The sequence below is a fragment of the Mitsuaria sp. MSU3D genome (genome assembly GCF_056867975.1).
In genome coordinates this window covers 6,460,826-6,573,996 of the sequence record NZ_CP200314.1, presented here as the reverse complement: position 1 = coordinate 6,573,996, position 113,171 = coordinate 6,460,826, and the positions used below count along the sequence as shown (strand labels likewise).

General features: G+C 68.6%; 99 protein-coding genes and 2 tRNA genes (2 of these 101 running past the window's edge). 51 read left to right on the top strand and 50 right to left on the bottom strand.

What is annotated here, in order from left to right; translation table 11 throughout:
- The 3 genes from ahpF to lysA form a co-directional block, all read right to left on the bottom strand.
- On the bottom strand, positions 1-760 hold the 5' portion of the coding sequence (ahpF, locus tag AC1VNM_RS28960; protein WP_431102182.1) for an alkyl hydroperoxide reductase subunit F. It extends 794 nt beyond the left edge of the window; the window shows 760 of its 1,554 coding nt (coding positions 1-760); its start codon is at positions 758-760; the stop codon falls past the left edge of the window.
- Between the two features lie 209 nt (positions 761-969).
- Positions 970-1,533 carry an alkyl hydroperoxide reductase subunit C gene (gene ahpC, locus AC1VNM_RS28955; RefSeq protein ID WP_067283909.1) on the bottom strand — a complete coding sequence of 188 codons (564 nt, stop codon included), beginning with the start codon at positions 1,531-1,533 and terminating at the stop codon, positions 970-972.
- Between the two features lie 233 nt (positions 1,534-1,766).
- A complete protein-coding gene (lysA, locus tag AC1VNM_RS28950; protein ID WP_483109200.1) occupies positions 1,767-3,029 on the bottom strand; it encodes a diaminopimelate decarboxylase in 1,263 nt (420 codons plus the stop codon).
- A 125-nt stretch (positions 3,030-3,154) separates the two neighbouring features.
- Here lysA and AC1VNM_RS28945 point away from each other — a divergent pair, with 125 nt between their 5' ends.
- Positions 3,155-4,141, top strand: a complete 987-nt coding sequence (locus AC1VNM_RS28945) for a LysR family transcriptional regulator (protein WP_483109199.1) — start codon at positions 3,155-3,157, stop codon at positions 4,139-4,141.
- Positions 4,142-4,178: 37 nt separating this feature from the next.
- Here the strand turns inward: AC1VNM_RS28945 and dxs are convergent, their stop codons facing one another.
- The 3 genes from dxs to AC1VNM_RS28930 are packed head-to-tail and all read right to left on the bottom strand — an operon-like array spanning position 4,179 to position 7,344.
- Entirely contained in the window at positions 4,179-6,146 is a 1,968-nt protein-coding gene (dxs, locus tag AC1VNM_RS28940) for a 1-deoxy-D-xylulose-5-phosphate synthase (protein WP_483109198.1), read from the bottom strand.
- Between the two features lie 49 nt (positions 6,147-6,195).
- The gene (locus AC1VNM_RS28935; RefSeq protein ID WP_377156865.1) at positions 6,196-7,083 is read right to left on the bottom strand and encodes a polyprenyl synthetase family protein; all 888 of its coding nucleotides are present in this window, start codon (positions 7,081-7,083) and stop codon (positions 6,196-6,198) included.
- Positions 7,084-7,344: an exodeoxyribonuclease VII small subunit gene (locus AC1VNM_RS28930; protein ID WP_377156866.1), complete on the bottom strand. Its 261-nt coding sequence runs from the start codon at positions 7,342-7,344 to the stop codon at positions 7,084-7,086.
- Between the two features lie 295 nt (positions 7,345-7,639).
- Between AC1VNM_RS28930 and AC1VNM_RS28925 the strand changes: the two genes are divergently transcribed.
- The 4 genes from AC1VNM_RS28925 (at position 7,640) to AC1VNM_RS28910 (ending at position 11,316) form a co-directional block, all read left to right on the top strand.
- Positions 7,640-8,758, top strand: coding sequence for an aromatic ring-hydroxylating oxygenase subunit alpha (locus AC1VNM_RS28925; protein WP_377156867.1), 1,119 nt, complete (start codon positions 7,640-7,642; stop codon positions 8,756-8,758).
- Positions 8,759-8,896: 138 nt separating this feature from the next.
- On the top strand, positions 8,897-9,793 hold the full coding sequence (locus tag AC1VNM_RS28920; RefSeq protein WP_431102174.1) for a DMT family transporter: 897 nt from the start codon (positions 8,897-8,899) through the stop codon (positions 9,791-9,793).
- An 87-nt stretch (positions 9,794-9,880) separates the two neighbouring features.
- The gene (locus tag AC1VNM_RS28915; protein ID WP_483109197.1) at positions 9,881-10,729 is read left to right on the top strand and encodes a sulfurtransferase; all 849 of its coding nucleotides are present in this window, start codon (positions 9,881-9,883) and stop codon (positions 10,727-10,729) included.
- A 134-nt stretch (positions 10,730-10,863) separates the two neighbouring features.
- Positions 10,864-11,316 carry a universal stress protein gene (locus tag AC1VNM_RS28910; protein WP_377156870.1) on the top strand — a complete coding sequence of 151 codons (453 nt, stop codon included), beginning with the start codon at positions 10,864-10,866 and terminating at the stop codon, positions 11,314-11,316.
- 53 nt (positions 11,317-11,369) lie between these two features.
- Here AC1VNM_RS28910 and AC1VNM_RS28905 read toward each other — a convergent pair whose 3' ends face one another.
- On the bottom strand, positions 11,370-12,146 hold the full coding sequence (locus tag AC1VNM_RS28905) for a ZIP family metal transporter (protein WP_377156871.1): 777 nt from the start codon (positions 12,144-12,146) through the stop codon (positions 11,370-11,372).
- Positions 12,147-12,235: 89 nt separating this feature from the next.
- Positions 12,236-13,165, bottom strand: coding sequence for a dienelactone hydrolase family protein (locus AC1VNM_RS28900; RefSeq protein WP_377156873.1), 930 nt, complete (start codon positions 13,163-13,165; stop codon positions 12,236-12,238).
- Positions 13,166-13,303: 138 nt separating this feature from the next.
- Between AC1VNM_RS28900 and AC1VNM_RS28895 the strand changes: the two genes are divergently transcribed.
- Positions 13,304-14,818 (top strand): Ppx/GppA phosphatase family protein, encoded by a 1,515-nt coding sequence (locus AC1VNM_RS28895; RefSeq protein ID WP_483109196.1) that lies wholly within the window; start codon positions 13,304-13,306, stop codon positions 14,816-14,818.
- Between the two features lie 220 nt (positions 14,819-15,038).
- Here AC1VNM_RS28895 and ppk1 read toward each other — a convergent pair whose 3' ends face one another.
- Together ppk1 and AC1VNM_RS28885 are read right to left on the bottom strand one after the other, a co-directional pair.
- Positions 15,039-17,099 carry a polyphosphate kinase 1 gene (ppk1, locus tag AC1VNM_RS28890; RefSeq protein ID WP_483109195.1) on the bottom strand — a complete coding sequence of 687 codons (2,061 nt, stop codon included), beginning with the start codon at positions 17,097-17,099 and terminating at the stop codon, positions 15,039-15,041.
- Positions 17,100-17,233: 134 nt separating this feature from the next.
- Positions 17,234-18,085: a UDP-2,3-diacylglucosamine diphosphatase gene (locus AC1VNM_RS28885; protein WP_377161506.1), complete on the bottom strand. Its 852-nt coding sequence runs from the start codon at positions 18,083-18,085 to the stop codon at positions 17,234-17,236.
- 81 nt (positions 18,086-18,166) lie between these two features.
- Here AC1VNM_RS28885 and AC1VNM_RS28880 point away from each other — a divergent pair, with 81 nt between their 5' ends.
- Both AC1VNM_RS28880 and recJ read left to right on the top strand, forming a co-directional pair.
- Positions 18,167-19,099 (top strand): hypothetical protein, encoded by a 933-nt coding sequence (locus AC1VNM_RS28880; protein ID WP_483109194.1) that lies wholly within the window; start codon positions 18,167-18,169, stop codon positions 19,097-19,099.
- A complete protein-coding gene (gene recJ / locus AC1VNM_RS28875; RefSeq protein ID WP_377156877.1) occupies positions 19,096-20,844 on the top strand; it encodes a single-stranded-DNA-specific exonuclease RecJ in 1,749 nt (582 codons plus the stop codon). The genes AC1VNM_RS28880 and recJ overlap by 4 nt, the downstream gene beginning before the upstream one ends.
- A gap of 14 nt (positions 20,845-20,858) precedes the next feature.
- Here the strand turns inward: recJ and trxC are convergent, their stop codons facing one another.
- Together trxC and AC1VNM_RS28865 are read right to left on the bottom strand one after the other, a co-directional pair.
- Entirely contained in the window at positions 20,859-21,308 is a 450-nt protein-coding gene (gene trxC, locus AC1VNM_RS28870) for a thioredoxin TrxC (RefSeq protein ID WP_483109193.1), read from the bottom strand.
- A 108-nt stretch (positions 21,309-21,416) separates the two neighbouring features.
- Positions 21,417-22,100, bottom strand: a complete 684-nt coding sequence (locus tag AC1VNM_RS28865; RefSeq protein ID WP_483109192.1) for a hypothetical protein — start codon at positions 22,098-22,100, stop codon at positions 21,417-21,419.
- Positions 22,101-22,261: 161 nt separating this feature from the next.
- On the opposite strand from AC1VNM_RS28865, the gene AC1VNM_RS28860 reads away from it, so the two are divergent.
- The 4 genes from AC1VNM_RS28860 (at position 22,262) to AC1VNM_RS28845 (ending at position 26,421) form a co-directional block, all read left to right on the top strand.
- Complete coding sequence (locus tag AC1VNM_RS28860; RefSeq protein ID WP_377156882.1) at positions 22,262-22,723, top strand: host attachment protein; 462 nt, start codon at positions 22,262-22,264, stop codon at positions 22,721-22,723.
- 107 nt (positions 22,724-22,830) lie between these two features.
- Positions 22,831-24,669, top strand: a complete 1,839-nt coding sequence (locus AC1VNM_RS28855) for a bifunctional diguanylate cyclase/phosphodiesterase (protein ID WP_483109191.1) — start codon at positions 22,831-22,833, stop codon at positions 24,667-24,669.
- An 86-nt stretch (positions 24,670-24,755) separates the two neighbouring features.
- Positions 24,756-25,637, top strand: coding sequence for a 3',5'-nucleoside bisphosphate phosphatase (locus AC1VNM_RS28850; protein WP_483109352.1), 882 nt, complete (start codon positions 24,756-24,758; stop codon positions 25,635-25,637).
- 133 nt (positions 25,638-25,770) lie between these two features.
- Positions 25,771-26,421, top strand: a complete 651-nt coding sequence (locus AC1VNM_RS28845) for an L-threonylcarbamoyladenylate synthase (protein WP_431102164.1) — start codon at positions 25,771-25,773, stop codon at positions 26,419-26,421.
- Positions 26,422-26,517: 96 nt separating this feature from the next.
- Here the strand turns inward: AC1VNM_RS28845 and AC1VNM_RS28840 are convergent, their stop codons facing one another.
- Genes AC1VNM_RS28840 through AC1VNM_RS28830 form a run of 3 tightly spaced genes read right to left on the bottom strand, consistent with a single transcriptional unit; the run spans position 26,518 to position 28,130 of the window.
- On the bottom strand, positions 26,518-26,868 hold the full coding sequence (locus tag AC1VNM_RS28840; protein WP_377156888.1) for a RidA family protein: 351 nt from the start codon (positions 26,866-26,868) through the stop codon (positions 26,518-26,520).
- Positions 26,865-27,620 carry a glycerol-3-phosphate 1-O-acyltransferase PlsY gene (gene plsY, locus AC1VNM_RS28835; protein WP_483109190.1) on the bottom strand — a complete coding sequence of 252 codons (756 nt, stop codon included), beginning with the start codon at positions 27,618-27,620 and terminating at the stop codon, positions 26,865-26,867. Before plsY ends, AC1VNM_RS28840 begins: the two co-directional genes overlap by 4 nt.
- Before the next feature lie 6 nt (positions 27,621-27,626).
- On the bottom strand, positions 27,627-28,130 hold the full coding sequence (locus AC1VNM_RS28830; RefSeq protein WP_431102161.1) for an aminoacyl-tRNA deacylase: 504 nt from the start codon (positions 28,128-28,130) through the stop codon (positions 27,627-27,629).
- A 247-nt stretch (positions 28,131-28,377) separates the two neighbouring features.
- Here AC1VNM_RS28830 and AC1VNM_RS28825 point away from each other — a divergent pair, with 247 nt between their 5' ends.
- The gene (locus AC1VNM_RS28825) at positions 28,378-29,487 is read left to right on the top strand and encodes a DNA alkylation repair protein (protein WP_483109189.1); all 1,110 of its coding nucleotides are present in this window, start codon (positions 28,378-28,380) and stop codon (positions 29,485-29,487) included.
- Here the strand turns inward: AC1VNM_RS28825 and AC1VNM_RS28820 are convergent.
- Complete coding sequence (locus AC1VNM_RS28820) at positions 29,406-29,624, bottom strand: hypothetical protein (protein WP_483109188.1); 219 nt, start codon at positions 29,622-29,624, stop codon at positions 29,406-29,408. The genes AC1VNM_RS28825 and AC1VNM_RS28820 overlap by 82 nt on opposite strands.
- Positions 29,625-29,756: 132 nt before the next feature.
- Here AC1VNM_RS28820 and AC1VNM_RS28815 point away from each other — a divergent pair, with 132 nt between their 5' ends.
- The 4 genes from AC1VNM_RS28815 to AC1VNM_RS28800 all read left to right on the top strand — a co-directional run bounded on the left by AC1VNM_RS28815 (position 29,757) and on the right by AC1VNM_RS28800 (position 32,225).
- Positions 29,757-30,308 carry a DUF2975 domain-containing protein gene (locus AC1VNM_RS28815; RefSeq protein ID WP_377156892.1) on the top strand — a complete coding sequence of 184 codons (552 nt, stop codon included), beginning with the start codon at positions 29,757-29,759 and terminating at the stop codon, positions 30,306-30,308.
- Between the two features lie 25 nt (positions 30,309-30,333).
- Entirely contained in the window at positions 30,334-30,576 is a 243-nt protein-coding gene (locus AC1VNM_RS28810; protein ID WP_088408757.1) for a helix-turn-helix domain-containing protein, read from the top strand.
- An 82-nt stretch (positions 30,577-30,658) separates the two neighbouring features.
- Positions 30,659-31,249 carry a hypothetical protein gene (locus AC1VNM_RS28805; protein ID WP_483109187.1) on the top strand — a complete coding sequence of 197 codons (591 nt, stop codon included), beginning with the start codon at positions 30,659-30,661 and terminating at the stop codon, positions 31,247-31,249.
- Positions 31,250-31,376: 127 nt separating this feature from the next.
- Positions 31,377-32,225: a hypothetical protein gene (locus tag AC1VNM_RS28800; protein ID WP_483109186.1), complete on the top strand. Its 849-nt coding sequence runs from the start codon at positions 31,377-31,379 to the stop codon at positions 32,223-32,225.
- Positions 32,226-32,320: 95 nt separating this feature from the next.
- Here the strand turns inward: AC1VNM_RS28800 and AC1VNM_RS28795 are convergent, their stop codons facing one another.
- On the bottom strand, positions 32,321-34,087 hold the full coding sequence (locus AC1VNM_RS28795) for an acetate--CoA ligase (protein WP_483109185.1): 1,767 nt from the start codon (positions 34,085-34,087) through the stop codon (positions 32,321-32,323).
- 223 nt (positions 34,088-34,310) lie between these two features.
- Between AC1VNM_RS28795 and arsC the strand changes: the two genes are divergently transcribed.
- Positions 34,311-34,661: an arsenate reductase (glutaredoxin) gene (gene arsC / locus AC1VNM_RS28790; protein ID WP_483109184.1), complete on the top strand. Its 351-nt coding sequence runs from the start codon at positions 34,311-34,313 to the stop codon at positions 34,659-34,661.
- Positions 34,662-34,676: 15 nt separating this feature from the next.
- Here the strand turns inward: arsC and AC1VNM_RS28785 are convergent, their stop codons facing one another.
- Positions 34,677-35,171: a GNAT family N-acetyltransferase gene (locus tag AC1VNM_RS28785; protein ID WP_483109183.1), complete on the bottom strand. Its 495-nt coding sequence runs from the start codon at positions 35,169-35,171 to the stop codon at positions 34,677-34,679.
- Between the two features lie 17 nt (positions 35,172-35,188).
- Here AC1VNM_RS28785 and AC1VNM_RS28780 point away from each other — a divergent pair, with 17 nt between their 5' ends.
- The 3 genes from AC1VNM_RS28780 (at position 35,189) to AC1VNM_RS28770 (ending at position 37,471) form a co-directional block, all read left to right on the top strand.
- Positions 35,189-35,917, top strand: coding sequence for a CPBP family glutamic-type intramembrane protease (locus AC1VNM_RS28780; protein WP_483109182.1), 729 nt, complete (start codon positions 35,189-35,191; stop codon positions 35,915-35,917).
- 52 nt (positions 35,918-35,969) lie between these two features.
- Positions 35,970-36,455, top strand: coding sequence for a hypothetical protein (locus AC1VNM_RS28775; RefSeq protein WP_483109181.1), 486 nt, complete (start codon positions 35,970-35,972; stop codon positions 36,453-36,455).
- Positions 36,456-36,544: 89 nt separating this feature from the next.
- Positions 36,545-37,471, top strand: a complete 927-nt coding sequence (locus AC1VNM_RS28770) for an alpha/beta fold hydrolase (protein ID WP_483109180.1) — start codon at positions 36,545-36,547, stop codon at positions 37,469-37,471.
- Here AC1VNM_RS28770 and AC1VNM_RS28765 read toward each other — a convergent pair.
- The gene (locus tag AC1VNM_RS28765) at positions 37,468-37,953 is read right to left on the bottom strand and encodes an acyl-CoA thioesterase (protein ID WP_483109179.1); all 486 of its coding nucleotides are present in this window, start codon (positions 37,951-37,953) and stop codon (positions 37,468-37,470) included. The genes AC1VNM_RS28770 and AC1VNM_RS28765 overlap by 4 nt on opposite strands.
- A gap of 222 nt (positions 37,954-38,175) precedes the next feature.
- Between AC1VNM_RS28765 and AC1VNM_RS28760 the strand changes: the two genes are divergently transcribed.
- Complete coding sequence (locus AC1VNM_RS28760) at positions 38,176-39,039, top strand: ParB N-terminal domain-containing protein (RefSeq protein WP_483109178.1); 864 nt, start codon at positions 38,176-38,178, stop codon at positions 39,037-39,039.
- Between the two features lie 257 nt (positions 39,040-39,296).
- Here the strand turns inward: AC1VNM_RS28760 and AC1VNM_RS28755 are convergent, their stop codons facing one another.
- Positions 39,297-39,686, bottom strand: coding sequence for a DUF4212 domain-containing protein (locus AC1VNM_RS28755; RefSeq protein WP_483109177.1), 390 nt, complete (start codon positions 39,684-39,686; stop codon positions 39,297-39,299).
- Positions 39,687-39,774: 88 nt separating this feature from the next.
- Here AC1VNM_RS28755 and prfB point away from each other — a divergent pair.
- From prfB to AC1VNM_RS28740, 3 genes are all read left to right on the top strand, one after another.
- Positions 39,775-40,879 (top strand): peptide chain release factor 2 gene (prfB, locus tag AC1VNM_RS28750; RefSeq protein ID WP_431102144.1). Its coding sequence is split into 2 segments (ribosomal slippage): positions 39,775-39,855 and positions 39,857-40,879, totalling 1,104 coding nucleotides; the frame shifts between segments, so codons are not numbered across the junction.
- 75 nt (positions 40,880-40,954) lie between these two features.
- Positions 40,955-43,648: an aminopeptidase N gene (pepN, locus tag AC1VNM_RS28745; RefSeq protein WP_483109176.1), complete on the top strand. Its 2,694-nt coding sequence runs from the start codon at positions 40,955-40,957 to the stop codon at positions 43,646-43,648.
- A gap of 44 nt (positions 43,649-43,692) precedes the next feature.
- On the top strand, positions 43,693-44,712 hold the full coding sequence (locus AC1VNM_RS28740; RefSeq protein ID WP_088408768.1) for a class 1 fructose-bisphosphatase: 1,020 nt from the start codon (positions 43,693-43,695) through the stop codon (positions 44,710-44,712).
- Between the two features lie 126 nt (positions 44,713-44,838).
- On the opposite strand, the gene AC1VNM_RS28735 is transcribed toward AC1VNM_RS28740, so the two are convergent.
- The 5 genes from AC1VNM_RS28735 to AC1VNM_RS28715 form a co-directional block, all read right to left on the bottom strand.
- Positions 44,839-46,212 carry a DUF2130 domain-containing protein gene (locus tag AC1VNM_RS28735; RefSeq protein ID WP_483109175.1) on the bottom strand — a complete coding sequence of 458 codons (1,374 nt, stop codon included), beginning with the start codon at positions 46,210-46,212 and terminating at the stop codon, positions 44,839-44,841.
- 21 nt (positions 46,213-46,233) lie between these two features.
- Positions 46,234-47,598 (bottom strand): alanine racemase, encoded by a 1,365-nt coding sequence (locus AC1VNM_RS28730; protein ID WP_483109174.1) that lies wholly within the window; start codon positions 47,596-47,598, stop codon positions 46,234-46,236.
- A gap of 122 nt (positions 47,599-47,720) precedes the next feature.
- Entirely contained in the window at positions 47,721-48,458 is a 738-nt protein-coding gene (locus tag AC1VNM_RS28725; protein WP_483109173.1) for a hypothetical protein, read from the bottom strand.
- A gap of 222 nt (positions 48,459-48,680) precedes the next feature.
- Positions 48,681-48,756 (bottom strand) — tRNA-Thr (locus AC1VNM_RS28720).
- A gap of 96 nt (positions 48,757-48,852) precedes the next feature.
- Entirely contained in the window at positions 48,853-49,308 is a 456-nt protein-coding gene (locus AC1VNM_RS28715) for a MarR family winged helix-turn-helix transcriptional regulator (protein ID WP_483109172.1), read from the bottom strand.
- 58 nt (positions 49,309-49,366) lie between these two features.
- On the opposite strand from AC1VNM_RS28715, the gene AC1VNM_RS28710 reads away from it, so the two are divergent.
- Positions 49,367-50,164 (top strand): siderophore-interacting protein, encoded by a 798-nt coding sequence (locus tag AC1VNM_RS28710; protein ID WP_483109171.1) that lies wholly within the window; start codon positions 49,367-49,369, stop codon positions 50,162-50,164.
- A gap of 114 nt (positions 50,165-50,278) precedes the next feature.
- Positions 50,279-50,668 carry a VanZ family protein gene (locus AC1VNM_RS28705; protein WP_377156919.1) on the top strand — a complete coding sequence of 130 codons (390 nt, stop codon included), beginning with the start codon at positions 50,279-50,281 and terminating at the stop codon, positions 50,666-50,668.
- Here AC1VNM_RS28705 and AC1VNM_RS28700 read toward each other — a convergent pair.
- The gene (locus tag AC1VNM_RS28700) at positions 50,640-51,548 is read right to left on the bottom strand and encodes a helix-turn-helix transcriptional regulator (protein ID WP_483109170.1); all 909 of its coding nucleotides are present in this window, start codon (positions 51,546-51,548) and stop codon (positions 50,640-50,642) included. The two genes, AC1VNM_RS28705 and AC1VNM_RS28700, sit on opposite strands and share 29 nt — an antisense overlap.
- A gap of 239 nt (positions 51,549-51,787) precedes the next feature.
- Here AC1VNM_RS28700 and egtB point away from each other — a divergent pair, with 239 nt between their 5' ends.
- Together egtB and egtD are read left to right on the top strand one after the other, a co-directional pair.
- A complete protein-coding gene (gene egtB, locus AC1VNM_RS28695) occupies positions 51,788-53,077 on the top strand; it encodes an ergothioneine biosynthesis protein EgtB (RefSeq protein ID WP_483109169.1) in 1,290 nt (429 codons plus the stop codon).
- Positions 53,074-53,988 carry an L-histidine N(alpha)-methyltransferase gene (egtD, locus tag AC1VNM_RS28690; RefSeq protein ID WP_377156925.1) on the top strand — a complete coding sequence of 305 codons (915 nt, stop codon included), beginning with the start codon at positions 53,074-53,076 and terminating at the stop codon, positions 53,986-53,988. The genes egtB and egtD overlap by 4 nt, the downstream gene beginning before the upstream one ends.
- A 70-nt stretch (positions 53,989-54,058) precedes the next feature.
- Here egtD and AC1VNM_RS28685 read toward each other — a convergent pair whose 3' ends face one another.
- The 4 genes from AC1VNM_RS28685 to AC1VNM_RS28670 form a co-directional block, all read right to left on the bottom strand.
- The gene (locus AC1VNM_RS28685) at positions 54,059-54,709 is read right to left on the bottom strand and encodes an N-acyl amino acid synthase FeeM domain-containing protein (protein ID WP_483109168.1); all 651 of its coding nucleotides are present in this window, start codon (positions 54,707-54,709) and stop codon (positions 54,059-54,061) included.
- 575 nt (positions 54,710-55,284) lie between these two features.
- On the bottom strand, positions 55,285-56,664 hold the full coding sequence (locus AC1VNM_RS28680; protein ID WP_483109167.1) for a lyase family protein: 1,380 nt from the start codon (positions 56,662-56,664) through the stop codon (positions 55,285-55,287).
- Between the two features lie 108 nt (positions 56,665-56,772).
- Positions 56,773-57,522: a SapC family protein gene (locus AC1VNM_RS28675; RefSeq protein WP_483109166.1), complete on the bottom strand. Its 750-nt coding sequence runs from the start codon at positions 57,520-57,522 to the stop codon at positions 56,773-56,775.
- Entirely contained in the window at positions 57,519-58,820 is a 1,302-nt protein-coding gene (locus tag AC1VNM_RS28670; protein ID WP_377156932.1) for a hemolysin family protein, read from the bottom strand. Before AC1VNM_RS28670 ends, AC1VNM_RS28675 begins: the two co-directional genes overlap by 4 nt.
- Positions 58,821-58,919: 99 nt before the next feature.
- On the opposite strand from AC1VNM_RS28670, the gene AC1VNM_RS28665 reads away from it, so the two are divergent.
- The 5 genes from AC1VNM_RS28665 (at position 58,920) to AC1VNM_RS28645 (ending at position 61,907) form a co-directional block, all read left to right on the top strand.
- Positions 58,920-59,750 carry a symmetrical bis(5'-nucleosyl)-tetraphosphatase gene (locus AC1VNM_RS28665; protein WP_483109165.1) on the top strand — a complete coding sequence of 277 codons (831 nt, stop codon included), beginning with the start codon at positions 58,920-58,922 and terminating at the stop codon, positions 59,748-59,750.
- Positions 59,751-59,845: 95 nt separating this feature from the next.
- Positions 59,846-59,933 (top strand) — tRNA-Ser (locus AC1VNM_RS28660).
- 51 nt (positions 59,934-59,984) lie between these two features.
- Complete coding sequence (locus AC1VNM_RS28655) at positions 59,985-60,419, top strand: Panacea domain-containing protein (RefSeq protein WP_483109164.1); 435 nt, start codon at positions 59,985-59,987, stop codon at positions 60,417-60,419.
- Positions 60,420-60,434: 15 nt separating this feature from the next.
- A complete protein-coding gene (locus AC1VNM_RS28650; protein WP_483109163.1) occupies positions 60,435-60,848 on the top strand; it encodes a hypothetical protein in 414 nt (137 codons plus the stop codon).
- 192 nt (positions 60,849-61,040) lie between these two features.
- Positions 61,041-61,907, top strand: a complete 867-nt coding sequence (locus AC1VNM_RS28645) for a cyanophycinase (RefSeq protein WP_483109162.1) — start codon at positions 61,041-61,043, stop codon at positions 61,905-61,907.
- A gap of 30 nt (positions 61,908-61,937) precedes the next feature.
- Here AC1VNM_RS28645 and AC1VNM_RS28640 read toward each other — a convergent pair whose 3' ends face one another.
- Positions 61,938-62,741 (bottom strand): NAD(P)H-dependent oxidoreductase, encoded by an 804-nt coding sequence (locus AC1VNM_RS28640; RefSeq protein ID WP_483109161.1) that lies wholly within the window; start codon positions 62,739-62,741, stop codon positions 61,938-61,940.
- 100 nt (positions 62,742-62,841) lie between these two features.
- Between AC1VNM_RS28640 and AC1VNM_RS28635 the strand changes: the two genes are divergently transcribed.
- The 4 genes from AC1VNM_RS28635 (at position 62,842) to AC1VNM_RS28620 (ending at position 67,538) form a co-directional block, all read left to right on the top strand.
- Complete coding sequence (locus AC1VNM_RS28635; protein WP_483109160.1) at positions 62,842-63,798, top strand: LysR family transcriptional regulator; 957 nt, start codon at positions 62,842-62,844, stop codon at positions 63,796-63,798.
- Between the two features lie 135 nt (positions 63,799-63,933).
- Complete coding sequence (locus AC1VNM_RS28630) at positions 63,934-65,361, top strand: methyl-accepting chemotaxis protein (protein WP_483109159.1); 1,428 nt, start codon at positions 63,934-63,936, stop codon at positions 65,359-65,361.
- 184 nt (positions 65,362-65,545) lie between these two features.
- Complete coding sequence (locus AC1VNM_RS28625; protein WP_377156939.1) at positions 65,546-65,971, top strand: tripartite tricarboxylate transporter TctB family protein; 426 nt, start codon at positions 65,546-65,548, stop codon at positions 65,969-65,971.
- A 10-nt stretch (positions 65,972-65,981) separates the two neighbouring features.
- A complete protein-coding gene (locus tag AC1VNM_RS28620) occupies positions 65,982-67,538 on the top strand; it encodes a tripartite tricarboxylate transporter permease (protein ID WP_483109158.1) in 1,557 nt (518 codons plus the stop codon).
- A 94-nt stretch (positions 67,539-67,632) separates the two neighbouring features.
- Here the strand turns inward: AC1VNM_RS28620 and AC1VNM_RS28615 are convergent, their stop codons facing one another.
- The 8 genes from AC1VNM_RS28615 to AC1VNM_RS28580 form a co-directional block, all read right to left on the bottom strand.
- Positions 67,633-69,111: a hypothetical protein gene (locus tag AC1VNM_RS28615; RefSeq protein WP_483109157.1), complete on the bottom strand. Its 1,479-nt coding sequence runs from the start codon at positions 69,109-69,111 to the stop codon at positions 67,633-67,635.
- A gap of 90 nt (positions 69,112-69,201) precedes the next feature.
- Entirely contained in the window at positions 69,202-69,879 is a 678-nt protein-coding gene (gene ureG, locus AC1VNM_RS28610) for an urease accessory protein UreG (RefSeq protein ID WP_483109156.1), read from the bottom strand.
- Positions 69,876-70,589, bottom strand: coding sequence for an urease accessory protein UreF (locus tag AC1VNM_RS28605; protein ID WP_483109155.1), 714 nt, complete (start codon positions 70,587-70,589; stop codon positions 69,876-69,878). Before AC1VNM_RS28605 ends, ureG begins: the two co-directional genes overlap by 4 nt.
- Complete coding sequence (gene ureE / locus AC1VNM_RS28600) at positions 70,573-71,160, bottom strand: urease accessory protein UreE (RefSeq protein ID WP_483109154.1); 588 nt, start codon at positions 71,158-71,160, stop codon at positions 70,573-70,575. The genes AC1VNM_RS28605 and ureE overlap by 17 nt, the downstream gene beginning before the upstream one ends.
- Positions 71,161-72,879, bottom strand: coding sequence for an urease subunit alpha (gene ureC / locus AC1VNM_RS28595; RefSeq protein ID WP_483109153.1), 1,719 nt, complete (start codon positions 72,877-72,879; stop codon positions 71,161-71,163).
- On the bottom strand, positions 72,879-73,184 hold the full coding sequence (locus AC1VNM_RS28590; RefSeq protein ID WP_297528887.1) for an urease subunit beta: 306 nt from the start codon (positions 73,182-73,184) through the stop codon (positions 72,879-72,881). The genes ureC and AC1VNM_RS28590 overlap by 1 nt, the downstream gene beginning before the upstream one ends.
- Complete coding sequence (locus AC1VNM_RS28585) at positions 73,181-73,840, bottom strand: HupE/UreJ family protein (RefSeq protein ID WP_377156951.1); 660 nt, start codon at positions 73,838-73,840, stop codon at positions 73,181-73,183. Before AC1VNM_RS28585 ends, AC1VNM_RS28590 begins: the two co-directional genes overlap by 4 nt.
- A 61-nt stretch (positions 73,841-73,901) precedes the next feature.
- Positions 73,902-74,204, bottom strand: a complete 303-nt coding sequence (locus AC1VNM_RS28580; RefSeq protein WP_067283776.1) for an urease subunit gamma — start codon at positions 74,202-74,204, stop codon at positions 73,902-73,904.
- A gap of 332 nt (positions 74,205-74,536) precedes the next feature.
- Here AC1VNM_RS28580 and AC1VNM_RS28575 point away from each other — a divergent pair, with 332 nt between their 5' ends.
- The 6 genes from AC1VNM_RS28575 (at position 74,537) to AC1VNM_RS28550 (ending at position 82,513) form a co-directional block, all read left to right on the top strand.
- The gene (locus AC1VNM_RS28575) at positions 74,537-78,016 is read left to right on the top strand and encodes a hybrid sensor histidine kinase/response regulator (RefSeq protein WP_483109152.1); all 3,480 of its coding nucleotides are present in this window, start codon (positions 74,537-74,539) and stop codon (positions 78,014-78,016) included.
- 56 nt (positions 78,017-78,072) lie between these two features.
- Positions 78,073-79,110, top strand: coding sequence for a response regulator (locus AC1VNM_RS28570; RefSeq protein WP_431102110.1), 1,038 nt, complete (start codon positions 78,073-78,075; stop codon positions 79,108-79,110).
- 99 nt (positions 79,111-79,209) lie between these two features.
- Complete coding sequence (locus AC1VNM_RS28565) at positions 79,210-80,031, top strand: oxidoreductase (protein WP_483109151.1); 822 nt, start codon at positions 79,210-79,212, stop codon at positions 80,029-80,031.
- A complete protein-coding gene (locus AC1VNM_RS28560) occupies positions 80,028-81,089 on the top strand; it encodes an AraC family transcriptional regulator (RefSeq protein ID WP_483109150.1) in 1,062 nt (353 codons plus the stop codon). The genes AC1VNM_RS28565 and AC1VNM_RS28560 overlap by 4 nt, the downstream gene beginning before the upstream one ends.
- Positions 81,090-81,159: 70 nt before the next feature.
- Positions 81,160-81,630, top strand: coding sequence for an Rrf2 family transcriptional regulator (locus tag AC1VNM_RS28555; RefSeq protein ID WP_483109149.1), 471 nt, complete (start codon positions 81,160-81,162; stop codon positions 81,628-81,630).
- On the top strand, positions 81,620-82,513 hold the full coding sequence (locus tag AC1VNM_RS28550) for an NAD(P)/FAD-dependent oxidoreductase (protein WP_483109148.1): 894 nt from the start codon (positions 81,620-81,622) through the stop codon (positions 82,511-82,513). Before AC1VNM_RS28555 ends, AC1VNM_RS28550 begins: the two co-directional genes overlap by 11 nt.
- Positions 82,514-82,554: 41 nt before the next feature.
- On the opposite strand, the gene AC1VNM_RS28545 is transcribed toward AC1VNM_RS28550, so the two are convergent.
- From AC1VNM_RS28545 to AC1VNM_RS28530, 4 genes are all read right to left on the bottom strand, one after another.
- Positions 82,555-83,343, bottom strand: coding sequence for a hypothetical protein (locus tag AC1VNM_RS28545; protein ID WP_483109147.1), 789 nt, complete (start codon positions 83,341-83,343; stop codon positions 82,555-82,557).
- A complete protein-coding gene (locus AC1VNM_RS28540) occupies positions 83,340-83,684 on the bottom strand; it encodes a TA system antitoxin ParD family protein (RefSeq protein ID WP_483109146.1) in 345 nt (114 codons plus the stop codon). Before AC1VNM_RS28540 ends, AC1VNM_RS28545 begins: the two co-directional genes overlap by 4 nt.
- 146 nt (positions 83,685-83,830) lie before the next feature.
- Positions 83,831-84,871, bottom strand: coding sequence for a hypothetical protein (locus AC1VNM_RS28535; RefSeq protein ID WP_377156957.1), 1,041 nt, complete (start codon positions 84,869-84,871; stop codon positions 83,831-83,833).
- A 147-nt stretch (positions 84,872-85,018) separates the two neighbouring features.
- Positions 85,019-85,663: a prolyl hydroxylase family protein gene (locus AC1VNM_RS28530; protein WP_377156959.1), complete on the bottom strand. Its 645-nt coding sequence runs from the start codon at positions 85,661-85,663 to the stop codon at positions 85,019-85,021.
- Between the two features lie 128 nt (positions 85,664-85,791).
- On the opposite strand from AC1VNM_RS28530, the gene urtA reads away from it, so the two are divergent.
- The 7 genes from urtA to AC1VNM_RS28495 all read left to right on the top strand — a co-directional run bounded on the left by urtA (position 85,792) and on the right by AC1VNM_RS28495 (position 97,269).
- A complete protein-coding gene (gene urtA / locus AC1VNM_RS28525; protein WP_377156961.1) occupies positions 85,792-87,087 on the top strand; it encodes an urea ABC transporter substrate-binding protein in 1,296 nt (431 codons plus the stop codon).
- A complete protein-coding gene (urtB, locus tag AC1VNM_RS28520; RefSeq protein ID WP_483109145.1) occupies positions 87,087-88,685 on the top strand; it encodes an urea ABC transporter permease subunit UrtB in 1,599 nt (532 codons plus the stop codon). Before urtA ends, urtB begins: the two co-directional genes overlap by 1 nt.
- A gap of 80 nt (positions 88,686-88,765) precedes the next feature.
- A complete protein-coding gene (gene urtC, locus AC1VNM_RS28515) occupies positions 88,766-89,947 on the top strand; it encodes an urea ABC transporter permease subunit UrtC (protein WP_483109351.1) in 1,182 nt (393 codons plus the stop codon).
- Positions 89,944-90,780, top strand: a complete 837-nt coding sequence (gene urtD, locus AC1VNM_RS28510) for an urea ABC transporter ATP-binding protein UrtD (protein ID WP_483109144.1) — start codon at positions 89,944-89,946, stop codon at positions 90,778-90,780. Before urtC ends, urtD begins: the two co-directional genes overlap by 4 nt.
- Positions 90,781-90,820: 40 nt before the next feature.
- On the top strand, positions 90,821-91,525 hold the full coding sequence (urtE, locus tag AC1VNM_RS28505) for an urea ABC transporter ATP-binding subunit UrtE (RefSeq protein WP_483109350.1): 705 nt from the start codon (positions 90,821-90,823) through the stop codon (positions 91,523-91,525).
- Positions 91,526-91,639: 114 nt separating this feature from the next.
- The gene (locus AC1VNM_RS28500; protein ID WP_483109143.1) at positions 91,640-96,541 is read left to right on the top strand and encodes a C80 family cysteine peptidase; all 4,902 of its coding nucleotides are present in this window, start codon (positions 91,640-91,642) and stop codon (positions 96,539-96,541) included.
- 164 nt (positions 96,542-96,705) lie between these two features.
- The gene (locus tag AC1VNM_RS28495) at positions 96,706-97,269 is read left to right on the top strand and encodes a hypothetical protein (protein WP_483109142.1); all 564 of its coding nucleotides are present in this window, start codon (positions 96,706-96,708) and stop codon (positions 97,267-97,269) included.
- 93 nt (positions 97,270-97,362) lie between these two features.
- Here AC1VNM_RS28495 and AC1VNM_RS28490 read toward each other — a convergent pair whose 3' ends face one another.
- From AC1VNM_RS28490 to AC1VNM_RS28460, 7 genes are all read right to left on the bottom strand, one after another.
- Positions 97,363-98,358 (bottom strand): Bug family tripartite tricarboxylate transporter substrate binding protein, encoded by a 996-nt coding sequence (locus AC1VNM_RS28490; protein WP_483109141.1) that lies wholly within the window; start codon positions 98,356-98,358, stop codon positions 97,363-97,365.
- A 61-nt stretch (positions 98,359-98,419) separates the two neighbouring features.
- Entirely contained in the window at positions 98,420-99,361 is a 942-nt protein-coding gene (locus AC1VNM_RS28485) for a hydroxymethylglutaryl-CoA lyase (protein WP_483109349.1), read from the bottom strand.
- A gap of 115 nt (positions 99,362-99,476) precedes the next feature.
- Positions 99,477-100,673, bottom strand: coding sequence for a CaiB/BaiF CoA transferase family protein (locus AC1VNM_RS28480; RefSeq protein WP_483109140.1), 1,197 nt, complete (start codon positions 100,671-100,673; stop codon positions 99,477-99,479).
- A 113-nt stretch (positions 100,674-100,786) separates the two neighbouring features.
- Positions 100,787-102,079 carry a type II toxin-antitoxin system HipA family toxin gene (locus tag AC1VNM_RS28475; RefSeq protein ID WP_483109139.1) on the bottom strand — a complete coding sequence of 431 codons (1,293 nt, stop codon included), beginning with the start codon at positions 102,077-102,079 and terminating at the stop codon, positions 100,787-100,789.
- A 13-nt stretch (positions 102,080-102,092) separates the two neighbouring features.
- Entirely contained in the window at positions 102,093-102,455 is a 363-nt protein-coding gene (locus AC1VNM_RS28470) for a helix-turn-helix domain-containing protein (protein ID WP_483109138.1), read from the bottom strand.
- Between the two features lie 223 nt (positions 102,456-102,678).
- A complete protein-coding gene (locus AC1VNM_RS28465) occupies positions 102,679-103,569 on the bottom strand; it encodes a LysR substrate-binding domain-containing protein (protein WP_483109137.1) in 891 nt (296 codons plus the stop codon).
- 75 nt (positions 103,570-103,644) lie between these two features.
- Positions 103,645-113,171: the 3' portion of a C80 family cysteine peptidase gene (locus AC1VNM_RS28460; RefSeq protein ID WP_483109348.1), read on the bottom strand. It continues 4,342 nt past the right edge of the window; 9,527 of the gene's 13,869 nt are visible here — the last part of the coding sequence; its start codon lies beyond the right edge, outside the window; the stop codon is at positions 103,645-103,647.

Below are 113,171 nucleotides of genomic sequence, written 5' to 3'. Positions count from 1 at the left end.
TCGCCAGCGTGTCGTTGACCTGGCCGCCGAAACGCTCGGCCGCGATGCCCGTGCGGATGCCCTTGCGAGCGGCATAAACAGCCGCCGCCGCGCCGGCCGGGCCGCCGCCGACGATCAGCACGTCGTACGGGTCCTTGGCCGACAGCTTGGCCGCGTCCTTCTCCGCCGCGCCGGTGTCCAGCTTGGCGGCGATCTCCTCGACCGTCATGCGACCCGAGCCGAATTCCTGGCCGTTCAGGTAGATCGTGGGCACGGCCATGATCTCGCGGGCGTTCACCTCGTCCTGGAACAGCGCGCCGTCCACGACCACCGTCTTGACGCGCGGATTCAGCACCGACATCAGCGACAGCGCCTGCACGACGTCCGGGCAGTTGTGGCAGGTCAGGGACATGTACACCTCGAAGAGGTAGTCCCCGTCCAGGCCCTTGATCTGGTCGATGGTGGACTGCTCCACCTTCGGGGGATGACCGCCCGTCCACAGCAGGGCCAGCACCAGCGAGGTGAACTCATGGCCCAGGGGAATCGCGGCGAAGCGCAGGCTCTGTGCCGTGCCCGTGCGCTTCAGGCTGAACGACGGCTTGCGCGCGTCGTTGCCGTCGAGGTTCAGCGTGATCTTGTCGGACATCGCGGCGATGTCCTGCAGCAGCTGCTTGAGCTCTGCGGAGCTCTCGGAGTCGTTCAACGAGGCTTCGATCTCGAACGGCAGCGTCACCCGCTCCAGGTAGGCCTTGAGCTGCGCCTTCAGGTTGTCGTCCAACATCGTTGCTTCCTTCCAATTTTCTTAAGCGACTTCGAGAACCGGCCTCCCTGTCAGATCAGAGGGGCGGCCGAACACACGCCCGCGGACCGGATCGGTCCACGCGCGGTGCTTTTGCAGTGAGGGGGAGAGGAACGTCCTCATCCGGATCACCGGTCCGGGGGAAGGTCGATCCGGACGGATCGCCTGCTTCCCCCGCCAGGGCGAGATCCTTAGATCTTGCCGACCAGGTCCAGCGACGGGGCGATGGTCTTGTCGCCTTCGTTCCACTTGGCCGGGCAGACCTGGCCCGGGTTCTTGGCGACGTACTGGGCAGCCTTCAGCTTGCGCAGCGTTTCCTTGACGTCGCGGGCGATCGCGTTGTCATGCACTTCCAGGGTCTTGATGACGCCGTCCGGATTGATCACGAAGGTGCCGCGCAGGGCCAGGCCTTCTTCCGGGATGTGCACGCCGAAGGCGTTCGTCAGCGCGTGCGTCGGGTCGCCGACCAGCGGGAACTTGGCCTTGCCGACAGCCGGCGAGGTTTCGTGCCACACCTTGTGCGAGAAGTGCGTGTCGGTCGTGACGATGTAGACCTCGGCGCCCAGCTTCTGGAACTCGCCGTAGTTGTCAGCCGCGTCTTCGACTTCCGTCGGGCAGTTGAAGGTGAAGGCGGCCGGCATGAAGATCAGCACGGACCACTTGCCCTTGAGCGACTCTTCAGTGACCTCGATGAACTTGCCGTTGTGGAACGCTTGGGCCTTGAAGGGTTGGACTTGGGTGTTGATCAGGGACATTGCTTCGTACTCGCTGTCAGGTTGATGGGATGGACGGAATGATAGGGGGCTGAGGCTATCGGCGGGTTTGAATTCCCCAATGCAGCCTATTGCCTATCCCTATTGAGTCAAACTATCAAAAATCGCTTGTGCGATAGCAAAAACTTCATGACTCCGTCACAACCCGCGTGAGCGCGGGCTGTTGCCTGATGTCTCCTGGTGCCGCGTCCGGTGCTTCTCCGCACCTGAAACGTTCACAGCGCTTCAAGCGCGAGCAGTTCCTCGACCGTCTGGCGGCGACGGATCAGGCGGTCCGAACCGCCGTCGACGAGCACCTCGGCGATCAGCGGCCGGCTGTTGTAGTTGCTGGACATGGACGCGCCGTACGCACCCGTGTCGTGGATGACCAGCAAGTCGCCGACCTGCGCTTGTGGCAATTCCCGCGCCAGCACCACGCCCCCTTCGGCCTGCGTGAACACATCGCCCGATTCGCAGAGCGGACCGGCGACCACGGTTTCGCGCGTTGGCCGACGCTGGCCGTCCGCAGGAATCAGGCTCATCGCATGGAAGCTGCCGTACATCGCCGGCCGCATCAGTTCGTTGAAACCGGCGTCGACCAGCAGAAAGTGCTGCCGCCCCTGGGCCTTGACCGCGCGGACCTCGGCGAGCAGCACGCCGGACTCCGCCACCAGATAGCGGCCCGGTTCGATCTCGAGCGCCAGGTCGTGGCCGATCACGCCTTCCGCTTCCTTGCGCGCGGCATCCCACAGACTGAAGTAGTGGGCGGTGTCGATGGACTCGCCGCCCTCCTGGTAGGGGATCGACAGCCCGCCGCCGGCCGAGAGCGCGTGCAGGTCCAGGCCCTGCGCCTTCACGATGCGGACCAGGTCGACCATCGCGCCGCTGACACGCCCCAGGTGGTCGTAGTCGACGCCCGAGCCGATGTGCATGTGCAGCCCGATCAGCGTCAGCCCGCGGCGCGCGATGACCGCCAGCGCGTCCGTGAGCTGCTCATGCCAGATGCCGTGCTTGCTGTGCTCGCCGCCCGTATTGGTCTTGTTGCTGTGGCCGTGACCGAAGCCGGGGTTCAGCCGCAGCCACACCGGGTGACCGGGCGAGACCTCGCCGAGCTGCTCCAGCATGTCGATCGAGCCGGCGTTCACCGGGACGCGGTGTTCGACGACGGTCTTGAGCGTCTCGCGATCCAGCAAGTCGGCCGTGAACACGATGTCCGAGTGCACCGCGTCCGCACCCGTGCCGACGGTGAAGCCGGCGGCGAAGGCGCGCAGCAGCTCTCCGCGCGACACCGAATCGACCTTCACGCCCTGTTCCCGCATCAATCTGAGGATGTGGGTGTTGGAGCAGGCCTTCTGAGCGAAGCGCACCGTGTCGAAACCGCCCAGCGCCGTGATGCGCTCGCGGATGATGGCGGCGTCGTACACCCACAGCGGGGTGCCGTACTTCGTGGCGAGCGCTTGCAACTGCTGTTCGCGGGCGGGGGTCAGGGCTTGCGGCATGTCAGGAATCCTTCAGACGGATGCAGATTGGAACTGCCGCAAGCATCCCTCCGGCCAGCCATTCAATCAAATGCTTTGTTTTGCCTACCGAATTCATTTCTGATATGCACTGATATGCTTCCGCGATGTCCCTCCCGATCACGCATCGCCACATCGAGGTGTTCCGCGCCGTCATGACTGCCGGCAGCGTGACCGGCGCCGCGCAATTGCTGTTCACGTCTCAACCGACTGTCAGCCGGGAGCTGGCGCGGATGGAATCGCTGCTCGGCTACGCCCTGTTCGACCGCGCCCCGGGGCGTGTGCGCCCGACCGCGCGGGCGCTGGCGCTGTTTGACGAAGTCCAGCGTGCCTACCAGGGGCTGGACCAGGTCGTCGCCCGCGCCCAATCGCTGGGACGCGCCGAGGACGAACGCCTGCGCGTCCTGACGCTGCCGGCACTGGCGCACGCGCTGCTGCCGGACGCGAGCGCCGATTGGCTCGGCCGGCATCCCCAGGCGGAACTGACGCTGACACCGCAGGAGTCACCGCTGCTCGAGGAATGGATGGCGGCCCAGCGCTTCGACATCGGCCTGAGCGAGGTCTCCGTCGCCGTGCCCGGCACGCGCAGCGAGACGCTGGCCGAGCTCGACGAGGTGTGCGTGCTCCCCGCCGGCCATCGACTGCTGGAACGGCAAGTCCTGACCCCGGAGGACTTTGAGGGTGAGCGCTTCGTCAGCCTGTCCGCCGACGATCCCTACCGCCGCCAGTTCGACGCGATCTTCGCGGCCGCCGGCGTGCGGCGGCGTCTGCAAATGGAGACACACAGCGCGATCGCCGTCTGTTCACTGGTTCAGAAAAACCTGGGCATTGCGCTCGTGAATCCACTGACGGCGAGGGCCTGCGCCGGCCCCGATCTGCACCTGCGGCCATTCTCGGTGTCGGTACCCTTCCGCATCCAGGCCTTGTGGCCGCTGCACCGCGCCACGCATGCGCTGACGCAGGATTTCATCGACGCGGTGAAACGTGCGCTCGCGCCTGCGATGGCCAGTCAAACTTCCAGCCAAGCCTCCAGCGGGCGGGGCCTGCCGAGCGCACTGCGCGCGCAGGCCGCCGGAAAAGCAAAACGGCGCTGACCGCGAGGCCAGCGCCGTTCCATGAAGCGCGTGTGGCTCAGGCGGCCTTGATCGCCACCGGTGCCGGCGTCGCACTCGCGGTCGACAGGAAGCGCTCGCGGATCGAGCGCTCGATGCCGGAAGCGTCCAGGCCGCACTGGGCCATGAGCTTGCCGGGCTCGCCGTGCTCGACATACTCGTCAGGCAGCCCCAGTTGCAGCACGGGCAGCGACAGGCCTTCGGCCTGCAGCGCTTCCAGGACCGCGCTGCCGGCGCCGCCCATGACGCAACCGTCCTCGATGGTCACCAGCACATCGTGCGTGCGGGCCAGTTCCTTGACCAGATCGACGTCCAGCGGCTTCACGAAACGCATGTTGGCGACGCTCGCGTCGAGCGCCTCCGCCGCCTTCAGCGCCGGATGCAGCAGCGTGCCGAAGGCCAGGATCGCGATACGAGGCGCGTGCGCCGCGCCGCGACCGCCAGCCACAGACTGCGACGAGGTCCGGCGCATCTCGCCCTTGCCCCACGGCAGCGCGACCATGTCCTTCCTGATCTCCGCGCCGATGCCCGCGCCGCGCGGATAGCGGACCGTCACCGGGCCGTTGTGCACGTGGCCGGTGTACAGCGCCTGGCGGCACTCGTTCTCATCCGACGGCGTGATCACGCTCATGTTCGGAATGCAACGCGTGAAGGCGATGTCGTAGTTGCCGGCGTGCGTCGCGCCATCGGCGCCAACCAGGCCCGCGCGGTCCAGTGCGAACAGCACCGGCAGGTTCTGCAGCGCCACGTCGTGGACCATCTGGTCGTAGCCGCGCTGCAGGAAGGTCGAATAGATCGCCACCACCGGCCGCAGGCCTTCGCAGGCGAGGCCGCCGGCGAAGGTCACCGCGTGCTGCTCGGCGATGCCGACGTCGTAGTAACGCGTCGGGAAGCGCTTGTGGAACTCGACCATGCCCGAGCCCTCGCGCATCGCGGGCGTGATGCCGACCAGCGTCGGATCGGCCTCGGCCATGTCGCAGAGCCAGTCGCCGAACACCGTCGTGAAGGTCTTCTTCGCCGGGGAGGTCGACGGCTTGATGCCTTCGGCCGGGTTGAACGGCGTCGGACCGTGGTACTTGACCGGGTCCGCCTCCGCCAGCTTGTAGCCCTGGCCCTTGCGCGTGACCAGGTGCAGGAACTGCGGGCCCTTCTTGTCGCGCAGGTTCTCCAGCGTGGGGATCAGCGCGTCCAGGTCATGCCCGTCGATCGGGCCGACGTAGTTGAAGCCGAATTCCTCGAAGATCGTCCCGGGCACGAACATGCCCTTGGTGTGCTCCTCGAAGCGGCGCGCGAACTCGTACAGCGGCGTGTGCTTCAGCACCGACTTCGCGCCCTCGCGCGCGGCGGCGTAGAACTTGCCGCTCATCAGCCGGGTGAAATACTTGTTCAGCGCGCCGACCGGCGGGCTGATCGACATGTCGTTGTCGTTCAGGATCACCAGCACGTCGCCGAGCAGGCCGCCATGCGCGACGCCGGCGTTGTTCAGCGCCTCGAAGGCCATGCCGGCGGTCATCGCGCCGTCGCCAATGATCGCGACCACACGGCGTGACTCGCCCTTGATCCGGGCCGCCATCGCCATGCCGTGCGCGGCGGAGATCGAGGTGCTCGAATGCGCGGTGCCGAAGGTGTCGTACTCGCTCTCGTCGCGGCGCGGAAAGCCGGAGATGCCGCCCTGCTGGCGCAGCGTCGCCATCGCGTCGCGGCGGCCGGTCAGGATCTTGTGCGGGTAGGTCTGGTGACCGACGTCCCACACCAGCCGGTCGCGCGGCGTGTCGTAGACATAGTGCAGCGCGACCGTCATCTCCACGGTGCCCAGGTTCGACGACAGATGTCCGCCGGTCTTGGACACGCTGTTGAGGATGTGCGCGCGGACCTCGTCCGCCAGTTGCGGGAGCTGACCGCGGGACAGCCGGCGCACGTCCGCGGGGCTCTCGATGGTGCCCAGCAGGGTCTGCGCGGCCGTCGCGTTCGGTGGGTTGTCGCTCATGGCGTCGCCTCTCCTTGTTGCCGGATCCTTGCGGGATCCGAGCAGGATCTCAGTTGTCGCGCTCCACCACCTTGTCAGCCAGCAGGCTGAGCCAGGCGGTGTCGGCCAGACCGCTGCCGGAGAGCGCCTGATGCGCCTCGTCCCGCAGGCGGAGCGCGTACGCGCGGGCGGGCTCGAGGCCCAGCACGCTGACGTAGGTCGGCTTGTTGTTGTCCTGATCCTTGCCGGCGGTCTTGCCGAGCACATCACTGTCCTGCGTCACGTCCAGGATGTCGTCGACGACCTGGAAGGCCAGGCCGATCGCCGCGCCGTAGCGGCTCAGCGACTCCCACGCGGCCGGCGTGATCTCACCGCACGCGGCGCCCATCAGGACGCTGGCCTGCAGCAGCACGCCGGTCTTGCGGCGGTGCATGTCGCGCAACTTGGCTTCGTCCAGCGGCTTGCCGATGCTGGCCAGGTCGATCGCCTGGCCGCCGGCCATGCCGTCGTAACCGCTGGCGCGCGCCAGCAGCCGGCACAGCCTGGCCTGCAGCGCGGGGGCGACGCCCTCGTCCGGCGTCAGCACGTCGAAGGCCAGCGCCTGCATCGCGTCGCCGGCCAGCATCGCCTGCGCCTCGCCGTACTGCACATGCAGCGTGGGCTTGCCGCGGCGCAGGACGTCGTTGTCCATGCAGGGCATGTCGTCATGCGCCAGCGAATACGCGTGGATCAGCTCCACCGCGCACGCCGCGCGCATCGCGGCCTCGCGCTGGCCGCCCGCGGCGTCGGCCGCGGCCAGCACCAGCAGGGGGCGCAAGCGCTTCCCGGCGCCGAGGACGGCATACCGCATCGCATCGCCGAGGCCGGCCGGCGCCGCTTCGGGCACCCAGGCCTCCAGCGCCTGCTCGACGTCCTCGAGCGACTGCTTTACCCAACGTTCGAAAATACCCGCATCCACTTATTCATCTCCCCAAGCCTGCGCGCTCCCACCCTCAATGACCTGTACTTGTTGTTCGACGGCCTGAAGTCGTGCGCGGCAGTATTTGAGCAAGGCGGCTCCCCGCTGGTAACTGGCCAATAACTGGTCCAGCGGCAGTTGCCCGGCCTCCATGGCCTGCACCAGACGCTCCAACTCCTCGACCGCCAGCTCATAGCTGGCGGGCTCCTGCTCCTGGATCGTGGGCTGCGCCGTCTTGGCGCTGGCGGAAGGCTTGCTCATTTCAAAACGCGAAAAGGCTGATTGTAAGCACCGCCACCACCCTGCCCGCCTTCCGACCGTCGGGGGATGTGAGCGCGCCGCCACAGGCGTCAGCGGGTGTTTCGGGCGCTGGGTGACACCTGACACCCACCCGTTTCCCCTCCAGAGGCGGGCCGGGTACAATCACCGGTTCCTTTGCCCGCTGCTATGCCCTAAAAGGGCCGGCGGGCTTTTCATTCAGTCCCCATACCGGCCCGTCCAATCTGGGGGGCGGCCGTCACGGTTGACATTGGAGTCTTGGAGACCCTCTTGGATCATGTCCGACCTGAGCATCCCTCTCAGCGCGCTTGAACGCAGCACGGCCCCCAGCCACCTCCAGCTGCCCGTCACCTCCTACTTCGACGAGGACCTGTTCCGCCGCGAACAGGAACTGATCTTCCAGCACGGCCCCCGCTACCTCGGTCACGCGCTCGCCGTGCCCGAGGTCGGCGACTATTACGCCCTGCCGCAGGAGGGCGAAGGCCGCGCCATCGTGCGCAGCGCGCAAGGCCTGGAACTGATCTCCAACGTCTGCCGGCATCGCCAGGCGGTGATGCTGCGCGGCCGCGGCAACACGCAGAGCAACATCGTCTGCCCGTTGCACCGCTGGACCTACGACCTCAAGGGCGAACTGGTCGGCGCGCCGCATTTCAAGCAGGACCCTTGCCTGCACCTGAACCGCTACAAGCTGCGCGAGTGGAACGGCCTGCTGTTCGAGGACAACGGCCGCGACATCGCCGCCGACCTGGCGAAGCTGGGCCCGCGCGGCGCGCTGGACTTCAGCGGCTACCAGCTCGACAAGGTCCACGTCCACGAGTGCGACTACAACTGGAAGACCTTCATCGAGGTCTATCTGGAGGACTACCACGTCGGCCCGTTCCACCCGGGCCTGGGCCAGTTCGTCACCTGCGACGACCTGGCGTGGGAATTCGGCCGCGACTACTCGGTGCAGACGGTCGGCGTGAACAAGGCGCTGGCAAAGCCGGGCTCCGAGGTCTACGCCAAGTGGCACGACCAGGTGCTGGGTTTCTCGGGCGGCCAGTCCCCGGACCAGGGCGCCATCTGGCTGACCTACTACCCCAACATCATGGTGGAGTGGTACCCCAACGTGCTGGTGGTGTCGACGCTGTTCCCCAAGGGGCCGCAGAAGACGACCAACATCGTCGAGTTCTACTACCCGGAAGAAGTCGTCGCCTTCGAGCGCGACCTCATCGACGCCCAGCAGGCCGCCTACATGGAGACCTGCATCGAGGACGACGAGATCGCGCTGCGCATGGACGCCGGGCGCAAGGCGCTGATGGAACGCGGCGACAACGAGGTCGGCCCCTACCAGACCCCGATGGAAGACGGCATGAAGCACTTCCACGAGTGGTACCGCGGGCTGATGAAGCGCTGACGCCGTGTCGACGGGGCGCTGACGCCCCGACCCCTTCGCATCGATCCAGGTGCGCACAACGCCCCGCTCTTGCGGGGCGTTCGTTTTTGCGGCTCCGCGCAACAGGCCGGACCGGGCTTCGGCGCGAGAATCGCCGGCATGTCTGCACCCCTTCTGATGGTGTTGGCGACACTGCTGTTCGCCACCATGGGTGTCTGCGTCAAGTTGGCTTCGGCCTACTACGGCGCGGGCGAGATCGTCATGTACCGCGGCCTCGTCGGCACGCTGTTCCTGTTCGCGCTGTCGCGGGCCAAGGGGCTGTCGCTGAAGACCAGCGTACCGGCGATGCACTTCTGGCGCAGCCTGTCGGGGGTGATCGCGCTGTCGCTGTGGTTCTTCGCGATCAGCAAGCTGCCGCTCGCGACGGCGATGACGCTGAACTACATGTCCTCGGTGTGGATGGCGCTGTTCCTGATCGGCGGCGCGGTGCTGATGGGCGCGGCCAAGGTCGATCCGCGGCTGATCATCACCGTGCTCCTGGGCTTCGTCGGCGTCGGGCTGGTGCTGCAGCCGGCGATGGAGGACCAGCAGGTCTGGCACGGCCTGGCCGGGCTGGCCTCGGGGATGCTGTCGGCGATGGCCTACCTGCAGGTGACCTCGCTGGGTCGCGCGGGGGAGCCGGAATTCCGCATCGTCTTCTACTTCTCGATGGGCGGCGTGGTCGCCGGCGCGCTGACGACGATCGTGTCGCACGGCGGCTGGCACACCCACACCTGGACCGGCGCGGCGCTGCTGCTGGCCGTCGGCGTGCTGGCCACCGCCGCCCAACTGCTGATGACACGCGCCTACGGCACCGGCAAGCCGCTGGTGAACGCGTCGCTGCAGTACCTGGGCATCGTGTTCTCGGCGTTGTATGGTGTGCTGATCTTCGGTGACCTGCTGGGCCTGCTCTCGTGGATCGGCATCCTGCTGATCGTCGTCGCGGGCCTGGGGGCGACGCTGCTGCGCGCCCGGAACACGCCGAAGGACGCCCAGCACTCGGTCCAGGAATCTTGAACGGCCATGACGACTCCAGCGACGCCGCACCCGGTTTCTCCCTCGACGTCCCTCGGGACCGCCCCCACCGGAGCGGGTCTTGACGGCTTGATCACGGTCGAGCAGTTGCAGGCGCTGATGAATTCGTCGGCGCCGCCGCTGATCGTCGATGTCCGCTTCGACCTGGCCGACACCGCGGCGGGCGAGCGCGCCTACGCGGCCGGCCATGTCCCCGGCGCGTTCTATCTGCACCTGGACCGCGACCTCAGCGGTCCGAAGCAGGACGCCTTCGGCACGTTCCGCGGGCGCCACCCGTTGCCCGAGCGCGAGGCTTTCGCCGCGCGGCTGCGGGACCTCGGCATGACACCGGGCCGGCAGCTGGTCGCCTACGACGCCGCCGACGGCATGTATGCGGCGCGCGTGTGGTGGATGCTGCGCTGGCTCGGCCATGCGCAGGTGGCCGTGCTGGACGGTGGCTTCGCCGCCTGGCAGCAGGCCGGCGCCATGGTGACAACGGACGTCCCCGCCGGCGCACCGGCCGCTTCCGCCGCCTTCGAAGCATGCGCGCCGCTCGAGGCGCCGTGGTCCGCGCAGGATCTGCTCGCCGGACTCGGCCGGGTCCGCCTGATCGACGCCCGCGCGGGCGAGCGATTCCGGGGCGAAGTCGAACCGCTGGACACCCAGGCCGGTCACATCCCGGGCGCGACCAACCGGTTTTTCAAGTCCAACCTGACGCCGGAAGGCCGCTTCAAGCCCGCCGCCCAGCTGCGCGAAGAATTCAGCGCGCTGCTCGGTCCGCAGGGCGCGGACGGGACGGTGCACCAATGCGGATCGGGGGTCACCGCCTGCCACAACCTGCTGGCGATGCACCATGCCGGACTCCCCGGCAGCCGGCTCTACCCCGGCTCCTGGAGCGAATGGAGCGCGAACCCGCGCTTCCCCCTGGCAAAGGGCTGACGCGTCCCCTTATTGACAACGCGCATGGCGCGAGCACCATGGGAAGGTCAGACTGCGAAGGCAAGCCCTGACCCCGCCTGTGGTGGGGGTCGGGTCCACTCAGCCCTACCCCGTTCGCTCGAAGGAGGCTCGCCATGTTCCAGCGCATCCTGATTCCCACCGACGGTTCCGACATCACCGCCAAGGCGATCGACACCGCCATCAAGCTGGCAAAGTTCCACGACGCCCGGCTGTTTGCCATCAGCGTCAAGGAACCCTTCCCCTACAGCGCCGTGTCGGAGATGCAGCCGACGCCGCCGCAGGAATTCTTCGACGCCCAGGAGCGCATCGCGCAGGAGCGCCTGGCGCAGGTGCTCGCACTGGCGCAGGCGCAGGGCCTGGAGATCGAGGCCCACAGCGTGGAGGCGCTCCACCCCTGGGAAGCCATCATCGAGCACGCCAAGCGCGTCAACGCCGACCTGCTGGTGATGGCCACGCACGGCCGGCGCGGGCTGCAGGCCCTGCTGCTCGGCAGCGAGACGCAGAAGGTGCTGACGCACTGCGCCTTCCCGGTGCTGGTGGTGCACGGCGAAGGCGCGCCGCAGTGATGACCCGTCCCTGGCCTTGACCGGAGCGCCCTCCCGGGCGCCTCCGGCCGGCTTCAGTGGGCGTGTTTGCCGCCCACGACGATCAGCACGAACACGATGCCCACGCCCAGCCACAGCAACTGCAAGGCGGTGTCCTTCCAGGGCAGCCGACGCTGAAGTTGCGGGATCAGGTCGGCGACCGAGACATAGACGAAGCTGCTCGAAGCGGCCACCAGCAGGTAGGGGAACAGCTGCTGCCAGGGCCCCACGACGTAGTAGCCGACCAGTCCGCCGACCACCGCCGCCATCCCCGACACGGCGTTGAAGAACAAGGCCTTCTTGCGTGTGAAGCCCGCGTTCAGCAGCACGATGTAGTCGCCGACTTCCTGCGGAATCTCGTGGGCGACGATCGCCATCGCGGTGACCCAGCCCAGGTGGTGGTCCGCCAGGAAGGCGGCGGCGATGATGATCCCGTCGCAGAAGTTGTGGATCGAGTCCCCCACCAGCACCGACAACCCACCCCGACCCGCCTGCTCCTGGTCGAAATGGTGATGGTGGTGGTGCCCGTCTCCCTCGTGGTGGTGGGTGTGGCGGTACAGCTCGGCCTTCTCCAGCAGGAAGAAGAACATCAGCCCGCCCAGCAGCGCCAGGAACAGGTTGTGCGGATCCGCCCCGCTCTCGAATGCCTCCGGCAGCACGTGCAGCAGCGCGGTCGACAGCAGCACGCCGGTGGACAGACTCACCAGATGCTTGACGATGCGGCTCAGCAGGCCGACCGTCAGCATCGCCGCGATCGTCACGGAGGCGAGACCGCCGGCGAAAGTCACCAGCAGGATGTAGGTCAGGGTCATGGATAAAAAAGGCGCACCACTGGGGGTGCGCCGGTTGGGGTTCTGAAAATTGTCTCAGACTCGTCAAGCCCCCCTGCTTCGGAGGACGTTCAAACCCCGTGCTGCTTGAACCACGCCTGGCAACGTGCCCAGCCGTCCTTGGCGGGCTCGGGCTTGTAGCTGGGGCGGTAGTCGGCGTGGAAGGCGTGGCCGGTGTCCGGGTAGACGACGAACTCGCTCGCCTTGGCCGCGGCACTGCCCTGCTTGAGCGCCTCCTGCATCGCGGCGACCGTCGAGACCGGAATCCCGTTGTCCTGGGCGCCGTACAGGCCCAGCACCGGGGCGTTCAACTGCCCCACGACATCGATCGGATGCTTGGGCGTCATGGCATTCGTCTGGCCCTGCAGGCGGCCGTACCAGGCCACGCCGGCCTTCACCGCCTTGCTGTGCGCTGAATACAGCCACACGATCCGACCGCCCCAGCAGAAGCCGGTGATCGCCAGCTTCGAGGTGTCGCCGCCCTGCTGCTTCGCCCACGCGACCGCCGCGTCCAGGTCGTTCATGACCTGCGCATCAGGCGTGCGCTGGATGATCTCGCTCTGCAGCTTGGCGATGTCTGAATACACGGTCGCGTTGCCCTGCCGCGCGAACAGGTCCGGCGCGATCGCCAGATAGCCCAGCTTCGCGAAGCGGCGCGCGACGTCGGCGATGTGCTCGTGCACGCCGAAGATCTCGCTGATCACCAGCACGACATGGGCGTTCTTCTTGCCCGCCGGCTGGGCGACGTACGCCGGCATCTTGAAGTCGCCGACGGAAATCGACACCGGACCCGCATCCAGGCCTTGCGTGTCGGTGGTGATCGTCTGCGCGGACACCGGCAGCACCGCGGCCGCGAAACCGCTGCCCACCGCCGTGCCGACGAAGGCCCGCCGGCTGAAGGCCCGGCCCGGCGTCAGCGTGTCGATGTCATCGCGGATCGCGTCGGCCTGTTCAGGGGACAGGCCGGCGGCGCCTTCGGCGCGGGAATCGGAATTCGTCATCTGCGGCTCCTCTGCTGGGATACGTGGTGGACGGAACGCCGGATGCTAGCGCGGGTGCCGTGCGACAGCATGATGAACCGCAGGATGAAAGCACTTCGTTCCCGGCGGGGACGCCAAACACCGCGACAATCGCGACCCATGACGCAAGCGCAAGTTCCCCTGATCCTGGCCGCCATCGACATGGGCTCCAACAGCTTCCGTCTGGAACTCGCCCAGTTGCAGCACGGGCAGTACCGCCGGCTGGACTACCTGAAGGAAACGGTGCGCCTGGGCGCGGGCCTGGATGCGATGAGCATGCTGACCGAGGAGGCCACCGAGCGCGGCCTCGCCTGTCTGCGCCGCTTCGCGGAACGCCTGTCGGGCCTGCCCGGCCGGCAGGTGCGCGCGGTCGCCACGCAGACGCTGCGCGAGGCGCGCAACCGCAACGCCTTCCTCGCGCGGGCGCAGGAGGTGCTGGGCCATCCGATCGAGGTGATCTCCGGCCGCGAGGAGGCCCGTCTCATCTATGCCGGCGTCGCCCGGTTGCAGACGGCCGAGGACCCGCGCCTGGTCATCGACATCGGCGGCCGCTCGACCGAGATGATCCTCGGCCGCGGCCCGCAGCCGGTGAGCACGGAATCCTTCCAGATCGGCAGCGTCAGCCTGTCGATGCGCTTCTTCCCCGAAGGCCGCTTCACGGCCGAAGCCTTCCGCGCCGCGCAGGTCGCCGCAGGCGCGGAGCTCGAGGAAGCCATCACCCAGTTCTCGCGCCAGTCGGCGCAACCGCGCTGGAAGCAGGCGCTGGGATCGTCCGGCACCGTCGGCGCCGTCGCGCAGATCCTGGCCGCCAACGGCGTCAGCCCCGACGGCTCCATCACCCTCGACGGTCTGCGCTGGTGCATCGAGCAGTGCCTGGTCGCCGGCCGCGTCGATGCGCTCAAGCTCGCCGGTCTGAAGGAAGACCGCCGCGCCGTCGTCGGCGGCGGTCTGTGCATCCTGTACACGCTGCTCACCCACTTCGACATCGACCGCCTGCACCCCGCCAGGGGCGCGCTCCGCCAGGGGGTCATCTTCGATCTCGCGGAACGCCTCGATCCGCGTCTGCTCGCCGCCGGCCGCGACATGCGCGAGCAGTCCGTCGCCGAGCTGCAGCGCCGCTTCGCCGTCGATCGCGAACAGGCCGGCCGCGTGCAGTCGCTGGCGCAGCGTCTGCACGCACAGCTGTCGCCGAAGGCCGAGGAAGAGCATCGTCGCGAGCTCTCGTGGGCCGCCGCGCTCCACGAGATCGGCATGATGGTCTCCCATCACGACCACCATCGGCACAGCGCCTATCTGCTGTCGCATGTCGACGCGCCAGGCTTCTCGCAGAACCAGCTGCGGCGCCTCGGCGACCTCGCGCTCGGTCAGCGCGGTGGATTGCGCAAGCTGGAGGAGCAGTTGCAGGAAGAACCGATGGTCTGGCAGTTGCTCGCGCTCCGCCTCGCCGCCATCAAGTGCCACGCGCGCAGCAACGTCGATCCGGCCGATATCAAGATCCGCCGCGACGGCATGGACGTCACCATCGAGATGCGCAAGGGCTGGGCCGACACCCATCCCCGCGCTCACTTCCTGCTCCGGGAGGAGCTGGAAGCGTGGGCCAAGGTCGGGAAGGTCCAGTTGGCACTGGAAGCCTGACGTCACCGAGCGCGACAGGCATGGCCCGGGCCGGCGCCGGGCGTCGAGCGGGCGCCAACTCGCTTTGCTCACCTGCGGTTCGCGCCGCTCGGACAGACGGCGCCCAAGTCAGTTTTTTTGAAGCTCGACTTCGTCGCCGGCCCGGGCCATGCCTGTCCATCGGGAACGAGGACTTCGTCTGGGCTCTGGTCCGTTTGGGGCAGCGTCGTTTGGGGTCAGGTCAGAGCTCTTCGCGGTAGAGGCGCATCAGCGCCTGTTGCGCACAGACACTGTTCGGGTTGCCCTCGGTGCCGATGCGTTGTGACGTGCCGTCGGGGCCCAGTTGCCAGGCGTCGAGGGTGTCGTACAGGTAGGGCGTCAGGCCTTCGTCGATCACGCGCTGGCGCAGCTTCGCGTCCGTGATCGGCCACGCCACCTCGATCCGTCTCAGCATGTTGCGTGCCATCCAGTCGGCACTCGACAGGTACAGCGCCTCCTGCTCGTCCTTGCCCCAGCGGAAATAGAAGATCCGCGAGTGCTCCAGGAAACGCCCCACCACCGAGCGCACCAGGATGTTGTCCGTCTCGCCCGGCAGGCCCGGCGGCAGCATGCAGGCGCCCCGCACGATCAGGTCGATCTTCGCGCCAGCCTTGCCCGCACGGATCAAGCCATTGATCAGTTCGGCATCGGTCAGCGCGTTGATCTTCAGGACCACCCGCGCAGTCTCGCCGCGCCGGGCCGCGTCCTCGACCTGCGTCAGGAGCTCGCACATCGTGCGGTGCAGGTTGAACGGCGCCAGCAGCAACTTCTTGGGCGCCTTGAACTTCGACAAGGACGCCAGCTGGCTGAAGACCAGGTCCATGTCGGCCGTGATCTCCGAGTCGGCCGTCAGATACCCGAGGTCGGTGTAGAAGCGCGCCGTCTTCGGGTTGTAGTTGCCGGTCGACAGATGCCCGTAGCGGCGCAGCTTGCCGCCCTCGCGGCGCGTGATCAGCATCAGCTTCGCATGCGTCTTCAGGCCGACGATGCCGTACACCACCTGCGCGCCGACCGCCTCCAGCCGCTCCGCCCAGTTGATGTTGGCCTCCTCGTCGAAGCGCGCCTTCAGCTCCACGACCGCCAGCACTTCCTTGCCGCGCCGCGCCGCCTCGATCAGCAGGTCCGCCAGCACCGACTGGCTGCCGGTCCGGTAGATCGTCTGCTTGATCGCCAGCACGTCCGGATCCTCGACCGCCTCGCGCAGCAGTTGCACCACCGGATCGAAGCTCTCGAACGGGTGATGCAGCATCACGTCGCCCTTGGTCCGCAGCTTGTCGAAGATCGACTTGCCGCGCGGCAGCCGGCCCTTGGGCCAGCTCGGCTCGTAGGGCTGGAAGCGCAGGTCCTCGGCGTCGGTCTGGTCGATCAGCTCGTTCAGGCGCACGAGGTTGACCGGTCCGTTGACCCGGTACAGCGCCGCCTCCGGCAGGTCGAACTGCTCGAGCAGGAAACGCGACAGTTCCTCGGGGCAGGTGTTGACCACCTCCAGTCGCACGGCGCGTCCGAAGTGCCGCGTCGTCAGGCCGGAGCGCAGCGCGTGGCGCAGGTTGGCGATCTCTTCCTCGTCGACCTCCAGGTCGGAGTCGCGCGTGACGCGGAACTGCGAGAACGCCTCGACATGCCGGCCCGGGAACAGCTCTTCCAGATGCGCGCGGATGACGCTGGTCAGCAGCACGAAGCTCTGCTTGCCGCCGCTGATGGCCGTCGGCACCTTGATCACGCGCGGCAGCACGCGCGGCACCTTGACGATGGCGATGCGGTTGTCGCGCCCCAGCGCGTCCTTGCCCGAGAGGCGGGCGATGAAGTGCAGCGATTTGTTACCGACCTGCGGGAACGGATGCGCCGGGTCCAGGCCCACCGGGACCAGCAGCGGACGCACCTCGCGCTCGAAGAACTTGGCGACCCACGCGCGGATCTCATCGGTGCGGTCGGCGTGGTTCAGGATCTGGATGTTGTGCTCGCGCAGCGCGGGCATGACCTGGTCGTTGAAGATCCCGTACTGCTCGTCGATCAGGTCGTGGGCGGCGCGGCCGACACGCTCGACGTCGCGCGGCGTCACCAGCCCGCTGCCGTCGCGCTGCACGTCCAGCATGTCGGCGAAGCGCACCTCGAAGAACTCGTCGAGGTTGCTGGACACGATGCAGATGTAGCGCAGCCGCTCCAGCAGCGGCACGTCGACGCGCTGGGCCTGGGCCAGGACGCGCCGGTTGAACTCGAGGATCGCGTTTTCGCGGTTGAGCAGCGGAACGTCAGGCAAAGTCATGGACTGATTCTATGAAGCTGGTGTGACAGTCAGGTGACCCTCTTTCGGGCGGGTCACACCCCGTTGCACCGCAGTCGAGGACGAGATCCGTCCCCCGTCAGGACGACGGAGCCCCCTGCCAGGGTCGGGTCGTGTCAGGCCGGCTGGCGCATCGCGGCGGCCAGCGCTTCGGCAGTCCCCTGCTCGGCGATCAGGCGCTGGCGCTCGGCCCAGTCCAGGATCTCGAGGTGGCCGTCCGCATGCTCGACCAGGGCGGTGAGGCTCTCGACCCAGTCGCCGTCGTTGGCGTAGGTGATGCCGTCGATGTCGCGCAGCTCGGCATGGTGGATGTGGCCGCAGACGACGCCCTGCACACCGCGCTTGCGGGCCTCGCGGGCCAGCGCCTGCTCGAACTCGCCGATGAACGAGACCGCGCGCTTGACCTTGAGCTTCAGGTACTTGCTGAGGCTCCAGTACGGCAGGCCCATGCGCGCGCGCAGCGAGTTGAGGTGGCGGTTCAGCTTCAGCGTGAACTCATAGAGCGTGTCGCCCAGATGGGCGAGCCACTTCGCATGCTGGATGACGCCGTCGAACAGGTCGCCGTGCGTGACCCAGAACTTGCGGCCGTCGGCGGTCTCGTGGATCCACTCGTGCGCGACCTCGATGCCGCCGAAGCTGTGCTGCAGGTATTTGCGGGCGAATTCGTCGTGGTTGCCCGGCACGTAGATCACGCGGGTGCCCTTGCGTGCCTTGCGCAGCAGCTTCTGGACGACGTCGTTGTGCTCCTGCGGCCAGTACCAGCTGCGGCGCAGCTGCCAGCCGTCGACGATGTCGCCGACGAGGAAGAGCTGCTCGCATTCGACCTCCCTGAGGAAGTCGAGCAGCGCCCGGGCCTGGCAACCCGGCGTGCCCAGGTGCAGATCGGAGATCCACACCGTGCGCACGCGGATCGACCCGCCGTCTTCCGCCTCGGCCCCAGGCGGTTCGTTCGAAACAGCGGCGGCCATGAGGGTGTCGGTCAGCATGGCCCCACAGGTTGCCGACCCTGGATGAAAGCTTGATGACCGGACCGCCGATAATCCCCCGCCATGCACCTGATGATCCCCTTCGCCAGCTCGCTGGACCCTCATTTCGAGGGCGCCCTGCGCGAGCTGGAGCTGCCGAACCTGAGCCGCCTGCTCGGGTTGCTGGCCCCGGTGGAGGATGTCGGCGACGCCGAGGAGACTTCCCCGCTCCCCCCGCACGACCTTTTCCTGGCGCGACGCCGCGGCGTCGCCGACGACCATCCGCCGATCGCCGCCTGGCGCGTGCGCGCCGCCGGGCAGGATCCCGCCGACGCCGCCTGGGCCCTGCTGACGCCGGCCCATTTCGCCGTCGGCACCGAGGGCGTCACCGCGCTCGGCCCCGAGACGCTCGATCTGGACGAGGCGGAATCCCGCGCCTTCCTCGACGCGCTGTCGACCGTGCTGTTCCCCGCCGCCGAGGGCTGGCGGACCGCCTGGTTGTCCACCGGCGAATGGGCGATCGCCCATGACGAGCTCGACGGCCTGGAAGCGGCCAGCGCGGATCGCGTGCTCAATCGCGGTGTCGAGACCTGGTACCCGCGCGCGCGCCGCCTGCGCACGCTGCTCAACGAGGCGCAGATGCTGCTGCACGATCACCCCCTCAACCAGGCCCGCGAGGAGCGCGGCCTGCGCCCGCTGAACGCCGTCTGGATCGGCGGCGGCGCCCGTGAGCGCGGCAATGCCTTGCCTGCCGGACTCCTCATCGACACGCGCCTGCGCGCGCCGATGCTGACCGGCGACCTGTACGCGTGGAGCGAAGGATGGAAGGCGCTGGACCAGGGCCCGATCGAGCAGGCCTTGAACGCCGCGCGCACGGGCGAGCCGGTCTCGCTGACCCTGAGCGGCGAGCGCCTGGCCCGCACCTGGAGACGCCAGCCGGCCAGCGGCTGGCAGCGGCTCAAGGAACGATTCGCGGCGCCGAGCGCCGCCGTCGCCACCGCCCTGGAGCATCTGTGAGCAGTCCCCGCATCCTGACCCGCGACGTCCCGCCGGACTCCGCGCACGCGCTGCAGGCGGCCGGTTTCTCGCCGCTGCTGTCGCGTCTCTTCGCGGCGCGGGGCGTGCTGTCCCGCGATGAGCTCGACCCCGACCTGAAGCACCTGCTGCCGCCCGAAGGTCCCTTGGGCATGCTCGGCATCGACAAGGCCGCAGTGCTGCTGGCCGACGCGATCTCTGGGGGTGAACACATCTGCATCGTGGCGGACTACGACTGCGACGGCGCCACTGCCTGTGCGGTGATGCTGCGCGGACTGGCGCTGCTCGGCGCGAAGCCGGGCACGGTCAGCTACGTCGTGCCTGACCGTGCGGTCCACGGCTACGGCCTGACCCCGACCATCGTCGAGCTGGCGCTGAAGCACGAGCCCAAGCTGCTCGTGACCGTCGACAACGGCATCGCCAGCCACGCCGGCGTGGCCTTCGCGCGCGCGCTCGGGCTGAAGGTCCTGGTCACCGACCACCACCTTCCCGCGGTCACCGCCGACGGCCAGCCCACCGTGCCCGACGCCGACGCGCTGGTGAATCCCAACCAGCCGGGCTGCCCCTTCCCCGGCAAGAGCCTCGCCGGCGTCGGCGTGGCGTTCTACGTGCTGACGGTGCTGCGGGGCGAGCTGCGCCGCCGCGGCGCCTTCGGCGAAAACGCGCCGCCGCGGCTCGACGGCCTGCTCGACCTGGTCGCGCTGGGCACCGTCGCCGATGTGGTGCGGCTCGACGCCAACAACCGGCGCCTGGTGGCGCAAGGCCTGCGGCGCATGCGCGCCGGCCGCATGCAGCCGGGCGTGCAGGCGCTGTTCACCGCGGCGAGCCGCGACGCGTCACGCGCCAACAGCTTCGACCTCGGCTTCGCGCTCGGCCCGCGCATCAACGCCGCCGGACGTCTCGACGACATGACGCTGGGCATCACCTGCCTGACGACGGACGACAGCGAGCAGGCCCTGGCCCTCGCGCGCGAGCTCGATCGCATCAACCGCGAGCGTCGCGAGATCGAAGCCGGCATGCAGGAGCAGGCGCTCGCGCTGCTCGAACGCCTGATGACGGATCCGCGCCTGAACGGCGCGCCGCCGCCCGCGCTGGCGCTATTCGACGCCGACTTCCACGAAGGCGTCGTCGGCATCGTGGCCTCGCGGATCAAGGACCGGCTGCATCGCCCGGTGTTCGTCTTCGCCGAGGGCGCGGACGGCCAGCTCAAGGGCTCGGGCCGCTCCATCCCCGGCTTCCATCTGCGCGATGCGCTGGACCTCGTGTCAAAACGCCACCCGGACCTGCTGCGCAAGTTCGGCGGCCACGCGATGGCGGCGGGCTGCACGCTCGCGCCCGGCGGCGTCGAGGCCTTCGCCGCGGCCTTCGAGGACGTCGCACGCGAATGGCTGGACGAAGCCTCGCTCACCCGCACGCTGCGCACCGACGGCCCGCTGCCGCCGGAGGCCTTCTGCGCCGAAACCGTCCAGGAGCTGGAGGCCCAGGTCTGGGGCCAGGCCTTCGAGGCACCGCTGTTCTGCGACCGCGTGCAGGTCGTGAACCAGCGCATCGTCGGGGAGCGCCACCTCAAGCTGCGCCTGCGCCAGGGGGCCTGGATCCGCGATGCCATCTGGTTCGGCCACACCGAGCAGTTGCCGGAGCAGGTGACGCTGGCGTATCGCCTGAGCCTCGACGAATTCCAGGGCCAGCAGCGCGTGCAGATGGTCGTGGAGGCGATGGCCGAGTAGATCGGCCGGGGCGCTCAGCCGAGCAACTGCTTGCGCAGCCACTCCACGATCGCCGCCGCCGGCATCGCGCCGGACTCCCGGGCGATCTCCTGCCCGTCGAGGAACAGCAGCATCGTGGGAATGCTGCGGATGCCGTAGCGCGCGCTCTGCTGCGGCGCGGCCTCGGTATCGAGCTTGACGAAGCGCACCTCGGGCAACATCGCCGCAGCCTTCTCGAACTGCGGCGTCATCATCCGGCAGGGGCCGCACCACGCCGCCCAGCAGTCGACGACGACCGGCAGTTCAGTGCCCGCGATGAACTTGTCGAACACCTCCGGCGTGAGGTCCACGGCCTCCGGCCGCATCAGCGGCGTGCCGCAGCGTCCGCAATCGGGCGCTTCGCCCAGGCGCTCGCGCGGCACGCGGTTCTTCGCGCCGCACGAGGGGCAGACGATGTGGAGGCTGACGGCGGCGGAGGTGTCCATGGAATCGTTCACTCGCGAAAGGAGACGTGCCCGAGGCGGCCCGCCTGCCGGTGTCGGGCAAACCGCATGCCGGACGGACCGTCTCGCACGCGAGCGCCGCGGTGCGTCTCAACGGACGATCGGGACGTAGATGGGGTCCATGCGCGTCTGGGTCCGGCCGCCGAAGTTCTCGATCTTCGTGCCGGACTGGATCGCCGAACTGAAGGGCGTGTCGCTCATGCCCGGATAGCGCTTGCGGAAGGCGGCCTGGTCGCGCTCGAACTTCTCGGTCAGCGTGACCCGACCACCGGAGATCATGTTGAGGAACTCCCGATCCGCCACGAAGTGGTAGTTGCCCAGGTACACGGCCTTGCCGGGTTCGAGGTCGATGACGACGTCGTTGAGGATGCCCGTCGATCGGACGTGGACGGTGCCGACGTCGATGGCCCATTCCTCGATCACGTAGCGTCCCGCCGGCATCTCGACGGCGAAGAGCGAGCCGCGGGACTTGAAGTCCGGGTCGATCCGCTTCAGATCACGGATCTCGAACGGATTCACGATCATCGCCGTGCCGTGAGCGATCTTGGTCGAAGGCCCGCCGCCCTCCACGGGCCGCATGCTGAAACCATAGCTGCCCAACGGGCCGGTGTAGGTGATCGACCCCACGAGCACGCCCTTCCCGGACTCCACCTTCGGGACATAGGTTGGCGCGACGTTGCTGGCGGCGCAGCCGGTCAACAGCGCCGCCACGACCGGCAACGCCCACCCCGCGAGCCGGCTCGGCGCCCGGCGGCTCTCCCTCTCGTGTGTCATATCCCTCCCGAAATTCGATGTCTGTTCTTCGAACAAGAAGTGGACCATGCCCGGGAGTGCCCGTTCCACCGGTGTTTCCCCAGCGGTGCAGGGAACGCAGAGGGCGATGGGTACGACGATTGCCGCCCTGGGTCCAACGAGAACTCTGTTGAAGGAACGAGATGACTGCCTACAAGGACGACGGGAAGCTTTGGGTGCTGGTGGCCGACGAGGGCGTGGCGCGCCTGCTGAAGCTGCCGGAGGAAGGTGGCGACCTGGAGGACGTCACGACGCTGACCGATGCCGCCGCCCATGCGAACAACGCGGACCTGCGCCGCGACGCCGAAGGCCGGCGCGGCAACAACGTGACCTCGTCGGCGAGCGTCGATGAATCGCATCAGGAGGCGATCAGCTTCGCCGCGCGCGTGGCCAAGACCCTGGACGACGGCTACAACAACGGCGAGGTGACGCAGTTGCGTGTCGTGGCCGCGCCGCGCTTCCTGGGCCTGCTGCGCAAGGCGCTGAGTCCGCAGATCACCAAACTGATCATCGACGAGACCAACGTCGACGTCGTCCACGAAAGCCTGGGCGCGCTCACGACCCGCCTGTTCCCGGAGCGGGACTTCAGCAAGCAGAAGCCGTGAGGTCGTTCACACCTGACCCCTGCTGTAACTGTTTGTCAAATCGATGACATAGAGGCCACCCAGAATGGGGACACCACGCGGCGCACCGTCCGCCGTGGTGTCCTCCCATGCCGACCACCCATCTGCAACCGCCCGACCCGTTGAGCATCGCCCTGTCCGCCATCATTCGCGACGGCGCGCTGGACATCCACTTCCAGCCCCTGGTCGAGATCGAGCGGGCCAACATCCTGGGCTACGAAGCGCTGACGCGCGGGCCGGCGGACACGCCCCTGCATTCGCCGCTGGTGCTGTTCGAGACCGCCGCGCGCCTGGGCCGGCTCGTGGAACTGGAGCGGCTGGTCGTGCGCCGCGCGCTGCGCCGGTTCAAGGAACTCAAGCTCCCCGGCCAGCTCTTCCTGAACCTCACCGCCGACACGCTGCTCGCCACCAGCGACCGCGGCGCGCTCATCGCGCGTGAGTTCGCGCAACTCGACCTGCCTGCGTCGCGTGTCGTCATCGAACTCACCGAAACGCGGCCCATCCTCGAGCCCGAACGCCTGCAGGACAGCATGCGCAGCCTGCGGGAGCTGGGCTTCGTCGTCGCGCTGGACGACCTGGGCGAGGGCTTCGCGAGCCTGAAGCGATGGATGGACATCCGGCCGGACTTCGTCAAGATCGACCGCCACTTCATCGACGGCATCGCGCAGGAACCGCTCAAGCAGCAGTTCGTCCGGTCGATCCTCGAGATGGCCGCCAGCTCCGGCTGCACCGTCGTCGCCGAAGGCCTGGAACAGCTCAGTGATCTCACCGTGCTGCGTCGCCTCGGCGTGCCGGTCTGCCAGGGCTACCTGCTCGCGCGTCCGAGCGCCGCGCCGCGCGCCGCGCTGCGGGCCGAGGTGGACGCGCTGCTCGCGCCCGAGCACCGCCGCCGCAGCGCCGACTGGATGCGCCTGCCGCCCGACGCGATCACGACCGCCGCGCAGCTGGCTCGCCGCAGCCACACCGTCACGCCCAAGCTCAACTGCCAGACCGTGGCCGACATGTTCCAGCGCGACGAGCAGCTGTTCTCGATGCCGGTGCTGGACGAATCGAACCGCCCGATCGGCATCCTGCGCTCGCTGCAGGTGCTCAAGCGCAGCGCCGAGCGCTACTTCATGGACATCCACGAGAAGCGCTCGTGCACCGCGCTGATGGACCCGCAGCCGCTGATCTTCGACGCGGGCACCTCGCTGCGCGAGATGAGCGACGCGATCTCCAGCCTCGACGACCGGCTGATGGTCGACGGCTTCATCGTCACCCGCAACGGCGAATACTTCGGCACCGGCCGCAGCACCGACCTGCTCAAGGCCGTCTCCGACCTGCAGGTCCACAGCGCGCGTTACGCCAACCCGCTGACGCTGATGCCGGGCAACGTGCCGACCGACCAGCACCTCGACGCGCTGCTGCACGAGGGCCGCGAGTTCGTCGTCGTCGCCTGGGACATCGACCACTTCAAGCCCTTCAACGACGTCTACGGCTACGCCGCCGGCGACGACATCATCAAGCTCTGCGCGCAGATCCTGCAGGACGCCGCTGACCCGGCGCTGGACTTCGTCGGCCACATCGGCGGCGACGACTTCGTGATGGTGCTGGGCTCGCCCGACTGGACCGCCCGCATCACGCGCGTCTGCCGCGAGTTCGACCGCCAGATCCGCCCCTTCTTCTCGGCGGAACACCAGGCGCTGGGCGGCTACGTGACGCTGAACCGCCAGAACCAGGAATCCTTCAATCCGCTGCCGACGCTGAGCGCCGGCGTGATCCAGGTGCAGCCCGGCGCCTTCGACAGCGTGCGCGCGCTGTCCGCCGCGCTGGCCGAGCCCAAGCACGTCGCCAAGTGCGGCACCGGGCCCAGTCGCTACTTCGTCGACCGCCGCCGATCCAGCGCCGGCGTCACGGACATGGCGCCGCTCCTAGAATCGACGGGGTGAATACCCCTTCCCCCGTTCTGCCGGCTCCGCCGGTTTCCTCCGCCCCCACCGACGCGCCGCCGGCTTCCGCCGCCGCGCCCGGGCAGATGGCGGTGCCTGCCCTGCACCCGCAGACGAACGCGGACCTCCACTGCCACTCGACCGTCTCCGACGGCACGCTGTCGCCGGAAGCGCTGGCCGCGCGCGCCAAGGCCAACGGCGTCGAGCTCTGGGCGCTGACGGACCACGACGAGGTCGGCGGCCAGCAGCGCGCCATGGCGGCCGCGCGGGCGGCGGGGCTGCCCTACCTGACCGGCGTCGAGATCTCCGTGACCTTCGCCGGCAAGGTCGTGCACATCGTGGGGCTGGGCTTCGACCATGAGGATCCGCGCATCGTCGCCGGCCTGCGCGCCACGCGCGGCGGCCGCGGCGCGCGGGCGAAGGACATGTCGGACGATCTGGCCAGGGCCGGCATCCACGGCGCCTATGAAGGCGCGCTCAAGTTCGCCGGCAACCCGGAGCTGATCTCCCGCACCCACTTCGCGCGCTTCCTGGTGGAAACGGGCCAGTGCTCGGACGTGCCCGAGGTCTTCCGCCGCTACCTCACCGAAGGCAAGCCCGGCTTCGTGCCGCACCGCTGGGCGGCGCTGCGCGACGCGGTGGGCTGGATCGTCGACGCCGGCGGGCTGGCCGTCATCGCGCATCCGGGCCGCTACGGCTTCACGCCGACCGAGGAGTACGCGCTGATCACCGAATTCATCGCGCACGGCGGCCGCGGCATCGAGGTCGTCACCGGCAGCCACACGTCGGGCGACATGGTCCAGTACACGGACACGGCGCTCGAATTCGACCTGCTCGCGTCGCGCGGCTCCGACTTCCACAGTCCGGAGGAGAGCCGCGTGGACGTCGGCAAACTCGACCAGCACCTCTCCGGCCGCTTGAAACCGGTGTGGGGCGCGCTCGAGCACCGCATCCACTGGCCGGCCTGATCCCGCCGACTGCTGCGGACCGCCGGGGATCGCTTCGGATCACCGGGCATCGCGGCAGGGATCACCGGAATCATCCGCCGGCGCAGACCGGCTCCATGATCGGCTCGCACGCCGATTGCCACAGGTGAGGACCATGGCCCAGATCTTCGAAGTCCATCCCGACAACCCGCAGGCCCGTTTCCTGCGCCAGGCGGCGCAGATCCTGAGCCAGGGCGGCATCGGCGCCATCCCGACCGACTCCAGCTACGCGCTGGTCTGCCAGCTCGACGACAAGGCGGCCGCCGAGGCGCTGCGCCGCATCCGCGGCGTCGACGACAAGCACCACATGACGCTGCTGTGCCGCGACCTCAGCGAGCTCGGCAGCTACGCACGCGTCGACAACAAGCAGTACCGGATGATCAAGACGGCCACGCCGGGGCCGTTCACCTTCATCCTGGAAGCGACCAAGGAAGTGCCGCGGCGGCTCTCGCACCCGTCGCGCCGCACCATCGGCCTGCGCGTGCCGGACCACCGCGTCACGCAGGACCTGCTCGCGCTGATCGGCGGGCCGCTGCTGGCCACGACGCTGATCCCGCCCGGCGAGCATGAGCCCATCAACGACCCCGAAGAGATCACCGCCCGCTACGACAAGCTGATCCAGCTGATCATCGACGCGGGCGCCTGCCCGATGAAGCCGACCACGGTGGTCGACCTCACGGCCGAGCCGCCGGTGCTCGTGCGGCGCGGCTGCGGGGATCCGGCCTGCCTCGGCCTGGAGCTCCAAGAGGCCGAAGCCGACGAGTGAATCGCGAGCGGGCGCGACGCCCGTTCGAGGCACCAAGCAAAACGCCGGCGCGAAGCCGGCGTTTTGCATGAAGAGGCCCGCAGGCCTCGCGGAGGCTCAGACCGCCGCGGTGATCACGATCTCGATCTTCCACTCGGGCTTGGCCAGCTTGGCCTCGACGGTCGCGCGCGGCGGCGTGTGGCCGGCCGGCACCCAGGCGTCCCAGGCGGCGTTCATGCCGGCCAGGTCCTTGACGTCGGCGATGTACAGCTGCGCGCGCAGGATCTTGGTCTTGTCGCTGCCGGCGCGGGCCAGCAGCTTGTCGATCATGGCCAGCACCTGTTCGGTCTGGCCCTTGACGTCGGCGGTGGCGTCTTCCGGCACCTGGCCGGCCAGGTAGACCACGCCATTGTGGATGGCCATCTCGGAGAGACGCGGGCCGACGTCGAAGCGTTCGATGTTGCTCATTTGCTGTGCTGGTTGGACTTGTTGGAAGGCTTGCCGGAAGGCTTGTTGGAAGCCCTGTGACCGCGCTTGGGATCGTGCCGATGCGCGCGCGATTCCTCGTGGCGATGGGACTTGGCGGCCGGCACGACGGGAACGGGGGCCGATTTCTGACCGAGCTTGCTTTCGGTCCCTGCCATCAGCTTCTTGATGTTGGGCGCATGGCGCCAGATCAGCAGCAGGCTCATCAGCGCGATGGCCGGCAGCTCGGGACCGACGTCCCAGATGAGCATCTGCAGCAGCGGCGCGGCGATGGCGGCGGACAGCGACGCCAGCGACGAGTAGCGGAACACCACCGCCATCGCGATCCACACGCCGAGCACGGACAGGCCAAGCCACGGGTTGATCGCGAGCAGCACGCCGGCCGCGGTCGCGACGCCCTTGCCGCCGATGAACTTGAAGAAGACGGGCCACAGATGGCCGATGAAGGCCGCCAGGCCGACCAGCGCGGCGGTGCCCTCCTCCAGGCCGTACGGCTCGCCGAACTTCAGCACCAGCAGCACCGGCACGTAGCCCTTGAGCGCGTCGAAGACCAGCGTCAGGATCGCCGCGGCCTTGTTGCCGGAGCGCAGCACGTTGGTCGCGCCCGGGTTGCCGCTGCCGTAGCTGCGCGGATCGGACAGGCCCATCAGCCGGCTGACGATCACCGCGAAGGACAGCGAGCCGATCAGATACCCGGCCACGACAGCCAACAAGGGAAACAGGACACTTTGCATGGGGCGCTATTCTGCCCCGGACTTCAGCGCGCACTCGACCGGACGGGCCGCGAGCAGCTCCGTCAAAACCCGGGGTTCGATGCTGACCAGGTAGCCGCGACGCCCGCCGTTGATCAGGATCCGGGGCAGCGCCAGCACGGTGGCCTCGACGAAGACCGGCATCGCCTTGCGCGTCCCGAACGGCGAGGTGCCCCCGACGAGGTAGCCGCTGTGGCGCTGGGCGACGTCCGGCTTGCAGGGCTCGACCTTCTTGCAGGGGATCTGCCGGGCGAGCTCCTTCAGGCTGACGGTGCAGTCGCCGTGCATCAGCACGATCAGCGGCTGCGCCTTCTCGTCCTGCATCACCAGCGTCTTGACGACCTCGTGCTCGGGCACGCCGAGCTGCTTGGAGGACTCGCCGGTGCCGCCGTGATCGACGTAGTCGTAGACATGTTCCCCGAACGCGACCTTGTGCTGGCGCAGCATTTGCGTCGCCAGCGTTTCGCTGACATGGGCGGATTTCTTGCTCATGCCGTGATTCTCCGCGCTGCCCACGCCCGATGCTTGTACGAGCTTGCTGCGGGCGCCGCGGACGCTGCGCGAGCCGCCCGTTCAGCGCATGAAATGCGAGTGATGCGAGTGGTGCGAGTGGTGCGGGCGGTGCGAGTGGTGCGGGCGGTGCGAGTGGTGCGGGCGGTGCGGGCATCGGCAAGCCTGCTGACAGCCGATGGCGGCGCGCGCGCTACGCTGCGGCGGACTTCGTGTTCACCGAGCCCCCATGACGGACGCCGCCTCGACCTCCAGCTACAACCTCAAGGACCTGATCGGCGACACCGCGCTGCGATCGCTGGCATCGGTGTTCTCCGAGTCCGCGCCGGGCTTCCAGCGCAAGCGCTTCCTGGCCGTGGCGACCGAGGGGCTCGAGCCGCTGTCGATCATGCAGCGCGTTCACCGCGTGGCCGAGGCGCTCGACGCCGCGCTGCCCGGCAGCTTCGCGGCGAAGCTCGATGCCGTGGTCGCCGCGGCGCCGCACACGGGCGGCGCTTTCGTGAACATGGGGCTGTGCGATTTCGTCGCGAGCTACGGCCTGCACGATCCTGCCGCGTCGCTGAAGGCGCTCAAGCGGATGACCGCGCATGGCACCGCCGAATTCGCGATCCGGCCCTTCCTGCGCCAGGACCTGGCCAGCACGCTGAAGACGATGACCCGTTGGACCACCGATCGCGACGAGCACGTCCGCCGTCTGGCCAGCGAGGGCTGCCGACCACGCCTGCCGTGGTCGTTCCGGCTCGACGCGCTGGTCGCCGACCCGGCGCCGCTGGCGGCGATCCTGCAGGCGCTGCGCGCCGACGACAGCCTCTACGTGCGGCGCTCCGTCGCCAACAACCTGAACGACATCACCAAGGACCATGCGGACTGGGTCTTCGCCCACGTGGCCGGCTGGGACCTGGCCGACGAGCGCAGCGCGTGGATCGTCAAGCATGCGTTGCGCTCGCGGATCAAGCAGGGCGATGCGCGGGCGTTGAAGCTGATCGGCGCCAGCGAGGGCGCGCTGGCCGTCGTCGAAGGGCTCGCGATCGAGCCCGCACGCGTCGCGATCGGCGGTGAGGTGGAGATCGCCTTCGAACTGCGCTCCACCGCCGACACGACGCAACGCCTGGTCGTCGACTACGCCGTGCACTACGTGAAGAAGAACGGCCGCGCGTCGCCGAAGGTCTTCAAGCTGAAGACCGTGGAGCTCGAAGCGGGCGCGTCGACGCCGATCCGCATCCGTCGCGCGCTGCGCAACTTCACGACGCGCACGCACTATGCGGGCACGCACGCGATCGAGGTGATGGTCAACGGCCAGAAGCTGGCCGGCGGCGCGTTCGAGCTGTTGATCGAGTGAACGGCGGAGGGGCGCTCACTGCGCCGGCTCGAAGTAGACGCCGCCGAACATCGCACAGGGCGCGCCGGCCAGTGGATCTGGAACAGGTCGATGGTCTCGATCTGCAGGCGACGCAGGCTGTCCTCGCAGGCCTGCACGATCTGCGCGCCGGTCCACGCGATGGCCGGGCGATCGCCGCGCGAGCGCGCCGCTCCGCCTTTACACCCCGCGCCGTTGCACCGATCAAATTATTGTTTTACAGTAATTTCTTGCCACCCGACGGTAAGATCATGAGCGACGCACCCTTCCCTGCCAGCCACCAGCGCATCCGCTGGATTGCTCACTGCGTGCGTGCGATGGCCTTGATCGCGATGGCGGTGGTGGTGGGATTCCAAGCGATGTTCTGGACCAACCGCGGCCTGGTGGAACGCACCGCGCGCTCGGACTGGGGCCTGGACTGCCCCCTGCAATTCGACGCCGTCGCGCGCGCGTGGGGCCTGGTGGTCAACCTGCCGCAGACGCTGCTGACCTTGTTCGCGCTGCTGTGCCTGTGGCGCCTCTTCGGCGCCTACCTGCGCGGCGAGGTCTTCACCGATGGCGCGACGCGCCACCTGCGGCGCCTGGGTCAGTCGGTGACCACGATGGCCCTGGTCATGCCGCTGACCTTCACGGTCACCATCCTGGCGCTGACGCTCGGCAATCCGCCCGGGCAGCGGATACTGTCCGTGCACCTCGCCAGCGAGCACTACATCATGCTGCTGCTGGGCCTGGTGCTGATCGCGATGGCGATGGTGATGCGCGAGGCCCAGCGCATGGCGCAGGAAAACGCCGAGTTCGTCTGAGCGGACCGGCCCAGGAACCCCGCCCATGCCCATCGTCGTCCGACTCGACGTGATGCTCGCGCAGCGCAAGATGCGCTCGAAGGAGCTCGCCGAGGCCATCGGCATCACCGAGGCCAACCTCTCGCTGCTCAAGTCCGGCAAGGTGCGCGGGGTGCGCTTCGACACGCTGTCGCGGATCTGCGCGGTGCTGCAGTGCCAGCCCGGCGACCTGCTCGCCTGGGAGCCGGGCGACGAGCCCGAGGACGGAGGCTCCGATGGCGGCGCGTGAGGCCCGAGATCCTCTCGATCCTCGCGCCCCGCGTGGGCGGAAGCGCCGCCTCGGCCCACGCGCGCTCGCGATCGGCGCGGTATTGCTGCTGCACGTCGCGCTGATCGGCTGGCTTCAGCATGCCTGGCACGGGGCCGACGCCCACCGGGAGCAGCGCAGTTCGTCCATCCGCATGGTGACGATCCAGTTGCCGCCGCTGCCGAAGCCGGCGCCGAAGACGACGCTGGTCGCCCGGTCTGCGGATCGTCGGGCAAGGCCTGACCCCGACATGCCGTCCTCTCAGACCGCCCCGTCGACACCGCCGTCAGCGCGTGTCCAGGCGCCACGACCCGAGGTCGACCGCCACGCGGAAGAGCCGCGATCCACCGTGGTGGTCGCCGCGCCGGCGCCGGCCTCGGCGGCCTCCGGTGCGACCGGCCGGGACCTGATGTACGGCGCCGCGACGCAGCGCGCGGTCCGCCAGTCGACGCAGGGCCAGCCGCTGCTCGCCGAGCGCGCGGACCACGCCAGCCTCGCGCCCGACAAGATCGATGCGTCGACGAAGCTCGGCAACGAGATGATGAAAGGCGCCAGCGGCGACTGCCTGAAGGGCGAGTTCGCGGGCGGCGGCGCGGGCCTGCTGAGCGCGCCGTTCTGGCTGCTCGCCGAGGCGCGCGGCAAGTGCCGGCGATGAGCACGGACGCGTGCTCGCGCCACGGTCCGATCGATGACACCCCGATGCGGGACACGCGTCGTCAACCCACACCGGCCGCGCACCGTTCAGCGCAGATCGCGCTTTGCGACACAGGGAGAGAGTCGAAGTGAAGCCCCAGCAGTTCACCCGCGCGGCGCGCCGCGTTCCAGTCGTCGCGATCGCCATCGCCGTGGTGAGCACCCTCGCCGCCTGCGATCCGATCGCCGCGGCGACCGCCGCCGAGACGTCGGCCGCCGTCGCGGTCGCACCGTCTGCTTCCGGCGCGGTGGCCCTGCCCACGGTGCAGAGCGACATGAAGCGCGGCGCCTCCTTCCCCTACAAGCGGCTCAACGAGCTGCTGTCGAAGTTGCGCACCGAAGGCGAAGGCCTGTTCGTGAGCCGCTTCGTGCTGACCGACGCGAAGGACACGACCAAGCCGCCGCCGGCCGGCACCAAGCTCGCGCTGATGAGCGACGACGACTACATCCCCATCCCCCTCGACGACAAGGGCCGCTTCGACCTGCCGACCTTCCCCGAGCAGCAGGCCAAGGACATGGACTTCGGCACCAACGTGCCCAAGGGGGATCTGGGCGTGCGGCTGAGCATCGACCTCGCGACGCCGCCGGAGATGCTGGACATGGCCACGGTGCGGCGCATCGTCGCGGTCGGGCAGCGGCTGCGCACCGAGCTGCTGCCCTGGTACGTGCGCTGGATGTTCCCGCAGATCGACGGCGTCATCGTGTGCAGCGACCAGCCGCAGTGGAACCTCGACTGGACGGAGGGCGGCCAGCACCTGCGCCTGCCGCTGCCCTCCGAGGCCCAGCAGCGCGAGCCCGAGACACCCAAGGGCAAGCCGTCCCGCGCCTGCACCGTGCTGACCGGCCAGGAGCAATGGCCCGACGCGGCGCTGCTGCAGCCGCAACCGGGCGCCAACACCAAGCTCTACGTGAAGCTGCGCAACACGCGCGCAAGCTGACCGGGCTTGCTCTCTCTCGCGGTCCCGGCTTTGCTCCCTCTCCCGCTTGCGGGAGAGGGCGGGGGTGAGGGCCAGCGGCCTAGGCAGTCAACGGATCAGACAACGCGTCCCGTCGCGCGGTCCGCTTCCAGTTGCCGCAGCACGCGGCGCTGCACCTTCCCGGTGGTCGTCATCGGCAACGCGTCGAGGAACTCGATCTCCTTCGGGTACTCGTAGGGCGCGAGCCGCTGCTTGACGAAGTCCTGCAGCTCCGCGACCAACGCGGCCGACGGCTGCCGCCCCGGCGCCAGCACGACGAAGGCCTTCACCAGCGCGCCCCGCTCGGCATCGGGCTTGGGCACGACGGCGGCGTTGGCGACGGCCTCGTGGCGCACGAGGCAGTTCTCGATCTCGCCCGGGCCGATGCGATAGCCCGCCACCTTGAACTGGTCGTCGGAGCGCCCCTGGTACCAGAGGTAGCCGTCCTCGTCGGCGAGGGCGAGGTCGCCGGTGCGGCACCAGCTGTCCGCCGGATCGCCGGTGAACTTCGCGGCGGTCGCCGCTTCGTTGCGCCAGTAGCCGAGGAAGAAGATCGGATCGGGCACGCCCTGCGCGTCGCGCCGATGCACGGCCACTTCGCCGATCCGCCCGGGCGGACAGACCTGCCCCTCCTCATCGATGACCGCGACGCGGTGGCCCGGATAGGCGCGGCCCATGCTGCCGGGCTTGGCCGGCCACAGCCGCGCGCAGTTGCCGACGACGTAGTTGATCTCGGTCTGCCCGAACATCTCGTTGATCGTCACGCCAAGCTCGCGCTGCCCCCAGTCGAAGACCGCGTCGCCGACGGCTTCGCCCGCGCTCATGACGGCCTGCAGGTGCAGCGTGTAGCGCTCGGCGGGATGCGGCACGGCCTTCATCATCGCCTTCAGCGCGGTCGGGAACAGGAACGTATGGCTGACGCGGTAGTGCTGCATCAGCTCGAAGGCCTTCTCCGGCGAGAAGCGGCCCTGGTAGCCGAGGATGGGCCGGCCGAAGCACAGCGACGGCAGCAGCGCGTCCATCAGGCCGCCGGTCCAGGCCCAGTCGGCGGGGCTCCAGAACACGGCCTCGCTGCGCACGGTCGGATCGTGCGGATCGAAGCCGAACCAGTTCTGGCTCGCGATGAAGCCGGTGAGGTTGCCGAGCAGCGCGCGCTGCGGCAGCAAGGCGCCCTTGGGCGCGCCGGTCGTGCCGCTGGTGTAGATCAGGATCGCGGGGTCCTCGGCCGCGTTGTCGCGCGCGGCGAAGCGCGCGTCCTCGGCCTGCAGCGCGGCCATCCAGCCGGCTTCGCCCTCGTGGGCATCGGACTCGCCGACGACCATCACGTGGCGCAGCGCCGGGCACGATGCGCGCACCGAGCGCAGCGCGTCCAGTGCGCCGCCCTCGACGATCGCGACGCAGGCTTCGCTGTCCCTGAGGCGGTACTCGAGCGCATCGGGCCCGAAGAGCATCGACAGCGGCATCGCGACCGCGCCGAGCTGGTTGATCGCGATGTGCGCGACGGCGGTCTCGAAGCGTTGCGGCAGCACGAGCGCCACGCGGTCGCCGGCCTCCACGCCCAGGCGCTTCAGCGCGTTGGACAGCCGGTTGGCCGCGCGCTGCAGCTGGCCGAAGGAGTACTGCGCGCGGCAGCCGCTGTCGCTGTCGAAGAAGACGGCGGGCGCATCGGGCGTCTCGCGGGCCCAGCGGCCGCAGCAGAGCTCGGCGATGGCCAGGCGCTCGGGCACCTGCCAGCGGAAGGCGCCATGGACCAGCGCGTAGGCGTCGGGCGCGGCGCGAGTCGCCGCGCGGGGCACGGTGATGCCGTCGGCCGGGCCGGCGTCCTTGGCGGTCTTGCCGGTCATCGGGTCTCCATCCTGGAACAAGAGCGTGGATGCTAGCGAGCGGGTCCTGGGCGGTCTTCATGGAAAGCCCGTAGCGCCATGTCGGTGCCTGGGAGGATCGCGATGCCCGCGGGAGGTGCATGGGCAAGCGGCGGACGGTCCGCATATCGATATGTGAATCGCGAAGCTGAACGTGGGCGCGCTGCGGAAGCCGCGGGCCGGGACGCCTCCTACACTGGGCCGCATGAGCCTCAAGATCCTGCACAACCCCCGCTGCTCCAAGTCGCGCGAGGCGCTCGCGCTGCTGGAGTCCCGTGGCCTTCGGCCCGAGGTCGTCGAGTACCTCGAGACGCCGTTGACGCTGCCCGAGCTGCAGACGCTGCACCGGCAGCTCGGCACGCCGGTACGCGCGATGGTGCGCGACAACGAGGACGACTATCGCGAGCTCAACCTGGCGGACGCTTCGCTGACCGACACACAGCTGCTCCAGGCGGTCGCGGACCGACCGAAGCTACTGCAGCGGGCAATCGTCGTGCAGGGCGACCGCGCCTTGATCGCGCGTCCGCCGGAGCTGCTGAACGACTGGTTGAAGTAATCGGCCGGGACTGGATCAACCCTTGAAGCGCGCGAGCGCATCGCCGGTCAGACGGCACAGCCGCCAGTCCGGCATGATCGTCGCGCCCATCTTCTCGTAGAACCGGATGGCGTTCTCGTTCCAGTCGAGCACGCACCATTCGAAGCGGCCGTAGTCGCGCTCGATCGCGATCTGCGCCAGGCGCGTCAGCATGCGCTTGCCCAGGCCCGCGCCGCGATGCGCGGGCTGCACGTACAGGTCCTCGAGGTACATCCCGGGCTTGCCCAGGAAGGTCGAGAAGTTGGTGAAGGTCAGCGCGAACGCGACGACCGCGCCGCTGTCGTGCTCGGCGACCATGGCCTCGCAGACCGGACGCTCGCCGAAGAGATGCGGGAGCAGCTTCTCGGGCGTCACGTCCATCAGGTGCGACAGGTGCTCGAAGTCGGCGAGCTCGCCGATGAGGCCGACGATGGCGCTCAGGTCGTCGGGCCGCGCGGGGCGGAGGGTGTAAGGGTCGGGTATTGCGGACATGTGGGTATTCTGTATGGATGACGAGAGACTTCCCCTTCTACAACGGTGAACCCGTCGCCCTGCGCCCTGTTCAATGGGCGTGGCTGATGCTGGCCGTGGTGGCGGGCTTCTTGACGCTCTACCTGCCGATCGGCGAGTCCTCGCCGCTCCTGGCCTTCGTCCCGGCCGTCCTCTTCCCCGCCATTCCCTTGCTTGTGCTGCGTGCCGTGGCGGGCCGGCATTGGCGGGCGCTGTTCCAACGCGTGGGCATCCAGGCGATCGCGATCGCGGTGGGGATCGCCCTGCTCAATCTGGTCGTCACGGTCGCCCTGGGCCTGCTGACCACCCGCTTCTTCGGCGTGAGCGCCAATCCGGTCTTCGACGTCCTCGCGCATGATTCGAGCGCGGACCGATGGCTCTTCGCCTTGAGGACCCTGCCTCAACTGCTGGGTGAGGAAGTGCTGACGATGCTGCCCTTCCTCGCGCTGATGACGCTCTTCACGACGCGCGCGGGTTGGTCCAGGCGGGCCGCGATCGTGGCCGCGTGGTGGATCTCCGCGCTGATCTTCGGCATGGCCCACCTCCCCACCTACCAATGGAACTGGGTGCAGTGCGTGGTGGTCATCGGCTCGGCGCGTCTGGTCCTGTCGTTGGCCTACCTGTGGACCCGCAACCTCTGGGTGTCGACGCTGGCGCATGTGCTCAACGACTGGACGCTGTTTTCCGCGGGCCTGCTGCTGGCGACATCGGGTCACGCACCCGCGTGAGCGAACATCGTTCAGTGAGGTCAGTGTTCGAAGAGATTTCTAGAATCGGACCATGAAGAAACCCCTCGGGCTCGTCATGCCCATCGGCCCCATGCCCTGGCGTACCTTGACCGCTTCGGTCATCGTCGCCGTTGCGCATTCGGCCAACGCGGCGCCCGACACGTGCAAGATGTCGGAGCCTCCGGCAACGGCAGGCGAAGAGGCGCACATGGGCGAGCTCCTGCTTGTCTATCCGCGGGCGAAGGACGCCGGGGACCGTTTCACCGGCTGCCAGTCCATCTGGGGCCGCACAAAGACCGGTTCGCAACTGATCGTGAGGTTTGAGTACTCGCGAGGGACCTTCGTTGCTATCCACGACGGCGCCAAGCGAATCCGATGCGCATATAGCGACGACGAGTTGCGCAGTGGCTCAGACCCGGTTTGCCCCGAAAGCCTTCCGTCGCTGATTCCCACATTGCCGCCAGGCTGCTTCTCCAAATTTCAACGCCGGGCCGCTGGGACGAATGAATCTTTGCCCGAGTGCGACAAGTTTGAGTAGAGCGCTCCGGCACCTTGACGGATCTTGAGGTTCGCCATTGTCTCCATGGCGAAAGCGCCCTTCCCCGCGCCGCACTACAGTCGCCGTCCATGAGCACCGACTCCAGTACCGCGCCCCCTTCCGAGTACACCGTCCGCCGCCCGCATCGCAGCGAGTTCATGACGCTGCGCGGCTTGCGCCATCACGTCCTGAGGTGGGGACCTGAACCCGACGGGCAGCGACCGCTGCTCGTGATGGTCCACGGCTGGATGGACGTCGGCGCGTCGTTTCAGTTCATGGTCGACGCGTTCCGCGAGGAGCGCAGCGTCGTCGCCATCGACTGGCGCGGCTTCGGGCTCACCGATGCCAACGGAAGCGATGCGTACTGGTTCCCCGACTACCTCGGCGATCTGGATGCGTTGCTCGATGCCGTCAGTCCTGACGCACCGGTCGACCTGCTCGGCCACAGCATGGGCGGCAACATCGCGATGACCTATGCGGGCGTGCGGCCGCAGCGGCTGCGCAAGCTCGTGAACCTCGAAGGCTTCGGGCTGCCGGACACGACACCCGAGATGGCGCCGGCGCGGCTCGCGAGTTGGCTCGACGAACTCAAGGAGCCGCAGAGCCTGAAGACCTACGACAGTGTCGAGGGTGTGGCGCAACGGCTGATGAAGACGAATCCGCGGCTCTCCGCCGACAAGGCCGCTTGGCTCGCGCCGCACTGGTCGCGGCAAGGCGACGACGGGCGCTGGCACATCCTCGGCGATCCCGCGCACAAGCGGACCAATCCGGTGCTCTACAAGAAGGCTGAGGCGCTCGCCTGCTGGTCGCGCATCGAGGCGCCCACGCTGTGGGTCGAGGGCAGCGAGACCCAGCTCTCGCAGTGGTGGGGCGACCGCTATCCGCGCGAGGACTTCGAGACCCGGCTCAGCGTGGTCAAGGACCTGCAGCGCATCACGCTTCAGCAGGCGGCGCACATGATGCATCACGACCAGCCAGAGGCGCTGGCGCGCGCGGTGCAGGAGTTCCTCGGCTAGTCCGTCGACACCACCGCGGCCTGATACGCCGCGATGAACTCCGGCGGCATCCGCTTCGGGCGGCCGCCGCTGATGTCGATGCACACCAGGTCCCAGCGGCCGCGCATCAGCGTCTGGCCGTCGCTCGCGCGGCGCAGCTGGAAGCGGCGCTCCATCGCGAGCTTGCCGTCCCCCGCCGTCAGCCAGGTGCCCAGCACCAGCGCCTCGCCTTCGAAGGACGGCAGCAGATAGTCGTAGCCGCCGTGGCGGATCGCCATCGCGCGGTCGAGGCGGCGGTAGTCCTCGATGTCCAGCCCCAGCGCCACCGAGTGCGACCACGCGACCTGCTCGCACCACTTCACGTAGACCGCGTTGTTGGTGTGGTTCAGTCCGTCGATGTCCGCCGGTTGGGGGCTCACCGCCAACCGATGGGGGGACGGGTAGTCCCAGCCGCTGGACAACGGGTCGACCGGCGCGGGGATCGCTTCGTTCATCTCGCTCATCGGGGGGCGCTCATCTGGGGGTGGGTTCCGTGGGATTTCCGACGCTCGCGCTCGGGGTGCGACAGGTTAGCGTCGCGAGTTAGGCAGAATGCCGCCCTTTTCCGGCGTCGTCCGTCGCCCGTGCGACCCGCGCGCCAGTCGCACATTCCGAACACCGCGCGGCAGGGTCATGCCCTGCCGGCGTCTTCCCCTGTTGTCCCTGCCGTCCCGCTGCCCGTCCCCATGAACATCATCGTCACCGAAGAACTCAAGGCCTACATCGATCCGCTGACCGAGGACGAATACGCCGCGCTCGAGCGCAGCATCCTCGCCGAGGGCTGCCGCGACGCGCTCGTGCTCTGGGGCGACATCCTCGTGGACGGCCACAACCGCCACGGCATCTGCACCAAGCACGGCATCCCCTTCCAGACGGTGCAGAACACCCGCTTCAAGTCGATGGAAGACGTCCACCTGTGGATGATCGACCAGCACCTGGGCCGTCGCAGCGTCTCCGACTTCCAGCGCGGCGTGCTCGCCCTGCGCAAGAAGGAGATCATGGAAGCGCGCCGGCTGGCCGTGCTCAACGACCCGGCCCCGGAGGCCCCCGTCGCCGACACGACCGCCGCCCCCGTGCCCGACGCCCCGCCGCTGAAAAGCCGCGAAGCGATCGCGCGCGCCGCGCGCATCAGCAGCGCCACCGTGACGCAGATCGAGAAGATCCAGAAGGCCGCCGCGCCCGAACTCGTGGCGGCCGTGAAGTCGGGCGAGGTCTCGATCAGCGCGGCCGCCGTGATCGCCGACCTGCCCGCCGAGGAACAGGCCGCCGCCGCCGCCGGCGGGAAGAAGGAACTGCGCCAGGCCGCCAAGCGCGTGCGCGAGTCCAAGGTCGGCAAGAAGGCCGCGGGCGACGCCGTCGCCGAAGTGGCCGTGGAGCTGCTGGGCGTGCCGACGAACGAGGACGGTGAACTCGAGGCCGATCCGGCCGTCGCGCTGCTGCGCGCGCAGGTCGGCGCGCTGCAGGACGAGAACATCAAGCTGCGCGCACAAGTCGCGGAACTGCAGGCGCAACTGGCCGCGGCGAAGCAGGACGCTTCGTCGCCCTTCTGATCCTTTGCCTCCGCCGTCGGCACAAGCCGGGGTGGGGTCTCCTCATACGTCTCGCAGGCTCCACAAATCGTCGACCCCACCCCGGCTTGCGCCGACTCGAACCGAGCCCCCGCACGACGCATCGTGAAAGTCCTCGGTAGCAAATCCGGGGAAGGACGGCAGTGGTTGGGGACGGTGAGGTGTGGGGTTTTAGCCCTTGCGGCTGGGGCCCCATACCTCGGCGGCCAACGCCCAGGCCAAAGCAGGTCGGCGGTCGATCAGAACCCTGTGATCGGCCCCGAGCGCTCCTTCTCCGGTCGCCGCGACTCCACCTCATCGAAATACGGTGCCGGGTCTTGCACCCCCACCTCCGCCTCCCGGCGGTTCATGACGGTCGCATAGATGACGACGATCGCCACATAGACGATCAACGCCCCCTGCGAGCCCACCCAGAAGCTGAACGGCCAGCCGAAGAAATCGAAGCTGAGCACGCGCGCGAAATACGCGACGCCGAAGGTCACCAGCGCCCACACGACCAGCAGCATGAGCGTCAGCCGCCAATTGCCGCGGCGCACCCGCCGGCGCCGGGCGCGGAACGTTCCGGACGGGGTGCCGGAGGGGGTTCCGGACGGGTAACCCGCATCGGGGACAGGCGGTTTCGGACGCATCCCGCCATCTTAGGGAGCCCGTTCGCGTCAGCATGAGAAAATACCCGGCTTCGGGCCCCTCTCGGGGGCTCCACCCTTCGAGCGAATCATGGACATCGAACAAATCAATGCGATCGGCAACACGCTGACCGATCTGCAAGCGCGTACCGACGCGCTAAGGGGGTACCTTTGACTACGACCGCAAAGCACTGCGGTTGAATGAAGTCAACGCCGCCCTGGAGAACCCCAACGTCTGGAACGACCCCAAGCGGGCCCAGGAGCTCGGCAAGGAAAAGCGCACGCTGGAACAGGTCGTCGAGACGATCAACCACCTGACGTCCAACATCGCCGACAACCTCGAGTTGTACGAGATGTCCAAGGACGACAACGACATCGCCGGCATCCAGACCATCGAGGCCGAGTCCGTCAAGCTGGCCGAGAAGGTCGAGGAACTCGAGTTCCGCCGGATGTTCAACAACCCGGCCGACCCGCTGAACTGCTTCATCGACATCCAGGCCGGCGCCGGCGGCACCGAGGCCTGCGACTGGGCCGGCATGCTGCTGCGCCAGTACCTGAAGTATTGCGAGCGCAAGGGCTTCAAGGCCGACGTCGAAGAGCAGACCGACGACGAGATCGCCGGCATCAAGAGCGCCACCATCAAGGTGGAAGGCGAGTACGCCTTCGGCCTGCTGCGCTCCGAGTCGGGCGTGCACCGCCTGGTCCGCAAGAGCCCGTTCGACTCCTCGGGCGGCCGCCACACCAGCTTCGCCTCGCTGTTCGTGTATCCGGAAGTGGATGATTCGATCGAGATCGACATCAACCCGTCGGACGTCCGCACCGACACCTACCGCGCGTCCGGCGCGGGCGGTCAGCACATCAACAAGACCGACTCGGCGGTGCGCCTGACCCACATCCCGACCGGCATCGTCGTGCAGTGCCAGGACGGCCGCAGCCAGCACAGCAACCGCGACGTCGCCTGGAAGCGCCTGCGCTCGCGCCTGTACGACCATGAGATGAAGAAGCGCATGGCCGAGCAGCAGAAGCTCGAGGACAGCAAGACCGACGTGGGCTGGGGCCACCAGATCCGCTCGTACGTGCTGGACCAGAGCCGCATCAAGGACCTGCGCACCAACGTCGAGATCTCCAACACCCAGAAGGTGCTGGACGGCGACCTCGACGCGTTCATCACGGCGTCCCTCAAACAGGGCGTCTAAGAAAAACAATGAGACCCATGCCCCGGTGCTCGATCCCCGGCCCGGGGCTTCTTCATTCCTACAAGGAAGTCCGTCATGCGTGAAGGCACCGCCACCCTGATCCGCCGCGCCGATTACGTCGCGCCGATCTTCTGGATCCGCACCGTCGACCTGTGCTTCGACCTCGATCCGGCCAAGACGCTGGTCGCCAGCAAGATGCGCCTGGAACGCAACGCCGCGGTGCCTCACGGCCCCCTGCGCCTGCATGGCGAGGAGCTCAACCTGCTGCGCGTGCTGATCGACGGCGAGAGCGTGTCCTTCCGCCAGGAAGGCCATGAGCTGATCATCGACAACGTGCCCGACGCGGACTTCACGCTCGAGATCCGCAACACCTGCTGCCCGGACAAGAACACGACGCTGTCGGGCCTGTACACCTCCGGCGGCAGCTTCTTCACGCAGTGCGAGGCCGAAGGCTTCCGCCGCATCACCTACTTCCTGGACCGCCCCGACGTCATGGCGGTCTACACGGTGACGATGCGCGCCGACAAGGCCAGATACCCGGTGCTGCTGTCCAACGGCAACCTGATCGAATCGGCCACGCTCGACAACGGCCGCCACCTGGCCAAGTGGCACGATCCGTTCCCCAAGCCCAGCTACCTCTTCGCGATGGTCGCCGGCGACCTGGTCGCGCGCGAGCAGCGCATCCGCACCCGCGGCGGCAAGGACCACCTGCTGCAGGTCTACGTCCGCCAGGGCGACCTGGAAAAGACCGAGCATGCGATGAACTCGCTGATCGCGTCGGTCGTGTGGGACGAGGCGCGCTTCAACCTGCCGCTGGATCTGGAGCGCTTCATGGTCGTCGGCGTGTCCGACTTCAACATGGGCGCGATGGAGAACAAGGGGTTGAACATCTTCAACACCTCGGCGCTGCTGGCCTCCCCCGCCACGGCGACCGACGCGGACTTCGCCCGCATCGAGTCGATCGTCGCGCACGAGTACTTCCACAACTGGACCGGCAACCGCGTCACCTGCCGCGACTGGTTCCAGCTGTCGCTCAAGGAAGGCCTGACCGTCTTCCGCGACCAGGAATTCAGCCAGGACATGGCCGCCACGCCGAGCGCGCGCGCGGTCTGCCGCATCGAGGACGTGCGCGCGCTGCGCGCCCGCCAGTTCCCCGAGGATGCCGGCGCGATGGCGCACTCGGTGCGTCCCGACGAGTACGTCGAGATCAACAACTTCTACACCGCGACCGTCTACGAGAAGGGCGCGGAAGTCGTCCGCATGTACCAGACGCTGGTCGGCCGCGACGGTTTCGCCAAGGGCATGGCGCTGTATTTCGAGCGGCATGACGGCCAGGCCGTGACCTGCGACGACTTCGCGCAGGCGATCGCGGACGCGAACCCGGGCTCGCCGCTGACGACGCGCCTGGATGCGTTCAAGCGCTGGTACGCGCAGGCCGGCACGCCGCGCCTGCAGGCCCGTGGCGTGTACGACGCCGCCGCGCAGACCTGGACGCTGACGCTGACGCAATCGAGCGCGGCCACGCAGGGCCAGACGGCCAAGCTGCCGCAGGTGATCCCCGTGTCGCTGGGGCTGCTGTCGCGCGACGGTCAGGCGCTGCCGCTGATGCAGCAAGGGGAAGACGGCGCCGGCGGCGCCACCGACACCGAGCGCGTCCTGGTGCTGGATCAGGTCGAACAGTCCTTCGTCTTCGTCAACGTGCCGTCCGAGCCGGTGCCGTCGCTGCTGCGCGGTTTCTCGGCGCCGGTGGTGCTGGACGACGGCCTGGGCGACGCCGAGCTGCTGGTGCTGCTCAAGCATGACAGCGACGCCTTCAACCGCTGGGAAGCCAGCCAGCGCCTGGCGCTGAACCGCATCCTCGGCGCCGTGCGCTCGGGCCAGCCGCTGGTGCTGGACGCGGCCTACATCGACGCGATGCGCGCGGTGCTGCGTCATCCGGAGCTGGACCCCGCCTTCAAGGCGCTGGCGCTGCAACTGCCCGACGAGGCCTACATCGCCGAGCAGCTCGACGTCGTCGATCCGCAAGCCATCCATGCCGCGGTCGAGGCGGCGCAGACACAGCTGGCGTCGGCACTGCAGGCCGACTGGGCCTGGGCCTTCGACGCGCATCAGGTCACGACCGGCTACAACCCGGACCCGGTGCAGAGCGGCAAGCGCGCGCTGGTGAACCTGTCGCTGGCGATGCTGGTCCTGAACGCGACCCACACCGGCGACGGCGTGTGGCCGGGTCGCGCGTACCAGCGCTTCAAGGACGCGACCAACATGACCGATCGCATGGGCGCGCTGTCCGCGCTGGTGCAGGCGCACGCGGAGCTGGCCGACAGCGCGCTGGCGCGCTTCCACGCCCAGTTCAAGGGCGAGGCGCTGGTCATCGACAAGTGGTTCGCGCTGCAAGGCCGCGCGGCCGAGCGCGACGGCAAGACCTTCGCCAAGGTCAAGCAGCTGATGAAGCACGCCGACTTCACGCTGAAGAACCCGAACCGCGCGCGCAGCCTGATCTTCTCGCTGACGATGTTCAACCCGGCGGCCTTCCACCGCGCCGACGCTGCGGGCTACGTCTTCTGGGCGGAGCAGGTGCTGGCGCTGGACGCGATCAATCCGCAGGTCGCCGGTCGGCTGGCGCGCGTGATGGACCGCTGGACCGCGCTGGCGCAGCCGTACCGCAGCGCCGCCCGCGAGGCCATCGCCCGCGTCGCCGCCAAGCCGGACCTGTCCAACGACGTGCGCGAGATCATCGAGCGCGCGCTGGCCTCGGACACGCAGCATTGATGCCACGCGCGGCGCACTAGATTTGCAACCATCGGAGTCGTTTCATGAGTCAACGCGTCAGCCTGACCCAATACCTCGTCGAGCAGCAGCGGCTGCACGGCCACATCCCCCAGCAGCTGCGGCTGCTGATCGAGGTGGTCGCGCGGGCCTGCAAGCGCATCGCCATCAGCGTCAACAAGGGCGCGCTGGGTGACGTGCTGGGCACGGCCGGGTCCGAGAACGTGCAGGGCGAGGTCCAGAAGAAGCTGGACATCATCGCCAACGAGGTGCTGATCGAAGCCAACGAGTGGGGCGGCCACCTGGCCGCGATGGCCTCGGAGGAGATGGAGAGCATCCACCTGGTGCCCAACCGTTTCCCGCAGGGCGAGTACCTGCTGATGTTCGACCCGCTGGACGGCTCCAGCAACATCGACGTGAACGTGTCGATCGGGACCATCTTCTCGGTGCTGAAGAAGCCCGAGGGGGCCAAGGGCATCAGCGAGGAAGACTTCCACCAGCCCGGCACCGCGCAGGCGGCGGCGGGGTACTGCGTCTACGGACCGCAGACGACGCTGGTGCTGACGGTGGGCGACGGCGTGGCGATGTTCACGCTGGACCGCGAGCAGGGCTCGTGGGTGCTGACCGCCGACGACGTGAAGATCCCCGCGGACACCAAGGAGTTCGCGATCAACATGTCCAACATGCGGCACTGGGACGAGCCGGTGAAGCGCTACATCGACGAGTGCCTGGCCGGCACGACGGGTCCGCGCGGCAAGGACTTCAACATGCGCTGGATCGCGTCGATGGTGGCGGACGTGCACCGCATCCTGACGCGCGGCGGTGTCTTCCTGTACCCATGGGACAAGCGCGAGCCCAACAAGGCCGGCAAGCTGCGCCTGATGTACGAGGCCAACCCGATGGCCTTCCTCGTCGAGCAGGCGGGCGGCGCGGCGACCAACGGCCGCCAGCGCATCATGGACCTGCAGCCGGGCAAGCTGCACGAGCGCGTCTCGGTCGTGCTCGGCTCGAAGAACGAGGTTGAGCGGGTGACGCAGTACCACCTGGAGGCCGACAAGGCCAAGTGAGCTGACGGATGTGAGGCCCCGTCCGACTCACCCCGGACACCTCACGTCCATCACGCGGAACGCAGAACGCAGAAGGCCGCTCGATGAGCGGCCTTCGTGCTTCTGGACGCCCTCGGGGCTCAGCCCTCAGAACAGGCTGCCTTCATCGCGCTTGCCGTCGCTGTCGTCGTTGCCGCGATCGGCGGCGGCAGGCTTGTCATCGTTCTTGAGCTCGGCGAACTTCCCGGCCATCGTCGGGTTGCCCTTGGTCAGCTTCTTGATCGTCACGTCCTGCGCCTTGTCGTTGGCCAGGCGCAGGTTGCGATCGGTGCCGAGCAGGGCCTCTTTGGTCTTCTGGAGATGGTCGATGGACTTGTCGATCTCGTCGATCGCGGTCTGGAAGCGCCGCGACGCGAGTTCGTAGTTCTTCCCGAACGCCGACTTGAAGCTCTCGAGCTGCGTCTCGAAGTGGGTGATGTCGATGTTCTGCGCCTTGACCAGCGCGAGCTCGGTCTTGTACTTGAGCGAGTTCATCGCCGCGTTGCGCAGCAGCGTGATGATGGGCAGGAAGAACTGCGGCCGCACGACGTACATCTTCGGATAACGATGGAACACGTCGACGATGCCGGTGTTGTAGAGCTCGCTCTCCGGTTCGAGCAGGGACACCAGCACCGCGTACTCGCAGCCCTTCTCGACGCGGTCCTTGTCGAGCTCCTTCAGGAAATCCTCGTTGCGGTTCTTCGTGGCGGTGCGGTCGTTCTCGTTCTTCATCTCGAACATGATCGAGACGATTTCCGTGCCGGACTCATCGGCATCGCGGAAGATGTAGTCGCCCTTGCTGCCCGAACGCGCGTCGTTGTCCTTCTCGAAGTAGGCGCGCGGGAACGCGGTCGCGCGGATGCGGTTGAACTCGGTCTCGCAATGCAGCTCAAGCGTCTCGCCGACCATCTTGGTCGACAGTCGCGCCTTCATGTCGCGCAGGCGCTCGATGGCGTCGTCGCGGTCCTTGATCTGCGTCTCGTACTTGTCCTTGAGCGCCTTCTCGGCGAGCTGTTTCTCCAGCTCGGCGCGCTCAAGCCCGCTGCGGAGCTGGTCGCGTTCCTTCTCCACCGCGCCGACGGCCTGCGTCATCGCCAGCTGCTGCGTCAGCCCGATCGCATCGAGCTTCGCCTTCAGCGCCTGGATCTCGGCGTCCTTCGTCGCGGCGGCCTGCTGCGCCTGCTTCTCCAGCACGGTGAGCGCCTCCGTCACCGCGAGCTTGCGCTGGACCTCGCCCGCATCGAGCCGGGCCTTCAGTTCCTGGATCTCGCCGTCCTTGAGCGCGGCGGCCTTCTGCAGCTCGCCGGCGGTCCTGGCCTGCGCCAGCTCCACGGCATTGCGCTTGTCCTGCTCGGCCAACGCGAGCCGTTCGTGCAGCTGCTTCTCGAAGTCGGTGTCGCGCACCTGCTTGAGGATGTCGGCGTAGCCAGCCTCGTCGATCTTGAAGGCCTTGTTGCAGTGCGGGCAGATGATTTCATGCATGGCGGGATTTTCGCCGTCGATTCAGAAGAATGTCCGCACGCCGCCGATGACGCGGTAGCTGTCGTCGACCGTGTAGAGCAATGGCCATTTGTCGAAGGTCGTGCATGGATGGCCGACGCCGAACGCGATCATGTCGCCGACCTGCAGCATCAGCGTGCCGCCCTCCCCGCCGGCATCGACGTACGCGTGCTGATCGTTCAGCTTCGTGACCGCCCAGTCGGCGGGTGTCGCCCGCGGCGCGTCATGCAGGCCGCGGCGGTACCACCACAGCGGTTGCGGCAGGCAGGCGTCGTAGCTCAAGTCGCGGCGGCCGGCGGTGCAGATCGCGCGGCCCGGCTCGGGCACCGACTGCACGTAGGCCCAGACCTCGATCGCGTTGCGCAGGCCGGGGCCTTCGCCCCACAGCGGGCCGGCGCGCTGGCGCATGCGGTCCTGCATGCGCTCGTACTGCAGGCTGTCGTGGCTGAGGTAACAACCGCTGCGCAGCACCACGCGCAAGGCGTGGCCGGTGCCCGCGGCCTCCACCGAGGCCAGCGTCTTCGCCGCCATGTCGAAGAACGCCGAGCCGCCCGCGGTCAGCAGCACCTCGTCCGCGGCGAACCAGCCTTCGGCGCAGCCCAGTCGCGTCAATTCCGCGACCGTCTCGATCATCGTCAGCGCGCCGAGCTCCACGCGCGCCGTGTCCGCGCCGCTGTAGACGCCTTCGAACGCCTCGACGCCGCGCAGCGTGATCGTCGGCGCGGCATCGCGGATGAGGCGGCCCAGCGTGGCGCCCTCCTCCATCGTGCGGACGCCCGTGCGTCCGCCCGGCGTGCCGACTTCCAGCAATACCTGCAGCGGTCGCTTCAAGCCACGTTCGACCGCGGCGCGGCGCAACAGGTCCAGGCCCGCGGCCGAATCGACCAGCAGATAGAAATCGACATCAGGGGCGGCTTCCAGCTCGCGGAACACGAGGTCCAGATCCGCCTTGCCGATCAGCTGATTCGCGAGCAGCACGCGCGGCACGCCGAAGCGCCGGTAGGTGCGCACATGCGCTGCCGTAGCGGCCGTCATGCCCCAGGCACCTTCGTCGAACTGGCGTTGGAACAGCTGCGGCGCCATCGTCGTCTTGCCGTGCGGCGCGAGGCTGACGCCGGCGCGCGCGGTGAACTCGCGCATCCAGCGCGCGTTGTGCGTCAGCGCGGAGTCCTTCAGGATTGCCGCCGGCAGCGGCAGGTCGCCGTCCAGCAGCGAAAGCCCCAGCGCGCCGAGCCCGCCCAGCGGCACGCCCTCAGCGACCGCGGGCAGGCCCTTGAGCGTGCCGGGCAGCGGCTCGGCCTCGAGGGCCGAGAGGGTGAGCGTCACCGGCGCGTGGCCGGGCTGATCGTCGTGGTCGTGTGGGCTCATGGCGCGCCATGTTGCCACCGTCGGCGGGCGCCGGTGGCGCGACGCGCCCGCCGGATGCGGCGCGTCTGGCCCTCCCGGCGGCTGACGCCGGGGATCGCGAGCGGTCGCGCGTGGGCCGCCGCTCAGTTCGCCAAACGCTGCCGGCGACGCTGCCAGAACAGCACGCCGCCCGCGGCGAACGCCAGCGCGAGCGAGTCCGGCTCCGGCACCTCCGCCGCGCGGAACGCGATCGAGTCGACCTTCAGCGCGCTCCAGACATACGGATCCTCGGTCTGCTGCACGCCGAAGAAGATCGACCACAGCCCGCCCTGCGCGAAGGTGTAGGACGAGACATTGCCGCGCAGGTCGACCACCGCTTCCGTGCTCCCGTTGAAGGCGACGAAAAAGGCGTTGTCGACATTCCCGGGAGAGCCCACGTTGCCCGAGGCAACTTCACCCAGCCGTTGCGAGACCCAGTCCAGCGTGTCGCCGGCCTCGACGTTGACATCCTGCGCAATGAAGCCGCCACGCATGTAGCGACCCGCCACGTTCTGCGAGAAGAAGGTCGGCGCACCCGCGCCCGACGGGCTGAACTGCACCGGCAGCGGACAGGCGACGTTCCAGATGTCGGACGCGCAGGTCACGTTCTGGTTCAGCGGCCACGTCGAGATCGCCACGATCAGCGCCGAGTTGTTGCCGGCCAGCGCCGGATAGCCATTGCCGGCGTTGACGATGGCGGTCGAGGATCCGTTGACGTTGGCCCCGGTGGCGTACCACCCGCTCAGGCTGCCGCCCTCGAAGTCGCCGTTCACCACGGCGGCGCCATGCGCCGACAGGGCCGCAGCCGCGCTCAGCAGCGCGACGCTCAATGCTCGTTTCATGTCACTCTCCCTTGATCGCGACGCGCGACATGCGCGACGGCGGGATGCTAGAAAGCCGCTCCGACGGCGGACATCCTCAAGGGTGATGAGACCTGTCCCCCATCGAAGGTGTCGACCCGATGCCCGGGACACCAAAGGTGGGAGTGCCTTGGGACTGAAGCCCCGCCGCATGTGCGCCGCAAAAGAAAAAGCCGCTTGGGAACCCAAGCGGCTTTTCCAGATTGGTGCCGATGAAGAGAGTCGAACTCCCGACCTTCGCATTACGAATGCGCTGCTCTACCAACTGAGCTACATCGGCGCTGTCGCGAACAACAGAGTCTGAGACTATAGCCGAGATTTTCGACGTCGACAACTTCCGCACCCACGTCGCACGCAGGCAACGCCAGCCGCCGATTCATTCCTCGCCCAGATTCACCTGCACGCGCTTCAGCAACGCGGCGAGCTGCGTCTGCTCGTCGGCGCTCAGACCGGCCAGTGCCTGCACCGACACCTGCCGCGCCTGCCGCTTCAGTTCGCGCTGCACCGTCAGGCCCGCGTCGCTGACCCGCAGCCGCACCTGGCGGCGGTCGACCTCGTCGGTCTGCGCTTCGAGCAGTCCCTTGTCGCGCAAGGTCTTGATCAGCCGCGCCAGTTGCGCCTTGTCCCGCCCGCTGTGCGCCGCCAGGTCGCTCTGCGTCGCATCCGGGTGCCGCTCGAAGAAGAACAGCACCTTGCCTTCCATGTGCGTGATGTCCTGCGGCCCGTCGCGCAGGAAGCGGTACTGCAACGCGCGGTAGCGGTGCATCACCGAATGCACCAGCTCCAGCACGTCGTCGTCCTTGCCCCTCCGGCCAGTGGTGTTAGTTGACATTGTCAATCGTTCCGTCGCAAGATGGATGACATTGTCAACGAAACAGAGACCACCGGCAATGAAGCCCGATCCGCTGAACACCCCCACCGCTTCCTCCACCCTCTCCACCGCTGCGGCGCCGGCCGCCGAGCCCGCCGCGAGCCGCGTCCAGCGCGTGCGTCACGAACTCAAGCGCCGCGAGCTGACCGTGACCGGCGTCGACGACGTGACGCCGAACTTCCGCCGCGTGACGCTGACCGGCGACTCGCTGGCCGACTTCGTCAGCGCCTCTTTTGACGACCATGTGAAGCTGATCTTCGCGCCCGACGTCGACGGCACTCCGGTCATGCGCGACTACACGCCGCGCCGCTTCGACAACGCGGCACGCGAGCTGGTCATCGAGTTCGCCCAGCACGGCGACGGCCCCGCCGCGGCCTGGGCCGCGCAGGCGCAGCCGGGCCACACGCTGACCGTCGGCGGTCCGCGCGGCTCCTTCATCATTCCGACGGACTTCGCCTGGCATCTGCTGGTCGGCGACGAGACCGCCATCCCCGCCGTCGCGCGCCGCCTCGAGGAACTGCCGTCCGGCGCGCGCGTCGTCGCGCTGCTGAACGTGCCGGAAAGCGATCGCCGCCGCTTCGACACCCGCGCCGATCTCGACCTGCGCTGGGTCGACGGGGACGACGCACTGCTGGCCGCCGCCCGCGCACTGACGCTGCCGTCCGGCGAGGGCTACGCCTGGTGCGCCGGCGAAGCCGCGGCGATGGCCGCGGTGCGCCGCATCCTCGTCGACGAGAAGGGTCACGATCGCCATGCGATCCGGGCCTCCGCCTACTGGAAGCGCGGCGCCAGCCATCATCACGAGCATCTGGAGTGAACGGCAGGGGGCCGCGACGCGGGTGGAACGGCGAGGCGGACGATGAGGCGGACGATGAGGCGGACGGCGCGCCGCCTCACTTTCGCTTCACACGTGCGTGGCACACTGCCCCGCATGTCTGAAGTCCTGCACGACCCGCGCTGGCGCAACGCCTGGCGCCTCCTCTTCCTGGCGGTGGTGGTCGGCGCGAGCTGGCTCGCGTTCTCACCGCATCCGCCGCCCTCGGCCGACCTGGGCTGGGACAAGGCGAACCACTTCACCGCCTTCGGCACGCTCGCCGTCATCGGCATGCAGTGCTTCGCCGCCGGCCCGCGCCGCCGTTGGATCGTGCTGGCGATGCTGCTCGCCTACGGCGTCCTGATCGAACTCGTCCAGTCGCAGATCCCCGGCCGCGACGCCGACGCGCAGGACGTGCTGGCCGACATGATCGGCGCCGTCATCGGCGTCGCCGTGCACGCGCTGATCCTGCGCCTGCTCACGCCCCGGGCGACTCCGGCTCGCTGAACTCCCGGCGCGACATCGCGATCGCGACCGCCTGCGCGCGGTTGTTCGCGCCCAGCTTGCGCAGGATCTTGCGCACGTGGTTCTTGACCGTGAACATGCTGATGCCGAGCTGGATCGCGATCCCTTCATTGCTCAGACCCGCGCGCAGCCCCTCGACGATCTGCTGCTCGCGCGGCGTCACCAGCGACCCGGCGCGACGCGGCAAGGCCTGACCCCGCGCCTGCAGCCGCGCGCGCCGCCAGGCCGCGTGCAGCGCCGGCGTCAGCAGCTCCAGGCGGCGCAGGTGGTCGTCCTGCCAGCCCTCGCCCGCGAACAGGAACAGGCTCTGCGGCCGCTCGCCATCGGCGGCCACGCCGTGCAGGGCCAGTTCCCGCAAGCCGGCTTCCAGCAGCGGCTGGAACAGGGCCAGGTCCGATTCACGCGCGAGGTCGATGTGCAGCGGCCGCCGACCATCGCCCCAGCGTCGGACCAGGTGCAGCCACAGACCGTGATCGGCCGATTCGAGCTGCGTGTGCAGCCCGTCGCCGATGGGCTTCAGGTGGAAAAGCTGCGCCGTCAGGCGCGGCGACGGCGGCTGGTCGCCGACGCAGACCATCAGCCGGTGCGGCAGCAGCGGCTGCAGGCGGCTCTGGCTCCAGACGAAGAACTGCGCCGGGGTCGCCGGCTGTCGCGCGCTCCACAGCGCCTCCAGCAGGCGCTCGGCGAGCACGTGGTCCTGCAGCCAGGACAAGGGCAGGCCGTCCCCGTCGACCCCGCCATGGAACGGCAGGCCCATCGCCGGCAGCGCCGACGATGATGCCGGCGGCGCCACGGCAGGCGAAGCGGTCGAGGGCAGCAGCGGCGGCAGCGACGAGGAGATCGAGGGCGGCATCATGGGCATGGGCAAAGGCGTGAGCCGGGTCGCCGTCAGCCTGCCCGCGCGGCATGACGCGCCGATGAATCGCATGAATCGCGGGAGCGACCTGCGCGGGTACCCGATTTGCCCTACCTGACATCGGGTGGCAGTTGAGCCGTCCCGCCGTGGTCTGGCAAGCGGCCCACGCCGGACGCGGACACGGCAAATCGGCTACCGTTGTCGTTCGGGCCTTCCTCCCCCTGGGGCCTGCAGGAGTTGCTTGCATGTCGGATCACGATCTGCCGCTGGTGCGGCGCGATCTCGCGCGCCGTTTCGAAGCGGTCCGGCGCCACACCTTGACGCTGGCCGAGCCGCTGTCCGCCGAGGACCAGGCCGCGCAGTCGATGCCGGACGCGAGTCCGGCCAAATGGCACCAGGCCCACACGAGCTGGTTCTTCGAGGCGCTGCTGCTGCGCCCGCATCTGCCGGACTACCGGCCACTGGACGAGTCCTTCCACTTCCTTTTCAACTCGTATTACGAAGGCCTCGGGCCGCGTCACCCGCGCCCGCAGCGCGGCCTGCTGACGCGTCCGTCGCTGGACGAGGTGCGCGCCTACCGCCGCCATGTAGACACGCACATCCAGCAGCTGATCGCGCGCTGCAGCGATGCCCAGTGGCAAGAGATCGCGCCGACGCTGGAACTGGGCCTGCATCACGAGCAGCAGCACCAGGAACTGCTGTTGACCGATGCGCTGCACCTGCTGTCCTGCCATCCGTGGCGGCCGGCGCTGATCGACGCCACCCCCGCGCCGATCGTGGGCGGCACCAGCGAATGGCTGCGCCATGACGGCGGCCTCGTCGACATCGGCCACGACACGCGCGCCGCCGGCACAGCGTCGACGGGCTTCGCCTTCGACAACGAAGGACCGCGACATCGCGTCTGGCTCGAGCCCTTCGAGATCGCGAGCCGCCTCGTGACCTGCGGCGACTTCCAGCGCTTCATCGACGACGGCGGCTACCGCGAGCCGCGCTGGTGGTTGTCCGACGGCTGGGCCACGGTCCAGCAGCACGGCTGGCGAGCCCCGCTGTACTGGGTGGACGACAACGACAACGACAACGACAACGACAGCGACAACGACGGCGCCGGATCGCGCTGGTCGGTCTTCGGCCTGCACGGCCTGCGTCCGATGGATCCCGCCGCGCCGGTGATGCAGCTCAGCTTCTACGAAGCCGCCGCGTATGCGGAATGGGCCGGCGCACGTCTGCCGAGCGAGCCGGAATGGGAAGCCGCCTCGACGCTGCCCGGCATGGCGCAGCTCGACGACCAGGCCTGGCAGTGGACGCGTTCGGCCTATCACCCCTATCCCGGCTTCCGGCCATTGGACGGGGCCGCGTCCGAATACAACGGCAAGTTCATGGTCGGCCAGCTGGTGCTGCGCGGCGGCAGCCTCGCGACGCCGCCCGGCCACACGCGCCGGACCTACCGCAACTTCTTTCCGCCGGCGGCGCGCTGGCAGTTCACCGGGCTGAGACTGGCCCGCGATGCGCGCCCGCGCACGGAGACCCCCGCATGAGCAGTTTCGCCGAGGACCTTCACGCGGCGCTCGCCGGCCCCGAGCACGCGATCTCCCCCAAGTACTTCTACGACGCGCAGGGCTCCGCCCTCTTCGAGCAGATCTGCGAACTGCCCGAGTACTACCCGACGCGCACCGAGCTTGCGCTGCTGAAACGGCATGCCGATGAATTCGCCGCACGCATGGGCCCGGGCGCGCAGCTGATCGAGTACGGCGCCGGCGCGCTCGTGAAGGTGCGTCTGCTGCTGGAACGCGCGGAGCAGCTGCACAGCTTCGTCCCGGTGGACATCTCCGGTCCTCATCTGCTGGCGGCCTGCGAGTCGCTGCAGCGCGAACAGCCGGCGCTGCGCATCCTGCCGGTGGTGGCGGACTTCACCCGCATGCATGTGCTGCCCGATGCGCCGGCGGACGGGCGACGCGTCGGCTTCTTCCCGGGATCCAGCATCGGCAACTTCAACCCGGACGAGGCGCTGGAATTCCTGCGCCTGCTGCGCGAGGAACTCGACGGCGGGGCGCTGCTGATCGGCGTGGACCTGATCAAGGATCCGGCCCGGCTGCATGCGGCCTACAACGACGCGCAAGGCGTGACGGCGCGCTTCAACCTGAACCTGCTGCGCCACGCCCAGCGCGAACTGAAGCTGGAATGCGATCCGAGCGGCTTCGACCACTACGCGTTCTACGACCCGCGCAAGCACCGCATCGAGATGCACCTGATGCCCCGCGGCGAGCAGCACCTGCAGCTGCAAGGGCGCCGCTACACGCTGGTGCCGGGCGAGAGCCTGCACACCGAGAATTCCTACAAGTACAGCGTGGAGACCTTCCAGGCGCTGGCGCGGGAAGCCGGGTTCAAGCCGTCAGCGCATTGGACGGACGATCAGCGCTGGTTCAGCCTGCATTGGCTGGAGGCTTGAAGGCAGAAGGCGGAATCGGTTCGATCCCCTGGGGGATCGGAGGGCGTCTTCGTTCAGACGCGACGGGCCGTCAGGCGTCGTAGCCGTACACGTCCGCGAGCTTGCTCAGCAGCGCGGGCTCGTCCTTCGGCGAGAAGAAGTACGGGAACAGCGTGCGGGAGCGGCTGTCCTCGTCCTCGTTCAGCGATCCGCCGAACTTCTCCACCTTCTTGCGGCCGTAGGCCAGCGACAGGCTCATCAGCACCGCCGGCGCGCCGACGCTGCGGTGCAGCCGCTCTTCACCGTGCGGCTGGAAGTCCAGCATGCGGCGGTAGAAGGCCTTGTGGCGGGGATTGACCTCGATCACCAGGAACTCGGCGCCCCAGTGGTGGGCCGCATGCAGGTAGGCCAGGTGGAACAGGCTGGCCAGCACCAGCTTGGACGGACCATCCGGATCGGCGGCCAGCCGCGTGAATTCGCACAGCTGCCAGCCTTGCTGGCGCATGCCGGCCATCTCGGCCGGGAAACTCTGGTCCGCGGCCAGGTTGCCGCTGTCACGCCGCAACCCCAGCGTGGACACCAGCCGGCCTTCCCAATACGCACCCAGCGTCACGTCCGCGGAACGGCTGAGCCTGTAACCCCGTGACGCGTACCGGCGCTCCAGCAGCGCGTGGCCGGTGCCTTCCATCAGCGCACGGATCTCGATACGTCCGAACTCGGTATCGCGGGAAACGAGCTCCACGGAATCGGAGCGGACAAACGACATCTCCGAACCAATGGACTGCAGCGCCTGCAAAGGGCTTGCGGGCGCTTCCATTTCAATGTTCGACATGCGAGATTCGTCGCTCATTCCCAACTCCAGACTGCTTGGTTATCAAAGGCGAGTCTATGGCCCACTCAAAGTAATTACTGCAGGTCGCTACGATAGTTAACAAATGCGACCCTCGTCTTACGGGTCTGTCCCGGGTTCGGGCGCGGGTCAATCCCTTGCCAGGACGAAACCCCGCATTTGAGGGAATTCCGTTACATAGCGGGCACCTACGGGGAATACAGCGCCGGGCCTCGCCAGCGTGTGTATTCATCGAATCCCAAGCCCCGTGGCGAGGCGCCTCCCGGCGCCCCATTTGTTGCATGTGTAACTGGATGCTTTTCGTTCAAATGCCGAATTCATGGGACAGCCCACCCCCACTTTTTTGCGGAAATCCATACGGCATCTGGGGATATTTGTCGCTTCAGGCGCGATTTGACCGCTGAGCGATCACAAAGTTCGTATCGCGTTGCGTCTTGCTGCCGGTCGTGAGACCAGTCACGAACCGGTCAGGTGCACGGTTGCGCAGCCAGCGCATCCAGACGTTGACGCGCCTGCGCCATCAAGGCCTCGACGCGACCATCGGCCTGCGCCGCGATGGCATCCAGGTCGAACATGGCGGCCAGTTCGATGGGCGAAATTGCCATCGCCGGCAGATCGCCGACGTCGATGGCCGTGCGCAGCAGCTGCTCCAGCGACCCCTCGCCCTGGCGCACGCGGTGGATCAGGTCGCGGATCATCGCGCCCGTGCGCTGACGCCCCAGACGCGGCATCAGCAGATGCTCGAGGCGCTCGCTGGCCACCAGCCCCTGGCGTTCCAGGACATGCGCGCGCATCCGGTCGACGCGGATGACCGGTTCGGCCAGCGCGCGGTTGAGCGCCTGCACCGCCGCATGCGCGCCGCCCATCAGCCCGCTCCACTCGGCCAGCTCGGCCTGATGCTGGCCCAGCCCGCGTTCGTGCTCCGGCGTCATGCAGCTCATCAGCCCGGCGACCCGCTGCGGCGCCCGCTGCACCGCCGCCATCGCCTGCAGCGCCGCGACCGGGTTCTTCTTGTGCGGCATCGACAGGCAGGCGCCGTAGCCCTCGCCCGGCGGTTCGTGGAGTTCGTCGACCTCGGCCTGCGCCATCAGCGCGAAGTCCTGCGCCAGCTTGCCGAGGTTGCCGCAGAGCAGGCCCACCTCCAGGCCGAGTCGAAGCCAGCGGTCGCGCTGCGTGTGCCAGCACATGTCGGGCCGCGGCAGCGAGAGCTCGGCGGCGACGGCGGCCAGCATGTCGTCGGCGCGGTCGCCCATCGCGTCCAGCGTGCCGACGGCACCGCCCAGCTGCAGCAGCAGCGAGGCACAGCCCTGCTCACGCAGCCGCTCGGCGCTGCGCAGCAGCGGCATCAACCAGTTCATGAGCTTGAAGCGCAGGCTGATCACCTGCGCCGGCTGCATCATCGTGCGGCCCAGCATCGGCACGGCGGCGTGGCGTTCCGCCAGATCCAGCAATCGGCCGCAGAGCTGCTGCAGGTCGTCGTCGACGAGGCGCAGCGCCTCGCGGGTGCGCAGCACCATCGCGGTGTCGACGAGGTCCTGCGCGGACGCGCCGCGATGCACGTAGACCGCGGCGGCGGGGTCGAACAGCGCCACCGTCTCGCGCAGGCGCTGCACGACCGGCAGCGCCAGGTTGCCGCTGTGCGGCGCGGCGGCGATCAGGGCCGGCACGTCGTAGAGCTCGGCCCGGCACAGGCTGGCGATGGCCTGCGCCGCCGGCGCGGGAATCAAGCCCACGCGCGCCGCGGAACGGGCCAGCGCGGCCTCCACATCCATCATCGACTGGACCACCGCGGTCGGCGAGAACACCGATTCCATCGCGGTGGACGACAAAAAAGCCTCGAACAGCATCCAACGTCCTTTAAGGACTTCCGATGCTATCGAGGCTCCCGCGTACGCCGTACTCAAGCAAACCCGCTTGGGGTTTGTCTCAGCCGGTGATCGCCCGCCGAATCGGGCTCAGTTCGCCGGCACGTACATCTGGGCCAGACGGCTCATCAGACGCAGCGACAGGCGATGCATCGTGATGACCTCCAGCAGGCCGTTGCGGTGCAGCTCGACGACCTTCGCGTCGGGCAGCTCGGCCAGGGCCTTCTCATTGATGGTCAGGAAGCCGTCCACGTCGAGCTTCTCGCCGCTGGGCAGCTGCGCCTCGAAGCGCATGTCCTGCAGCAGGTCCAGGTCCTGCAGCAGCTCGCAGGCCTGGCGGGTGCGCTCGGCCTCGCGCTCGAAGTCCTCGCAGAACTGCTTGGCGTTGAGCAGCAGCTCGGTGGGTTCGCCGTCCGCCTTGAACAGCGGCTCGCCATCGTCACCGGCCTCGGAGAAGGCGCCCGAACCCAGGTCCAGGCACAGCGCCATGTCGGAGGTGCTTTCCTCGATGCGCGCCATGGCGAAGGGCCAGCGGCGGATGTAGGCGGGCACGTAGCGGCCGGTCCACTGGCCGTCCTTGATGAACAGGTTGCTGCCTTGCCTCAGGCCGAACACGGCCAGCGGGGCGACCGCCGGACGCTGGCCGTCGGCCGCCTGCCCGACGCGCACGAACACCACCGGGTATTCGAGGCTGGCGTCGGCGAACTCGGCCACGGCGACGAACAGCGAGTTCAGCTGCGTCACGCGGTCCAGGACCGGGGCGCCGATCTTCATGCGCGTGTTCTTGTGCTGCACCCGGTCCACGGGGACCAGGTTTTCATACATCGGGGGGTTGCTCATTGATTCACTCCATCGTCCGCCAGTCGCGAGACCAGCACCTTGTCCACACGCTTGCCGTCGAGGTCGACCACCTCGAATCTCCACGCGTCCCACTCCGCCACATCGGCCGTGCGCGGCAAGCGCCCCAACAGCAGCATCACCATGCCGGCCAGGGTGTTGTAGCGCCCACGGTCCTCCTCGGGCAGTTCCTTCAGATCCAGGCGGTCCTTCAGCTCGGTGACGGGGATCAGGCCGTCCATCAGCCAGCTGCCGTCCTCGCGCTGGACCGCCCAGGCGTCCTCGCCATCGGACGAGTTGAACTCGCCCGCGATGGCTTCCAGGACGTCGCGCATCGCGACGACGCCCTGCACTTCGCCGTATTCGTCGACGACGAACACGAGCGGGGTTTCCGCGCCGCGCATGTGCGCGAGCAGTTCCATGCCGGACAGCGTCTCGGGCACGAAGACCGGCGGCTCCAGGCCGGTCGACAGGTCCATCGATTCCCCGGCCAGCGAGCGCGCCAGCAGATTCTGCGCGCTGACCGTGCCGACCACGTCGTGCAGCCCGCCCCGGCAGACCGGATAGCGGCTGTAGCCGTGCGCGCGCAGGATCTGCAGCATCTGGTCGGGGCGGTCGCTGATGTCCAGCCACGCGATCTCGGCGCGCGGGATCATCATCGAGCCGATCTGGCGCTCGTCCAGGCGGAACACGTTGCGCACCATCTGGTGCTCGTGTTCCTCGATGACGCCGGCGTCCAGGCCTTCCTCGAGGCTGGCGGCGATCTCCTCTTCCGTCACCGCGCGGTTGGCGCGGCCGCCCATGCCCAGCAGCTTCAGCGTGAACTCGGTGCAGAAGCTCAGCAGCTTGACGAAGGGCCGCGTCACCAGCGACATGATCTCCATCGGCGGCGCGACCAGGCGCGCGACGTTCTCCGGGTACATCTGGCCCAGGCGCTTGGGCACGAGCTCGCCGAAGATGATGGTCACGAAGGTCAGCACCAGCACGACCAGGCCGGTGGCGGTGATGTCGGCGGCGCGGGAGCTCAGCGGGGTGCTGGCGCGCAGCACGTCGGCCAGCGGGCCGGAGAAGGCGGCCTCGCCGACGATGCCGTTGAGCACGCCGATCGAGGTGATGCCGATCTGCACCGTGGACAGGAACTTGGTGGGGTTCTCGTGCAGGTCCATCGCGGCCTGCGCGCCCGCTTCCCCGCTTTCCACCATCACTTGCAAGCGTGCCTTGCGGGAAGCCGTGAGGGCCATCTCCGACATGGCGAACAAACCGTTGAGCAGGATCAGGAAGAGAACTAGGGCGGTATCCATTGACAGCGCGGACCGGGTACTAACCCCGAGTCGCGCCCAAAACACAAGGTCGGCAAGGTTAGCAGAGCCTGTGTGACATCGGCACCGCAAAATCCCGCTATGCATTACCTCATCGGCGATCTCCAAGGCTGTTGCGACGCGCTGGCGCGTCTCCTGGAAAAGATCGATTTCTCCCCGTCCCGCGACCGGCTCTACCTCCTGGGGGACCTCGTCAATCGCGGCCCCGATTCCCTGACGACGCTGCGTCGCCTGCAGTCGCTGGGCGATGCGGCGCAATGCCTGCTCGGCAACCACGACCTGCACCTGCTCGCGACGGCGGCGGGGGTGCGGGCCCCGCACAAAGGGGACACACTGGACGCGATCCTGCAGGCGCCCGACCGCGAGGCGCTGCTGGAGTGGATGCGCCGGCAGCGGCTGGCGATGCGCGCGCAGGGCTGGCTGATGGTGCACGCCGGCGTGGTGCCGCAATGGGACGCGGACCAGACGCTGGCGCTGGCCGACGAGGTGCACGCGCTGCTGCGCGGTCCGGCGCTGGCGGAGTTCCTGCCGCAGATGTACGGCAACGAGCCGGACCGGTGGAAGGACGATCTGACGGGCGCGCCGCGGCTGCGTTTCATCATCAACGTGCTGACGCGGATCCGCTTCTGCAACGCGAAGGGCCGGCTGGACTTCAAGACGAAGGAAGGCCTGGGCACGGCGCCCGAAGGCTTCATGCCCTGGTTCGAGGTGCCGGAGCGCCGCACGGCGGGGCATCCGATCGCGTTCGGGCACTGGTCGACGCTGGGGCTGGTGCAGCGGCCGGACCTGCTGGCGCTGGACACGGGCTGTGTCTGGGGCGGCGCGCTGACGGCCGCGCGCGTGGCCGACGGCCAGGCGCTGGAAATCATCCAGGTGGACTGCGTGCAGGCGAAGAAGCCGGGAGCCGACTGAGCCGCGCTCGATGAAGGACCACTCGGAGCGCGCTTAGAATGTCAGCTTCTCCTGTGAGAGGAGACGTGGCTCGATCTGTCGTCGGCCGCACTGAAGGAAGCGTGGCCGAGTGGTTTAAGGCACTGGTCTTGAAAACCAGCGACGGGCAACCGTCCGTGAGTTCGAATCTCACCGCTTCCGCCACCCCATTCTGACCGCGTCCCGCCTTCCAGCCTGCAGTTGAGGAGCTCATCGATGGCCTCCACATTCGACGTTGCCAAGTACATCACCGAGCGCACGGGCGAGGTGTCGGCCATGAAGCTGCAGAAGCTGATGTTCTACGCACAGGCATGGAACCTGGTCTGGGAAGAAGCGCCGCTGCTCGACGAGGATTTCCAGGCCTGGGCTAACGGCCCCGTGCTTCCGAGTCTTTATCAGAAGCACCGCGGCATGTTCAAGGTCGACGCGACCCTGTTCCCGACGGCCGACAGCGCGCGCCTGTCGTCGGAAGAACGCGGCAACATCGACCGCGTCCTCGCCTTCTACGGTGACAAGACCGCGCAGTGGCTCAGCAACCTGACGCATCAGGAAGATCCGTGGAAGGACGCTCGCGGCGACACGCCGGCGGGCGACGCCTCGACCGCGGTGATCAGCCAGGGCGCGATGCACGAGTACTACTCGTCCCTTTGATGGGTTGACGGCTCGATGGGCAAGAAAAGCGAGGAACGCGCCCGCAGGAAGGCCGACGCTCAGGCCAGGTTCGAGGCCGGCAAGCCAGCGGTGCTCGCCCGAGTTCCGATGCCGGGCGCCCCGCGCCATGCCATGGCCCCGGCGGCCAATGACGCCCCCCGCTTGGCGCCTCATCTCGCTCGAGCTGCCACGGCTGCCGCGCGCGTGCCGAAGGCGCGGGAGGATGGCAGCCGCTTCGGTGCTCGAATGACGTGGTGCACCACGCGCGCAGACATCGACGATCACTGGTCTTGGGGAGAACCCCGCGCGTGGACGAAGGAGGAATGGAGCAACACGATCCATCCTCCGATGCGCGACCTCGCCGAACTGACATGGGGCGAGATCGACCGGCTCAGCTCGCACCGGCCACAAGATGCATCACCTGCATGAGGTCGGCGATCTGATTGAGGAAGCCCAGCAACGCTGGGTCAGTCTTGACCTATATCAATACGACTCTGTCTTCCGCTTCCGCCTCGGGGGACAGAAACGTCGCGCCTGGGGTTACATCGTGGAAACGCACTTTCACTTCGTCTGGTGGGATCGCGAGCACTCTCTGTATCCAACGGAGCCCCATTGAACGTCATGTCGATTGATTCAATTCACGACGCCCCTGCCCTGCTCGCCCTCATCGGCGGCAACGAGGACCGGCTGACGCCGGGTGCCGTGCTGCGCGAACTGATCGCGGCCTGTCATGAAACGCACGCCGTGCGGACGCCGCTCCAGGTCGTCGTCCTCAGCACCGCCAGCGGCGAACCGGACCTGCTCTGGTCCCAGTACGAACCGGCCTTCCGTGCGCTCGGCGCGACGCCGCAGTGGCTCGATCCGCGCGATCGCGACGCGGCCGGCGCCGCGGAAACGCTCGATGCCGTGCGAGCGGCCGATCTGCTCTTCATGACCGGCGGCGACCAGGAACGGCTCGTCGACGTGATCATCGACACGCCGCTGCACGCCCTCGTCCGCGAGCGCCACCGCGCCGGCGAGCTCGCCATCGCCGGCACCAGCGCCGGGGCCTCCGCGCTCGGCGCGCACATGCCCGTCGGCGATCTCGACGAACAGTTCGCCGGTCCGCCGCGGGCCTTGCATCGCGCCCTGGGGCTGATGCCGGCGCTCGTCATCGATCAGCACTTTGCGCAGCGCAAGCGCCATGCGCGGCTGCTGCACCTCGTGTCGCTCGATCCGCGCCGGCTCGGCGTCGGCATCGACGAGGACACCGCCCTGCTCATCCGCCCCGATGTGAGCCTGCGCGTCGTCGGCAGCGGCGCGGCGACGGTCATCGACGCCGCCCGCGCCAGCGATCGACGCGAGCCCGCCGGGATCATCGCGCTGGAGAACCTGGGCTTCCATCTGCTCGCATCGGGCACTTCGCTGAGCTTCGGCGATCCGACAGTCCCTGCGCATCTGCAGCGCGTGCTGCAGACGATCGCCGCCTCGGCGTCACTGCGAGACTGACGCGCGACGCTCCGACGGGCGCTTCGCCGATCAGGCGGCGATGTGCGCCGCGAAGCCGGTGAGGCCCGGTGCGACCTCGTCGGCGAGTTCGTGCCCGTCGGGATAGTCCCCGCCGTTCTGCGCGCGGAACGCCACGGGCGCTTCATCGAAGACATGGACCAGACGTGCGCGCCACGCGGCGGCGGCCGCTTCGACCGCTTCCGGCGTCATCCGTCCCGCGCCATGCACCGCATGCGTCTTCAGCACCGACATGCCGGGATAGAACAAGGTGCCATGCGTGATCGGGAACAGCAGCTGATCGATCGGCCCGTTGATCCCGCGCGGCGCGTAGTCCGCGGCCGGTCCTCCGGTCGTCACCGACACCATCGCGCGCCGGCCTTCGAAGCCACCTTCGCCGTAACGCAGCCGGTTGCCCTGGCCGTTGCGGCCGTAGGCCAGGCCGCGCGCCCAGACGCGATCGATCCAGCCCTTCATGATCGCCGGCATGCCGAACCACCACAGCGGGAACTGCAGGATCACCAGATCCGCAGCGAGCAGCTTGCGCTGCTCGTCGACGACGTCGGCCGGCTGGTGCCCCTGCTCGAAGGCGTGGCCGGACTCGCGCACGAAGTCCAGGCGTCCGGTGTCGGCGCGGACGGGAAAGTCCTGCTCGTCGTAGACGGCCTTCCAGCCCATCGCATAGAGGTCGGACTGCAGCACCTCGTGGCCCGCGGCGCGCAGCGTCTGCCCGGCGACGTCGACCAGCGTGCGCGTCAGCGAGGTCGGCTCGGGTTGTGCATGGACGATCAGCACGGTCTTGCGATCGGGGAAGTCGGTGTCAGGGGAACGGGTCATGTCGGGCTCCGGAAATCGAAGTGGATCGGGAATGAACGTCAGTCTGACAATCCCCGAGCCATCCGTGAAATCACGTCTTCTCTGTCCTACCATCGATGGCATGGATACCAGCCGCCTCGACCTGAACCTGCTCGTGACGCTCGAAGCGCTGCTGACCGAGCGCAACGTGACCCGCGCCGCCGCGCGCCTCAGCCTGAGCCAGCCGGCGGTGAGCGCGCAGCTCGCGCGGCTGCGCGACGTCTTCGAGGATCCGCTGCTGCTCCCCGCGCAGCGCGGCATGACGCCGACAGCGAAGGCGCTGTCGCTGCTGGAGCCGCTGCGCCAGGCGCTGGATCAGGTGCGCGGCGTGGCGACTTCGCATCTGAACTTCGACCCGGCCACCGCCGACCTCACGGTCACGATCGCCGCCTCCGACTACCTGCAGGCGAGCGTCCTGCAGCCGCTGGTGCTGCGCCTGCGCCGCGAGGCGCCCAACGTGCGCATCGCCGTCCGGCACATGGATCCGAGCCAGCACGCCGCGCAGATGGCGCGCGGCGATATCGACCTCGGCCTGATGCAGCCCATCGAGGCCGCGCCGAGCCTGCGCATGCGCGCGCTGTTCCACGAGCGCTACGTGCTGATCGCGCGCCGGGGCCACCCGGCCCTGGACGGAAAGGTCGGCGGAAAACAGGGCGGCAAGCTGAGCGCCAAGGCCTTCGCCAAACTCGAGCAGGTCATCGTCTCGCCGGCCGGTGGCGCGTTCTCCACGCCGGTCGACCAGGCCCTGGCCGGACTCGGCCTGAAGCGTCAGGTCGTGCTCTCCGCGGCCTCCTTCCTCTTCGTGCCGGACATCGTCAGCCGCTCCGACCTCGTGGCCCTGGTGCCCGAGCGTCTGGTCAAGGGCCGCGCGGCCGGCCTGCTGGTGCTCCCACCGCCGCTGCCGATCGACGGCTTCGACATCGCCATGGTCTGGCACGAGCGCAACCAGGGCCATGCCGCCCAGCGATGGCTGCGCGATCAGGTCCACGGCGTGGCCGCCTCTCGCGCAAAACCTGACACCGGCGGCGCCGAGTCGTGAAATCCGTCGCACCGCGGTGGGCACGTCCTGGCGTTTGCCCCAAGGGCTCGCTCACATCCTGATACGAACATCCGCCCCGCGAGGTGTGAGCGGTCCCGCCACGAGGACCGCCGCCGCGCCCAAGGGAGAACCAGGATGGAACACGTCACCGGACCGACCGGATTCCGAAAGATCTATGCGGGCTGCGACCGCGCCATGCTGCTGATCCTGGCGGTCAGCTGGCTGCTGGCGCTGGGATTGGGCTGGCGCTACGCGCAGATCGGCCTCGCCGCGGGCCTGGGCACGACCCTCCTGGCGGGCGCCGCGCTGATCTACGCCGCCGCGCCCGGCGCCATCCTCACCCGGATGGCATTGACCACCGCGCAGGCGCTGATGGTGATGCTGCACATCCACCTCGGCGGCGGGATGGTGGAGCTGCACTTCGGCGTCTTCGTGACGCTGGCCTACCTGCTGATGTATCGCGACTGGCGCGTTCTCGTGCTCGGCGCGGCGCTCTTCGCGGTGCATCACCTGCTCTTCGACCGGCTGCTGGCCGCGGGCTTCGGCACCTATTGCCTGAGCGAGCCGGATTTCGGACGCATCGTGCTGCACGCCGTCTACGTCGTCGCGCAGACCGGCATCGAGCTGGTGATGGCCGCCCACATGCGCCGCAACACCAAGGAAGGCCTGGAGCTGCACGACCTCGTGCGCGCGCTCGGCAGCCGCGACGACCGCCTCGCGCTGGACGTCGGCCACGTGAAGGCCAGCACGCCGGCGGGCGTCCGCATCAAGGAATCGCTGCAACGGCTCAACGCGGCGATGGCCCGCGTGCGGGAGGCCTCGCTGCACATCGGCAGCGCATCGACACAGATCGCCGCCGGCAACACCGACCTGTCAGGCCGCACCGAACAGGCGGCCGCCAGCCTGCAGGAGACGGCCGCCTCCGTGCAGCAGCTGGCCGCCACCGTGCGCCAGACCGCCGACGCGGCGCAGCAGGCCCGCGAGCTGGCGGATCAGGCCATGCGCGTGGCCGATGCCGGCGGTGGCGCCGTGACGCGCGTCGTCTCGACGATGGAGGAGATCCATCGCGCCTCGGGCCGCATCGCCGACATCATCGGCGTCATCGACGGCCTGGCCTTCCAGACCAACATCCTGGCGCTCAACGCGGCCGTCGAGGCGGCGCGCGCCGGCGAGCAGGGCCGCGGCTTCGCCGTCGTGGCGGCGGAGGTCCGCACGCTGGCGCAACGCTCGGCGCAGGCGGCCAGGGAGATCAAGACGCTGATCGGTGCCTCGACCGAGCAGGTCGGCGCCGGCGCGACGCTGGTGCAGGACGCCGGTCGCACGATGGTCGACATCGTCGGCGCGGTCCAGCGCGTGGCCGCGCTGATCAACGACATCGCCGACGCCGCCAGCGAGCAGCGCCGCGATTTCGGACGCATCGACGCGGCCGTCGCGCAGCTCGACGAGATGACCCAGCGCAACGCGGCGCTGGTCGTCGAGTCCGCCTCGGCGGCCACGACGCTCGACGAGCATGCCAGCCAGCTGACGCGTGTCGTCGGCGCCTTCGACCTCGGCAAGGCGTAGCGAATCAACGACGCGGCGACGTCATCACAACGTACGTCAAACGCATGCATAACGCCTGCTTGACTTGAAGCTGTCAGCAAGCTGTCCAAGCCCCTGCAATGAGTCGTCGCTGCGCAGAAATGCGTACGACACGCGGGGGCCGCGCCGGAACCATGGGCACATCTCGATACCTCCCCGGTGTGCCATGACCCTCAACCGTTCGCTTGCACGAGGCCTGTTCCTCGCCGCGGTGGCCCTGTTCTTCGGACTGGGCGCCCTGCGTTATCCCATCGGCCGCATGGACCATGCCGGTCCCGGCATGTTCCCGCTGATGATCAGCGTCCTGCTGGGCCTGGTGGCGCTGTCCACCATCGTGCGCGGCATCGTCGCCGGCGGCCCCGGCCTCGAGTTCAAGGTCAAGAACATCGGCCTGATCCTGGCCGCGCTGTGCGCGTTCTCGCTGACCTCACGCTTCCTCAACATGTCCGCCGGCATCGTCGTGATGGTCTTCATCGCCACGGCCGCCGGCAGCAGCTACTCCTGGAAGCGCAACGTGGTGATCTCGATCGGCCTGCTGGCCATCGCCTTCGCCTTCCAGAAGTTCCTCGGCCTCAACCTGCCGCTGCTGTAAGGCACCGATCATGGAAATCCTGCACAACCTCGCCTTCGGCTTCGAGCACGCGCTGACCTGGCAGAACCTGATGTTCTGCGCGATCGGCTGCGTCGTCGGCACCCTCGTGGGCCTGCTGCCGGGCCTGGGCCCGCTGGCCACGATCAGCGTGCTGCTGCCGCTGACCTACTCCATCCCCGTCAACGGCGCGCTGATCATGCTCGCCGGCATCTACTACGGCGCGCAGTACGGCGACAGCGTCAGCGCCATCACGATGAAGATCCCGCATGCGAGCTCCATCGTGGCCTGCATCGACGGGTACCAGATGACCTTGAAGGGGAAGACGGGTCTTGCCCTGTTCACCGCGGGCATCTCGAGCTTCATCGGCGGCACCGTCGCCATCATCGTGCTGGCCTGCCTGGCGCCGACGCTGGGCGAGGTGGCCTTCCTGTTCGGCCCGGCCGACTACTGCTCGCTGATGCTGCTGGGCTTCCTTTGCGTGAGCTTCGTGACCACCGGCAGCCTGCTCAACGGGCTGGCGATGTGCCTGATCGGCGTGCTCTTCGGCCAGATCGGCACCGACGTCAACAGCGGCATGGAGCGCTACACCTTCGACATGCCCTTCCTCGCGGAAGGCGTGGGCCTGGTGAGCATCGCGCTGGGCTGCTTCGGCATCGCCGAGATCTCCAAGAACCTGGACGCCAAGAACGAGCGCACGCCCTTCAACGGCAAGATCCACCTGATGCCGACCTGGCCCGAGTTCAAGCGCATCATCCCGAGCGCGCTGCGCGGCAGCGTGGTGGGCTCGATCCTGGGCATCCTGCCCGGCGGCGGCCCGACGATCGCGCAGTTCGCGGCCTACGCCGTCGACAAGAAGGTCAGCAAGTACCGCCACGAGATCGGCGACGGCGCCATCGAGGGCGTGGCCGGCCAGGCCGCGGCCGACGAGGCGGCCGCGCGCACCAGCTTCATCCCGCTGATGAGCATCGGCATCCCGGAGAACCCGGTGATGGCGCTGATGATGGCCGCGTTCATCATCAAGGGCATCCAGCCGGGACCCAACATGATCGCCGGACACCCGGACATCTTCTGGGGCCTGGTCGCCTCGATGTGGGTGGGCAACGTGTTCCTGGTCGTGCTGAACGTGCCGCTGGTGCGCTACTGGCTGTCGGTCTTCAAGATCCCGTACAACGTGCTGTTCCCGTCGATCCTGTTCTTCTGCTGCATCGGCACCTTCAGCGTCAACAACAACCTGGACGACATCTTCGTCACCGCGGCCTTCGGCCTGGCCGGCTACATCTTCATGCGGCTGGACATGGACCCCGCGCCGTTGATGCTGGGCTTCATCCTGGGCCCGATGCTGGAAGAGAACTTCCGCCGCGCGATGCTGATCAGCCGCGGCCACTTCGACGTCTTCGTGCAGCGCCCGATCAGCGCGACGCTGCTGGGGATCATCTCGGTCTTCATCGTGTGGCAGCTCATCGCGTTCATCCTGGCCAACCGCAAGGGCGCCAAGCCGGCCGGCAATCATGACGACGACGACACCAAGGGCAAGGACGGCGGCGGGGTGACGCCGCAGGTGGCTTGATTCATCCCCATCGGCGCGGCGTTCGCCGCCGCGCCGAGCGCATTCGGGCGCGCTCTTCCACCTTCAGCCGCCGGTCCCACGACCGGCGGCTTTTTTACGGGCGCGGCGGACGGCGGAATGCCGTCAGCGCCACCCCGCCGGCGCGCTCGTCCGAGGCGATCGCCGGCTCCGCGTTGTTGCCCGCGTACTGGCGCGGCGGAGGCAGTCCGCGGTCCTGCTCGTCCAGCGTCTGCAACTCCACGCCGCGTGAATGCAAGGGGTCGGTCCAGAACAGGTAGCTTGGCGCCGTCAGGCTGCCGACGATCAATTCGGTGAGCCAGTCCCCGGCCACCGGCGCGCCGGCGCCGAAGGTCGGACGCACCCATCGCGCCATCGTCCGATCGTCCAGCAGCGAGTCGTAGAGCTGGTTGAGGCTCGCGACGAAGCAGCCCCGCGCGGCCATCGTGTCCCAGTGACGCTGCGAGCGCATCGCCTCGGGCAGGCTGGCCTGCCCGGTGCGCATGCGGACCTGCGTGCCGAAGCCATGACGGCAGGCGTGGTGCATCATCAACAGGGTCCAGAGGTCGAGCGCCTCGCCACCCCAGTTGGACAGGCCGCGCAGCGCGATGCCGCCCGGCAGCAACGCGTGCGCGTCCAGATCGAGATCGGGCGCGGCGCTGAACACGCGGCTCACCGCCAGCTGGTTGATCGCATAACCGAGCCCCGCCAGCGCGAGCGAGCTCCGCGTCGGACCGCTGTCGGGTTCGGTGAACATCGGCCAGCGCGCCTGGATGCTGTCGCGCATCAGCGGATAGAGCACCGCTTCCGCGAAGCGCGTGCCGGCGAACAGCATCGTGCCGGTCGAGGCGCCGAGCGCGCACGCCCCCGCCGGCAACGCCATCAGCGCGACGCGCGTGGCGCGGGAGTACCGCGTCGCCTCGCCGCGCGCCTCGTCGCGGATGAACAGCACGGCCTGGCCGACCACCGGGACCGCGAGCGCGCCGCAGGACAGCCAGGTGCGCGCCGCCTCGGACACGCCGTCGGTCAACGCCAGATCCAGCGCGCGGCCGATGGCCTGGCGCGCCATCGTGGGCAGCGCCACCGACGCGAAGTTGCGCGCCCCGCAGTGGGCAAGGTTGATCGCGGCTCGTCCCAGCGCCGCGATGAACGCGCGCAGCCGGCCGCTCGGGCAGTCGCGGTCACGCTCCTGGTCGAGCGCCTGGGCCGCGGGCCCGCGCAGGTCCCGTGGCAGGTCCCGCCATTCGCCGTCGCGGACGAAGCGGTCCACCCCCTCGCCCGGCGAGCCTCGCACGACCTGCAGATCGACGCCGCGGACCAGTTGCCGGACCAGCACCGCGGTCTCGTCCACGCCGCGCGGCCCGAGAGCCTCGAGCGCGCCGTCGATCAGGAGCGCCTCCGACGTGGGAGAGCCCGGCGACGGTGGCGATGTCGGCACTGCCTCCGATATCGGCGGACTGCGGGACTGCCGGACGGAAGACGCGGCGGCGCGCGGGGTCGGCAGGATGGGCCGGGTGTCGTCGCCCCAGGAAGAGGCCGACGACGCCGTGGAGGTGAACGAGGCGGAAGGATGCATCGCCCATCAGTCCGGCGGTCAGGGGACGGGTTCTTCCCTCCTTCGGGCGTGGTCGGGCGACCGGAGGCTCCCGGCGGCGATGCAAGGGGGTCAGGCGGTGCCCAGCATCCCCTTCTGCTCGATGAAGGCCACCACCTCGTCCAGCCCACTGAGGGTCTTGAGGTTGGTCATCACGAAGGGCCGCGTCGGCCGCATCCGCTGGGTGTCGGACCGCATGACCTCGAGATCGGCGCCGACATGCGGCGCGAGGTCGGTCTTGTTGATCACGAACAGGTCGCTCTTCGTGATGCCGGGCCCGCCCTTGCGCGGGATCTTCTCGCCGGCCGCGACGTCGATGACGTAGATCGTCAGGTCGCTCAGCTCCGGGCTGAAGGTCGCGGCGAGGTTGTCGCCGCCGGACTCGATGAACACGACGTCCGCGTCGGGGAACTGCGCCAGCATGCGGTCGATCGCCTCGAGGTTGATCGACGCGTCCTCGCGGATCGCGGTATGCGGGCAGCCGCCCGTCTCCACGCCCAGGATGCGCTCGGCGGGCAACGCGCCGCTGATCGTCAGCAGGCGCTGGTCTTCCTTCGTGTAGATGTCGTTGGTGATCGCGACCAGGTCCCACTTGTCGCGCATCGCCTTGCAGAGCATCTCCAGCAGCGTCGTCTTGCCGGAACCGACCGGACCGCCGATGCCGACGCGCAAGGGAGGCAGCCGCTTCATGCGGCCGGGGATGTGATGGAGGGCGGAAGCCGCGGTGGTCGAGGGAGAGGTCGTGCTCATGATCGGAACAATCGGGAGTACTGGGTTTCGTGGCGCGCCGCGAGGATGGACAGCATCGGCGCGAACAGCTGCCGCCGCGCGGGCGGCGTGGCGATGGCCTCGGCCACCGCGGCGGGGATCTCGGACGCGAGCCGCGTCAGCACGCGCTGGCCGGCGGTCTGGCCCAGCGGCACCGCCTTGAGGGCGGCCTGGACCTGGTTCTCGGCCCAGCCGAAGGCCTGCGAGAACAAGGCCTGCTCGACCGGGACGTCGATCGTCGCGAGCGCGAGCGACATCACGAAGGCATGGGGCATCGGCTGGCCCTCGCCGCACTCGACGAGCAGCGCAAGCTGCCCGGGCGAGGCCATCGGCTGGCCGCGCAGCCAGACCAGCAGCGACTGCCCCATCTGCTCGCTCTGCAGGCGCGCCTCGGCGCCATCGCGCGTCGTGCGCAGCCAGCGGGCGAGCTCGCGCAGCGCGGACTCGTCGCCGGCGCGCCACGCCGTGATGCCCTGCGCGATCGCCGCCAGGTCGCCGCGCGCGAGCAGTCGCAACTGCTGGCTCAACCACGTACCGGCGCTGACGTCGTCGTGCACGAGGCCGTGTTCGACCGCCGCCTCCAGCACCTCCGAATACGAGAACGCGCCGATCGGCAAGGCCGGCGACGCGAGCCAGGTCAGCCGCAGCTGCGGCGGGACGGGATCGGTGACGGGATCAGTGGTCGTGTCCACAGCCCGGGCCGTGCACGTGCGGGGCCGGAGCGGCCTGGATCGCGATGGTCTTCTTGGCCGCGGGCTTGTGGTCGTGCGCGTGGCCGTGGTCATGCGAATGCTCGTGGCCATGCCCACCGGCCGCGTACGCACCGCCCTCGGGCTCGAAGCTTTCCTCGACTTCGTTCACGATCAGGTGCATCGCACGCAGCATGTCGGCGAGCACGTGATCGGGCTCGATCTTGAGGTGATCCGGCTTCAGCTCGATCTGCACGTGGCGGTTGCCGAGGTGATACGCGGCGCGCACCAGGTCGAAGGGCGAGCCGTGCGCGGTGCAGGCGGTGATGCGCAGCAACGCCTGCGGCGCCGCGACGACGCGGACCAGCGAGCCGTCCTCCGCCACCAGCACGTCGCCGCCGCGCACCACGGTGCCGCGCGGCAGGAAGACGCCGAGCTCGCGGCCCTGGCTGTCGGCGACCTGGAAGCGGCTCTTCTGGCGCGTGTCCCAGTCGAGCGTCACGGCGGCGGCGCGCTTGAGCAGCACGGGGGCCAGGCCGGCGCCCTGCGCCAGCAGTTTGGAAACTTGGATCATTCAGAACAGGAAGTAGCGCTGCGCCATCGGAAGCACCGAGGCGGGCTCGCAGTGCAGCAGCAGGCCGTCGGCGCGCACCGCATAGGTCTGGGGATCGACCTCCATCCGCGGGGCGTAGGCATTGTGGACCATGTCCTTCTTGCCCACGCCGCGGATGCCCTTCACCGCGACCGCGGTCTTGGCCAGGCCGTAGCGCTGCGGCACGCCGGCGGCGATCGCCGACTGCGACACGAAGCTCAGCGACGCCCGCGCCAGCGAGCCGCCGAAGCTCCCGAACATCGGCCGGTAATGCACCGGCTGCGGCGTCGGGATCGACGCGTTCGGATCGCCCATCGCGGCCATCGCGATCACGCCGCCCTTGAGGATCAGCGACGGCTTCACGCCGAAGAAGGCCGGCTTCCAGATCACCAGGTCGGCCCACTTGCCGACCTCGATGCTGCCGACCTCATGGCTCACGCCGTGCGCGATCGCGGGATTGATCGCCAGCTTGGCGACGTAGCGCTTCACGCGGCCGTTGTCGTGGCGCTCGGTGTCGCCGGGCAGCTGGCCGCGCTGCTGCTTCATCTTGTGCGCGGTCTGCCAGCAGCGCAGCACCACCTCGCCCACGCGGCCCATCGCCTGCGAGTCCGAGCTGAACATGCTGATCGCGCCGAGGTCGTGCAGGATGTCCTCGGCCGCGATCGTCTCCTTGCGGATGCGGCTCTCGGCGAAGGCCAGGTCCTCCGCGATCGCGGGGTCCAGGTGGTGGCACACCATCAGCATGTCGACGTGCTCGTCGAGCGTGTTGATCGTGTATGGCCGCGTCGGGTTGGTCGAGCTCGGCAGCACGTTGGCCTCGCCGACGACCTTCAGGATGTCCGGCGCATGACCGCCGCCCGCACCCTCGGTGTGGAAGGTGTGGATCGTGCGGCCCTTGAAGGCGGCCACCGTGTCCTCCACGAAGCCGCTCTCGTTGAGCGTGTCCGTGTGGATCGCCACCTGCGTGTCGGTGACCTCGGCCACGTCCAGGCAATTGGAGATCGCCGCGGGCGTCGTGCCCCAGTCCTCGTGCAGCTTCAGGCCGATCGCGCCGGCCTCGATCTGTTCGACCAGTCCCTCGGGCCGGCTCGCGTTGCCCTTGCCGAGGAAGCCGAGGTTCATCGGGAACGCGTCGGCCGCCTGCAGCATGCGTTCAATGTGCCACGGGCCCGGCGTGCAGGTCGTCGCGAAGGTGCCGGTCGCAGGACCGGTGCCGCCGCCCAGCATCGTCGTCACGCCGCTGGCCAGCGCTTCCTCGATCTGCTGCGGGCAGATGAAGTGGATGTGCGAATCGATCGCGCCGGCGGTCACGATCGCGCCCTCGCAGGCGATGACCTCGGTGCCGGGGCCGATGATGATGTCCACGCCCGGCTGCGTGTCCGGGTTGCCGGCCTTGCCGATCGCGACGATGCGATGGTCCTTCAGGCCGATGTCCGCCTTCACGATGCCCCAGTGGTCGAGGATCAGCGCATTCGTCAGCACCGTGTCGACGGCGCCCTGCGCGCGCGTGCGCTGCGACTGGGCCATGCCGTCTCGGATCGTCTTGCCGCCGCCGAACTTCACTTCCTCACCGTAGCCGCCGGCGCGCAGGGTCAGGTCTTGCTCGACCTCGATGACCAGCGCCGTGTCGGCCAGCCGGACGCGGTCGCCGACGGTCGGGCCGAACATCTCGGCGTAGGCGCGTTTGCCGATGCGGGCCATCACAGCGCTCCCTGGATCAGGCCGCGGAATCCCCAGATTTCGCGGCTGCCGGCGTAGTCGACCAGCTCCACGGTGCGCTGCTGGCCGGGTTCGAAGCGCACGGCGGTGCCGGACGCGATGTTCAGGCGCATGCCCCGCGCGGCCTCGCGGTCGAAGACCAGCGCGCCGTTCGTTTCTGCGAAGTGATAGTGGGAACCGACCTGGATGGGCCGGTCCGCGCCGTTGACCACGGTCAGCACGAGCGTGCGGCGGCCCGGATTGAGCGCGAGTTCGCCGTCGTCGACCAGCAGCTCGCCGGGCGTCATGCGACCACCATCCGAGCGACCAGACCCAGGCCGAGCAGCGCGATCGCGCCGCCTGCGGCGCGCGACCAGACCGGCGCGAGCGAACGCAGCTTCAGCCCGAGGGCAAGACCGCCCGCATGCAGCAGCGCGGTCGCGAGCACCATGCCGGCGAGTGCGGCACCGCCCTGCAGCTCGGCGCCGTGCGCCAGGCCGTGGAAGACCGCGAACGCGCCGACCAGCGCGGCCGACATCGTCGCGCCCAGGCGCCAGCGCGCGGCGGCGACCAGACCCAGCACCAGCACCGATGCGGCGACCATCGGCTCAACACCTGGCACCCGCAGTCCTTCGTCGGCCAGCGCGAGACCGACCAACGCCCCCGCCAGCAGCAGGCCCGCGAAGGCGAACGGCGCGGCCAGCATGCGGCGGCCGGTCTGCGTCAGCGCGCTCCACAGGCCGACGGCGAGCATCGCGGCGAGGTGGTCGAGGCCGGTGAACGGATGGGTGAAGCCTTCGCCGAAGGCGGCGCCGGCGCTCTGCGTGCCGTGGTCGTGCAGGCTGCCGTCGCCGGTGTGGGCGAACACGAAGACGGGGAGCACGGCGGCGACGGTCAGGGCGAGCGCCTGGAGGGCGGTCACGGCGGCGTCGGCGAAGGACGCGGGAAGGAGTCGTGCGGTCATCGCTGTCCTCAAGGGAATCAATGGATCGGGGGATCTGGGATCGGAGATCGGGGATCCGCGATCAGGGGATCGGCTGGTGGACGGTGACGAGCTTGGTGCCGTCGGGGAAGGTGGCCTCGACCTGGATGTCGGGGATCATTTCCGGCACGCCGTCCATGACGTCGTCGCGGGTGAGGAGCTCGCGGCCCTCTTTCATCATCTGGGCGACGGTCTTGCCATCGCGGGCGCCTTCCATCACGGCGGCGCTGAGGAAGGCGACGGCTTCCGGATAGTTGAGCTTCAGGCCTCGCGCCTTTCGCCGCTCGGCGAGCAGCGCGGCGGTGAAGATCAGCAGCTTGTCTTTTTCGCGAGGCGTCAATTCCATGGTCTCCCTCCTCTAGCAAGCCCCATGCCGGTGCGGCGGGCCGCGTTACTGCCCCGGCCGCTGGCCCTCACCCCGACCCTCTCCCGCAAGCGGGAGAGGGGGTAAGAGGGTGGAGGCGCGCCACGCGCGTGTCGACGCACGGGGGGGGCAAGAGGGCGGCGCACCACGAGCGTATCGAAGGCCGAGGGACCGGGGGCCGTTTCCGGAGGTCAAGGAGGGAATTCGACTGCCGGGAGGCAGTTGAAGGAGGGACACGGAGGAAACGGCCCCCGGTTCCTCGGCCGGCGCGCCCGGTCCCGGCATGTTTCGTGCATTTCCCAGGCACCCCGCCCATGGACGCCCCCCTCCCTCCTCAGGACGCCCCGCAGCACATCATCAAGCTGCGGCGGGACTACAACGCCTGGGTGGCGAGGGAGACGCTGGAGGACTACGCGCTGCGCTACACGCCGCAGCGTTTCCGTCGCTGGTCGACCTGGCGGGTGGCCAACACGGCTTTCGGTGCGGCGTCCTTCCTGATCCTGGAGGCGGTGGGCGCGACGCTGCTGCTGCATTACGGCTGGACCAATGCCGCGCTGGCGATCCTGGCGACCGGGCTGATCATTTTCCTGGCCGGGCTGCCGATCAGCGTCTATGCGGCGCGGCACGGCGTCGACATGGATCTGCTGACGCGTGGCGCGGGCTTTGGCTACATCGGCTCGACGCTGACCTCGCTGATCTACGCGAGTTTCACCTTCATCTTCTTCGCCCTCGAGGCGGCGGTGATGGCTTATGCGCTGGAGCTGGCGCTGGACATCCCGCCGCAGTGGGGTTACCTGATCTGCGCGGTGGTGGTGATCCCGCTGGTGACGCACGGCATCTCGGCGATCAGCCGGCTGCAGCTGTGGACGCAGCCGTTGTGGCTGGCGCTGCTGGTACTGCCTTTCGCCTGGGTCGGGTGGCTTCATCCTGGTGCATTCGACGGCATCACGACCCAGATTGGGTCGCAGTCGGGCACGGCGGCCTTCGACGTGCACGCCTTCGGTGCGGCGCTGACCGTCGGCGTGGCGCTGATCACCCAGATGGGCGAGCAGGCCGACTACCTGCGCTTCATGCCCCGCCAGACGAAGGAGAACCGCCTGCGCTGGTGGGCCGCGGTGCTGGCCGGCGGGCCGGGCTGGATCGTGCTGGGGGTTCTGAAGATGCTGGGCGGCGCGCTGCTCGCCTACCTGGCCGTCAGCCACGCGGTGCCCGCCGAGCGCGCGGTCGATCCCAACCAGATGTACCTCGCCGCCTACGAGTACGTGTTCCCGCAATACGGCTGGGCGGTCGCGGTGACGGCGCTGTTCGTCGTCGTCTCGCAGCTCAAGATCAACGTCACCAACGCCTACGCGGGCTCGCTGGCGTGGAGCAACTTCTTCTCGCGGCTGACCCACAGCCATCCGGGCCGCGTCGTCTGGGTCGTGTTCAACACGCTCATCGCCTTCATGCTGATGTCGATGAACGTTTTCGAGGCGCTCGGGCATGTGCTCGGCCTCTACGCCAACGTCGCCATCGCATGGATCATGGCCGTCGTCGCGGACCTGGTGATCAACAAGCCGCTGGGCCTGTCGCCGCCCGGCATCGAGTTCAAGCGCGCCCATCTGTACGACGTGAACCCGGTCGGCGTCGGCGCGATGGCGCTGGCGTCGGTGCTGTCGGTGGCGGCGCACCTCGGGATGATGGGCGACCTGGCGCAGGCGTGGTCCGCGGCGATCGCGATGGTGACCGCGCTGGTCACCGCACCCTTGATTGCGTGGGCGACGAAAGGGCGCTACTACCTCGCACGTCCGCTGGCGGAGATCCAGGCCGCAGGGCTCCAGACGGAATCGGCCGAAGGCGTGCGCCGCTGCGTGATCTGCGAGCGCGACTACGAAGGCCCGGACATGGCGCACTGCCCGGCCTATCGCGGTCCGATCTGCTCCCTGTGCTGCACGCTGGACGCGCGCTGCGGCGACCTCTGCAAGCCGCACGCGAGCCTGTCCGCGCAATGGACCGCCGCGCTGCGCCGCGTGCTGCCGCAGCGCAGCTGGCGCTACATCGACACCGGCCTCGGCCACTACCTGCTGTTGATGCTGGTCCTCACGCCGCTGCTGGCCACGCTGTTCGGGCTGCTCTATCACCAGCAGCTGCAGCAGCTGCCGCTGATCGACGCCGCCGCGCAGGACGCGCTCCGCGCGAGCCTGAAGGCAGGCATGCTGAAGGCCTTCTTCGCGCTGCTGCTGGTGGCGGGCACGGTCGCGTGGTGGCTGGTGCTGGCGCATCAGAGCCGGGAAGTCGCGCAGGAAGAATCGAAGCGGCAGACGCAGGCGCTGATGCGCGAGATCGCCTCGCACCGCCGCACCGACGAGGCGCTGCAGGGCGCCCGCTTGCAGGCCGAGCGCGCGCAGGCTGCCGCCGAAGCCGCCAACCAGGCCAAGAGCCGCTACATCAGCACCATCAGCCATGAGCTGCGCACGCCGCTCAACAGCATCCTCGGCTACGCGCAGCTGATGGCGGCGGACGCGTCGCTGCCGCCGCAGCGGCGCCAGGCGGTGCAGGTCATCAAGCGCGGCGGCGAGCACCTGATGCAGCTGATCGACGGCACGCTGGACATTGCGCGCATCGAGGCTGGCCGGCTCAGCCTGGAGCCCGCGCCGGTGCGCTTCGACGAGCTGCTGCGCGAGCTGGCCGACATGTTCGAGCCGCAGGCCGCGGCGAAGGGCCTGCGATTCCGCTTCGAGCCCCAGGGCACGCTGCCCGAGTGGGTCCGCGCGGACGAGCAGCGGCTGCGTCAGATCCTGATCAACCTGCTGGGCAACGCCATCAAGTTCACCACCGAGGGCGAGGTCACGCTGCGCGTGCGGCACGGCCGCGAGATGGCGACCCTGGAGATCGCCGACACCGGCCCCGGCATGGACGCGGCGGAACTGGCGCGCATCTTCGAGCCCTTCGCCCGGGGCACGAGCGGCGCCGGCGGCGCGCCGGGCGCGGGGCTGGGCCTGACGATCTCGAAGATGCTGACAGCGCTGATGGGCGGCGAGATGTCGGCGACCAGCGAGCCCGGCCGCGGCTCGACCTTCCGCGTGCGGCTGTTCCTGCCGGAGCTGCACGGCCGCATCTGGGACACGCCGCGCATGCGCCGCGCGGCGAAGGAGCGCCTCGGTCTGGACGGCGTCTCGCCGCGGGTGCTGATCGTCGACAACGAGTCGGACGATCGCCAGCTGCTGACCGAGTTGCTGGAGCCGCTCGGCTTCACGGTGCGCGACGCGTCGAGCGGCCACGATGCGCTGGACCTCGTCGCCGCCGGCTGGGTGCCGGACGCGGTGCTGATGGACCTGGCGATGCCCGGCATCGACGGCTGGGAAACGATCCGGCGCCTGCGGCGCATGCTGGGCGAGCTCGGCGTGAACGCGCCGGCCGTGGCGGTGGTGTCGGCGAACGCCTTCGAGCGCGGCCAGGACAACGATGCCGGCATCTCCGCGCGCGACTTCATCCTCAAGCCGGTCCGGCACGAGTTGCTGCTGGACTGGCTGACCGAGCAGCTGTCGCTGTCCTGGCGCGTCGGGACCGAACGCGCGACGCCCGATCCGCAGCCGCCCGCCGAGCCGGTCGAGACGCCGCCGGCCGAGCGCCTGACCGGACTGCGCGAGGCGCTGCAGCTCGGCTACTACCGCGGCGTGCTGCAACAGCTCGATGCGATCGAGGCGGTCGATGGCGCATGGCGCCCGTTCTGCGAGGCGCAGCGCGCCTTGGCGCGGCAGTTCCAGTTCGAGGCGATGCTGCGCGGCCTGGCGCGCAGCGAGAACCCCGCGTGAGCGCGGCCATGACGGTGAGCGTGGCCGTGACCGCGACAGATGTTGGACGACCTGCGATGAACTCTTCGCTTCCTTCCGCCGTGGCGGCGCTGCTCGATCAGCAGCAAGGCGATCGTGTCCTGATGGTGGACGACGTGCCCGACAACCTGTCGCTGCTGCATGACGCGCTGGACGAGCACGGCTACACGGTCCTGGCGGCGACCAGCGGCGAGGCCGCGCTTGCCTGCGCGCAGCAGGGCCGGCCGGACATCGTGCTGCTGGACGCGATGATGCCGGGCATGGACGGCTTCGAGGTCGCGCGGCGGCTGAAGGCGGACCCCGCGACGGCGCACATCCCGATCATCTTCATGACGGGGCTGACGGAGACGGAACACCTGGTCGCCGCGCTGCAGGCCGGCGGCGTCGACTACGTGACCAAGCCGCTGGACACGCGCGCGGTGCTGGCGCGGATGCAGGTCCACCTGCAGGGCGCGCGGCAGGCGCGGCAGACGCGCCAGGCGCTGGACGCCTTCGGCTACGCGAGCATCGCGGTGCGGGCTTCGTCGGGCCGCTTGCTGTGGCAGACGCCGCTGGCGCGCGAGCTGCTGCAGCTCTACTACGGCACGATCGCGCCGCAGACGCCGGCGCCGGTGCTGGCGTGGCTGCGCAAGACGCTCGACGAAATGGCGGCTCACACGCCCGCCGACGGCATGCCGCCGCAGGAGCCGGCGCGGCTGTGCGCCGAGCTCGGCGCGCGGCGCTTGAGCTTCCGGCTGCATCACTGCATCGGCGGCGAGGACACCCCCGGCGTGGCGGGCGTCGGTGCGGCGGCCGGCGGCGACTGGCTGATCGTGATGCGCGAGGTGTCGGACGTTGCGGTGATCCGCTCGCTGGGCCTGGCCTTCAGCCTCACGGCGCGCGAGGCCGAGGTGCTCTACTGGGTCGTCAAGGGCAAGATCAACCGCGACATCGGCGAGATCCTCGGCGCCAGCCCGGCGACGGTGAAGAAACACCTGGAGCGCATCCACGCCAAGCTCGGCGTGGAGACCCGCACGGCGGCGGCATCGATGGCGCTCACCAGGGTGAGGGAGATGCATCCGCAGTGGGAGGTGTGAGCGTCCTTGGCGCGATCGGATGCCAGGCTGGCGGAATCGGATTGGCGCGCGGGTTGCCGTTCCCGGACCATGGGGCACGTCAACCTCCAGCACGTCGACATGCGTCTCCAGCAACAACCCGTCGCCCTCGTCACCGGCGCCTCCTCCGGCATGGGCAAGGACTTTTCCCTGCGGCTGATCGCCGAGGGCTACATCGTCTACGCCACGGCTCGGCGGTTCGACCGGCTTGAAGAGATCCGCGTGGCCGGCGGCGAGACGCTGGCCATGGACGTGACCGATGACGACTCGATGTCGTCCGTCGTCGATCGGATCCTGGCGGAGCAGGGACGCATCGACGTCCTCATCAACAACGCCGGCTACGGTCAGTACGGCGCGCTGGAAGATGTGCCGATGGCCGAAGGCCGTCGGCAGATGGAGACCAACCTGATCGGCGCGGCGCGGCTGATCCAGCTGTGCCTGCCTCACATGCGGGCGCAGGGCCGCGGGAAGATCCTCAACATCTCCTCCATCGGCGGCAAGCTGGCGACGCCGATGGGCGGCTGGTACCACGCCTCGAAGTTCGCGCTGGAAGGCTACTCCGACGCGCTCCGCAACGAGGTGGCACAGTTCGGCATCGACGTGGTCGTCATCGAGCCCGGTGGCGTCGCGTCGGAGTGGGCCCGGATCGCTTCCGATCAAGCGTTGCGGTACTCGGGCAGCGGCGCCTACGCAGGGATGGCCCACAAGTTCAACGATCTGCAAAAGCAGCAGACCCAGGTGCCGGGACCTCAAGTGATCAGTGATCTCATCGTCAAGGCGCTGAAGGCGAAGCGCCCGAAGGCGCGCTACCACGGCGGTTTCCTCGCGGGCCCGATGCTCTTCCTGCGCTCCATCCTGTCCGATCGGCTCTTCGACCGCATGATCATGATGGCGATGCGATGAGGGCGACCCATACCCCGATGGTGGCGTCGGTCTCTGCGCGGCTCGCCGCGCTCGGCCTCGATGTCGACGTCGTCGCCGCCCGGGCGGGGATTCCCGCGGGATTCAACCGGCGACCGGGGACGAGCCTGGACACGCGGCAGTTCTTCGCCTTCTGGCGCGCCGTCGCCGAGCTCTCGGGCGACCCCTTGATCGGCTTGAAGATCGGCGGCGAGGTCGGTCCGTCCCAGCTGGAGGCCGTCTCGGTGGCCGCGCTGCATTCGGCGACCTTCGGCGATGCGCTGGCCCGCCTGGCGCGCTACAAGGGGCTGTGCTGTCCTGAAGAGGTGCGCGTCGAGCGTTCTGGCGCGGACGGCAGCGGCAGCGGCAGCGGCGGCAGCGGCGGCGACAGCGGCAACGGCGGCGACGAACGCGGTCTGGCTCGCCTGAGTTTTCATTGGATCCTGGCCAAGGAGTCCTGCCCGCCGATCATCAGCGATGCGGCCTTCGCGGCGGCGCACGCACTGGCGCGCGTGGGCTCCGGTCGCACGGTTGTGCCGCGCCGCCTGGAGTTGATGCGGACACCGCCGGAGACCGCGCCCTACGCGGCGTACTTCGGTTGTGAGGTGCGCACCGGTTGCGTCGGGGACGCGCTGGTCTACGACGCCGAGGCACTGGCCATCCCCTTCGTTACGCGCAACGAGGATCTGCTCGCGGTTCTCGTGCCGGCGCTCGATGCGCAGCTTGACGCGATGGGCGAGCCCGGCATCGAGACGCAGGCGCGCTCGGTCCTGATGAAGATGATGCGCGGCGACCGCCCCACCATCGACACGCTGGCACGTGCGCTCAACATGAGTGCCCGGTCGCTGCAGCGTCGGCTCGGCGAGGCAGGTACCAGCTATCAGGGCGTGCTCGATCACGTCCGGCTGGAGACGGCGAGACGGCTGCTCGCGGATACCGCATTCACGCCAGGCGAGATCGCGTTCTTCCTCGGGTTCGAAGAGGCCAATTCGTTCCAGCGCGCGTTCCGGCGTTGGGAGGGAAGGACGCCGGCGCAGTGGCGGGAGCAGTTGGGGTCCTGACTGCCCCCTCTGCGTCCAGGATTCAACCCTGGCGACGGCAAGGTTTCAATCATGCAACTCATAATGTTGCATGAAATCCAACAGCCAGCTGTCCGACGTCCTCCACGTGCTGCTGCACATGGCCGAGGGCGACGGCCCGTCCACGTCCGAATCGCTCGCCGCCGCGATGCAGACCAACCCGGTCGTGCTGCGCCGCCTCATGGGCGGGCTGCGCGAAGCCGGTTTCGTCGCGTCGGCGAAGGGCCACGGCGGCGGCTGGGTGCTGTCGTGCCCGCTTGACCGCATCACCCTTCGCGACGTGCATGACGCGCTCGGCGGCGCGTCGCTGGTATCGCTCGGCTTCCGCGAGGAGCACCCGGACTGCCTCGTCGCCCGCGCCGTCAACGACGCGCTCGGCAACGCCGTGCAAGAGGCGGAGGCGCTCCTGCTGAAACGGCTCGGCGCGGTGACGCTGGCCACGCTGTCCCGCGACTTCCACCAGCGCATGGTCGAGCTCGGCCATGCGCCCCATCGCCTCGAGGAGCATCACCATGAAGATTGATTTCGCCGTCATCGGCGGCAGCTATGCCGGCATGGCCGCGGCCCTTCAACTGGCGCGGGCGCGTCGCCAGGTGCTCGTTGTCGACGCGGGGAAGCGACGCAACCAGTGCGTCGACGATCACGGTGGCGAAGCGCACGGCTTCCTGACGCAGGATGGCCGCGCGCCCGCTGCGATCGCGGAGGAAGCGCGCCGGCAGTTGCGGCTCTATCCGACCGTGCAGTGGATGTCCGGGCTCGCCGACGACGGACGCGTCGCGCCGGACGGCCGGCTCGAGTTCCGTGTGGGCGACGTCGCGGTCAGCGCCGGACGGCTGATCCTCGCCACCGGTGTCCGCGACGAGCTGCCGCCCGTGCCCGGTCTCGCCGAACGTTGGGGACGCAGCGTCTTTCACTGTCCGTACTGCCATGGCTACGAGCTGAACCAGGGCCGCATCGGCATCGTCGCCGCGTCTCCGCTGGCGCAGCACCACGCGATGATGCTGCCGGACTGGGGCGTGCCGACGCTGTTCCTGAATGGCGCCTACGAGCCCAGCGCCGAGGACCTTGACGAGTTCGCCCGCCGCGGGACGCGCGTCGAGCCCACGCCGATCGCTCGTATCGACGGCGTCGCCGACGTCGTGCTGCAGGATGGCCGGACGTTGACGATGGACGGCCTCTTCACCCAGCCGCGCACGACGCCGTCGAGCACGATCGCCGCGCAGCTCGGCTGCGTCATGGAGGACGGACCGATGGGACCGTTCATCAAGGTCGGCCCGATGCAGGACACCAGTGTGCCCAAGGTCTTCGCCTGCGGCGACGCCGCCCGCGCAGCCGGCAGCGTCACGCTCGCGGTGTCCGACGGCGCGATGGCCGGCTTCGGCGCGCATCGGTCGACGATGTTCTGACCGGGCTCCGCGAGCGCCCTCCTATGGCAGATCCCTCGGGATCAAGGGCAGCTCGTGCCGCGCTCCCTCTGGAGTTCCCGAACCGGAACCAGCTGGGCCGCACAGGACGGCACCATGGCCTGCAGCAGGTCGGCGTCGATGGCGTCGAGCACGTCGATCCCATACTGACGGTACGCCCGACGTCCCGGTGAGCTCTTGGCCAGTTGGTAGATCCGTTGGATCGCCGCTCCGAGGCGGGCGGCGAACTCGGCACTTCCCCCGGCCTGGGAGAACAGCGCCGCCTTGGCCACCTGCACGGCCCATCTGGTCTGGGTCTCGACGTGTTCACCCTTGCTATCGCGGAGGCCCACGAGATTGTGGATGCGCGACTCGAGCACGTCGAACGGACTCATCACGCGCAGGATCTGCCCATCCCCGAATTCAAAGGTCAGGCATCCCGCGATCACGCGCCGAGTGAACACACCGCACTTCTGCAGACCGCCGCTGGCGAAGAGCATGTGCAGCACATCGACATTGCCTTCCTTCATCGCGGGCGCCGGAATCCGCACCTGAGCGACCAGCGAGGTGCGCGCGGTCTTCTTGGGCAGTTGCACGCGGGCACCGAGGCGCCTGGCCATTTCATTCGCATCCGCGACGCCACCGATCACGTCCGCATCCGCGGTGACCGCCGCGCCGTCCGTCGGGAGGCCAAAGCGCTTCATCCAGAAGCCCAACGCCTGTCCGCCCACCAGGATCACGCCGACCGGCAGGCTGGTCAGCACCCGATCCAGCAAAGGTCCCTCCAGCGGAGCTTCATCGTCGGGCAGCTGCGGGCGCGTCGTCATGGTCAATAGGGAGAGTCCAGGGCCTTCGCATTCTTGGCCCGCTCTTCGGTGAACCGGATCAAATCAGCGGGTTTCGACTTCCCGGATTTGACCGCTTCGATGTCGCGCGTCTGTGCGAGTTGTTTGGCCGCACGCAGATCGTCCTCGATGCGAGCCGTGGCCTGCGTGCCGTGATCGCCGCGCAGCAGCTCCAACAGCAGTTGCGAGCGGACACCGGAGACCTCCAAGGCCTGACCGATGCGAGCCCAGAACTCCACCTGCTGCGCCGCGGAGCGGGCCACGTACTCGCCAGTCTCTTGAGCGTCCCTGAAGAGCTGGTTGCTGATCCGGATCGAATTCGAACTCATGGCTCCACCGTGGGAAGTTGCACTCGGTTGTGGCACTCTGCCACAACTTGAGATTTTCTCACAAGCAATGAAAAGGGCCCCTTGCGGGGCCCTCCTCAGTCCGACATCGGTGGCGCTCGCCGTCAAGGCGGCGGGTCGCCTCGCCCTCAAGGCAGCCGGATCCGCTCGCCCTCGCGCGCTTCCCGCGTCTGCTCCCGGCCGCGGCCGACCGTGAAGGTCACGCGCAGCGTCTTCTGCTCGCCGTAGGCCGGATCGCGACCGGCCAGGTCGTTGTCGACACGGAGGTCGAGCACGCCGCCGCGGCTGGCGTTGCGGACCCGGTCCGTCACGTCGACCGTGCGTCCGCCGCTGCCGTAGGTGGCGCGCACGATGTTCAGGCGCTGGTCCTGGGACGGACCCTGTCCGCCGGGGTTGTAGCCGCCGGGGTTGGTGGCGCTGCCCGGACGGCCGTCCCAGCCGCCGTTCCAGCCGCCCTGGCCCCAGTCGCCGCGGCCCCAGCCCGTGAACTGGCCGCCGTCGATCCACGCGCCTTCGCGGTAGTCGAAGGTCCTCACCTGGCCGCTGCGGTCGCGGGCATAGATGCGCAGCATCTTCGTGCGGCCCACCGCCGGATCGTCACGGAACAGGTCGTTGGTCACGCGCACCTTCGCGTCGCGACGCGCCAGCTCGCGCAGGCGGGGCGTCACGTCGATGCTCGCTTCAGGCACGCCGTAACGCGCGCCCAGGATCGCGTAGGCGCCGTCGTCGTGGCCGCCGCCTTCCCAGTTGCCGTTGCCGCCGCCCTGGCCCCACTCGCCGCCGCGCCAGCCGGTGAAGTCGTTGCCGTCGATGACGCTGCCCTCGCGGAACTCGAAGGTGCGGTTGTCGCCGTTGCGGTTGCGCGCGTAGATGCGCAGCGTCTTCGTCTGGCCGTAGGCCGGATCGTTGCCGAACAGCTCGTTGGTCACGCGCACGCGGTCATCGCGTCGCGCCAGGTCGCGCAGCCGGTCGGTCACGTCCATGTTGCGCTGCGCCGTGCCATAGCGCGCGTTCAGGATCTGCCACTGGCCGTCGTCGCGCGCCGCCCAGGCCGACGTGCCCGTCAGCATCGCCACCAGCAGCATCAGCGCCGCCAGCAGCGCCTTGGCCATCCGGCCCATCGCGCGGTCCGGCCGCGGGGCCGTCATCGTCATTGCAGTCATCGTCATCGCGGTACCTCCTGGTTCTTTCCTGTTGTTCGGAGTTCTTCTTGAGTCCTCGTCCCCGGGGAGGCAAGTGCCTCGCCCGGGGAAGGGGCAGCATGTTGCATCAACGGCGTGACACGATCGCCGGTGCACGCACACTTCTTCGAGGTGTTACGAGCGGTCACCACCACCGAACGTCGAGTCGAACCGTGAGTCAAAGCGCGAGTCGAACCCGGAGTCGAACTTCGAATCGAACCTCGACTCCGGCGCGTCGACCACCGGGGCGTACATCACGTCCGAGCGCAGCACGTACTTGGTGCCCGAGGTCACGGGCGCGCCCTCATGCCAGGTGTCATGGACGAAGACCAGCGCACCGCCGGTCCTGGGCCGCACGGCGAAGTCGCGGAAACCCGTCTCGCCGCCCTCGAAGCCCTCGTTCAGATAGACCAGGAAGCTCAGGCGGCTGACGAGCCCGTCCTCGCGCCACGGACCGTCCTTGTGCATCCGGAAGCGCTGGCCCGCCGTGTACTTGTAGAAGCGCAGTTCCCGGGGCAGGCCCACCGCGCGCGTGCCGTCGAGCTCCGGCAACGGCAACTGTCGCAATCGTCCCCACAGGCGTTCGACCCAGGCGGCGCTCGCCACCATCGTCCGCTCGTTGTTGCGGATGTGGGCCAGCAGCTGCTGTCCCGCCTCCAGGCGGACCGTCGCGGCGTCGAAGCCGCTCTGCTCCGCCAGCGCGATCACCTCGGTGCATTCCTCGGGGGAGAGGAAACCCGGCACGGTGAAGACGCGGTCGTTGTGGGTCTGGATGTGCATGACCCATTCTCACCGCATGTACGCCATGTGCCGTATATGCCCCGCGTCCCCTCCTTCCTAGCATCCGATCACTTCCCGAAGTCCTGCGTAGTCCGTACTAAGTCTTCCTTCCTCCACCGGAGCTCCCCATGTCCTCGCATCCGAAATCCTCCCGTCCCCAGCGCCGCCACGCGCTCAAGACCCTGGCCGTCGCCGGCGCGCTGACCGGCCTGAACCTGGCCGCCCTGCCCGCCTTCGCCGCCGACACCATCAAGGTCGGCGTGCTGCACAGCCTGTCGGGCACGATGGCGATCTCGGAGACCGTGCTCAAGGACACCGTCCTGATGGCCATCGACGAGATCAACGCCAAGGGCGGCGTGCTGGGCAAGAAGCTGGAGCCGGTGATCGTCGACCCGGCCTCCAACTGGCCGCTGTTCGCCGAGAAGACCCGCCAGCTGCTGACCCAGGACAAGGTCGCGGTGATCTTCGGCTGCTGGACCTCGGTGTCGCGCAAGTCGGTGCTGCCGGTGGTCGAGGAGCTCAACGGCCTGCTCTTCTACCCCGTGCAGTACGAGGGCGAGGAACTGAGCAAGAACGTGTTCTACACCGGCGCCGCGCCGAACCAGCAGGCCATCCCCGCCGTCGACTACCTGATGAGCAAGGACGGCGGCGGCGCCAAGCGCTGGGTGCTGCTGGGCACCGACTACGTCTACCCCCGCACCACCAACAAGATCCTGCGCGCCTACCTGAAGAGCAAGGGCGTGAAGGACAGCGACATCGACGAGAAGTACACCCCCTTCGGCCACAGCGACTACCAGACCATCGTCGCCGACATCAAGAAGTTCTCGGCCGGCGGCAAGACGGCGGTGGTCTCGACGATCAACGGCGATTCCAACGTGCCGTTCTACAAGGAACTCGGCAACGCCGGCCTGAAGGCCAAGGACGTGCCGGTGGTGGCCTTCTCCGTCGGCGAGGAAGAGCTGCGCGGCGTGGACACCAAGCCGCTGGTCGGCCACCTGGCGGCGTGGAACTACTTCATGTCGATCAAGAACCCGACCAACGACGCGTTCATCAAGAAGTGGTCGACCTATGCGAAGGCGAAGAACCTGCCGGGCCACAAGGACAAGCCGCTGACCAACGACCCGATGGAGGCCACCTACATCGGCATCAACATGTGGAAACAGGCGGTGGAGAAGGCCAAGTCGACGGACACCGACAAGGTGATCGCCGCGATGGCCGGCCAGACCTTCAGCGCGCCATCGGGCATCACGTCCAAGATGGACGAGAAGAACCACCACCTGCACAAGTCGGTGTTCATCGGCGAGATCCGCGCGGACGGGCAGTTCAACGTGGTGTGGAAGACGCCTGCCCCGGTCAAGGCCAAGCCGTGGAGCCCGTATATCGCTGGCAATGAAGGCAAGCCCGACGAGCCGGCGAAGAAGTGATGCGGCGCGCCCTGCTCCTCGGATGGATCCTGGCGTTGTGCGGCCTCGCGCCCCTGGCGCAGGCGCTGACGCAGCCGCAGGCGCTGTCCGTCGCGCAGGGCGAGACCGATGACCGCATCGCCGCGCTCGGCAAGCTCGTCGCGGCGCCCGACGCACGCACTGCGGTGCTGCTGCAGGCGCTGTCCGACGAGCGCGTGAAGCTCGGTCCTGATCAGCGCGTGCTGATCACGACCGACGCCGGCGTCGTCGACGCCGCGACCGGCGCATCGGTGACGCTGACACCGGACGCGCAAGCCGCGCTCGAGGATGTGATGCTCAACAACCGGCTGCGCGGCGAGCTCGATGGCGCGCTCGCCGGCCTGCGCCTGTCGAGCGCAGACAAGGCCGAACGCCTCGCCGCCGCGAAGGCGCTGATGGAAGCCGGCGGCGACGACGCGCGCGTCGCGCTGCTGGAGACCGCCATCACGAAGGAGCAGGACGCCACCGTCCTCGACGCCTTGAAGCTCGCCCGCGCGGCAGCGCTGGCCGCGAGCCCCGACGCCGCCAAGCGCCTCGCCGCCGCGAAGTTGCTCGGCGAATCGCACAGCCCCGAGACGCGGCTGCTGCTCAACCAACGCCTGTCCGACGAACAGGACCCCGAGGTCAAGCGCGCCTTGCAGCGCTCGCTGCGCGCCGTCGAGGACACCCTCGCCTGGGGCGAACGCCTGGGCGCGCTGTTCACCGGCATCAGCCTGGCCAGCATCCTGCTGCTGGTCGCGCTGGGCCTGGCCATCACCTACGGCCTGATGGGCGTCATCAACATGGCGCACGGCGAGCTGATGATGATCGGCGCCTACGCGACCTACCTGGTGCAGGTCGCCTTCCGCCAATGGCTGCCGGGCTGGTTCGACGCCTACCTCATCGTCGCGATGCCCGCCGCCTTCCTCGCGTCGGCGCTGGTCGGCGCAGCGCTGGAACGCACCGTGATCCGCTGGCTCTACGGCCGGCCGCTGGAAACGCTGCTCGCCACCTGGGGCCTGAGCCTGGTGCTGATGCAGGCGGTGCGCTCGCTCTTCGGTGCGCAGAACGTCGCGGTGGAAAGCCCGTCGTGGATGGGCGGCTCGCTCGCGCTCCTGCCAGGACTCGCACTGCCGGCGAACCGGCTCGTCATCATCGTCTTCGCGCTCGTGGTGCTCGGCGGCATGTCGCTGCTGATCGCGCGCACGCGGCTCGGCCTGTTCGTCCGCGCCGTCACGCAGAACCGCCCCATCGCCTCCTGCATGGGCGTGCCCACCGCGCGCGTGGACACCTACGCCTTCGCGCTCGGCTCGGGCCTCGCGGGCCTGGCCGGCTGCGCGCTGAGCCAGGTCGGCAACGTCGGCCCGGACCTGGGCCAGAGCTACATCGTCGACGCCTTCATGGTGGTGGTGCTGGGCGGCGTCGGCCAGCTCGCCGGCACGGTGCTGGCGGCGCTCGGCCTGGGCCTGGCCAACAAGGCGCTCGAAGGCGTCGTCGGCGCGGTGCTGGCCAAGATCGCCGTGCTGCTCTTCATCATCGTCTTCATCCAGAAGCGGCCGCAGGGCCTGTTCGCGGTCAAGGGCCGCGCGCAGGAGTCCTGAATGCGCAGGGATCCCCTCATGACCGCGACCTCTCCCGCTTCCCCCCACCGCCCGCGGTCTCCGACACCGCGGCGTCCGCCATATCGCCAACCGCGCCGGCCGCGCCGCAGGCGGCACCCCACGCCGCCCTGCTGCTGCCCCAGCGCCCCGCCCTGCTGAGCGGCGCCGGCTGGGTCGCCGTGCTGGCCGCTCTGACCGTCGCCTGCGTGCTGCTGCCGTCGCTGAACCTGCTGGTGCCGGCCGGCCATCCGCTGCATGTGGACGGCTACTGGATCAGCCTGCTCGGCAAGTTCTGCTGCTACGCGATGTGCGCGCTGGCGATGGACCTGATCTGGGGCTTCGCCGGCATCCTCTCGCTGGGGCACGGGCTGTACTTCGCGCTCGGCGGCTACGCGATGGGCATGTACCTGATGCGCCAGATCGGCACCGACGGCCAGTACCGCAGCACGCTGCCGGACTTCATGGTCTTCCTCGACTGGAAGGAGCTGCCCTGGCACTGGGCCTTCAGCGACAGCTTCCTGGCCACGATGCTGCTGGTGCTGCTGGTGCCGGGCGGCATCGCCTTCGTCTTCGGCTTCTTCGCGTTCCGCTCGCGCATCAAGGGCGTGTACTTCTCGATCATCACGCAGGCGATGACCTACGCCGCGATGCTGTTCTTCTTCCGCAACGAGAGCGGCTTCGGCGGCAACAACGGCTTCACCGACTTCAAGCGGCTGCTGGACCTGTCGATCACGACGCCGGGCATGCGGATGACGCTGTTCGTGCTGAGCGCCGTGGCGCTGGTCGGCTGCTACCTCGGCCTGCGCTGGCTGACGCGGGCGAAGTTCGGCCGCGTGCTCAGCGCGGTGCGCGACGCGGAGTCGCGGCTGATGTTCTGCGGCTATTCGCCGCTGCCCTACAAGCTGGCCGCGTGGGTGCTGTCGGCGCTGATCTGCGGCCTGGCCGGCGCGTTGTACGTGCCGCAGGTCGGCATCATCAACCCCGGCGAGATGAGCGTCGCCAACTCCATCGAGATCGCCATCTGGGCGGCGGTCGGCGGACGCGGCACGCTCGTGGGGCCGATCGTCGGCGCCTTCGCGGTGAACGGCGCCAAGAGCTGGCTGACGCAGTTCGCACCGGAGTACTGGCTGTACCTGCTGGGCGCGCTGTTCGTCGCGGTCACGCTGTTCATGCCGGACGGCATCGCGGGGCTGGTCAAGCGCAAGTTCGGGAAGAAGACCGACGGCCGGCCCGTCGACGGTGCCGAGGAGACGACGCCATGAACCCCGACCTGCTCGAACAGGGCGCCGAGCGCCTGCGCGCCGCGAGCGGCCCCGGCTACGGTCGCGTCGTGCTGCCGGGCCAGCTGGACCTGGCGCACGGCCGCATCCTGTACCTGGAGGACGTGTTCGTCAGCTTCGACGGCTTCCGCGCCATCAACGGCCTGTCCATCGACATCGCGCCCGGCGAGCTGCGTTGCATCATCGGCCCGAACGGCGCGGGCAAGACGACGATGATGGACATCATCACCGGCAAGACCCGGCCCGACACCGGCACCGTGTTCTTCGGCGGCACGATCAACCTGCTGCGCCACAGCGAGGCCGAGATCGCGCAGCTCGGCATCGGCCGCAAATTCCAGCGCCCGACGGTGTTCGAGGCGCTCAGCGTCTACGAGAACCTCGAGCTCGCGCTGCAGGGCTCGCGCGCGCTGCGGACGTCCTTGTGGGGCGTGTTGAGCGGCGCGCAGAAGGACCGGCTGGCGGAGGTGCTGACGCTGATCCGCCTGCAGGATCAGATGACGCGCCCTGCGGGGCTGCTGAGCCACGGGCAGAAGCAGTGGCTGGAGATCGGCATGCTGCTGGTGCAGGACCCGAAGCTGCTGCTGCTCGACGAGCCCGTGGCCGGCATGACCGACCAGGAGACCGAACGCACGGCGGAGCTGATCCTGACGCTGAAGGGCAAGCACAGCATCATCGTCGTCGAGCACGACATGGGGTTCGTCGACCGCATCGCGGAGAAGGTGACGGTGCTGGCCGAAGGCTCGGTACTGGCCGAGGGCACGCTCGCTCAAGTGCAAGCCGACGAACGCGTGATCGAGGTGTATCTTGGACGTTGAACTTCAGGACCGGACCTCGACGGTCCCCGCCGCCGCGACGATGCTCGAGGCGACTGGCATCCATCAGTACTACGGCGGTTCGCACATCCTGCGCAACGTGTCGGTCAGCGCCTCGCCGGGTCGGATCACCGTGCTGCTCGGGCGCAACGGCGTGGGCAAGACCAGCCTGCTGAAGAGCCTGATGGGCTTGATCCCGATCCGCGCGGGCAGCGTCACGCTGGCCGGCACGGACATCACGCGCGCGACGCCCTACCAGCGCGCGCGCTCGGGCATCGGGTACGTGCCGCAGGGGCGCGAGATCTTTGCGCGGCTGACGGTCGAGGAGAACCTGCGCATGGGTCTGGCGAGCAAGCCGGGCGGCACGCCAATCCCGGAGCACTTGTACGCGCTGTTTCCCGTGTTGAAGCAGATGCTCAAGCGGCGCGGGGGCGACCTGTCCGGCGGCCAGCAACAGCAGCTCGCGATCGCGCGGGCGCTGGCGGCGTCGCCGCGGCTGCTGATCCTGGACGAACCGACCGAGGGCATCCAGCCGAGCATCATCAAGGACATCGGCCGCGTCATCCGGCGCCTGGCCGACGAGGGACTCGACGGCCACCCCGTCGCGATCCTGCTGTGCGAGCAGTACTACGACTTCGCAGCGGAACTGGCCGACGAATTCCTGGTGCTCGAACGCGGCAGCGTCATCGCACGCGGGGACAACGCGGACATGCAGACGCCGGAGATCCGAGGCTTGGTGGCGATCTGAGGCCTGCGGGATCCACGGCAGGGGCAGAAATTTTCGAGAAGAGTTTCGAGCGTCCAGGGCAAGACCTGGCACGCGCCACGCCACTAGGGAGGTTCCACCGCCGAGCCTCCCGCCATGCCCCTCTTCGACCCCGCCCTCTTCAACACCCTGCCTCGCCTGCAACCCGTCGACCGATCCCGGGTCGATGACGCGCTGGATCCGCATCACGGCTTGCTGACACTGTTCGTGCGCGAGCTTCCGCCCCGCGCGGGCGGATCACCGTCCGGCGACATCCAGTTCGCCACCGGCACGAAGGACGCCCTCACGGCGTGGGCGGTGGACGTCGTCGTGGACGCCCTGCCCCGCAAGGGTCTCTCGCTCGCCCAGCTGCAAGGCATGTGGACGTCGATGCTGTCGGGCATGGTCGAGTCGATCCTGACGGCGGTTCGCACCGCCGATTTCTCGGGCATCGCCGACGCCGCGCAGGGGCTGGGCAGCATGCTCCAGCTGGGCCAGGATCCCGGCGAGCCGCCACGCCTGTGCCGCTTCACCTCCGACAACGGCCTCTCGCCCGCCCCGGCCAAGGCGACCGAGGTCGTGCTGCCGCTCTCGGAAGGCCTGCTGCTGAAGCTGTTCGACGTGGCCGTGGCCTCGGCGCGGTCCGCCAGCCCCGCCGGGTCCACGATCGGTGTGCGCGCGCGATCGCAGGCGCTGAAGGCGCTGCTCTGCGAGCAGCCGCTCAAGGTCGACATGAGCCACGCGCGCACCCTGTGGCGGACGGAGGCGTCGCGGCAATCGCCGGCGTTCGTGGCGATCCGCGACGTCGTCTCGGCGCAGGAGCGCCTGGTGCGCCGCGGACTGGTGCCCGCGACCCGGTTCGTCTCCCCCGGCCCGACACCCGCCTCGCCTCGGACGCCGGAAGATCGCGCGCTCATCAGGGCCCTTCATGCCGCAGGGACGGACCGCCCCGCCGGGCAGGTCGCCCAGGACACCCCGGCCCCGTGGAGCGCACAGAGCGTGCCTGAACCCGGACCCACGCCGTCCGACCGCGAGCGCGGGTCCTGGGTGTTCCAGCCCGACCGCCATGGATCCCGGGCGACCCTCCACGTCGATCCGCTGCCGGCGACCGCTTCCACCGAAGACCTCGCCAACCAGGACCGGCAGTTCCGGCTGCTCCGCGATTTCGTGCTGGTCCGCCTGTTCCAGGAGGGGGTCACGAATCGGCTCGACGTCACGCTCAAGGGCGATGACATCCTCGTCGGCGAACTGCCCGTCGCCACCCGATCCCGCCGCGGCGCATGGATCCCGGACCTCGACGCCATCAAGGAGGCCCGGAGCGTGACGACGGTCATCGAGCGGCCGTCCACGCACTCGACGATCGACCAATGGTGGGACGGCAGCGCGTACCGGTTCTTCGAGCCGCGCATCCGTGCGACGGAGGTGCGGCAGCTGCGCCTGTTCCTCCAGATGAGCGCGGACAGCTCGAACCTGGCGCTCGAGCGATACCGCTACCCGGACGAGGCCGTCTGGATCCAGATCGATCGCCACGGCCATCAGCGCATCGTCGGCGGCGAGGCCCTGCTGTCGCGCCTCACCCCGGACACGCGGGTGAAGCTCGAGATCGAAGGCCACGACAGCCTGAGCGACACGGGGGCGCTCGAGTTCGAACACTACGCCCCCGCGGCGCTCATCGACCGGGTGAAGACGGCGTTGCGCGAGCTGGGGATCAGCCGGACCGCGAGCCAGGTGACCTTGCGGTCCTGCGCGCTCGTGAGCCGGGCCGCCCCTGGATCGTTCGCCGAGCGTTTCCTGGAGGCCGGCGTCGAGCAAGGCCTGCTGACCGGCGACGCACAGGTGACCGCCTACTCGGAGCTACTGGGGTTCGTCCTGAACCGATGGGACTGGTGGATGGCGCCGCTGTTGCGTCCGGACGTGCCCCGGGTCACGATGCGCTTCCTCGGCGCCGCCGAGGAACGCCATGCGCCTGGCAAGACCTGGATCTACACGCGCAATCCGACGACCGGTCGGATCGCGCGCCACGACAAGTACCCGGCCGCCCCCGGTCAGCGACCGGCGGACACGGTCTATCGGGAAGCGTCGGCGATCAGCCTCGAGCGCTGCACCATCCTCGGCGCGGCCGGACGCGTCATCGAGCGCCTGCGTCCCACCGCGCGCCATCACCTGCTGCCCGCGACGCCCGACACCGCCGCTTCGACGCTGAGCTTCTTCGACGAGTCGACCGGCGCGACCGCGGCGATACCGGTCGACGATGCGGCCGAGGCGCGGCTCGTGGACGCCTACCTGCGGCAGCTGTCCATGCTGCTCGACGAGATGCCGGCCGAGACGGCCCGCGCGATGTCCACGGAACCCGTCGGCGCCCAGGCGCCCGACGGCCTCAATGTGGGACTGCTCGCGCTGGCGCTGAGCCAGCTCTCGCGGACCTCACCGGCGGGATCCCCCTACCAGGCGGCCGTCACCTACCTCGGGATGACGCAGGGGGCCGCCTTCCTGGGGGCGGATGCCGCGACGCTGGCGAACATGATCCGCACGACGATGCAGAGCACGGACGCGGCCGTCGTCTCGGGTCTCTCCCAGGCCACGGCACTGCTGACCAAGGGCCTGCGCGGCCTGGGCTCGGTGCTCCAGGCCGGTGTCGTCGGCCTGGACATCAAGAACCTGGTCGACGCGATCGCCTCGGGACGGGCGTCCGCGATCGGCGTCGCGGGCACGCAGCTGGGTTTCGACATCGCCGGACTGGGCCTCCTGGGCGCCAGCGCCATCGCGGCCCTGACCGGCTTCACCCTGCTGTCCACCGGCTTGAGGGAACTGGCCGTGCCGCTCGCGGGCATCGCGATCGGCGTCACCGGCCTGGTGCGAGCCGTCGCCGAAGAGGAGGAGCGGCTCAACTTCAATCTGCAACCCCTGCACGGGATCGACGAGGGGTACGACACGCCGCTCCGGTCGCTGCCCGCCGGCAGCAGCAGCGACAGCAACAGCGGCGGTGGCAGCGGCGGCGACCGGCAGTTCCTGGCCGTCGCCGGCTGGGCGCCGGTGAACCGCATCGACTTCGTCAAGGGCGAGGTCGGCTTCGACGACGCCACCATCGGGGAGACCTCGGTCCATCTCTCCGGTCTCTACACGTCCGGCGGCCATGCGCATGACTGGAAGATCAACGACGGGTCCGACGCCCAATTCGCCAAGTCGCGCGAAGAGATGGACTTGGATCTGTGGTCCCTGCTGTGGAAGCCGGGACGCGCGATCCGTCCGATGGCCGCGCTCACCGGGGAGCAACGGGATCCGTCCCGCATCCTGGTGCTGGCGACCAGCCCCGCGGTGGACATCGACTTCGAGGTCTATTCCAACAGCCGGGCCGGCGGCGACTTCTCCGTCCTCGGCGATGCGCGGCTGGACCGGATGGAGCGTCGCAGCGGCGGGCAGTTCGTCGGCGACTACGTCACCTCCAGCAGCATGGCCAAGTCCGCCGATGTGTGGCGCTACGCGTACCGGAAGAGCGCGCTCACGGTCGTACTCGACCAGCAGGCGCGACTGCTCGCGCTGCCGGGTCGCGCCGGCCTGGACGACGCGCGCTTCACCTTCAGGAACCACGACGGAGAACCGGATCGCGGCATCCACCCGCTGGACCAGTCGCTGGTGGACTGCCGGCTGATCGGCGGCGGGGGTCAGGTCGTGCTGATGCTGCCCGCCGACGGCACGGTCCGCAACCCGGTGACGATCGTCCCGTCCGCGCGGCCCGGCGAATCGTGGACCGTGCTGCTCGACGGCGCGTTGAGCGCCGGCGGCAAGGCCTTCGAGTTCCTGGACGGCCATGGCCCGGGCAAGCGTGCAGGCAAGGGCGAGGGCGAGGGCGAGGGCGAGGGCGAGAGTGCCGCCATCGGCTTCCGGCTCAACGGACAGACGATCCGGTTCGAGTCGATGCCACGCACGCCCGTGACCGTGGTCGACCCCCGGCAGCCCGAACTGGGCGTGTGGCTGGACCTGGGTCGGAAGCGGGCCGCGCTGGTGGTCGATCTCGGTTATGCGCCTTACGACATCGATCCGGCGGCGGAGGTTCGAACCCACCTCGACGCGTTGGGCCATCCACTCCTGGAGGGTGGATTGACGGCGCAAGTCCTGCCACGACGGGACGAGGGGCTGGTGCTGCTGACGGCTCAGACCGACGCGGTTGACGCGCCGATCCCCGGCGATGACGTGCGCTCCACGCCGGGTTTGCCGCAAGACCTGGCACTTGCGGGCGCGGGCCGCCGCGCGCCGCTCGGCGGCTACGTCGATCTCAAGAGCGGTCATGCGGTCCTGCAGGGCGATCAGACGCTCTGGATCCACGACCCCGCGCCCTCGTTCGCTCCCGCTGCTGCTCCCACCGCCACAGGCCTCGGCCGAACCGCGCGTTGGCACAGGACGACGACGGCGGGCGACAACCGAGGCGTGTCACCCGTCAGCGACGCGCCATTCCAGCCTCCACCGGATCGAGGCGCCTTGCAGCGTGCCGAGCGCAGGACGCTGCTCACCGATCTGAAGCGCTTCACCGCGCAGGCGATGGACGGTGGTCGACCGTGGGTGCCTCTCGGCGACACCCCGGCGCAGTCGCGCGACTTCGTGTTCCGCCTGCGCCGCGCCGGCGTGGAGATCGTGATCGACAACGGCGATTCCCCAAGAGGCGTGGACCGGGGCAGCGTCCAGGACCGCTACGACGCCAACGCCGACGCGCTGGCGCTGTTCACGGAGGACCTGCGGCGGCTGATCGAGATCGACGACTACCTGACGCCGAAGTCGCGCCGGCGCGGAGACGCCACACCGCCCGAGCCCTTCTCCCGCACGCTGATCCAGGGCGACGGGCACGAGATCGACCTCTCGTCGACGCTGCGCAGGCGGGACATCGACGAAGCCGTGGTCCTGCCCGAGGTCGACGAAGCGCCTCGCCGCCTTCGCCTCGACGAAGAGGCCGGCGCGGACATCCGGTCCGCCTACAACGGGCTGGACCTGCTTCTGTTCGATGCCGCCCGGCCAGCTTCCCCCTGATCCGCATCCGCGACGCCCTGCTCGTCGGGGACCACGCCTCCGGCCACGTGCTGATGCCCGATCCAGCGTTGACGATCTCCCGGCACGTTCCCGGGACGGCAACGGCAACGGCAACGGCGACGCCGATGGGGATGGGGATGGCAACGGGGACGGGGGTTGCCGCGATGTCGACGACGCCCCCAATCTCCACGGCACTCGCCTTGCCCGCCGAGCGTCTCGACGTCCCGATCCTGACGCTCAGGGATCGTCGTCTGTCGCTGGTGCGGGACGGCGGTGACCTCGTCGCGCGATCGGGCGACGGATGGGACGAGCAACGTCTGCCGTGGTTCTTCGATCCCGACGCGCCGGGCGGTGGCGCCGAGGCGTCCCGCACGGACCGCGCGCTGTTGACGCGGATCCGCCAGGACGATGGATCGTGGTCGTTCGGCGAGCTCGTCAACGACAACCTGCTGGACATGGTTGCAGCACAGGAGCACGTCGGCCGCTCGACCGGACGCTCGATCGACTGGTCCATCGCCACCGACGACGACCCGCGCGCCAGGGTGCCCCGGCTGACGATGGACAAGACCGGTCACGTGACCGCGGCGACCTTCCGGTTGCAGGCGCTCCGCTTGAACGCCTTCATCGCCGGCATGCCGGCGGAAGGACGTCCAGGGACTTCAGACCTGACCCTCCCGCCAGCGCCTCGGATGTCATCGTCGGCGCTGCTCGTGCCGCAGCACGGCTGAGGTCGTCGGAACAGGCGCGGCTGCGGCTGCGGCTGCGGCTGCGGTAGCGGTAGCGGTAGCGGCAGCCGCAGCAGCGACAGCGGCAGGGTGGGCTCAGTCCGCCTGGATCTTGGCGGACGAGATCACCTTGCCCCAGCGCAGGAACTCCGCGTCCGAATGCGCCTGCAGCTGCTGCGGGTTCATGTAATCCGCGGTAGCGCCGAGCTCGGCGGCCTTCTTCTTGAACTCGGGCGTGGCCATGATCTTCTGGATCTCGCTGGTCAAGCGGTCCACCACCGCCTGCGGCGTCTTGACCGGCGCGAACACCGCGAACCACGATCCCGCATCCAGGTTGGGCAGCCCCGCCTGCGCGGCGGTCGGCACATCCGGCAGCGAGGACAGCCGCTCCTTGCCCGTCACCGCGACCGCGCACAGCTTGCCCGCCGCGATGAAGGGCATGAACGGCGGCGGCGTGCCGAAGGTCAGGTCGACCTGGCCGCCCAGCAGATCCTGCAGCGCCGGCCCCGTGCCCTTGTACGGGACGTGGATCATCTGGATGCCGGCCTGCTGCTCCAGCATCACGCCGGTGACGTGCTGCAGCGAGCCGTTGCCGGACGACGCGAACGACAGCTTGCCGGGGTTCTTCTTCGCATAGGCGATCAGCTCGGCCGTCGTCTTCGCGGGCACGCCCTCGCGCAGCACGATCAGCTGCGGCGCGGTCAGCACGTTGGCCACCGGGCGCAGGTCTTTCAGCTCCCACGCGCCCTTCTGGATGTGCGGCGTGATCACGTGATATCCGGAGTACTGCATCAGGATCGTGTAGCCGTCCGGCTCCGCGCGCTTGGTGGCGACGGCGGCCAGCGCGCCGCTGGCGCCGGAGCGGTTGTCCACCACGACGGTCTGGCCCAGCGCCTTGCCCAGCGGCTCGGCCAGCATGCGCGCGGCGATGTCCGTGGTGCCGCCGGGCGCGGCGCCGACCAGCATGGTGATCGGCTTGTTCGGATAGGCCTGCGCGTGCGCGGCGGTCATCGGTGCCAACGCAGCAGCGGCGATCGCGAGCAGCGCGAAGGCGGGAGCGGCCACGACGAGGCGGCGGCGGATTCGGTTCATGGTCTTGTCTCCGGGAAGCCGCTCGTGGCGGCGTTGTCGTTGGGGGTGAAGCGGAAAAAATTCAGGCGTCGCGGGCCAGCGCGCGCTCGCGGATCGCGTCGAAGTCGCGCGGCCGCGGATGCAGGTCCAGCCGGCGGCCGGCGCTGACGATCTGGCTCGGCACCGCGTGGCCGATCAGTGGCGGCAGACGCTTGGCCGCGGCGATCAGGCGTTCGAGGTCCACGCCGGTGTCGCAGCCCATGCAGTGCAGCGCATGGACGATCTCCTCGGTGCAGACGTTGCCGGTCGCACCGGGCGCATACGGGCAGCCGCCGATGCCGCCGAGCGACGCGTCGAAGCGGTCCGCGCCCGCGTCGATCGCCGCGATCACGTTCGCCAGGCCCATGCCGCGCGTGTTGTGGAAGTGCAGCGTGAGCTGGGCCTCGGGCCAGCGCTCGCGGAAGGCGCGCACCAGCGCGACGACCTGCGTCGGATAGGCCATGCCGGTGGTGTCGCACAGCGTCACGCCGCGCGCGCCGAGGTCGTCCAGGAAGTGGCCGCACCATCCGAGCACGGTGTCGACCGGCACGTCGCCTTCCATCGGGCAGCCGAACGAGCACGACAGCGACACGTTCACCGCGATGCCGGCCTGGTGCGCCATCGCGGCGACCTCGGCCAGGCCGGCGAAGGACTGCTCGCGCGTCATCCGCAGGTTGGACAGGTTGTGGCTCTCGCTGGCGGACATCACCAGGTTGAGTTCGTCGGCCCGGGCCTCGATCGCGCGTTCGGCGCCGCGGACGTTGGGAACCAGCACCGTGTAGATCACGCCCGGCTTGCGGACGATGCCGGCCATCACCTCGGACGCGTCGGCCAGCACGGGGATCGCCTTCGGGGAGACGAAGGCCGTCACCTCCACCTTGGCCAGGCCGGCGTCGGACAGCGCATCGACCAGCGCGATCTTCTCGGCCGTCGGCACGAAGGTCGTCTCCGCCTGCAGGCCGTCGCGGGTGCCGACGTCCTGCATGAAGATGCGGCGGCCGGCGCCGGTCCAGACATCGGACGGCGCGCGGGCTGCCGCGCCGGTGGCAGCGGAGAATGCAGCAGAGGAAGGGGAAGAGGTAGCAGTCATCGCGTGACCTTCAGGAAACGATCTTGCGATCACGGAGCGCGGCGATCTGTTCGGTGGTGAGGCCGATCTCGCGCAGCACCTCGTCGGTGTCGCCGCCCAGGCGCGGCGCGGCGCGGCGCACGGCGCCGGGCGTGCCCATCAGCTTGGGCACGATGCCCGGCACGTCGAGCTCATGGCCGTCGCGCGTCTGCTGTTTGATGATCATGTCGCGGGCGCGGAAGTGCGGGTCCTCGACGATGTCCTTGGCCGTGTACACGCGCCCGGCGGGCACGCTGGCCTCGGCGAGCGGCGCCAGCACGTCGTCGACGCTGCGCGTCGCGGCCCACGCGCCGATGGCGGCGTCGATCTCCTCGACGCGGGCCACGCGGCCGGCGTTGTTGGCCAGCGCCTCGTCGTTGGCGAGATCCTCGCGGCCGATCACCTGCATCAGCCGCTTGAAGATCGAATCGCCGTTCCCCGCGATCAGCACCACGCCGTCCGCGCAGGGATAGGCGTTCGACGGCGCGATGCCGGGCAGCGCCGAGCCGGCGGGACCGCGCACGGCGCCGAAGGCGCTGTACTCGGGGACCAGGCTCTCCATCACGTTGAGCACGGCTTCTGTGAGCGCGACGTCGATGACCTGGCCGCGTCCGCCGTTGACCTTGCGGTGGTAGAGCGCGGTCAGCACGCCGATCGTGCCGTGCAGCGCGGCGAGCGTGTCGCCGATGGAGATGCCGCAGCGCACCGGCACGCGGCCGGGTTCGCCGGTCAGGTGGCGCAGGCCGCCCATCGCTTCGCCGATCACGCCGAAGCCCGGCAGGTCGCGATACGGCCCCGTCTGACCGTAGCCGCTGATGCGCAGCATGATCAGGCCGGGGTTGGTCTTCGCGAGTTCCTCGTAGGACATGCCCCAGCCCTCGAGCGTGCCGGGGCGGAAGTTCTCGATCAGCACGTCGGCTTCGGCAATCAGTTGCCGGGCGATGTCCTGGCCGTCCTTCTGACGGAGGTCGAGCGCGATCGAGCGCTTGTTGCGGGACTGGACCTGCCACCACACGGAGGTGCCGTCCTGGATCATGCGCCAGTTGCGCAGCGGGTCGCCGCTGCCGGGCGCCTCGATCTTCACGACGTCGGCGCCGAAGTCGCCGAGCGTCTTGCCGGCGAACGGGCCGGCGATCAGTTGCCCCATCTCGACGATGCGCAACCCGTGCAGGGCCTGCAGACCTTCCATGCTCGATGTCTCCTGTTTATGGAGACGGATTCTGGGAAGGTCCGCCTCCGGTGGGAATGACGGAGTGGCGGCGCCAGCTTTCACGGATCGCGAAAGCGGGGTGGGGTTGCCACCTAAGTCAGGGTGACCAGCTGCTTGTCGATGAAGTCGATCTCCCGCTCCGGCACTCCCGCAGCATCGGCGTAGACAGACCAGAGCTGGCAGGCCTCCCGGACCTCGTCGATCACACGCTGGGCCTGTCGAACGCCGAATCGATCCGCAACGATGAGAAGGTCCGAAAGCTCGATGTTCTTGAACTTCTCGTTGACGGACATCAGGTGTTGATGGGTCCACTCCCCTTTCGGGTTGTGGGCGAACGTGAGGTCGTAGGCGGGCGCGAGGCGCCATGCCGGCTCATCCTCTGGAAGGATGAAGCTCAGGTTCTTCACGTGGTCATCGCAATTCATGCCGACGACATTGAAGACCATGCGCCGGAAGCCTTCAACACGATCCTCGTACGGAAGGTCCAGTTGATCCATCGTGAGGAAGAACTGCTCGTAGGAGTGGACGCCCTTGAGCTTGTAGTCCAGGTGCTGCATCGCGCAGAGCGTCTGCACGTGATGTCGACCCGAACTCCCATGCCGATCGAAGCGACGGGTCATGAAGTGCGCGCGGCCGTTCTCCTCCAGCAGGTCGCAGTCACTCATCCGTATGCCGGCGGAACGCGCCATCAAGTGATAGGCGAACTCGATGCGTCCGTAGTTCTGGGAAGCCCCCAACTCCTTGTCGACGCCGACGCCGTCGAACTTCAGCAGCCAGTGCTCGAAACCCGCTGGTGCGTCCACCTGTCCTGAGCGCAATTCCTTTGTCTGCGGATTGATGGCCACCACGGCCTTGGCCCGGGCACCGCCCGCCGAGGTGCCGACATCGATGATCGAACGCAGCGCGGCGCTGGTGTGCTCGTCGTCGTCGATGGCGCCATGGACAGCCTCGCGGGCGACCAGCACCAGCTTGCGCATGTCGATGGCACTGGCCTGCTGGGTGCGAGGACCGCGTACCGGCTTGAACGTCATCGCCCCCATGGCCCGGGTGCCCATGTAGGCGAGGCGATCCAACGCGGAGACCTGCGAGGCGGACATGCCTTGCCGGGCCATGTAGCTGTTGATCAACGCATTCCCGAAGTCATCAGGAAGCGCATCGGCGAGCAACGCCGGCAGGCGCTTGTACGTGTTGACCGGGAGATCCGGGAACAGATAGACGTCCTGCGCGTTGAGCGGCATGTGCAGCGGTGCCAGCTCGATACCTGTCCCGCGAAACGCGGGGTCATACGCGAACGCGTAGTACCCATAGGTCGGATCGAGCGCCGCCACGCCGACGAGCATGTCCCACAGATGGACTTCAACGCGATCAACGGGGCTGTACGGCATAGGGGAAGGAAGGCTACTTGATCCCAGCGCGACGATTGGCGACGAATGTCAATTTCCGGGCCTGCTCCTGCGCTTGCTTCACGCTCGTCGCGGTAGCCCGCTGCCGCTGGTTGCTCCTGCGAGGCAAGTTCAGGGGATTGATCGTCGGCACGGGCGCCATGGCGTCAAACCACGAATCGCGCCCCAGAGCGCGCATCACTGCCAGCAAGGTCCGCACGGTCGAACCGGCACCCTTTTCGAGATTGCGCAGCGCCCGGACACTGATGCCGGAACGCTCCGCGACAGTGGCCTGATCCAGGTTGCGTTGGAGGCGAAGGGCGCGGACCTTCTCGCCGATGCCCTGTTCGATCTCGTCGTCGGTGCGGATGGTGGCCACTATTCAACTCCACAAGCGGCAGAGTTCTGCCGACTAATACGCCGATATGAGCGCTATCGGTACAAGTATGCCGACTAAAGATCACCTTTGCAAACACCATAAACGGCAGTTTTCTGCCGCTCGCATGGAAATTAATCTTTAATAGGCAATTTTCTGCCGATTAAAAACCAACTCTCTTGCTGCGGGAGAGAGTTGCGGGAGAAGGGGGCCATTCAAGCAGTGATCACAAGCACAGATGATCGATGAACACCCGCACATGCCTGGGCAGCGCATCGAGGTCGCGCACGCCGATGAGCAGCGTGCGGTCGGACCAGTCCTCGTCGAGCCCGACGCGCCGCAGGTTCAGCGGTTTGAGCAGCGGCTCGACCGCCACGTCGGGCAGCACGGCGATGCCCATGCCTGCGGCGACCATGCGGCACATCGCGTCGAAGCTGCGCACCTGGATGCGGTTCTTCAGGCGCCGGCCGAGTTTCTCGGTCTCCATCTCCAGGCGCTTCTGCAAGGAGGTGGCCTTCGCCAAGGTGACGAAGTCGTGTTCGACGGCCTGCTCCCACCGCACGGTCTTGCGTTTCGTCAGCGGATGCCCCGCCGGCGCGACCAGCACCAGCCGGTCGTGCCGGTAGTTCAGGACGTGCAGGCCCAGCGCCGGCGTGCGATCCGCGAAGATGCCGAGGTCCGCGCGGCCGTCCAGCACCGCGACCACGATCTCGTGGCTGTCGGCTTCCTCGAGCTCGATCCGGATGCGCGGGTTGTCGCGCACGAAGGCCGACACCTGCGCCGGCAGGAACTGCGTCACCGCCGAGGTGTTGGCCCAAAGCCGCACGACGCCGGTCAGGCCCGACGCGTAGTCGGACAGGTCGGCCGTCATCTGGTCCACGTCGCTGAGGATGCGCTGCGCGTGCTGCTGCAGCGCCAGACCCGCGGCCGTCAGCGTGACGCCGCGCGAATGCCGCTCCAGCAGCGTCGTCCCGAGCGAATGCTCCAGGTCGCTCAGGCGCTTGCTCGCCGCGCCGACCGCCAGCGCGGCCAGCGCCGCCCCCTTGCTGATGCTGCCCGTGCGGGCCACCAGGCTGAAGAGCGACAGCGAGACGAGATCGACGCGATGCAGGTTCATGGCGGACGAAGTATCGGTCCGCGCCGCCGCCGCGAGGGCGACGGCGCGTCGGTTCACCGCCCGACAGTCGCTGCGTCAGGTCGTCTGCGCGGACAGCAGCGCCTGCGGTGACGGCATCCGAGGCACCCCGAAGGATGAGGTCCCGCCGAAGTCGGCCTCCTGGTGCGACGACATCGCCTGCTTGAGCAGGTTGGCCTGGCGCGCGGAGTCGCCGCCATGGGCCCGGTCCGACGCCGCATCCTCCGCACCGTGCGTGCTGTCCCCGTCCTGAGCTTGAGCGTCAGGTGCATCGGGGACGGACGGCTCGTCCGTCTCCGGAGTCGCGACCTCGAACAGGATGTCGGCTTGGACAAATCCCAGCGACCGGGATTCCTCCAGTGAACGCCGCAAGTCGTTCAACGAGTTCTGAAGCTCGGTGTCCCGATAGGAACGGCCCTCCGGCGAGCCCAGTTCGATGCGCTGCCCTGTCGCGACGGCGCGCAGTGCCTGAAGGTGGAGATAGGACGTGTCCAGCACCACACCGGCGCCCGAGGACGCACGCAGCCTGATGTGCTCGGAACGGACCGCATCGAGGAGACGCTTGAGACCTTGGAGGACGACGTAATCCGGTGCCGCCATGGTGGGGGCCTGTTCCCCATCATCCGGACGGACGAGCCGAGCATGGCGACCGATGAACGCCGGCATCCAGTCGTCGGCGTCGACCACTTGGGCCTGGCCATGATGCAGCAGGCCCAGCCCTCGGGCGAGGCCGAGCGCATTGGCCAATGCCCGCCAGTTCCCGCTTGCCGCCCAGCCCATGGCACCCGCGAGCGCAGTGACGGCGGTGGCGTCCGAAGACCACTCCGGGCCCTGCGTTTCCGAGAGCCACTCGAGAAACCTTGCCGCATAAGCGCGTGCGATCTCATCATCGAAGTTGAGAAGACCCCTCAACCTCCTTGCGTCGCTCATCTGGATCATCGGTGCGGTTCCTTTCAGTCCGCCCCGGACGAGGCCGAGCGCATCCATCCCGAGATGCCGCAACAGCCTGCCCAAGCGCGAGCCAAGCTCGGTTTCCAGCAGGCTGAAGGGCGGATTGACGAGGACGTCCTGCAAGACGACCTCCGGCGACAGATCGCCGAAGAAGCCGTGCAACTGAACCGCACGGTCGACCTGCTCTGCCGTCTGGATGCCGCCGTCATGCAGCGCCTGCGCGTCGTCCTCGCCATAGCCCGCGGCCACCAGACGATGGAACGGGTGGCCGAGCAGACCTTCGCGCCAGGCGGCTTCCAGAGGCTGCTTCGACGAGACACGCAAGGTCTTGCCTCCCACGTCCTGCGACGTCCAGCCGTCTTCCCGACCGACAGGCGGCCTCGACGAAACGATCGCGACATCCAGGATGCCGTCGCGCCTGGCCTGCTCCAGGAAGGGGAGCGCGGCCTCGATCAGGCGCCGGTCCAACCGATCCTCGGGCGAGCCGGTCGCGGGCACTTGCAGACGCAGCAGCTGCCTGCCGACGGCTGCGCGCAATGCCGCCAGACGCAGGGGGTGCGGGCCGAGGGCCTGCTCCAGATGCTCGGGCATCTGCAGGGTCGGCTCGGGCGTGTCGCTGGCGACCAGCGCAACCGGCAGTGCGCCGAAGTGCTTGCGCAGCAGGATCGCACGCGTCACGCGCGCCTCCGTCCGGACATTCAGGTCGTACAGTTTCCTCGCATCCTCCGCGTCGAATCCGCCATCCATCAGCACCGGGATCGCCTGACTGACCTTGCCTGAGCGCCAGGCTGCTTCCAGAGCCCCCGCCGATGACAGGTACCAGGTCTTGCCGTCCACCACCTGGGTCGTCCACGGACGGAGCAGATCGACGACGGGCATCGGCGAGGCGATCGCGACGTCGAGGAGATCGAGCTCTCCCGCCTTCTGAAGCGCGGGCAGCCTCGCCTCGATCAGGGCCATGAACGCCTGCTCCCGCGGCGACTCCCCCGGCGGCACATGCAGCCGGAGCTGCTGTCCGCCGACGGCGGCGCGGAGCACGGCCAGGTCCAGATATTTCGGTCGGAGGGCTTCAGCCACGTCCGCCTCGTGATGCCCCATCCTCCGGAGCTCGTAGTCCAGCGTATGGAGAAGTCGCTCGTAGGTGAAGAGGACGATGTAAAGCGGCGCATCGAAGGTGACCGTCTGCGCACCGTCTTCCGGCGGAGCCAGCGATGCGAAGCCGCGCAGCGCCTGCGGGTCCCAGACGGAAGAGTCGCCCACCGTCGACTGACCGGCAACGCGCAGTCCGCTTTTGGCGGCAAGCTCGATGGCGTCCTGCAACGCCCGGTTCATGCCGCCCGCCGCCTGGATCAGACGCAGCGCGATCGTGATGTTCGCGGAGGCGTGGACACCCTGGGGATTGGAATCCTGGGCCTCATGCAGCCACGTGCGCACCTTCGACACCAAGGATCGAAGCATGCTCATCTCGATCAACGGATGGCCGTTGTCCGGCAGGAGTCCGTCGATCAGACCGGTGCGCTGGACTGGCGCGAGACCGTGACGGACGGCCGCGGAGCTGGCCTGCGGGCGGCGCCTCCACCAGGGTAACGAGCTCAGGTAATGCGCAAGCTTGAGCTGTCCGTCGTCGAAGGGTTGCTGCTCCAGCACGTTCTCGGCGACGAGCTTCCAGGACAGGCCGTCGAAGAGCTTGCGCAAGTCGATCGCACGGGTCACCTGTTCCAGCGTCTGGACGCCGCGCTCGAACAATGCCTTCGCCTCTTCTCCGGTGAAGCCGCCGGCCAGCAGGCGCGGGACGGGCTGGCCGGCCTGAGCCTCGCGGTGCTCGGCGACGAGGTCGACACCCGGCGAGAGGTGCAAGGCCTTCCCGTTCGGCCCCAGCGGCGCCCAGGGCGCCGCCTCGCCCACCGGAGGCATCGACGAAACGAACACCACATCGAGCAGGCCATGGTCCAAGGCAATCTGCAGCCGAGGCAGGGCGTCCTCGATCACGGAACGGAGGGCCGCCTCCTGCTGCGACGTCCCTGGCCGCACCCGCAGGTGGAGCGTCCGATCGAAGGCTGCGGCCTCCAGCGCGGTCAGGTGGAGATACCACGGCGCGGTGACGCGCATGGCCTTCGCCTCTTCGTGGCGCGCCAGAAGCTTGTCGCGCAGCCTGTCCACAAGATGCCTGGCAAACACGGGGCCGAAGGGAATGATCGCCGGATCGGCGGTCGCGTCCTGATCGCCCTCCTGTTCGTCCACCTGCGCGGACGGATCGCGCCTGGCGTTCAGTGCCGCCTGGATCTGCGCCACGAATTGACGGTGTTCATCGTCCTCGACCGAGCCGGGGTCGAAGAACGGCAACTGGGCATTGAGCCGATCGATGTGCCGGCCGGCGGCGCGGAGGCGGACCACTTCGAGCAGCGTCTCGGAAGACCGCAGACGCTGATCGCTCCAGTGGGACCTCAGCTCGTTCAATATCCTGATCTCCTCCTCACCCAGCGAATCATGACCTTGCACGTCGTCCATGAGGACAGCCAGCGGCAGCGGGCCGAAGTGGCGCCGCAGGTCGATCGCCCGCTTGATCTGCGCCTCCTCACGCAAGCCAAGCAGGAACAAGGACCGGATCTCCTCGTCGCCGAATCCGGCGCCTTGCAGCGCATTGACGGCGGGACGCGGGCTCGCGCCGGCTTCGACGGTGGTGAAGGTGACCTCGCTGAACCAGGCTTCCTTCGGGAATACGCCGCTGACGCCAGTGAGGCGGTAATGGCGGTAGGGAATGCCTTTCGTGTCGATCAGTCCGAACTCGTTCCTGCCGTGCTCCACGCCGCGAATGGTCCACGGCATGGAGACGTCCATCCACGCGCCGTCCTTGCGCCTCGCCTCCACCTTCCATTCGGACAGTGAATTGCGCTGGTCTTGCGAAAGCTCTGGGGACGACGATGATGAAGCGTGCGTCAGCGTCAAGCCTTTCAACGCAATGGGATGTGCAAAGTCGAACTGGATGAACTTCTCGGGATCCACCGAGATGTCCGGCTTCGGCTTGCCTTCCTTCGGCGAAGGGTTCGATGTGGCCGGTCGCCACGCGACGACCTCGTCAGCCCCTTCAAAGCCGTCGACGAGGTTCTGAGGCTGGGAGCGGCCGTCCCAGGCGCCCCCGGCTTCATATTCCTCGACAGCGACAAGACCCTTCTTGTACAGGACGACCAGTTCGGGCAATGCGGGAACGATGGGTAGCGAAGGGCCCGGACTGTGAGCGCCCGAGTACGTCAGCCTGCTCCGTATGGCATCCCGCACTCGAATGGCTGCGTCATGCCTGGCGATCAGCTCGTCGGGATGCTCTTTCGGCACGTCCCCGCCCTCACCGACGAGTGCGCCGGGACGGAGGTCGTACGCGACACCTTTTTGCCACGTGCTCTCGCTGTCCTTCACGCTGAAGTCGTCACCGGCATCGTTGAGCTTGAGGAAGTACTTCGACACATACCGGTAGGCGGTGATGATCGGCTCCCCGAACGCCTCCGAGGCCTCGACGCTGACCAGTCCCGAGCGGTCGGCCGACCCTTCGTAGCGTCGACGGTTCGCATTGCCCAGCGCCACGTCCTGCGGCGACACGCCCGCCTCCCGCAGGCGGGACAAGGCGCAGTGGTGGACGACACCCGCCTGCAGCATGCCTGCCGTCCACTGGTCATCCATGGTGTCCGCGGCGAGCATGGCGAGTGCCAGCTCGTGCACCACGGCAGGCGGACGTCCTTTCAGTTCCAGGACCTTCGCGAGCAATGGCAGCGCGAAAGGTGTCGACGGCTTCTCGCCATCCAGCATGCGGATGAAGTCGTCCAGCGCCTCGAGCGCGTCGTCCCCCCGCTGGCTCTGGAAGCGGGCGATGGCCCAGGACTCAAAAGCCTCGAATTGCGCCATGGAGAGTTCGCGACGCAGGATCCGCTCGTCGTACGCCCAGGGCGCACGGCGTGAAGCGAGCTGCCTGAGCATCGGCGCCTGGCGATCGGACGGCGTCAGATCGCTCGCCACGTAGTCGTCGATGAAGGCTGCGGGCAGTGACCACGTCCCCTCATCGATCAAGACGGTCAGCAGCGCATGCAATCGCCGCAATTCGTCCGTGGTGCTGCTGCGGATCTGCGTGGCGACGGGCTCCGGCATGCCCCGCGCCTTCAGATAGGCCACGACGTCGGCCTGCGGATGGCGGCGGGATCCGTCGGCACGGATCGCGGCGGCAATGTCCGCGACGCCTTTGGAAACGGCGTCGAGCTGCGTCTCGGAGGCGCGGAGATGGGAGACCTCCAGGCCAGCCAGCGTCGACACCTGCCAGGCCGCGGGATCGCGGTGGTAGTCCATCAGCAGGACCGTCGCCGGGTGGTCGCCGGTGCTGCGGCCCTCCTCGCTCGCTCCGTGCCTGCGCCATTCGACGGACTGATGCATCCACACCTTTCGCGGTGCCGCCGAGAGGTCCCAGCGCTCTTTCGGGTCGAACAGGACCAGATGCGCGCCGGGCGCCGTGGCCAGCACGTCCCCTTCCGTGCCGGCAGCCAGATGCACCATGAACCCGCCCTGCATGACAGGCAGCGCATAGCGCCTGCCAGCCACCTCCAGCGAGAGGTGGCGCGCGCGCGGCGAGGTCGCGTGGTTGCGGACGGTGACCTTGCCACCGGCCACGTGGATCTCGAGATCTCCGCCCGAACGTGAGAAGCGGATGCCCTCCAGGAATTCGCGTGCGCCGATGTCCTCGATCAACAGGACGTCCTGCGCCGGATCCATCGCGGCGTTGTCGATGACGAGCGATTGCCCGGCGCGGATCCGGTAGGTGTCCGCACCACCGCCGCCCCGCAGGACGGTGTCGTCCGGGAATTGCCGGGCATCGATCCTGTCTTCCTTTTCCGTGCCGTGGCCCGGGATCGAGGCCGGAGCGGGCATCCCGGACGCGGGGCCAGGCTGCAAGCCCTTGTCACCCACGCTGGCGGCCTTGAGCGAGGCACGGACGCGAACCGGCCCGTCGGCCGGTTGGCCGGGTTCCGGCAGGACCAGGGCGACGGGCGCATGGCTCTTGTCCTTCGCCCACACCATGATGCCGACCGCGCTCGCTGGCGTGGCGACGTTCCGCTGCCCCGACAGCCGCAAGCGCAACGGGGCGAAGCCGGTCTTGGCGTTGGCCGGCGGCGTCTCGACGATGAGCAGGTCGTCACCTTCCGCGCACAGGCGAAGGCGCTCGACGGGAACGTCCAGGGAAAGGTCCATCGGCATCCCCGTCATCGGCATCACGCGGACGTCGCCCCCCCCGGAAGAAAGTTGGAAACGGTTGTACGCCCCGTCGCCGGAGAGCGTCCTTCGGGAGTCGGGAAGCTCCGTGTTGATCACGAGGTGCTTGTCGAGCTCCGTCAACGGAACGGCCTTGTCCCCGATCACCCCGGGATTGATCAGGGAGACGACCGTCCCGACCGCATCGACGAACACCACCGCCGGCGCGGAGACGCCGCGCGACGGCTCGAGCCCGTCGAAGTGGCGCTTCAGCGTCAGCGACTCCTCGCCGATGAGCACGACCAGATCCTGTCCGTCGCGGCGCAAGGACAGCGCCTCGTGCAGCACGTCGATCTTGAGCAGCAGGCTGGAGGTGGCGTCGCCACCCACGTCGACGCTCGCGCCGCTGACCCCGCGCGTCCACACGGCCGCGTCATTGGACGTGACGAAGATCCGGTTGTCGTTGCGGATCAGATAGGTGTTGCGTCCCCCCAGCCCTCGGATCTCCCCGTCCTCGGACGAGATGTCGAAGCGTTCGTCCTTCTCCGAGCCGACGACTTCGGCCTTCTTCGCATTCCGGATGTTGATCCGATGAACCCCGACGACCCTGCTCGGCTGAAAGACATTGTTGTGGTCGAAATGCACGCGGAAGCCGGGATCCGATCCCGCGGGCTCGAACGGAAACTCTGGGGACAGAGGCGGATGGGCGGCCGCTCGCTTGTGGGCGAAGGGCGTGAACTCGATCGTCAGATTGGACTGTCCGGCGTCGATTCGAACCTCGTCGTCACCGCCGCCGCCGAAGATGTCGACTGCGGTCTTCCCATCGATCTGGTAGATCTCGTCCCCCGGACCGCCGTGGACAGATCCATCCCTCACGCCCTCGAGTTCGAACAGTTGGCGGGATCGCTCGTTCCGCGTGTCTATGTTGTACATCTGACGGTGGTAGCGGGGGTAGCTTCTCAACGAGAGCCACGCGGTTCCAGGCTGAAGATCCGCACGCTGGCGATCGCGGACGATCCTGAGCACATCCAGGGCCGACGTGCGCGTCGGCTGCAGCACGTAGCTGTAGTGATCATCTTCCGTGCGGTCCGCAGTCTCATTCCTGAAGGTCGCTGGCCTGGCGCCTGCCTGGATCTTCGGGACGACGAAGCGGTCGTAACCCTGCTTGGACAGCTGTTCGACCCGGAACTCCAGGAGCTCCTGCTCCTGAGCCTCGATCGACCGTTCCAGGCTGACCGCATTCAACCAGGCGCTCTTTTCCTTCTCGGCGCGCATGGTGACTTCGGTCGAGAATCCGAAGGCCTTCGCGAAGAAGGCCAGCGCGATGTCACCGTCGCTGGTCGATGCGCGGAGATGCTGGCCGAACTCGTCGAACCAGAGGACCGCCTGCGTCAGCGCGTTGGCAACGAACATGGCCAACGCCAATGGCGCCGCCACGCTGCCCATGATGCTCGACGCCACGCCGAGCGCGGTACCGGAGACGGCCGCGGCGCCGCCCGCCACGAAGGTCGCGGTGCCGATCACCGCGCCTGTCACCGCCATGGCGGCCGAGACGGACGTCATGACGGTGTTGGCGATGAGGCTCTTGCCGGCGTGGCTGTCCCACGCCTGACCGCTTGCGATGAAGTCCTGCCATTGCAGCACGCACGACGCCACGCCCAGACCGGCCATCGCGACATTGGCGACGCCGCCCGCGAGCCCGGCGCTGATCCCGCGGAGCACGCCGGAGCGCGCGACCGGACCCAACGTGCTCATCGCGCGGCCCGCCATCATCGCGAGCGGGGAGATGACGATGCTCAGGCTCTGCGTGACGCTCAACCCCTTCGTGGTCGGGCTCATCTGATCCCAGTTCGCCAGGATCTGTGAGATGCCCAGGATGGTGTCCATGAAGTCGACCGCGCCGTCCAGCTTGTCGGAGAACGCCGCGACGGATTGACTGCTGGCCGAGGGCCGCTCACGCGCTGCCGTCATGAAGCGCCGGACGCCGTCCGGCGCCGAGTCGACCAGCAGGCGATAGGCCTTGTCGGGAAGCTTGTGCAACGCCCGATCCGCATAGGCGAGCTTCACCAGTCCCCTGCTGTCCATGAACGCCTGAATCCGCCCTGCATCCAGTCGCAGCCCGCTGCTGTCGGCCGTCACCACGCCGATCTCCTGGAGACTGGCGAGCGAGTTGCTCCTGTTCAGGCCCTGCATCTTGTTGAAATCGATGCCGTCGTCGTTGCCGGCTCGTCGGCCGATCTCCCTGGCGACTTTCTCGATGGGCGTGTCCGCCGCGTGAGAGCCCCTCGGCGGCGCCATGCCCGCCACGTCGTCGATGCGCTGACCGGTCCTTGCCAGCCAGTCGTCGAAGCCCGCGCGCGTCTCCGGCGACAGGTCCCGCAGGATGTCGCCGAGCAGGCTGGTGGGGGCGGCGTCGTCGCCGCGCGCTGCCTTGAGCAGCTCGGCATCGTTCGAGAAGATCCCATCGGCGTCGGGGGTGGTCGCCGCCGTCAGCCGGTCCGCGATCTCACGGGCCGTTGGCGAGGGCTCGTCGATGAACGCCGATCCTGCGCCGGACTGGTTCTCCCGCGCGCCGATCCATTCGCCCATGGCGCGCAGCCGGTCGGCGATCTCGGCGTCGGGCCGGTCGGTCAGCAGCGTCACCCATTGCTCGAAGAGGTCGGCATCGATCTTGAGGCGAGCCACGGGATCGCCCGGCATATCGGCGATCGCGCGCAGCAGATCTCGCGTCAAAGGCTCGCCGTCGATCTGCGCTCCCAGCGTGGCCAGGAAGTCCATCGGCACATCGATGCCGTCCACGTGCAGCGTGCGTCCGGCAAGCCCATCCGCCACCGATTCCCCCGTCCGCGCGTGCCGGTCGTCCAGATGCTCCGCGCGGCGGTTCCACGCCGAGTCCTCATCGTCGGCCTCGGCCCCGGCCCCCGGCCCGCCGTCCGGATACTTGTCGATCCGCTCGATCCGGCCCGTGTCGGGATCCTTCCTGAACATCCACGTCACGCCGCGCGCATGGTTCATGGCCGCGGCCCCCGGATACCTGACAGTCCTGCGGGACGGCTCCTTCCCTTCGAGCTCGAGCTTGCGGGTCAGCACTTCGCCATACGCCACCATGGTCGCGTCCTTGCGAAGGATGCCCTTGTCGATGGCGGCCGCCATGAAGGCGTCGGCGAAGCTGTCCGCCAGCACCGGCGTCTCGATCGCGCAGGAGACGAGCGTGAGCTTGCCTGCCCTCGACGTCAGCCCGATGTCCTCGATCACCGAGGCCACCCGATCCGCCAGCGCCGTGGCGCCGTAGCCCGACAACTGCTGCGTCCGCGTGGCGTGATCGTGGCTGCCGTGGCCGCTGATCTCGATCTTGACGGGCAGGGCGGCGCCAGCCCGCTCCAGGAGGTCCTTCCCGTACCGGATCA

What these genes read in the sequence shown, in the direction of transcription:
- AC1VNM_RS28925 (WP_377156867.1), top strand. Translation starts at nt 7,640, where the DNA reads ATGTCCGACCTGAGCATCCCTCTCAGCGCGCTTGAACGCAGCACGGCC.
- ureE (WP_483109154.1), bottom strand. Translation starts at nt 71,160, where the DNA reads ATGATCCAAGTTTCCAAACTGCTGGCGCAGGGCGCCGGCCTGGCCCCC.
- AC1VNM_RS28615 (WP_483109157.1), bottom strand. Translation starts at nt 69,111, where the DNA reads ATGCATCCTTCCGCCTCGTTCACCTCCACGGCGTCGTCGGCCTCTTCC.
- AC1VNM_RS28755 (WP_483109177.1), bottom strand. Translation starts at nt 39,686, where the DNA reads ATGCGTCCGAAACCGCCTGTCCCCGATGCGGGTTACCCGTCCGGAACC.
- AC1VNM_RS28765 (WP_483109179.1), bottom strand. Translation starts at nt 37,953, where the DNA reads ATGAGCGAGATGAACGAAGCGATCCCCGCGCCGGTCGACCCGTTGTCC.
- AC1VNM_RS28930 (WP_377156866.1), bottom strand. Translation starts at nt 7,344, where the DNA reads ATGAGCAAGCCTTCCGCCAGCGCCAAGACGGCGCAGCCCACGATCCAG.
- AC1VNM_RS28465 (WP_483109137.1), bottom strand. Translation starts at nt 103,569, where the DNA reads ATGAACCTGCATCGCGTCGATCTCGTCTCGCTGTCGCTCTTCAGCCTG.
- AC1VNM_RS28850 (WP_483109352.1), top strand. Translation starts at nt 24,756, where the DNA reads ATGGCGGTGCCTGCCCTGCACCCGCAGACGAACGCGGACCTCCACTGC.
- AC1VNM_RS28635 (WP_483109160.1), top strand. Translation starts at nt 62,842, where the DNA reads ATGGATACCAGCCGCCTCGACCTGAACCTGCTCGTGACGCTCGAAGCG.
- AC1VNM_RS28920 (WP_431102174.1), top strand. Translation starts at nt 8,897, where the DNA reads ATGTCTGCACCCCTTCTGATGGTGTTGGCGACACTGCTGTTCGCCACC.
- AC1VNM_RS28625 (WP_377156939.1), top strand. Translation starts at nt 65,546, where the DNA reads ATGACCCTCAACCGTTCGCTTGCACGAGGCCTGTTCCTCGCCGCGGTG.
- AC1VNM_RS28555 (WP_483109149.1), top strand. Translation starts at nt 81,160, where the DNA reads ATGAAATCCAACAGCCAGCTGTCCGACGTCCTCCACGTGCTGCTGCAC.
- AC1VNM_RS28665 (WP_483109165.1), top strand. Translation starts at nt 58,920, where the DNA reads ATGCATTACCTCATCGGCGATCTCCAAGGCTGTTGCGACGCGCTGGCG.
- AC1VNM_RS28770 (WP_483109180.1), top strand. Translation starts at nt 36,545, where the DNA reads ATGAGCACCGACTCCAGTACCGCGCCCCCTTCCGAGTACACCGTCCGC.
- AC1VNM_RS28855 (WP_483109191.1), top strand. Translation starts at nt 22,831, where the DNA reads ATGCCGACCACCCATCTGCAACCGCCCGACCCGTTGAGCATCGCCCTG.
- pepN (WP_483109176.1), top strand. Translation starts at nt 40,955, where the DNA reads ATGCGTGAAGGCACCGCCACCCTGATCCGCCGCGCCGATTACGTCGCG.
- AC1VNM_RS28655 (WP_483109164.1), top strand. Translation starts at nt 59,985, where the DNA reads ATGGCCTCCACATTCGACGTTGCCAAGTACATCACCGAGCGCACGGGC.
- AC1VNM_RS28825 (WP_483109189.1), top strand. Translation starts at nt 28,378, where the DNA reads ATGACGGACGCCGCCTCGACCTCCAGCTACAACCTCAAGGACCTGATC.
- AC1VNM_RS28540 (WP_483109146.1), bottom strand. Translation starts at nt 83,684, where the DNA reads ATGAGTTCGAATTCGATCCGGATCAGCAACCAGCTCTTCAGGGACGCT.
- AC1VNM_RS28700 (WP_483109170.1), bottom strand. Translation starts at nt 51,548, where the DNA reads ATGCCCATGATGCCGCCCTCGATCTCCTCGTCGCTGCCGCCGCTGCTG.
- AC1VNM_RS28810 (WP_088408757.1), top strand. Translation starts at nt 30,334, where the DNA reads ATGCCCATCGTCGTCCGACTCGACGTGATGCTCGCGCAGCGCAAGATG.
- AC1VNM_RS28715 (WP_483109172.1), bottom strand. Translation starts at nt 49,308, where the DNA reads ATGTCAACTAACACCACTGGCCGGAGGGGCAAGGACGACGACGTGCTG.
- AC1VNM_RS28495 (WP_483109142.1), top strand. Translation starts at nt 96,706, where the DNA reads ATGTCGACGACGCCCCCAATCTCCACGGCACTCGCCTTGCCCGCCGAG.
- AC1VNM_RS28535 (WP_377156957.1), bottom strand. Translation starts at nt 84,871, where the DNA reads ATGACGATGACTGCAATGACGATGACGGCCCCGCGGCCGGACCGCGCG.
- AC1VNM_RS28670 (WP_377156932.1), bottom strand. Translation starts at nt 58,820, where the DNA reads ATGGATACCGCCCTAGTTCTCTTCCTGATCCTGCTCAACGGTTTGTTC.
- AC1VNM_RS28910 (WP_377156870.1), top strand. Translation starts at nt 10,864, where the DNA reads ATGTTCCAGCGCATCCTGATTCCCACCGACGGTTCCGACATCACCGCC.
- AC1VNM_RS28500 (WP_483109143.1), top strand. Translation starts at nt 91,640, where the DNA reads ATGCCCCTCTTCGACCCCGCCCTCTTCAACACCCTGCCTCGCCTGCAA.
- arsC (WP_483109184.1), top strand. Translation starts at nt 34,311, where the DNA reads ATGAGCCTCAAGATCCTGCACAACCCCCGCTGCTCCAAGTCGCGCGAG.
- trxC (WP_483109193.1), bottom strand. Translation starts at nt 21,308, where the DNA reads ATGGACACCTCCGCCGCCGTCAGCCTCCACATCGTCTGCCCCTCGTGC.
- AC1VNM_RS28560 (WP_483109150.1), top strand. Translation starts at nt 80,028, where the DNA reads ATGAGGGCGACCCATACCCCGATGGTGGCGTCGGTCTCTGCGCGGCTC.
- AC1VNM_RS28735 (WP_483109175.1), bottom strand. Translation starts at nt 46,212, where the DNA reads ATGCATGAAATCATCTGCCCGCACTGCAACAAGGCCTTCAAGATCGAC.
- AC1VNM_RS28860 (WP_377156882.1), top strand. Translation starts at nt 22,262, where the DNA reads ATGACTGCCTACAAGGACGACGGGAAGCTTTGGGTGCTGGTGGCCGAC.
- AC1VNM_RS28490 (WP_483109141.1), bottom strand. Translation starts at nt 98,358, where the DNA reads ATGAACCGAATCCGCCGCCGCCTCGTCGTGGCCGCTCCCGCCTTCGCG.
- AC1VNM_RS28785 (WP_483109183.1), bottom strand. Translation starts at nt 35,171, where the DNA reads ATGTCCGCAATACCCGACCCTTACACCCTCCGCCCCGCGCGGCCCGAC.
- AC1VNM_RS28795 (WP_483109185.1), bottom strand. Translation starts at nt 34,087, where the DNA reads ATGACCGGCAAGACCGCCAAGGACGCCGGCCCGGCCGACGGCATCACC.
- AC1VNM_RS28485 (WP_483109349.1), bottom strand. Translation starts at nt 99,361, where the DNA reads ATGCAGGACGTCGGCACCCGCGACGGCCTGCAGGCGGAGACGACCTTC.
- ppk1 (WP_483109195.1), bottom strand. Translation starts at nt 17,099, where the DNA reads ATGACTTTGCCTGACGTTCCGCTGCTCAACCGCGAAAACGCGATCCTC.
- AC1VNM_RS28880 (WP_483109194.1), top strand. Translation starts at nt 18,167, where the DNA reads ATGCACCTGATGATCCCCTTCGCCAGCTCGCTGGACCCTCATTTCGAG.
- AC1VNM_RS28725 (WP_483109173.1), bottom strand. Translation starts at nt 48,458, where the DNA reads ATGAAACGAGCATTGAGCGTCGCGCTGCTGAGCGCGGCTGCGGCCCTG.
- AC1VNM_RS28550 (WP_483109148.1), top strand. Translation starts at nt 81,620, where the DNA reads ATGAAGATTGATTTCGCCGTCATCGGCGGCAGCTATGCCGGCATGGCC.
- ahpC (WP_067283909.1), bottom strand. Translation starts at nt 1,533, where the DNA reads ATGTCCCTGATCAACACCCAAGTCCAACCCTTCAAGGCCCAAGCGTTC.
- AC1VNM_RS28905 (WP_377156871.1), bottom strand. Translation starts at nt 12,146, where the DNA reads ATGACCCTGACCTACATCCTGCTGGTGACTTTCGCCGGCGGTCTCGCC.
- AC1VNM_RS28645 (WP_483109162.1), top strand. Translation starts at nt 61,041, where the DNA reads ATGTCGATTGATTCAATTCACGACGCCCCTGCCCTGCTCGCCCTCATC.
- AC1VNM_RS28630 (WP_483109159.1), top strand. Translation starts at nt 63,934, where the DNA reads ATGGAACACGTCACCGGACCGACCGGATTCCGAAAGATCTATGCGGGC.
- AC1VNM_RS28620 (WP_483109158.1), top strand. Translation starts at nt 65,982, where the DNA reads ATGGAAATCCTGCACAACCTCGCCTTCGGCTTCGAGCACGCGCTGACC.
- AC1VNM_RS28640 (WP_483109161.1), bottom strand. Translation starts at nt 62,741, where the DNA reads ATGACCCGTTCCCCTGACACCGACTTCCCCGATCGCAAGACCGTGCTG.
- AC1VNM_RS28580 (WP_067283776.1), bottom strand. Translation starts at nt 74,204, where the DNA reads ATGGAATTGACGCCTCGCGAAAAAGACAAGCTGCTGATCTTCACCGCC.
- AC1VNM_RS28865 (WP_483109192.1), bottom strand. Translation starts at nt 22,100, where the DNA reads ATGACACACGAGAGGGAGAGCCGCCGGGCGCCGAGCCGGCTCGCGGGG.
- ureC (WP_483109153.1), bottom strand. Translation starts at nt 72,879, where the DNA reads ATGGCCCGCATCGGCAAACGCGCCTACGCCGAGATGTTCGGCCCGACC.
- AC1VNM_RS28675 (WP_483109166.1), bottom strand. Translation starts at nt 57,522, where the DNA reads ATGAGCAACCCCCCGATGTATGAAAACCTGGTCCCCGTGGACCGGGTG.
- AC1VNM_RS28530 (WP_377156959.1), bottom strand. Translation starts at nt 85,663, where the DNA reads ATGCACATCCAGACCCACAACGACCGCGTCTTCACCGTGCCGGGTTTC.
- AC1VNM_RS28845 (WP_431102164.1), top strand. Translation starts at nt 25,771, where the DNA reads ATGGCCCAGATCTTCGAAGTCCATCCCGACAACCCGCAGGCCCGTTTC.
- urtD (WP_483109144.1), top strand. Translation starts at nt 89,944, where the DNA reads ATGAACCCCGACCTGCTCGAACAGGGCGCCGAGCGCCTGCGCGCCGCG.
- AC1VNM_RS28570 (WP_431102110.1), top strand. Translation starts at nt 78,073, where the DNA reads ATGAACTCTTCGCTTCCTTCCGCCGTGGCGGCGCTGCTCGATCAGCAG.
- AC1VNM_RS28885 (WP_377161506.1), bottom strand. Translation starts at nt 18,085, where the DNA reads ATGGCCGCCGCTGTTTCGAACGAACCGCCTGGGGCCGAGGCGGAAGAC.
- AC1VNM_RS28590 (WP_297528887.1), bottom strand. Translation starts at nt 73,184, where the DNA reads ATGACGCCCGGCGAGCTGCTGGTCGACGACGGCGAACTCGCGCTCAAT.
- AC1VNM_RS28575 (WP_483109152.1), top strand. Translation starts at nt 74,537, where the DNA reads ATGGACGCCCCCCTCCCTCCTCAGGACGCCCCGCAGCACATCATCAAG.
- AC1VNM_RS28830 (WP_431102161.1), bottom strand. Translation starts at nt 28,130, where the DNA reads ATGAGCAAGAAATCCGCCCATGTCAGCGAAACGCTGGCGACGCAAATG.
- lysA (WP_483109200.1), bottom strand. Translation starts at nt 3,029, where the DNA reads ATGCCGCAAGCCCTGACCCCCGCCCGCGAACAGCAGTTGCAAGCGCTC.
- urtE (WP_483109350.1), top strand. Translation starts at nt 90,821, where the DNA reads ATGCTCGAGGCGACTGGCATCCATCAGTACTACGGCGGTTCGCACATC.
- AC1VNM_RS28900 (WP_377156873.1), bottom strand. Translation starts at nt 13,165, where the DNA reads ATGACGAATTCCGATTCCCGCGCCGAAGGCGCCGCCGGCCTGTCCCCT.
- AC1VNM_RS28705 (WP_377156919.1), top strand. Translation starts at nt 50,279, where the DNA reads ATGTCTGAAGTCCTGCACGACCCGCGCTGGCGCAACGCCTGGCGCCTC.
- AC1VNM_RS28680 (WP_483109167.1), bottom strand. Translation starts at nt 56,664, where the DNA reads ATGCTGTTCGAGGCTTTTTTGTCGTCCACCGCGATGGAATCGGTGTTC.
- AC1VNM_RS28945 (WP_483109199.1), top strand. Translation starts at nt 3,155, where the DNA reads ATGTCCCTCCCGATCACGCATCGCCACATCGAGGTGTTCCGCGCCGTC.
- AC1VNM_RS28480 (WP_483109140.1), bottom strand. Translation starts at nt 100,673, where the DNA reads ATGGAAGGTCTGCAGGCCCTGCACGGGTTGCGCATCGTCGAGATGGGG.
- urtB (WP_483109145.1), top strand. Translation starts at nt 87,087, where the DNA reads ATGCGGCGCGCCCTGCTCCTCGGATGGATCCTGGCGTTGTGCGGCCTC.
- AC1VNM_RS28815 (WP_377156892.1), top strand. Translation starts at nt 29,757, where the DNA reads ATGAGCGACGCACCCTTCCCTGCCAGCCACCAGCGCATCCGCTGGATT.
- AC1VNM_RS28760 (WP_483109178.1), top strand. Translation starts at nt 38,176, where the DNA reads ATGAACATCATCGTCACCGAAGAACTCAAGGCCTACATCGATCCGCTG.
- AC1VNM_RS28650 (WP_483109163.1), top strand. Translation starts at nt 60,435, where the DNA reads ATGGGCAAGAAAAGCGAGGAACGCGCCCGCAGGAAGGCCGACGCTCAG.
- ureG (WP_483109156.1), bottom strand. Translation starts at nt 69,879, where the DNA reads ATGAGCACGACCTCTCCCTCGACCACCGCGGCTTCCGCCCTCCATCAC.
- AC1VNM_RS28585 (WP_377156951.1), bottom strand. Translation starts at nt 73,840, where the DNA reads ATGACCGCACGACTCCTTCCCGCGTCCTTCGCCGACGCCGCCGTGACC.
- AC1VNM_RS28565 (WP_483109151.1), top strand. Translation starts at nt 79,210, where the DNA reads ATGCGTCTCCAGCAACAACCCGTCGCCCTCGTCACCGGCGCCTCCTCC.
- plsY (WP_483109190.1), bottom strand. Translation starts at nt 27,620, where the DNA reads ATGCAAAGTGTCCTGTTTCCCTTGTTGGCTGTCGTGGCCGGGTATCTG.
- AC1VNM_RS28775 (WP_483109181.1), top strand. Translation starts at nt 35,970, where the DNA reads ATGAAGAAACCCCTCGGGCTCGTCATGCCCATCGGCCCCATGCCCTGG.
- egtB (WP_483109169.1), top strand. Translation starts at nt 51,788, where the DNA reads ATGTCGGATCACGATCTGCCGCTGGTGCGGCGCGATCTCGCGCGCCGT.
- AC1VNM_RS28710 (WP_483109171.1), top strand. Translation starts at nt 49,367, where the DNA reads ATGAAGCCCGATCCGCTGAACACCCCCACCGCTTCCTCCACCCTCTCC.
- AC1VNM_RS28730 (WP_483109174.1), bottom strand. Translation starts at nt 47,598, where the DNA reads ATGAGCCCACACGACCACGACGATCAGCCCGGCCACGCGCCGGTGACG.
- AC1VNM_RS28895 (WP_483109196.1), top strand. Translation starts at nt 13,304, where the DNA reads ATGACGCAAGCGCAAGTTCCCCTGATCCTGGCCGCCATCGACATGGGC.
- dxs (WP_483109198.1), bottom strand. Translation starts at nt 6,146, where the DNA reads ATGAGCGACAACCCACCGAACGCGACGGCCGCGCAGACCCTGCTGGGC.
- egtD (WP_377156925.1), top strand. Translation starts at nt 53,074, where the DNA reads ATGAGCAGTTTCGCCGAGGACCTTCACGCGGCGCTCGCCGGCCCCGAG.
- AC1VNM_RS28740 (WP_088408768.1), top strand. Translation starts at nt 43,693, where the DNA reads ATGAGTCAACGCGTCAGCCTGACCCAATACCTCGTCGAGCAGCAGCGG.
- AC1VNM_RS28475 (WP_483109139.1), bottom strand. Translation starts at nt 102,079, where the DNA reads ATGCCGTACAGCCCCGTTGATCGCGTTGAAGTCCATCTGTGGGACATG.
- AC1VNM_RS28840 (WP_377156888.1), bottom strand. Translation starts at nt 26,868, where the DNA reads ATGAGCAACATCGAACGCTTCGACGTCGGCCCGCGTCTCTCCGAGATG.
- AC1VNM_RS28780 (WP_483109182.1), top strand. Translation starts at nt 35,189, where the DNA reads ATGACGAGAGACTTCCCCTTCTACAACGGTGAACCCGTCGCCCTGCGC.
- urtA (WP_377156961.1), top strand. Translation starts at nt 85,792, where the DNA reads ATGTCCTCGCATCCGAAATCCTCCCGTCCCCAGCGCCGCCACGCGCTC.